Below are 113949 nucleotides of genomic sequence, written 5' to 3'. Positions count from 1 at the left end.
AGAGGATATCGATTTTTTGCGTGGAGAATGTTATTACGGCCTTGGTGATTACCCAAAAGCACTAAAACATTTTAAGCAAAGTATCACCAACCAAGGAGCAGAATGGGTAGATGTTCAGGCCTTTGTTTATGTTGGCCTTTGCCATTACAATATGCAAAATTATAATGAGGCCATTGGTGCTTTTAAAACAGGAATAGAGCAATATAGGAACACTTGCGAAGCCTATTATGGTCTGGCCAAGACTTACTTGACAATGGGGGACTCCATAAATGCCCAAATTAATTTACAGAAGGCACAGGATAATATTCAATATAAATATTCCGATGGCTATAAAGAATACCTCAATGAAATCTACCAAGAGGATTTGGATGAACTGAAAACCAAATTTTAACTCCAACACGGTTTTTATGTCCTAAAACCAACTTTTACAAAAGCTATGGTCAACTTCTTCGTTGAACCATTTTATACCCTGTATATTTGCAACGTTTTGATTTTTAAAACTGTAAAACAAAATTATGAGTAAAGTAAAAGAAAACGATACCGTAAAAGTACATTACACGGGCAAACTTGTTGATGGGCAGATATTTGACAGCTCATTGCAAAGAGAGCCCTTGGAAATAAAATTGGGTGAGGGCCAGCTGATACCCGGATTTGAAAAAGGACTTATTGATATGGCCGTTAACGAAAAGAAGACGATTACCATAGATAAGAAAGATGCCTACGGAGAGGTGAACGAAGCACTTTTTCAAAAGATTTCCAAGTCACAATTGCCAGAAGACCTTGAACCAGAAGTAGGTATGGGGCTAGTGGGGGCCAATGCCGCCGGACAGGAACAACAGTTCAGGGTCGCCAAAGTAGAGGAGGAGGACATTATTATCGATGCCAACCACCCGTTGGCAGGACAAGATTTGGTGTTCGATTTGGAATTGGTGGAGATACTATAGTTTACGTAGCCAACATTGTTGGGAACCAAATATTGAAAAGGAGAAAGCCCGGTTTGCGGTTTTCTCCTTTTTTGCTGGATACACCTTCTTTTTAAAAAGCCGAACACAACCTGTGCTTAGTTAATTGGGAGGCGATTTGGTGGGATTAAAAGTGTACAGAATTGGTTTGAGGCTCAGGTTCCACGAATTCTACCTGCAAAACAACTGCTTGCAAGTGTTTTTTATGTAATCTGTAATTTTTGCAACAATTCCTCCTTGTATTTACTGCCAATCGGCAATTGAATCTCTGTTCCAATTTGGATCGTGTTTCCATAAACTGCCGTAATAATTTCGTGCGGAACAATATAGGACCTATGGATTCTGGTAAATTGCTTTTCGGGTAAAAGGGTTTGTAATAATTTTAAGTGCATACTGACCAAAAGTGTTCCGTCTGTTTTAAAAACCGAACTGTATTCTTGCTCCGCTTTGATATATAGGATATCGGAAAAATTAAGCTTTAAGAGCTTTCCATCGTGTTTTACAAAAAGATAGGTTATTTCTTTTTTACTTGGTTTGGATGCATCATTTAACAATTCCAATGTTTTGTTCACTTTCTCCACAGTTTGATAAAAGCGAGCAAAAGAAATAGGCTTCAACAGGTAATCCACCGCATTTAATTCAAACCCCTTAAGGGCATACTCGGAATAGGCCGTGGTAAAAACTACCAAAGGCGGGTTTTGTAACGATTCTATAAATTCAATTCCGGTTATTACCGGCATTTGAATATCCAAGAACAACACATCTATTTTGTTCTTTACCAGTGTTTCAAAAGCTTCTTTGGCATCTATGCAGGTATCAACAACCGTCCAATTTGGGATTTTACTTATATGCGTTTGAATTATTTCTCGCGCCAGCGGTTCATCATCAACAATTAAAACATTAATATTCTTCATGCTAAGACTAATTTCAACGATACCTTGTACACGGAATTATCAATGTCCATATCGTACGTATAATTTTCTGAATAATGTAAATCCAAGCGTTTTTTTAAATTGGTCAATCCCAAACCTCCGTTATCATTTTTAGTTTTGGCCTCTGCAAAGCCATTTTCTACTTTCAATTGTAGCGTATTTGAATTTACCGATAAATTTATACGGATGTCCGTATCTTTTTTATCCACATTATACTTAAAGGCATTCTCGACTATAGGTATAAACAGTAAAGGCGGAATGTTGGCATTGGTATTGTCAACCTGGGTTGTAAAAGAGACTTTTGTATGGTTTAACCGTAAACTCTCCAACTCGATATAATTACGAGTCAATTCAATTTCATCTGACAATGGGATACTTTTCTTATTCGCATTATCCAAGGAATATCGCAAATAATCCGACAAACGTGTCACGGTTTCCGCAGAAGCATCTCTGCGATCATGTAAAATTAATCCATATAGATTGTTCAATGTATTGAACAGGAAATGCGGATTTACCTGAGCCTTTAGAAAGTTCAATTCCAACTGTACTTTCTCTTTCTCCAATTCAAGGTTTCTAGTGTGGATTTGATAATACCCCAGACTGCTTTTTATGGCTATGGGTAGCAATAAACCGGAAAACAGGTTAAAATATATCCCAATATTTGATGATTTAAACAAAAAATTATCGAGAACCGGTTTTTGAAGAATACTTAAATAATCAGGATCTCTTTCCTGAGCCATCGCCGCACAGGTATCACAATAATGAAAGGTGATTTTTTCACCTACTGCTTCAATAAAAATAATAAAAAATAGGAGTAAGAGGAGATATAAAATAAAAGGAACCCAGCGTTTTCTTTCGAAGAAATACGGAATCAATACGTACATCAACGGATAAAAAAACAGTATTAATTCCAGTGTCCGTCTTAGGGGGAACAAATAGCCCAAAGGAGTCGCAGAATAAGGGTCATAGGATGATTTTGACAAGAAATATGAACTGAAAAACAGAACTATCCAAAATAGGATATGAGAGCCAATTCTAATTGCTTTCGAAGAATTTCTTTGTTTTATGAATGTATCTAATATCATAAGTGGCAACAATATACTTTTTTATAAACAATAGATCTTGGCCATAGAATTATACCAACTTAGTTTTTCAGGAGGTTTTTAAAAACCTCTTTGGACAATACCAAAGTAACGCTGTCACTCAAAACCGGATGCATTTTTTTAAAGGCAACGTCGGTTAAATTTGCTACAGAAGTATTCGTCATCTTTAAAGCTATCGAATCTGCTAAATTGTGCTCTACAAATTGAAGATGACTCTTATTTTCCATAGCAATCGATAAGGTTTGTACGGTACAGTTCTGCAATTCTACATGCGAGTATCCCTTTAAATTTAATGTGAAATGTTCGGTCTCAAATCCAGAAACCCTTTGGTGCGTGTTCGTGGCAATTATTCCGGCGAGATTGTTTTTATAAATTATAATTCCAGATGGAGTAGTGCTCAAAAAGCTTTTTTGCATTGAAATATTAGCTCCCGTAAATTCAATAAAGAGTGTATCGTTCTTCACCACACTTTTAAAATGTTCCAATCTCGAACGCAGTACTTTTATGGCATTGGTATCCTTTTGTACAATTTCTATGGGATATCCATTACTTCCGGAAATCGATAGGACTGTATAGTCTTCCGAACTTACCGAAACATAGTTTTTGAAAACATCGTCCAGATCAATTTTATCATACTCTTTTTTTAGGCTTAGATTGGTTGCAAATAGCATTCCGGATATGGAAATACTTAAAATGATGATAAATACATTACTTGTCTTCATATCTTAAATTTCTTTTTCTTTCAATTTCAACCAAACCAAGATCCATAGTGCAATGGGGAAAATTATACGTACAAAAAGAGCACTGTATAAGTTGACGTTATCGGGTAAAAACACTTTTACATTTTCTCCGTGGTGCGAAAACAAAAAACTATCGAAGGCAATGGTGGAAACTATGGTGGCTTCGGGGATCAGAAAGCTCAATAACCATCCGTTTAGATAGTTTAAAAGAAAGAAAAGCACAGCAATGGTCAACAGCATTTTTATAAAACTGTTTTTTTTGAAGATGACACTTCCCAATAGCATTAATGCGTTAAATGTTAGGTAGATAAAAAAGAATTGATAAAAATCGTTCTTAAACGGATTCAGCATGGCCTTAAAAGTTAATGTGCCAGCAAAAAGCAAATAGAAAAAATCCGCGATGTAAAATATGATCACATAAGCAGTTAAAAAGAAAACAGTGGAAATCACTATGCTCGACACCACTTTTTCCGAAGCTTTTGCCGGAATGCCCAAAAGCCACATGCCACTCTGCGGAGTGGAAAACTCACTGAACATAGCATTGGAAAACACACTGCCGGCAATAAATAGACCGATTACAAATACCCCATTCTGTACAGCCCCCGAAAAGCTGTCTTTCCATTGATGTACGACCAGGAACATAAAAACCAGTAAAATGAGCAAGACCAAAAGACCAATTACATAGGTTTTATAATGCTCTTTATATTGTCTTTTGATCAATAAGCACAGCGTTGAATAATTCATGGTGTTTTATAATTTTAGTTTTTGGGCCAACACTGCATTAAAGAGCAGTTCAATGTCTACATATCCCAGTATGTCGGAGGTGTTCTTTTGAATGGAAGCGAATCCGTTGCTAACTTTTTCTTGGTACAGTACTGCGTCATCATCTTTTTTGTTGTCAGACAATTCAAACTGTAATTTTTTTGCGATATCATCCTTATCAAGGTTCAGTAAAATCTGTCCATCGTGCATAATGATCACGGTATCGATCAATTCGTCCAGATCCCTCACTTGGTGAGAGGTGATGATGACAATCCTATCCTCTTTAAACGCATCCTTGATCATATTTCTAAAGGTGATTTTGGAAGGAATGTCCAAGCCATTGGTGGGTTCGTCCATGATCAACACTTTGGTATTGGCGGACAGGGCAAAGCCAATTAAAATTTTCTTTTTCTGACCCAAGGAGAGCTCGGTTGTTCTTTTGTCTTTAGATATGTTGAATTCATTGATGTAGGCATCAAATTGATCGACATCAAATTTTGGATAAAAATCTTTATAAACGGAAATAAGCTCTTTAATGGTCAGGTTGGGTAAATGATATTCTTCTGGAACAAAAAACAAGTATTGTAGAAACTTGACCTCTCGTTTACCAGGTGTCAGACCAAAAACTTCACAACTGCCTTTGGTCGGAAAAAGCATGCCGGTAATATTTTTGATCAAGGTAGATTTCCCTACACCGTTTTTGCCCAATAAACCATAAATTTTCCCAGAAGAAAACTCAAGGTTCATGTCTTTAAATATGTTGATTTTCTTGGAATAGTTATATTCCATACTTTGAATTTTTATCATACCCTTTTTGTGCGCTATGTGTTGTTGTGCAACACTATAAAGGATTTTCCGATGCATAAAATAAAATCAACGAATGCAATCTATCGCTCAATAAAGGATATGTTTTAACTAATGGAGAAAATCAACAATTTTGCAAATAGATTGATCGTGGGTACAAAAACGTGGTAAAACAAAAGTTTGCAGCAAATTGCTTTGACCTAAAATCGTTGTCTTACTAAAGGTTTTTCATAGAGCCAGCCGCACAAGTCTCACCACCAATCTAAAAAGTCTACTAGACTTTCCAGATTGTCGCGTGTACTATAATGTTCTCGCGTTATGTAACTTGAGCTTTGGTACGGCATAAAAAGGGAAGGTCTTGAAGACCTTTTCTTTTTTGAGCGAGCTTTAGTGTTGGCAAAGTTTGTACTACACTTCCAGAAAAATTTCTTCTATAAATTTCCTTTTAAAAAATGTAATGGAATACTGTTTTGCCGAATCAGCGGAGTGGGGGAGGTAAAAGTGTATGGAATGGGTGAAAACCCCAGAATTTTTAAGGTTTTTCTGCAATGAGTTTTTGTTTTCATTTTATATCTTGTTGAAATCCAAGTTATTGACTTCCTACTGTTTACTTCCCCCGAGCATGAACCAGCATCATTGTATGTGTTCGTTTAAACCTGCTTTAATATTTGTCAGAAGTTCGAATTAAATAAGTATGAATCAATAATTGAAATTAAAACATGGAAGAAGAAGAAATTACGCAAAGTACAATCGTCCCTTGTGATGAGGCAAATACGAAGGATTGGTATGCTTGGATTAATAAAATGCCTCCACCACCCGATGATTTTCATGTTGTTGGTGAAATTTTGGTTTCGAATCCAGGAATCAATCCCATATTGATACCAAAAGAACCTCAGGGCATCAATCCGAATATTTTGTTGCTAGATATGTTTTTACATCAAAAACCGGGCATATGGCCGCGAGTTATGGTGTGGAAACCTGTTAAATATGACAAAGTTGCAAACATCAATTATTCTAATGTGAATGTGTTTTGCAACAATAATGTTATTGCCGATATAGAAGTAGTAGATGCTCAATGAATAAATGAGTTTTATTTGAATTTAATGGAAACAAGGAACATATGAAAAAGCTTTTCTGCCTGTTATTTATTGCCTACGGTTTAAACGTAATGGCTCAAAGCACTATTGATACGTTGGACCTGTATAGCGAATCTAAGAAGTTTGGTTTAGTCTCATATCTGACATTTATACAACATTACTCTCCGCAGGCGGTAATATATGCCAATAAAAATATTACAAATGAAGATGCGTTGAATAAGGTAAACCAAAGCTATATCTATTTAACCGTCGGATTCAATTCATTGATCAATCAGTTGTCTGCAGACATGAATCACAAAAACTCTCCATCGAGATATAAAAGACTGAACATCTATTTAAAGGACAAAAAGAAGAATAAGAGAATTGCTAACTATTATACTCTCTTGGAAATCATTGAATACTATTTCATGGCATTATATCAGATGAACGATGGAAGTTCAATGCAAAAGATTGTTGGACCGGATGAGGCACTAACATTTGTGGGTGGGATTCCGTATTCCATATATAAAGACTTTAAAGCCGTAAATACGGCCAAGGTTGCCGCCATAACCGGAATATTGAAAGAATTGCGGTTAAAATCTTTGAATGACATTCTGCCAAAAGATGATTAGTTGTGGAAAGAAATAATACCCAACATGGCATTCTGTCGCTGGATGAAATGGAAAGCTAACTATTTACCCTTGTCATTATTTATATAAATCTCCATAACCGCCTCTTTGAGTTCCATCAGAACATGACAGCAATTTTGACGCTCCAATTCTGAAAAGGTATCCCAAGGAAGAAAGTGGAACATAAAAATGGTTTTGTCCAAACTTTGGGTAAGGGAAAGAAGGTCTCCTTCATGGCATTTTTCTATATAGCTTAAGATAGGGGATAGGTCAATTTTTTTGGGATTCATAAAGTTGGCTATTTGATTGTTGAAAAATTTAAAAATGAACCATTAAATATCGTTTTACTACTAAATAGTTATTTAAAACGATATTAATATGATTTTAAACAGTTCAATTTGGTCGTTTAAAGTTATTAATAAAATGCAAATAAGAAAACTAAGTTTGTGTAAAATGATATGCATTTAACGTAAAACGATTCAAATGAGTACCAAAAAGCCAATTAATAGAATTCGAGTTGTTCTTGCTGAACAAGACAGAACAAACAAATGGCTTGCCGAAAGGGTAGGGAAGAGCAGAACTACAGTTTCCCGATGGTGCACCAACGATATGCAGCCCTCTCTTGAAACTCTTCGGGAAATTTCAGAAGCTCTTAATGTGGATATTCGTGAGCTTTTAGTGTCAACAAAAGATTAATAAATAAGGCAGTAAAAATTGAATTCATGAGCACAACGTTAATAATTTTTCTGATACTTTCAATATTTATTATTTTAAAGTTTTCTGCAATAAAACTTCCCACATTTCTACCAAAATTTATTGTCCGGATTTTCAAAAACCCAAAGCCTGATTCTAATTGGTTTGAAATTTTTAAAATTCTAGAAAAACTTAGTTTAGCCTTCGTTACTGCGCTCATAATATTTTACTTAATTGACTACATTCCTAAAAAAAGAACCGAAGAAAAAGCGGTTGTGATAAGTGAACAAGCTCTCACGAATATTTATATGAACATGAGTAGCATGATTGCTCCACTAAAAATGATTTTTGAAATTGACAAGGAAAATGCAAAAATTAGGCAAGAAGATTTAGAAAAAATCAAAATTTATTCTGACACCCTAGAGAGAAAGTATTACTATAACTCTGATATTTATCTTAGTGATAAAGGCTACAATAAATCCAACAAGGGTATATTCCTTTATAGGAATGATCTATATCAAGGAGCTAAAAAAATTAAGGATTTAATAGATGAATTATCAGCTTTACCATCAAGTTCTAATCTACCTAGAGAGTTAATTGAAACCCTTTCTGCAATTCGTTCAAGCGATTTTTTAAGAATCTGTACTGACTTTGGAAATCCTTTCACGTCAGCCAGTCATGAAATTTACTATTATGATTCAGCTTTTTATGAATTCATACAGCATTATCAAAAATTATCTGCTTATAAATTTCGCAAAATCTGGTATGAATATTCAAAGCTAGGTGAAGATGAAATTTTAAAACTAAAAACTAAAAAAAGAGAAGTTTACGAATCCGTTAAGAATCAAGTGCAAATGAACAGAAGCAGCTATGTTTTTTTTATGGATGGCATTCAATATAGAATACAAAACGGACAATTGATTGAGTAGTGTGTTGCGGAGAGGGTTATGAAGAAAATGCGGGCGAGTAGGGGGAGTGAATTTGTGGCTTGCACGGCAGCGCCATTGCCCTGGGCTTTGTGTGGGGACGTGAAACGCCCAAGGAGCGAAGCTACAAGGCATAAAGGGCGCGCGGAAGCATATTTTCTTCTTGATTTTTTGTTTCTTTTTTATCAAGAAAAAAGAAAGGGAAACTTCAATTAGACTTCAAGTAGCATGTGTATGGAAATTTGAGGAGCAAATTTTATACTTATGCGGGTTCTGGGCAGAATTTTCAACAACTTTTCTTCTCTAAACATCAAACTAAGATTATAGTTCAATTGAGCCTGAAAATCTTTGCTTTTGGCCGGGGCAAGCGTGGGCAAATTGTGTGGAAAAGAAAATGCGCGTAGCATTTTGCTTTTGTAAAACAATCGAGCGTTTGCGCGCGGCAATTAAATATAACGACAAATTATGGTACAAATGAAAAGATGCGGCGCAGCCGACCGCTAAAGAATATTTCATGACCCTGTTGTCAGTTTTATTTCCTGACGAACTGCCGAGGGATATTTGATATAATATAGAATTATAGCTTACGAATGCGGACAAGCAACAAACATTATCAGCAAATTGCTTTGACATAAAATCGGTATCGTTATAGCACTAAAGCGCTAGAACTAATTTTATATCAAATAGCACAGCTATACGCAATTTGCTACCCATAAGCATTTGTACTATAATTTATGTTATGTAAAATAGAAAATAAAAGAAGCCCTAACAGCTTCCCTTTCCAATCTACCCTCCCAAAATCATTAATGGAACGTTGGCCTTTCGGATAACGGACTTTATGGGACTCGATTTAAAAAAATCAGAATCGTTTCCTTTCTGGGAAATACACAATAGCTGCGTATTTGTCCTGGAAACATAACTCACCAAGCCATCAACGGCATTACTGCCTCGACTAAAATTATAGGAAACCGTTTTTTGCCATGGATATGCACGGGTTTCCGATTCCTGTTCATCGGAAATTCCAAAATGTCGTACCGGCCTTTCGTTATCCCGTTTTAGTTCCAAAATTAGGTCTAGGTCGTTTTCCGCCAATTCATCGCCGAAAATACCCAGATTAATATCGTCGAACGAACGCAAGGTGTTATCGTTGCCCAATATTAGAACGTGGGTATGGCTAACCTGATCTATTACAAAATCTGTGATACTTTCAAAGAAAACTCCAATTTTTGGTCGTTGTTTGCCCAAAACCAAAAAATCGGGTGTTGCCTTGGCCAAATAGTCACCGACCCTGTTCCTAACATTGCCATATTCCAGTTTGTAGCCGATGGTGAAATCTTCATTCAAGCTAACGCGCGAAATCAACTGCTCCAATGCCGACCTCGTGGCCCTATCATCTTGGTTCAGCGTTCGAATGGCCGATAATTGGCTATCACCTTTGATTAGATTTGTAGCTGGTTTTACATGGAAGACCTCTATGTCACCATCAACACGCTTGGCGAGCTCTACCGCACTGGACAGGACCGATTCAGAGTTGTCCGTCATATCCAACAATACGGAGATACGATACTTTTTGTGATGTTTTTTCATACCTGATTGTGATTATCGTTTTACTTAAAGATACTACCTAACTCGCTTTTATCCCGTTTTTTAACGCAGGATTAATAGATAAATGTGATTTTCGCAACCAATTTCACATCAAATCAAAGATTTATAACCACTTTTTAGAAGAAATGTTTGATTTTTTTCATCAAACCCAAAGAAATCGTGTACGGCGCGTACCTCAATGGAACATCTAACCAATTGGCACGTTTTACAATCGATTTATGGTGCGAAAACAAATCAAAGGAATGTTTGCCGTGGTAACCCCCTATTCCAGATTGGCCCACCCCACCAAAGGGCAAGGACTTATTGCTGATGTGTACCACGGTATCGTTTATGGTTCCCCCGCCAAAGGAGTATTGGCGCATCATCCGTTTTTGAAACTTTTTGTTGGTAGAGAACACATAAAAGGCCAAAGAGTTGGGGTAGCGAGAAATATAGTTGTCCAGTTCACTTTCGTCATCATACGAAATTATGGGCAAAATAGGACCAAAGACCTCCCCTCCCATTACAGTACTCTCCAAGGGCGGTTCGTCCACCAATGTAGGTTCCACAAAACGATCTTTATCGTTAAAATTACCTCCAAATAGTATTTTTTGACCTTGGAGCATGACTTTCAGTTCTTCGTAATGCTTACTCGTGGTAATCCGTGCAAAATCCTCTGAGTTTTCAATAGTATTTCCATAAAATTGTTCAATGTGGGATTTTAACCCGTCCACAAGGTCATTTTTTACGCTCTTGTGCACCAAAATATAATCGGGGGCAATACATGTTTGCCCTGCATTTATAAATTTTCCCCATGCAATTCTCTTAGACGCCAATTTTATGGATGCGGTTTCGTCCACAATACATGGATTTTTGCCACTAAGTTCCAAAGTAACAGGTGTTAAATGTTCCGCTGCTTTTTGGTACACAATTTTACCGACACGTGTACTGCCCGTAAAAAAGATGTATTCCCACTTTTCGGCCAATAGTTCGGTAGATGCCTCTACCCCACCCTCAACAACGGTAACATACTCTGGCGGGAATACCTTTTGTACTATCCGTGCGATGATCTTAGACGTGTTCGGGCTAAATTCCGATGGTTTAAGAATTGCCGTGTTTCCGGCGGACAAAGCTCCTATTAAGGGTGACATGGTGAGCAAAAAGGGATAGTTCCAGGGTGAAATGATGAGCACTTTGCCATAGGGTTCCGGTTGTATCCACTCTTTGGACGGAAAATTTAGCAAGGATGGTCCAACACTATTGGGTTCGCTCCACTCCTTTATATTTTTAATGGCATGCTTTAACTCGGCCAAGGTCAACTGGGTCTCGGTGGCCAGGCTTTCGAACTTTGGCTTTTTAAAATCGGCGTACAAGGCATCGCACACGGCATCTTCATGACCCTCAATCTCTTGTAGCAATTTTTTCAGATATTTTTTTCTAAAAGCAACATCTTTTGATTTGTGAGTGGCAAAAAAATCATTTTGGGCCGTTACCAATTGCTTAACCATATGAGAAACGTTTCTTTAAATATAACCAAACAAAGAACAGTAACCTATTAAAACAAAAAAGCACCGATAACAGTCGGTGCTTTCCATTAATATTGTTGGGGTGATTTATAATGTAATCTCCTCAGTAGCTCCGTTTGGATAAATTATGGTGGCTACGTCATCGCATTCTCCGTTTCCAAAATCCACCGTAACGGCCAATCCGTTTTTGGAGATCGTCATGCTGCCCGTTGTCAGGTATTCACAAGTGGCATTGCCTTGAAGATCTTCGAGGGTTTGCACGGAATAGGTGTTTCCTTCGGTTTCCACGGTCCAGTTGCCCGAAAGACTGAATACGGTACTTTCCAATTCATCACCAAAGGTGATTCCAAAAGTTTTGGTTCCATTTTCCGAAATTATCGATTCGTCTTCCATCTCAATGGTCATGTCGCTCTCCACGGTGAAAGAAACCGAATTTTCTTGGCTTCCGGCCGAAATTTCGTAAGTTCTTGTTCCATTGATCTTAATGTTGCCCACATAAAAATCTTGGTACGTGGCCGTAAAGGACGATTCTTCCTCCCCTACTTCATACGTTACGGTAACGGTACCGTTTGCATTATCCGTTCCGTTGAGCAAACAATTGTTAAAAGTGGCCACAAATCCCGTTTCGGTATACTCGGCAGAATAACACTCACCGTCTTTCGCGGTAGCTGTTTTTGCCGTATTTCCTGCAAAAAGATCGGCCAATGCGGTATCTGCGGCACCAGCGATCTCATCGGTATTTAAAATGGTCTGTAACTCCGCTTGTGTAAGCTTTTCGCCCTCACCTGGCATGGCATCCTCACTACAGGATTGAAAACCTGCCAACGCTATGGCAATTAAAGAAAAGGTTAAGATTTTAGAGCTAAGTTTCTTCATTATATATGGTTATGTATTTACTTAGCAAGAACGTGACGCGTATTTTTTTAGTGTATTTATCAGTTTTAGATCGATGAAATACCCATATAGGTTGGACTTTTTTATCTAAATTGTCTTATTTTCAGCCAAACAATACATAGGTCCCATGAAAAAATTCGGAAATGTTTTACTGCTTTTACTCCCTCTTATCTGTGTAATCTCTTGTAGTGATGATGATGGAAACGATGATGGATTTTCAAGTGCGGAACTTGTGGGTACATGGGAACTGGTGGAGGTTAACGTCAGTTCGCCGATAGATCTTGATGGAGATGGGTCATCATCCAATAATTTGTTGGATGAGGAAAATTGTATTGCGGGTACCATAACACTTAGGGACGATTCCACTTACCAGTTCGAGGAGTCCAATTTTATACTTACCCCTATCACCAATAATTTGTACGTGGCCAGCTGCAATGGCAGCAATTTGGCCACAGGCGTATGGGCCAGCAACGGATCCGAGGTGGCTTTTCAGGGCAGCACTGTACTTGGAACCTTGCAACTGAGCAATAATAGGATTATCAAAACCGTTGGCGAGGATTTGCCCGGTATTTCCTCGTTCATTTATGAACGGAGGTAGGCAATCCCTAAAATAGGAGCTGTCCATCCAATACAACATGGGTAAAACGCATGCATTACGGGACGAAGTAAAGGACCATTTACTGCTTCAAATCCAAACAGGGCAATTAATTGTAGGAAAAACAATTAATTTGGCCGCCCTTTCCAGGGACATGGGGATAAGCGTTACCCCTATCCGAGAGGCTTTGAGTCAATTAGAGCAGGCCCAGGCGCTACAGGCTGTTCCCAATCGGGGATTCATCGTGGCCCGACTGTCCCAACATGAAGTTAAAAACCTTATCGAGATCGTTGCCCAATTGGAGGTAATGGCTCTGGAAAATTCCGTTTTCCACCCTGATCAAATAGAATCATTGGCGATCCTACAGAAAAAAATGGAGGAGGCCAAGACTTTGGAAAAGGGCTTGGTACATCGGTTCAATTTTCACAATACATTGGTGCAGCACTGTACCAATAAAATCTTGCTTCAAATTTTAAAAGACCTTAAGCTCAGGCTTCATTTTTATGAGCATGATTTTATCCAAGACCATGATTTTTTCGAAAACATAAAAGTACAGGCCCGATCCGTTTTGGAAACCATACAAGAAAACAATCTTCCCACAGCCGCATTAATTTTACGTATGCACTGGATGTCTGTTTTAGATCATATTGAAACGCAAATCTCAAAAAATGGATAACCTGTTGGTTTTCAAAATAAAAAGAAGCCCTGTCCGTTCTATAAAAAATGCTTCATTATGCAATATTTAAATAAGGAAATAGAATTGCTTGCCAAACGGAAAAAATCTAGATCATTGATCAAAAAGCAAATTTCTTGTGGCATTTTCCAAGATTTGGATACGCTGGAACAGAATCAGGTCAAAAGAAAAACATTCCAGAAATAAGGGCACTACCCTCTCAACATATCTTTAGCATACGTATAATCTAAATCCGTATTTGCATTGAACAACGCCTGTTCGTTTTTTGGTGTTACTAATGTAATTTCGGAATCCATTAAAAACTTTCTGGGGCCATATTGCTCAGCCTTTTTTAAAAAGTGTACCGCTTTTTCCAATCCCCCAGGCTCCCAAATACAGGCCAATGGTTCGGGCTTTTCTGTTTTTGGACCAAGGAATGCGGTTGCCGATTTTTTTGGGTCTCTTGCGTTTATTAATTGTTTCAGTGTTGCCAAGTCCATAAAAGGCAGATCACAGGCCAAGACCAACCAAGCTGCGTTTTTATGGGTGTTGTGTGCACTCATAATCCCATTGAATGGTCCGTTGTACCGATTTTGATCCACTATGGCCCTTGCTCCTTTTGGAATATTTGAATATTGGGATGGGCGTACGCTCAAAAAAGTCATCTCACATAATTGGTCCAATAAACGGTACAAATGTTCGCGCTGTGGAACCTTATGGTATTTTATTAAACCTTTGTCCTTGCCCATGCGCTCGCTCTTGCCGCCAGAAAGTACAAGGCCGTAAAGATGGGCAGGTTTTTGGACCACATTGTTCAAACTGTTCTTTTTAATATGAAAGCTTCCACTACTCCTCTGGTGATGGAATAAGTGCAATTTCGTCATAAGAATTGATTCTCTCATGATCTTTGGCAAAATTCTGGTTGACGGCCACGGTTACCCTAGCAATTTTTTTGAGTTCAGGATAACGACTTTCCAAAAACTTCTTGAGCTCGCCTACCGTATTTGGGATTTTTTTTCCGGAGAGGCTTGCTGTTGGTACAGATAAAGATGGGGTTCCTACAATATCTTTGGTAGCCCCGAATAATAATATGGTCATACAGTTCAACCTAATAGTGTTAGTGTTCTTTTGATTTTGGTCAGGTAGGTTGGTAGGTTTGTGTTGCTTTGCAACGGACGTGAAAATATTAAAAATTAACTGGATCTGAATCATTTTAACAGCCCCGGTATTCTTTTAACTTTTCTTTAATTCAATTCCACGAAATCCAGATACTTTTCAATCGATTTCAACGTTGTGCAGAAAGGACCTTAACTAATTTGAAAATGAAAAATACACTTCAGCTCAGCTTTATTTTGGCGTTTAGCCTAATCCTTTTTTCTTGTGGCAATGCGGACGACGATGTTAGTTTCAACATCAACGACAGGGAATTGGGCCTTGGCGAAGAACCGGACGACTGCCTTGGTTTTGAAGAGAACGATCTTCTATTGTCCATTCAGGATGAGTTTACTACCCTACCCGGAAAAGTTTCCATACTATTTAAAGTATCCGATCTTTTGGGCAATCCCATTTCTGGACTGACCGCCGAACAGTTTGCCATTTATGAGCAAGGCAGGAACGATGATTGTTTCAATTCCATTTCGTCATCGGAATCTTTTGCACGTATATCCCCCAACTCCCAAGTATTCAACAACAACACTGTTCTGGTCTTGGACCTGAGCAATAGTGTTCTACAAAGTAGTTTGGATGAATTAAAGACAGCATCGACAAGCTTTATCAATAATGTAATGCCGAGTCCTGCTACCGATTCGTTTAAAATGGCCATATATTGGTTTGATGGTGAGGACGAACTTCATTTATTGAACCCATTATCATCTTCTGCGACCGAATTGACCGCTTCTGTAGAGGGTATTACCACCGATATCAGTAACGACCCGTCCACTGATCTTTATGGAGCAGTGATAAAATCCACCGAAATAGCAGAAGATCTGCTCACCGAAAATTCCGATGTGATCGGCGCAGCTTCCGTGGTATTGTTTACCGATGGAACCGATCAAGCATCCCGTTATAGCGAATCGGATGCCTTGCGAGCTGTAAACGATGCCGATAGGAATATTTCATTTTTTACAATAGGACTCGGTGCGGAAATCGATACCGAAGTCCTTACGGAAATTGGAAAAACGGCCAGTGTTTTTGCGAGCAATTCCCAAGAGCTGGAAAATACCTTTAACGATATTTCCCAAAGAGTTGCCGAACAGGCGAATAGTTTTTATTTGTTCGAATATTGCACACCAAAGAGAGATGGAAGCGGCGAAAGCAACTTGGTGATCCAGCTTACCCACAATAGTCTTCAAGGGGCAGTGCAGACCAAATTTAGCGCCAACGGATTTACCGGTGGCTGCGAGTAGACCGAACATAAAAGCAGAAACATTTTTTGGATTATACGTATCTTGGGTCAGCAATAAAACTCAACAAACATATGATGACCCAAAAGAGAACTATTTACACCTTTATTTGTAGCTTTCTGCTCGCCTGTACAACAAGTATGTATTCCCAAAATATAAGCCCGTTGGAAGGCCGATGGGACTTGGAAATGGATTTTATGGACAAGACCTCGCCTTCCTGGTTGGAGATCAGGCATTCGGGCCATGCTACGTTGATCGGCCGTTTTGTATTTGCCTTTGGTAGCGCCAGGCCCATTTCCGAAGTAGAAACATATGGTGACAACAAGTTTACCTTTAGTATTCCCAACCAATGGGAGCCTAAAGGCAGCGACATGATTTTTCATGGAGTGCTGGAAAACGATAAACTAAAAGGCACCCTGATCTATACCGATGGATCTATTATTGATTGGACCGGGGTAAAAGCCCCAAAATTGACATATACCGAAAACCCTAAATGGGGTAAAACCATAAGTGTTTTTAACGGCAAGGACCTATCGGGCTGGCATATTGATGGAGAAAAGAACCAATGGCAGGTCAAGGATGGTATTTTGACCAGCCCAGAGTCTGGATCAAATCTGATCACGGATGAAAAATTTCAAGATTTTAAACTACATGTAGAGTTTAGGTATCCCGAAGGAAGCAATAGTGGAATCTACTTGCGTGGTCGGTATGAGGTACAGATAGTGGACAGCCAAGGCCTGGAGCCTTCCGACATCTATTTAGGTGGTGTATATGGATTTTTGGAGCCCAATGAGAATGCTTCCAAACCTGCAGGAGAATGGCAAACTTATGACATTACCTTGATCGGAAGACGTGTTACTGTGGTATTGAATGGGAAAACGGTAATTTCCGATGCCACCATTCCCGGTATAACGGGAGGTGCTTTGGACAGTAAAGAAGGAGAACCGGGCCCTTTTATGATCCAAGGTGATCATGGACCTATTGAGTACCGAAGTTTTGAAGTGACCCCATTGAAAAAATAAAAAAATAACCCCTGTCAACACGCAGGGGTTATTTTTTATGATTCTTATTTAGCGAAAAATCAATCCGTTTCCTGTATTTTGGCCATCCAACGGTTGAGATAGGTCAATTAAGAATCCGTTGATTACTGCATGTGTCAATATTCCGTCTTTCTTTAAAAAGAAAGTTGGATTAATGCCAGGTCTAATACTAAAATCCTTCATTTCAAACTCCTCATGGACCAGCATTAAAGGTAAATGAACAAATCTGCTTTTTTCCGGCATTTCGGTTTTTACATAAGCCACTCCATTTTTTAACAGATCCATGGCGTTGGTAATACGATCTACCTTAGCCACTTTAGGCGGCACAATTTTGTACCCTTTGGCATCAAAGGTCTTGTACCCATAAAAGGTGGAAAGGTCGCCTTGATCACCGACAGAACCTCGATAATAAAATTGCTCATGGTCTTCCAAATCGATTTCGTGGTTAAAAATTCCTAAATCGAGGGTGTAATCATTTCCCAATAGTTCGTAGGTCACGTTTTCAATCTTTAAATCGAAAAGCTTTCGGTCGTTACGTGGTATTTTTTCGTAATCTTCAATAGGGATGTCCTTATATGTCCCTTTGGCAATAGTGTACAAAGCAGAAAGAATTGATACATAATTTAGTTTTCTAATTTCTTGCTTTTCGGGATCGTTGGTATAGCCTCCGGATTCGATTAAAATTAAGCTTGTGCCCCATTTTGCAATATTGTCGCCAAATGCACGGGGTTCAAAATCGTCGCTATAGCGCCCAACCTGCCCCGGCGCATAGTTTTGGATGATCTTGTCCATGTATACGATTACCTTCATCGCATTGGCGCGTAGTTCGTTGATATCCTTTTCGTAGTTATAAGCAGTTGCCAAGTACGAAATAGTGGCTGGTTTTTCTGTACGTTCGGCATTGTAGTACGTACTTTGATCGTGCAGATTAAATCCAAAATCGGCGTCCAAACTGTCACGGATTCTTTTTAAGGTTCGACCCTCGGGAGACTGTAATCGCAAAGCATCCCGGTTGATGTCGATTCCCAATGCATTCCTTCTGGTATATACCTCCGCCCCATCGGGATTAAGCATCGGTAAAAAATGCAATTTTAACTTGGAGAGTATTTCTTCTTTCTCGGTCTTGAATTCAGGCGCATCCAAAAAATTGATGATATCAAAAATTGCCTGCGTTGCCGTGGGCTCGTCTCCGTGCATTTGCGACCACAAAAAAATATTGATGTCTCCAGAACCAATACTGATCAAGTTTAAGTCTCTTCCTTGTATGGATTCTCCAACTTTTTGGACCTTGAACTTGGGATTGGCCGCCGTTTTCTGAATTAATGGCTGTATATCGGCATATTTAATTCTTCTTTTGCCAATACTGGTTTCCTTGTATGTGTCGTATGTTTTGTACAATTGGGAAGTCAGTTCGTCTTGTGCGTGTACACAAACGGCCAACAAGATGGTTAGTAACGACAATAACTGTTTCATATGGATTATTTTTTTGTTGGAACAGGTTTAAAATTAAATTTTTTGGTGGCGTTTCTTACCTTTTCTACGAAATCCATTCCAGGGTCGTTTTTTACGGTCCTATACCCATCATCTACTTCCAACCAGAGTGGGTGGTCTTCGAAATTGGTGTACTCTTGATGCCCTATTACATAGTCAATGTCATATTTGGAAGCTAAATATTCAACTAAAAATATATTGGCCTTTAGTTGTTGTTTGGTCATGGGCATATCTGTGGTACCACCAACATTCTCTATACCAATGGCACAATGGTTTAACCCGATTACGTGACGTGCCATGGTTGTTTCTGGCATTAAGCGATAAATAGTGCCATCTTGATCTACCAAAAAATGGGCAGAAACGTTAAGCCCGCTCACATTTTCCAGATCTGGACGCCAATTGGGCAGTGTGGGACGGTTAAAAGCGGTAAACGATTTTGCCAACGATGGTATGGCTGTCCAATGTAACACTACCATTTTTGGTGTAATTTCTGGTGTTTTTTGATCCAACTCATACCGGGTCAGCAGATATTCTTTTGTCAGTTCGATCCGTTGATCATCAAAAATAATAGGGATATCCACGATTTCCTTTTTTACGGAGCATCCTCCTAAGGCTATTGCCATTAGGGCAATCAGACTTGTTTTTCTCATTCAATTGTATTTATAATTGTATCCAAGGGAACTGCGTAGCAGATCATCAATTTCTTTTTGCCCCATTCCCTTGCTTTTTTTATGTTTTTGCCCATATATATGTCTATACGGTTTTTCCATCTCCAGTGCATTTTATCTTTTACCAGAAATGTATCCGGAAAGGTATCTATTTTCACCATGGTGTTGTGCCTTAGTCCCATTTTTATGAGGTCCCTGGATACTGCAATGGATTTCATTCCCGGTTTTAGGGTGTCTCCCCAGGCGGCAACGGACGGACTAATGCTGTCTGTTTGCCAGAACACCGAATTGTATGCCGAAGCTATGACCTCGTGACCGTACCATTCGTATTTTGGCGCAGGTTTACTCTGCGGGCCCACTTTTTTCTGTGTACAACCCAACAGGATCAAAACTACTATGATCATCGGGATTTTCAATGCAACAAATTTTCCAAAACGGTTATGTCGACGTTACTATTGGTCCAGCGATCGGATAGAACTTTAGGTACCGGTGTAAAGCCCAAGGTCAACGAACTCAGTACAATATCCTCATCCCCATCGTTATCGATATCCGCAGCATCCATTAAAAACCAGCGTGCCATAACGGGATCTTCCAAAATATTGGTATTAAAGGTATAGCTTTCGGGGTTTATGTTTTCCAAATATACAAAGGTACGTTCGGGAAATTCCTGGTAGTTGGGAAAGGTGCTCACCAATCCAAAATCCAAATCACCATCTTGATCAAAGTCCCGAGCAACTACCCTAGTTGCCCCGTACATGGGATAAAAGTAAGATTCCTTAAAATGGTCGTTTCCCTGATTTAAATGGATTCGCATGCCATGGTAGGGCTTGTTGATATAGGATACATCGGCATTGTCCCCTTGTACCGTAACAATATCGTCCAACCCATCATCATTATAATCGACCAGTTCAAACCAGCTTGTTCCAAAAACAGGACTGAATTCGATTACTTTCATGGGTTCAAATTCCAAATCTTCTTTTTGATAAAAGATGGTTATACTCTCGTTGCTCTGTGTTATTAAGGCAACAATGTCCTTTTTACCATCATTGTCCATGTCCCGCGCCACCGTTCTTATGGCTCCAGGGAGATTGAGCAAGACTTTTTTAGTGAAAGTACCTTGATCATTCTCTGTCAATAATGATAATCTGCCGGATTGGTTACCAAATTCGCTCACCACTATTTCATTTTTACCATCTCCGTCAAAATCTTCCAGCAGTGTATGTACCGGCCTATGAAAAGGGTTTTCCAGTACAAGGGTATCATCTCCTATCTTACGGGTGAGTTTCCCTTTTTCCAGTTCTGATGGACCTAGAATGCCCACTTCGCTAATCCATTCTATTGAATCTTTTTTGCTGTACCACGTAATTGGGGTATTACCTTGAAAAATTTGAAGACTCTTTTCCTGTGAATAGTCGAATGAGCTTAACTTTCCTGTAAGATCTCCATAAAATAGTGTGCTCCCTTGGTTCGCAAACTCCAAGTAGGTGATCATGGCACCATTTTTATCATCCAAAGCAAAAGGCTTATAGGCAAATTGTGTTAGGGTGTCCGCTTGCGGAACATTTATTGGTTTAAAAAGTTTGGGCGCGTTGGAAATTATATAATTTTCCAGTTTGGCCCAATCCTTTAGTGTAATTTTTGGCCTATAGCCTTTAATTACCTCGTTCGGATCCTGGTACATACCTTCTACATCCATACGATTTACCATAGCCGGCAAAACTGAGGTTTCCCAGATTTCTTTGGTAAGTTCATTAATTTTAGGGGCAACATGGCAACTAGCGCAATACTTGTTGTACAGTTGTACTTCTTCAGTTTGTTGTGGTTTTTTGTTACTGCACGAAACTAACGTCAAAACAATAGCAAGTAAAACGCATGTGGGGGTACTTTTCGGTTGATATGGCATTGGTTGGTTTATGTTTTCTTACCCTGGTAAGGGTACGTAAGAACTATCATTTTTCATCATCGGAAAATTTTTATCGCTCCATGCTTTTTTGGCCTGATCCAGCTTTTCTTGACTGGATGCAACAAAATTCCAATAAATATAGCGTTCCTCTGGAAAAGGTTCGCCACCAAATAACAATAAATGTGTATTGGGCTGTAGTTTTATGTTACAGGTGTCCTCTACTTTGGACACTAAAATATTGCCCTCCCCTACGGTTTCACCACAGGCTTCAATACTTCCCTTTACGATACAGACACCTATTTCGCCGCTCAAATTCCTGTTTACATTTAGAGCATAGGCTTCTGTGTTCTTGACCTCTACCATAAACAGGTTGGAATGCACGGGAACAGGGGATTCTTTTCCATATCCTTGTCCCGCCACCAATTTAAATTCGGCACTTTCGTCTCTCCATCTGGGAATATCTTTTTCTTCTATATGATGAAACTCTGGCGCCATATCTTCCAGATCTTTGGGCAAAGCTACCCATATTTGATAGCCATGTGCCACAAATGTATTACCATTCCTTAGATCTTCCGGGGTTCTTTCTGTATGGGTTACCCCCTTCCCTGCCGTCATCCAATTTACTGAGCCCGGTTTTATTCTTTGTTTGGTCCCAAGGCTGTCCTCGTGCATTATTTCGCCTTCCAGCATAAAAGTCAAAGTAGAAAGTCCCGTATGGGGATGCTGGTCCACATCCATATATTTATTTGGCCCCAATTTGGTAGGTCCCATGTGATCTATAAATATAAAAGGGCCGATCATGCGTTTTTTGCGAAAGGGTATCAACCTGCCCACTAAAAAATCACCAATATCACGGCTCCTTTCTTCTATGATCATCCCAATGTTCGACATGTTTAATTGTTTATATTTGGTTGCAGAAAGTTACAAATACATCCTTTTATAATGAAACTACTTAAGCGCGTTCTGTTACTCCTCCTTATCGTAATTGGAGTGGTCATATATCTTAATTATCCCAAATTGAACATTATTTCCGGTTATGCAGCCAAAAATATGGCCTCTGGTGTTTATGTGGCGCATCGTTCTGCCGCCAGTATAAACCAATACGATAACAGTGCTCCGTTAATAGAATTGGCATCCACCAAGGTCAATAAGACAGAATCTTCCGCTGCGTCCACTGTTTACGGCCTAATGGAGCGTAAAGCGGTGTACCGAGATGGATTGGGTGCTGTTTTAATAAACGATGATTACAACCCAGAAGCATTGAAGATCAGGCCGCGTAGGAACCAACCCATGGATACTTTACCTTATCCTTTTGGCCAGGCCGAACCTGTGGACACCATTTTTTCCGAGGTGGACATGGATTTGATCAATAAAGCTGTTGCGATGGCATTTGCCGAACCGGAAACTCAAAAAACCAGGACCCTGCTCATACTGTACAAAGGGCATTTGTTGGCAGAAAAATATATTGATGGATTTGATAAGGACACCCCAATTTTAGGTTGGTCCATGACCAAAAGCGTGCTTGCTACGTATTATGGAATATTGGAACATCAAGGAAAATTTGAAATGGATTGGCCTGCTCCCATAGTGGAATGGAAAGATGATGAGCGAAAGAACATTACCCTGGATCATTTGCTCCGTATGCAAAGCGGATTGGCTTGGGAAGAAGATTATACAGGTATTTCGGATGTGACCCGTATGCTTTTTTTGGATAGTGATATGACGGTGGCACAAAAAAATAAGGAAGCAATCGCCGAACCTACGGAAATTTGGAACTACTCTTCGGGAACTACCAACCTTTTGTCCGGAATATTAAGGCAACAGTTTAGAAGCCACCAAGAATATTTGGATTTTCCTTATGCATCCTTAATAGATAAGATCGGTATGTACTCCATGGTCATGGAGGCCGATATCGCTGGAAATTATGTGGGGTCTTCCTATGCATGGGCCAACACACGTGATTGGGCCCGATTTGGCCAATTGTATTTAAACAAAGGAAATTGGAACGGTGAACAATTGTTCGATTCAACATGGGTAGATTATATAACCACACCAACTGCCCATTCCAATGGAACCTATGGCGCTCATTTTTGGTTGAATGCCGATGGTAAATATCCCGATGTTCCAAAAGACCTTTTTTCGTGCAATGGTTTCGAAGGCCAATATGTATTTATGATTCCTTCCAAGGATCTGGTCGTTGTAAGGACCGGTTTGGCCGAAGAGCCCCATTTTGATGTAAACGGGGTGCTGTCGAACATCGTAAAAGCGTTACCGTAAATCGATGAGATATATTGATCTTAAGCTATGACCACAATATTTTGATACTTCACAACAATAATTTCGCTTACGAGAACTCTAGTGGTACATTTACCATGTAATAAAAAACGAAAGTAATTTTTTCATTTTCATATAGTGTTCTCGTAAAAGAGTCCTGACCTAGCGGCAGGGCTCTTTTCAATTTATACCCTAACCAAAATATTGTTTGGTCAGGAATACATTTTGAAGCTTACCTCCATTGAGTAAACTTCTGCAGTGATTTAAAAAAGAGATTTACAATATACTTTTTGGAACATCTGCCCCATCTTCCCCTTTTTCCAGCGTATGAAAGTATAGGTTTCATCGACCTATAATTACAAAATCCATAGAATGACAACAGCCAGACCTGGCTTCACAACAATAATTTCGCCCACAAAAACTTTGGCGGTACTTTTACTATGTAATAAAAAACGAAAGTAATTTTTTCATTTTCATATAGTGTTCTCGTAAAAGAGTCCTGACCTAGCGGCAGGGCTCTTTTCAATTTATGGAAATCCTTAAATTATGTTTCTGTCTGAACAACAGAATGGTTTACGGAATCCACTTGTCCTTGCCAAAATCTGGCTTACGTTTTTCCAAAAACGCATTTCTTCCCTCTATAGCTTCATCGGTCATATAGGCCAATCGAGTAGCTTCACCGGCAAAAACTTGTTGCCCTACCATACCGTCGTCGGTAAGGTTCATGGCAAATTTTAGCATTTTTATGGATGTTGGTGATTTTGCCAGGATTTCCTGAGCCCATTGGTAGGCTGTATCTTCGAGTTCCTCGTGGGGAACCACAGCATTCACCATGCCCATTTCATAGGCTTCTTGTGCTGAATAATTTCTACCTAAAAAGAAAATTTCGCGAGCCTTTTTTTGTCCGACCATTTTTGCCAGATAAGCAGAACCATAGCCGCCATCAAAACTGGTCACATCGGCATCCGTTTGCTTAAAAATGGCATGCTCCTTACTGGCCAAGGTCATATCACATACTACATGCAGGCTATGTCCACCACCAACGGCCCAACCGGGCACAACGGCAATTACCACTTTGGGCATAAACCGAATTAGGCGCTGTACTTCCAAAATATTTAAACGATGATAACCATCTTCGCCCACATAACCTTTGTGTCCCCTGGCCTTTTGGTCCCCACCGCTGCAAAAGGCCCATTTACCATCTTTGGATGAGGGTCCTTCGCCAGAAAGCAATACCACCCCGATTGAGGTATCTTCCTGTGCATCGTAAAAAGCCCTGTAGAGCTCGCTCGTGGTTTTAGGGCGGAAAGCGTTCCGAACATCAGGACGGTTGAAAGCGATACGTGCAACCCCGTTACTTTTTTTATAGGTAATATCTTCAAATTCCATGGCGGTCTGCCAGTTGGGTGATTCCATAGTGGTATTTTTTATGTATCACAAAATAACGGAAAATATAGCTTATGGCCATTGATGTTGCCGTGGTAAGATTACTTTGAATAGGTTTCCAATTTATTCTTCAGATTATATGCTAAATATCTTCTGTATTGCTATTCAGATACTTGCGATAAAATAACCTGTCTTTAAATACGACTCAATTTTAATTATGAAATCTTTTGACACCCTCTATGAAAATTAGGTGAAACGGAATCGAAGCAATCCACCAACTGATGTACTTGGATTGGTTTTCTCGTAGTGAGCGTATCGTGTTTGAAAAAGCATCTTAATAATCAAATACACTATTCGTAAGATTAAACCTGGCATTCGTTAATTTGTATCTTCACAACAAGAAACTTCCATCTATCTTGATTCCATGAAACCGGTTTAGGAGAATGTTTGTTTATTTAGGTTTACTTTTATTGGGGTAGCAACCCACGAGCAGGCTCGCGGTATATTTCCATACTATGTCCCCGTTCAATTTACCATGATGACCAGCGGTGGCATGAAATATAGCTCGGAAACCATAACAAAATTTATCCCCTTTAGGGGATAGCCAAATCTTATACACAAGTTTGGCCACATAACGTCGAGAGAGAAAAAGGGATTAAAAATAGCAACTAGCCGTACTTCCAAAGATTGTTCAATTGGTGTAATTTTATCATGGATTGATAAAATTACTTATGGAAAACCAATGGCTTAATAAATGGAATTCACGCTACAGCAAAAAAAGCTATGCCTATGGAACAGAACCAAACCTATATCTTAAAAATAAACTTGGGACACTAGGTACAGGAACCATACTTTTCCCTGCCGAGGGAGAAGGCCGCAATGCGGTGTATGCCGCACAATTGGGCTGGGATGTTTCCGCTTTTGATATAAGTGAGGCAGGAAAGCAAAAAGCAATCAAGCTAGCTGAACAAAAGCAAGTTTCCATTGACTATAAAATTGGAGAATTGGAAGTGTTGGACTATAAACCGGAACAATTTGATGCCATAGCGTTGATATATGCACACTTCCCGCCCAATATCCGTTCCAATTACCACAGATTATTGCACACATATCTAAAAAAAGGAGGAACAATCATTTTTGAAGCCTTTAGCAAGGACCATCTAAAATTCAGAAATAAAAACCCTCACGTAGGCGGACCAATGGACTTGGATTCCTTATTTTCACTGGAAGAGTTAACATCCGATTTTCAGGATTATGAAATTTTGGAACTTAAAAAAACAACCATCGAACTTAACGAGGGTGACAGCCATGTCGGCACAGGTTCCGTGATACGTTTTTTGGGAAGAAAGCGATAATCTCCGAAACGCATGTCTCTTTTACTATATCTTGCAACAAACCAGCTGTTTTGGTTTGCGGTATAAAATAGCATAACTTGGTTAGTTTATTAATCGACCAAACCATGAAAAGCCTCAAGTATTTTACATTTTTATCGCTTATTTTTCTCTTAACCCAATGTTCGCAGCCTCAAAACTTTGATGTTTTAATTAAGAACGGTCAAATAGTCGACGGTTCAGGTAAACCATCTTATGTTGGTGACCTTGGCATTAATGCAGACACCATTGCCGCAATAGGTAATTTAAGCTCTGCCAAAGGAACTCAGGAAATCGATGCAACAGGACTGGCCGTTGCCCCAGGGTTTATAAATATGCTGAGCTGGGCAGGCGAAACATTGATTGAGGATGGACGGTCCATGGGAGGAATTAAGCAAGGCGTGACCTTGGAAATATTTGGAGAAGGTTGGTCTATGGGACCACTTTCCGAATCCATGAAGAAACAGGAAGAGGAAAAACAAGGCGACATTAAATATGACATTGAATGGAACACCTTGGGCGAGTATTTGGAATTTTTGACAAACAAAGGGGTATCACCTAACGTGGCCTCCTTTGTCGGGGCAACTACTTTGCGAATTCATACCGTGGGATATGAGGACCGTGCTCCTACCCCGCAAGAACTTGATAATATGAAACTTATGGTCGGGCAAGCCATGGAAGAAGGTGCTTTGGGTGTTGGCACTTCATTGATCTATGCCCCAGCCTTTTATTCCAGTACCGAAGAATTGATAGAACTCTCCAAAGTAGCTGCAGATTACGATGGGATGTACATAAGCCATATGCGAAGCGAAGGACCACGTTTGTTGGAAAGTTTGGATGAATTGATTCGAATAGCGGATGAAGCAGGTATCAGGGCCGAAATTTATCATCTTAAACAAAGTGGCAAGGATAACTGGCATAAATTTGATGAGGTAGTGGCCAAAGTGGATTCCGCCAATGCAGCGGGATTGCATATTACCGCCAATATGTACAATTATATAGCCGGATCTACAGGACTGGATGCCTCCATGCCACCATGGGTGCAAGAAGGAGGTTATGATAAATGGGCCGAAAGGTTACAGGACCCCGAGATAAGAAAAAGGGTAAAACAAGAAATGATCGAACCTACGGACAAATGGGAGAGTCTAATGCAGGCAGCGGGAGATCCCTCTAAAATTCTCTTGGTCGGGTTCAATGCGGATTCCCTAAAATACTTAACTGGAAAATCACTTAAAGAAGTTGCAGAAATAAGAGGTACATCGCCCGAGGAGACCGCAATGGATTTAGTGGTGGAAGATGGCAGTAGCGTTAGCACCATTTATTTTCTAATGTCGGAAGAAAATGTAAAAAAACAAATAGCCCTACCTTGGATGAGCTTTGGTTCCGATGCGAGGTCAATGGCCACAGAAGGAGTGTTCTTAAGATCGAGTACGCATCCTAGGGCCTATGGGAATGTAGCCCGATTGTTGGGTAAATATGTACGTGATGAAAAAGTGATTCCCTTGGAAGAAGCAGTGCATAAATTATCCAAATACCCCGCGAGCAACTTAAAAATAGAGAAAAGGGGAAGTCTTGAACGTGGCAATTATGCCGATGTGGTTTTGTTCGACCCGGAGGCCATAAACGATAAAGCCACATTCGAAGATCCCCATCAATATGCTGAAGGTGTAAAACATGTGTTTGTAAATGGCACCCAAGTGCTGAAAGATGGTGAACATACCGGTGAATTGCCAGGAATAGTAGTTCGTGGCCCGGGATATACCGGAAACTAACATTTACAAACCTATAAGTAAATGAATTATGCCATTTCGAGCTGTTCAACGGCTTCCTCAATACGGGTTTCACCGGTTAAAATCTCAAAGGCTTGATTTTTGGCAATTTTGTCATCCAGACTTTGTACCAAGGTCCTGGCGACATCCCATCGTGGAATAGTGCCATGTTCCTGTAGTTTGTTTGCAAGTTTTATTTTTCCGATACCCTCATTATTGGTTAGCGAACCAGGTCTAACAATGGTAAAGGTCAGACCGCTTATATCCAGATACTGGTCAGCATTCTGTTTGGCCTGCAAATATTCTTTAAGGTCTCCACGAGGATTGTCCACGCCCATGGAACTCAGCATTACAAATTTGTTCACTCGCTCCTTTTTTGCGGCATCGATCAGTCTCTTTGCTCCCTCTTGATCTACATTTACCACATCCTTTCCTTTGGAGCCTGCAGCAAAAATAACTTTATCGATTTCCTTGGTCGTTTTGGAGACATCCTTGGCCAAATCACCCATTACGGTCTCAATGCCCTGGGATTCAAATCGCGTTCTTTGATCCTCATTACGAACCATGGCGATAGGTTGATATTTTTCGTTCGATTTCAATAATTTTATGATTTTTTCTCCAGTGGTGCCGGTCGCACCTGCTACTAATATTTTTTCCATACCCATAAAATAAAAATACTGGGCAACCGACCATGGGGATTAACGTACTTTAACGGCCGTAAACAATACTTTAACAATATGATTTTCGGTTTGATGGCGTTTACAGAAATGTACTTTTTTATCTAATCAGGTTGTGGATGTAAAGAATAAAGGTCAAACTTTTTTATTCTTCTCCTCTATCCATTTGGCCATGTATTTGGAGCTCGTTAAAGTTTGATGCTGAAGTAACCTCCCTACAAAATTTTCGGTTCGATGATTTTCCAAGTCATAAATCAAATTATCCAATAGGGCTTTAAACTGTTTGGTTGATTTAGTTTTATTATAGTTGGATTCCAGTAAGGCAAATCCATTTTTTTGGGCCCTTTCCCACTCTAATTTGTTTTGGTATAATTTCACGGCAGCATTTGCAAAATCGTTCCAGTTGTCGGAAATAACCCCGTTCCAGTGCTGGTCGCCATACATGCCTTCGGCACCTATAGTTGTGGTAACCGTAGGGGTTCCCGTTTTCATGCCATCCAAAAGTTTTCCTTTAATACCTGCGCCAAAGCGGAGCGGTGCCAATAATATCCTAGAATTTTCTAGAACCAAGTCGGCATTCTCTATCCATCCATCAATAAAAAAACCAGATTTGGGATGGTGCATCTCCTTAATTTGCTGTGGCAAATAAGCACCATAAACCCGTAATTGAGCTTCTGGTAAATTTTTGCGGATGTGTGGCCATATTTCCTGTTTCAACAGTTTTATGGCATCAACATTAGGGGCATGTTTTCCGTTCCCGATACTAACAAAGCCATTTCTCTCGGCAAATGTGGGCAATGTGTCTTTATGGTTTTTGGAAACTTCGACCATAAACGGTAAATGGAACAGCAGCTCTGCTGGAAACTTAATATGCTCCCGTAAAATTCGCATTTCGAAGGTGGAGATAATCAAACTAAGGTCGCACCGGTACATACTGGCCAATTCTCGTAAAGTGACCGGGTGGTTTTTCCAGTCGAGTAGTTTAAACCGTACATCCTTTTTATGGGCCTCTTCCCTGGCCTTTCGAAGTCCATGTAAGTCTTCGGTGTTCAAAATTCGGACGGCATTCGGGGCAAATTCCGCTACGCGCCAACCAAATTGCTCTTCCACCATAAAACGATCGAACATTACCAGATCGGGCGCTAGCTGTTTTACAAAATCATCGAAACTGGAATGGTTCAGGGCAATAGTTGTTTCTTTAATGCCCCATGGCTTCAGGTCCAAGCTATACTCGGTTTTTACTGCAGTGCTCGCAAAGGTAATCCGGTATCCAAGCTCCAAAAAGGCATCCAGCAATTGCTGCATACGGCATCCGGCCGCCGTGGTATTCGGTTCGGGCCATACATAACCAATAACTAGGAGCTTTTTTGGCATATAATAAATGTATTACGTTAGGATCACAAGGACCCAGATATTGCAAACAGGGCCAAACAATCCGGCCAATACCCTGCCCTTACATTTTTGCGGCGAACATTTTAGAAATGCTGGAACGCAGTTTACGCTCATAATCTTCCTCCAACCACTCTTTGTAGTTTTTGGTATTGTTCATAATGCAATACGAATATTGCTTTACGCGATACTGGATCTCGTCTTTCAACTCTTTGGCCAAAATCCGTGCATCGAAAACATCTTCGCTGTTCTCTACACAGATCTGGGCATGTTGTTCGATACTTTTTTCCAGTACAAGTTTGGATTTTTTGCCTTGCGCAAATATTTTTTTATACTCTTCTTTTACATTGAAGGTAATATTATCGGATTTGCTGAATTTGGCCCGAAGATCATCTGGCATTTCATAAACAAAATCCCGTTCTATTTCTTCATCATTTTTTATGTTCTCCAAATAGAAATCTGGGAAGTGGAAGATTTCTTGCCAATCCACAGGGGCATCCCAAGGTCCAAAACGGGCAATATTGTTACCCATGTCGATTACGTTGAACTCGCTCTTGTTGGGGAGTACCCTGGAACCTCTTCCGATCATTTGAAAATAAAGAGTAAGTGAACGTGTGGCCCTGTTCAGAATAATGCTCTCTACCGTAGGCTCATCAAAACCTGTGGTTAAAATACTCACCGAGGTCAATATGGCATCTGGGGTCTCAGCGAACCATTCCAGAATTTCTTTTCGTTCGGCAGCCGTATTTTTATTGTCCAAATGCCTTACATTATATCCTGCCTTTTTAAAAGTTTCGTACACATAAAGCGATGTATTGATACCATTGTTGAAAATCAGGGTCTTGGTGCCCTTGGCAATTTCTTCGTATGCCGTAAGCAATTTGCCCAGCATGCTGTGAGCACTATAGAACTCGTCCGAAGATTTTACGGTATAGTCCCCGTTGATACCCAGTTTCAATGTTTTTAGGCTAACATCGTAATTGTAGAGATTGGCCTTGGCCAAGAAATTCTTACTGATCAGCGATTGTATGGATTCCCCAATGATCAAATGTTTGTAATTGTCCTTCATGGGGAGTTTTATGTTGGAACTGAGCGGTGTTGCGGTAACTCCCAAAATGGTGGACTTTTCAAAATATTTGAAGAGTTTTCTAAACGAATTGTAATGGGCCTCGTCTATAATTACCAGGCCGATATTGTTGATCTTTACCTTTTCCTCTTGCAAACGATTGTTCAAAGTCTCCACCATGGCCACAAAGCACATGTAGTCGTCTTGGTCGTAGAGCTCTTTTACCTCACTGTTGATGACTTTATTGGCCACCCCAAAGCCTTTTAGCATTTTGGAAGTTTGCTTGCTCAGTTCTATTCGATGGGTAAGAACCATTACTTTTTTACCGGTCTGTTGGATAAATCGGCGAGTAATTTCGGAAAACACAACGGTCTTACCACCTCCGGTGGGCAACTGATAGAGGATATTGGTGCCTTCCGGAAGCTTGTCCAATTGGGTGAATATTTTGTTCAGGTCTTCTTCCTGGTATCCGTATAAAGTTTTCTTCTTGATGGTTTTGTTTACTTCCAAAGGGAAAAGGGCATTAGGGATTCTTAATTAAAAAACCCTACAAAATTAGGGGTTTTTTGTGCTTGAGACCAACACTTGGGTGCTTTTCTATCAAAATAGTATCAACAATCAAGTTTTAGGGAACTTTCTACATTGTTACTCCTGTTGACTGATAACATTTTGATAACAATAACATTTTGTACTTGGAAAATCGGACATAAAAACGTATAATGAAAGCTTATAACACTTACAAAACCATAAATACGAATGAGGCAGCTAAAAATCATTAAGCAGGTCACGAACCGGGAATCCAAATCACTTGACAAATACTTGCAGGACATTAGTAAGATTGATCTTATAACTGCACAGGAAGAAGTTGAGTTGGCACAAAAGATACGGGCCGGAGACCAAGCTGCTTTAGAAAAACTGACCAACGCCAACCTTAGGTTTGTTGTTTCTGTGGCCAAGCAATACCAAAACCAAGGTCTTAAGCTTCCCGACCTGATCAACGAAGGTAATGTTGGGCTAGTTAAAGCAGCCAAGCGTTTTGATGAGACCCGCGGCTTTAAATTTATTTCCTACGCGGTATGGTGGATCAGGCAGTCCATTTTACAAGCTTTGGCCGAACAATCTCGAGTGGTTCGTTTGCCATTGAACAAAATTGGGTCGATCAACAAGATAAAAAAAACGTTTTCCTATCTGGAGCAGGCACATGAGCGGCCACCATCTCCAGAAGAAATTGCCAAGGAGCTGGACATGACGGTATCCGAGGTAAAACAGTCGTTAAAAAATACTGGACGCCATGTTTCCATGGATGCTCCCCTTAAGGAAGGTGAAACCTCAAATTTATATGATGTGCTCAATGCCGGTGATTCTCCTAAACCGGACAGGAGCCTAATGCACCAAAGTTTAAATACAGAGATCAACAGGGCATTGGATACACTCTCGCCAAGAGAGGCGGATGTGGTGAGGTTGTACTACGGTATTGGAGACCAACCTTCCATGACCTTGGAGGAAATAGGCAGCACGTTTGACCTTACCCGAGAACGTGTGCGGCAAATCCGGGAAAAGGCCATTAGAAAATTAAGACATACATCCAAAAGCAAAATTTTAAAATCTTATTTGGGATAGGTAGGTATATGTTATAAATAAAAAAGGGGATGTTTTTGTACATCCCCTTTTTTATGATATTTACTTAAACTTTTAGGATTTGCTCAATAGACTAATATCAAAATCAGTGAGCATGTCTTTCAAATCTTGAATAAAATTCAAGTAAGCGGTGTTTTCTTTGTTGTGGTTCTTCATTTTGAACAGTTTTGGGGTATTGGTTTATAGGTAATCCAGTTCGGCAAGTTGGTTTACACTCAAAATTTCGTTGAGTTCTTGTAAAAATGCCAAGTATTCTTCTCCGTAGGTATCGTATAACATGGTAATCTTTGGTTAATTTGTCGGGGTTTTAAGTATAACGTTAAATCATTTTAAAGATTATTTATAAAAGATAGAATGTGGTGAAAATTCCACATTGGGTGGTGAAACCCTATTCTTTCTTCATATTCAATAAGTCGAGTTCAATTTCAAAGTCCAGTTCGTTGTCCACTTTACTGGGTCTTATGTTGAATTCATCATAAATAAAACAAAGGTTCATGGGCAATCTCCTGCGTTCAGTATCTGTCATTAGGCCCAACTTGGATTGGAGGGCGACCTTTATTTCAAATGCTTTATTGCTTATCTGGTGGTTTTTGTGGGATTCCAGCTCTGTGAGCAATGGAATTTCCTTTTTGTCCCCTACTTCCAACATTTCGTCCAAAAGCATAAGCTTACATTCCAAATCCTTTGCGTGTTTGAACAAAGGATAAAAAATACTTTGTAAATATTTTGGAAGATCGTTGCTTTCCATTTTTGTCCATATTACATTGTACGGAACAGTTCCATTTCAAAATCTATTTGTTCCTGTACATTGGGGTATTCTTTCAAAAATTGATCATATAGAAACGAAAGGTGTTTTATGTCTTGGTCTGTTTTGCAAAGCCTGGAAATTTGTTGTGTGACCTCCAAAAGTCCGGTTGTCTGCATCATACGCAACGAAGGCATAATTTTTTGGCAGGTCAGTTCCAGTGCATTAAAGTTTTCGCACATTAAATTGGTTTTGGCGCTGCCGATAAACTCCAAAATATTGAGCTTGAACATACGGACCAGTTCTTCCAATAGTTCCATTTGGCCCATACAATCCTCCAAAACGGGTTTTAAGTCTATATTTTGGGAGGCAAATCCTGCTTTCAGGCTTTTCTCTATGAATTCAAAGTCGCAGGATACTTGGTTTGGAGCTTCCCCTGTATTTCGAGGGGGTCCATCCTGCTCAATTTTCATCATAACTTTAAGGTCATTTATAATTTGAAGTTGTTCCTCGGTCAAACTTGTACCTTCCAAGGCCGCCATTAGCTTTAAAAATTTACTTTTATCATAGCTTTCGGCTTCTCTGGTATCAACACTTTGGATTCCAACCTTTTTGTAGATGTTCTCGAGCTGTCTCATTTCGGAAATACCAAAAACTTTGCTTTCCAGTCCAAATTTGAACATCTCAAAAGATTTTTTGAGTTCGCCCGCTTCAACAACGCCTAGCTCTTCGTAAGAAAAAGAGCTTAATCCTATTTCAAGTTTTTCCAAATACGTTAACAATTCCCGTGTTCCCAAAGTACTGATGTAAAAGTGGTTATTAATCCTTCTAAAAATCTTGATAAAACCAAGTGAATACAATTAATTGTTCCGTAGTATTCGGATTTTGTTGTCAAATTGCGTTATTTGTATGTATAAATTAACCGACCATGAAATATTTTTATCTATTCCTTAGTATTACCTTATTGATCTCTTGCGGAGAGAAAAAAAATCAGAAAACCGAAAAAACTGAAACCTTGGAAGAAAGAGCACAGAGAATCCACGATTCAGTGATTACAATCGACACCCACGACGACATTAACGTCCAGAACTTTACCGACAGTATTAATTACACACAACGACTGGAGACCCAGATAAACCTTCCAAAAATGGAAGAAGGTGGATTGGATGCCGTTTTCTTGATTGTGTATACCGGGCAGGACGAACTGACATCTGATGGCTATGCGAAAGCGGCGGACAATGCCATGGCCAAATTTGATGCCATACATAGGCTTTGTGAAGATATTGCCCCGGACCAAATAGAATTGGCCTTAAACTCCGACGATGTAAGGAGAATTGTAGCGTCTGGTAAAAAAGTGGCCATGATCGGCGTAGAGAATGCCTACCCGATCGGTGAGGACCTTGCCTTGATCGAAGAATATCAAAAGCGTGGAGCACGTTATATTTCCCTTTCGCACAATGGGCACAGCCAGTTCAGCGATTCCAATACAGGAGAAAAAGATAGTGTATGGCTCCACAATGGATTAAGTGAACTCGGAAAACAAGCCGTTGCCGAAATGAACCGCGTGGGCATTATGATCGATGTGTCCCACCCTTCCAAAGAGGCCATGAAGCAAATGATCGAGTTGACCAAAGCTCCCATCATAGCTTCGCATTCGTCTGCAAGAGCGTTGTGCGATCATAGCCGTAACTTGGACGACGAGCAGCTAATGCTGATGAAGGAAAACGGGGGTGTGGTGCAGACCGTTGCATTTAGCTCTTACTTAAATACAGAAAAACACGAAGCTCGTGCCACATATATGAAGGACGTGTACAAAAAAGTAGCGGATTCCTTGGAAATTGCCTGGTACGAACGTTCCCAATTTTCTACATTGACTCCCGATCAACGTAAAGAATTCTTTGCCAACTACAGGAAAGTGATGAATATTGGGGAAGAATTGGCAAAAGACGACTCCAACGCCCCACCGGCCGTTAACGTTTCAGATTTTGTGGACCACATAGATTATATGGTCGATCTTATCGGAATAGACCATGTGGGCATTAGTTCCGATTTTGATGGTGGTGGTGGTATCGAAGGCTGGTCAGATGCTTCTGAAACCTTTAATGTAACCCTTGAATTGGTCAAAAGAGGTTATACCGAAGCAGAGATAGCCCAATTGTGGGGTGGAAATCTGCTAAGGGTACTGGACGAGGTGCAAGCAGTAGCCGAATCAATGAACTAAGAAGCGGCATTTTGTTCTTCCTTTTCCTTTTTGGCCAAACGATCTTTTACATATTCAATCTTTGTTTTGCCATGGGGTTTGGGATTGCCGTTTTCATCCAGGTTAACCATAATTATATTGTCGACCGTAACAATACTTTCGTGGGTCATCTTGTTTCTAACTTCGCAGTTTAAAGAAATCGAGGTGACCCCGAATTTTATTACTTCTATCCCTATTTCTACAATGTCACCTTCCCGTGCCGTGCTCATAAAGTTAATTTCGGACATGTACTTGGTGACTACTTTTTTGTTTTCGAGCTGAATTATACTGTAAAGGGCAGCTTCTTCATCTACCCAGGCTAGCACCTTTCCTCCGAAAAGTGTTCCGTTGGCATTTAAATCCTCTGGCTTGACCCATTTTCTAGTGTGAAATCGCATAGCAATGAATTTAATGTTTTAGACCACAAAGTTAGGGCAATAGCCCTAAGAAAGGTACTCTTAACTTCTTTAATTGATGCGAATTACGAATTTGAAATAATTTGGTTGACCCTGATAATGAGTAACTAAATATTGTACCCAAAGATTTTAAACTTGATCAATTTACGCCACTTAATCGAACAAACCTTTTTCAGAGGATAGAGTTGTTCTTGGTACACGTAGATCAAAACCCATTTTAGTGTTAAGTTGTTCAATAAAATAGGCTGACAATAAAGGGGATTCCAACTCAAGGTTTTGATGTACAAAAAAATGAATGTTTTCCAAGCCCATGGATTTCCATGAAGATAAACGCTCGATCCAATCATCCAAGCGGGGGTAATCCGATTTATGATTTGCACCAACATATCTAATAAAGGCTTCATTCTTGGTGAATCTCATATGCATAAGGTCTCTTCTGCCTGCTGTATCCACTAGGGTGTTGGCAATATTGTTTTCTTCCAATAAGTGGTAAAGCTCATTGGCCACATTTTTGTCGTTGAACCAATCCGTGTGTCTAAACTCCATGGCCAATGGGAACTCTTTTGGCCAATATTCTACAAAGCGCACTACCCTATCCCAGTTTTTTGGACCAAAATTATTGTGCATTTGTAAAAAAATGGTTCCGAGCTTTTCTCCAAGTAAAGACGTTACCTCTAAATAACGGTCAGTTGCTTCAAGAGCCTTATCGTTCATTCGGCGTAAATGACTTACTTCGTTGGTCATTTTCGGGAAAAACTTAAAACCTTCAGGAGTTTTGTCCCGCCATTTCTCATACTGTTCCGCCGGAAATATCCGATAAAATGTGGCGTTGAGCTCAATACTGTTGAATTGCGATGAGTAATATTCCAGCTCATCCTTTGTGCCCCTTGGGTAAAAATTCTTTAAATCTTGTCTATTCCATTTGGCGCAACCGACATAAATCTTTGCCTCAGCCCCCGTTTTGGTTTTGGATAACACCACGGGCGTATCTGGGTGGTCAGGTGGTATGGTAAAATCTATGTTTTCCGGATTATCTACTTTTCCGAATTTCATGAACGAATATATTTGGAATCGATTTATAAAAATAGGCTTTTCCTTGGTTTAGAGATCAATCATCCTTTAGTATATTTAAGGATGCTGAACTTTAATCCATCTTCTAAATTCCCTAAACTATTCCGGTACTCGGTCCTGCGCGAATTTTCAATCTGCCTGTTTTGTCTTATAGTTTATCGGGTCTCTAAATTGTTCTAAGATTTCCATATTCATTCTGACCATGCTGTTCATAACATCGTTGACAACTATTGCGATTATTAAATGTGCAGGGCGATTCATTCTGTAATTTTATTAAAAATCACAGCCATGGATTTAGAATCCGACCGCCGATTGGACATTCGTCCGAGTATTCCCGAGTCACATTTTAACAATCAAATGGGTTTTGATGAGCATTTCCAGAACAAGACCCTCCGCCCTGTTTTAAAACTCCAGAACTATTTATTGGTAGAAGCGTTCAAGAATTATGCGAACAAGCACAAAGGTGTTTTTTACGATCTTTCCTTAGAGAAAAAACTTCAATACATTGAGCGGGCCATTCAAAAGGACATCAAGTTCAGGAATTCCCTAAAAGGTATGATAATAGGTCAGTTCACGGTAGAAGAATACAGGGACTATATTACCAATTCCTCTGCCTTGAACAAGCGAATGATGCATATGGTGGTGGAACGTCTTAAGGATCAAATCCAACTTTTAGAGGTGGAGACGCTGTTACAAGATTGATTCTCCGTTCAAGTTGGTGGTGAGGATATCGCTCATTAAATCAAAATAGGGTCTAATGGCCCTAAAGGAATTGTCCACTTCTTCCAAAAATGACGCGGATAAAACTTCACTGTCCGATAGATTTCGCACAAAAACAAATTGCTTTTTTCTAATTAGGTCTATGTCGGGGTGTTCCTTTTCGAAACCTTTTGGGGCAGTTTTTAACTCGTCCCCGCTTAGATCTCCCCAAACGGTTTTCAATTGTTTTTGGTTTATGGTGTCCCTAAATTCCGAGGCATCCAATTCCAGTTCTTTCCGTATGCGAAATAGATCTTCTTTGTTGGGGGCCCAAAAACCTGCGGCCAAGAGTGATTCCCCTGGTTTTATATGTAGGTAATAACCGCCCCTTAAATGAGCGCCCAAACGGGAAAAAGAACCTGCAAAATGATTCTTATATGGAGTTTTATCCTTAGAAAAGCGAACATCCCTATAAATTCGGAACATCTTCATTTTCTCGATTTCGTCGTGCTGGTTCAGATTGTCTTTAACGGCTTCAAAAAATGCCTTTACCTGAGCTTCATGCTTTTTAAAAGTAGTCTTGTTGGCCTCGAACCATTCGCGGTTGTTGTTTTTTTTCAATTCATTTAAAAAGTCAAGGGAATCCTTGGAAATCGTTATGTTCGAGCTCATAAAATTATAATATGTTATTTTTAATCTAAAGTTACCCTTTTGTGCCCACTTGCGGTAAGGTTTTGACTAATTTTAGAGCGACAAATTGCACTATGGATAAGGAAAAAATAATCGAAGAGCTTATTAGGCATAAAAAAATGCCCTGCTTGGATTTTAAATTAAAGCAACTTACCGAGGATTTTACGAACACGCTCTTTTATACCTTATTTGACACCAATACCCCTGTGGCCGTAAACCTTGAGCTATTGGAAAAACAGTTCAACAAGCTTATGGATATGGCGTGTTGTGAATTGAAAAAGCCACATGATGAGCTATGGGGAGAATATGTTTCCCATCTTCCCGAAATACTGGAATTTTTAAACCTGGATGCCGAAGCTATCCTAGAATGTGACCCCGCATCTTCTTCGTTGCAAGAAATATACCTGGCTTACCCGGGATTTTATGCGATTGCCATTTATAGATTGGCACATGAGCTATATGTGGAAGGCATTCCTTTGATTCCCCGTTTGATGACGGAGTATGCCCATAGACAAACGGGAGTGGACATTAACCCTGGGGCCAAAATCGGAAAATCTTTTTTTATCGATCATGCTACCGGTGTAGTTATAGGTGAGACGGCAGTTATAGAAGACAACGTTAAGGTATACCAGGGAGTTACGCTGGGTGCATTGTATGTATCCAAGAGCTTGGAAAAAACAAAGCGACACCCAACTATTAAAAACAATGTGACGATTTACGCCAACGCTACCATTTTAGGTGGCGACACCGTTATTGGTAAAAATTCCATTATAGGCGGAAATGCCTGGATAACCGAATCGGTGCCGCCAAACTCTAAAGTGTACCATACCCCAGAAATTAAAATTAAGACGAGCCCTAATGTCTAACAGTATACTCGATTTAATCGGAAACACCCCATTGGTGGAATCCAAAGTATTGAACACCAATAAAAAAGTAAAAGTCCTTTTTAAACTAGAAGGAAATAATCCTGGCGGAAGTGTTAAGGACAGACCTGCGTACAATATGATCAAAAGTGGTCTGGAACGAGGCGACTTTACGAAAGACACCAAACTTATAGAAGCTACAAGCGGTAACACTGGGATAGGATTGGCCATGATCGCCGGTCTTTTTGGATTGAATATTGAATTGGTGATGCCGGAAAACTCTACCAAGGAACGAGTGCAGACCATGCGGGCCTACGGTGCAAAAGTTACCTTGACCCCTGCCGATGTTGGGATAGAGGGCGCACGAGATTATGCTGAAGCAAAAGTTGCCCAAGAAGGTTTTAGAATGCTGAACCAATTTGCCAATAATGATAATTGGTTGGCACATTACAAAACTACCGGACCGGAAATTTGGCGAGATACACAAGAGGAAATCACACATTTCGTTTCCAGTATGGGTACCACAGGGACAATTATGGGCACATCAACTTTTTTAAAGGAACAAAACCCCAATATTCAGATTGTAGGTGTACAGCCTACGGATAATTCCAAAATACCGGGAATTCGAAAATGGCCGCAAGAGTATCTGCCAAAAATTTTTGACCCTGCAAAAGTGGACACCGTAATGGAGGTGAGCGAGGAAGATGCCAGAACTATGGCAAAACAGTTGGCCAAAGAGGAAGGTATCTTCGCAGGAATGAGCAGTGGTGGTGCCGCAACAGTGGCCTTGCGCTTGGCAGAAACCTTGGAGAGCGGCACTATTGTTTCGATTGTGTGCGACCGTGGGGACCGTTATCTCTCTTCAGATCTATTTGACTAGTTGTTTTTACCATCTAAAATTTGGGTTTCATGTCGGTTTTTTCCCATTATCCAACATTGTTTGCCACTCAACGATTTTGTTAAAATAGTGGTGACAAAACCCCGTTCTTTACAGCAAGTATTATCCCAAATCTGAAATCAACATGAATACCTTGTCAAAAATCATTACCTGGAAAAGGAATATCCTAGCAAGTATAGTAGTTCTATTAACCTTGTCGGTATTGAGTTTTTATGGTATTTACACCAATCAGTTTTACTTTTTAAAACCGGACAATTATATATTCCCGATTCTATCCGTTGTACATTTGCTTTATTTGTACGTGGTTTGGTTCAAGATCACTGAAGATGAATTGCCAGACCCCAAAATGAGAAATATAGAGTATGTTCTGTACGTTGTGATGATCATATACTTGTTTAAAATCTATGACAGCGCTATGGTATTATACTCCATTGGTGGGTTTAATGAACATGTAATCCCTGCAACATTTAAGCCCATGGCCACACTTACCTTGGTTTTGTATAGTATACTACCTATTTTAACGCTTTACACCTTTTGGTTAAGAAAGCGTTACATAGGAATCTATAATTTCGAAAACTACAACGATAATCTAAATATTTGGCAGTAGGCCCATCAATGGGCTATAACCCACTAATGTAGCTCCCGTATAGATCTTTAAATTGATAACCCTGCTGAAACCGGTGTTTGCTCAATTTCTTGTGGGCCACCAGCCCCCAAAGCAGAAGTTCTTTAAGAAAATAGGAATCCTCCATAGAAATTTCTGGCTGATATTCTCTGATTAAATGGTTCAAGGGACCAATGGCATCCAGTTTGGATTTATAATTTTCATCTTTTTCGTCGTCCAATAAATCAAATCCTTCACCATCAAAGAACCAACTCACGAGTTCATCATATTCGTTTTCCTCTTCTCGGCGCTGCAGCTTTTCTATCTTGGGAAAATAATTAGGGAACAAACTTTTTACAGCCTCTTCTATCAATGTTTCGGCCACATAACCAGCTCCCTCCTGCTCTCCTTCATACACCAACTCAATTTTTCCGGTAATGGAGGGCACCACTCCTATAAAATCACTCAATCGAACGGTAGTTTTAGTATCACCTGCAATAATGGCCCTACGTTCTGCGGTGCTCAATAAGTTTTCAAAAGCGGTGATGCTCATACGTGCACTTACGCCACTTTTGGCATCTACAAACTCACTGTTTCTGGCTTCAAAACTGATTTGCTCCAACAAATCCATGGCGATTTCAGGAACATATACAAAATCAGATTGGCGTTTGTCCAATTTGGCTTCTTGCTTGGTGATTTTTTTTGCGATTTCGATGTTATCCGGATAATGCGTCAAAATTTGCGAACCTATCCTATCTTTTAAAGGTGTAACGATACTTCCCCTATTGGTGTAATCTTCTGGGTTGGCGGTAAAAACAAATTGCATATCCAAATTGAGTCTAAGTTTAAACCCTCTAATTTGTATGTCTCCCTCTTGCAGAATATTAAACAACGCTACTTGAATTCTTGCTTGAAGATCGGGTAGTTCGTTGATCACAAAAATACAGCGGTTTGCTCTGGGTATCATCCCGAAATGAATTACTCGATCATCGGCATAGGATAATTTAAGATTTGCTGCTTTTATGGGATCTACATCTCCTATAAGGTCGGCTACGGTAACATCTGGGGTGGCCAGTTTTTCGTAAAATCGCTCATCCCTGTGCACCCAACCGATAGGTGTATTATCACCTTTTTCCTTGACCAGCTCTATGGCATATCGGGAGATGGGATGCATTGGATCGTCATGAATTTCGGAACCCTCTACGATTGGGATATATTCATCCAGCAATTGCACCATCAAACGGGCCAAGCGTGTTTTTGCCTGACCTCTCAACCCTAATAAATTTATATTGTGGCGTGATAAAATAGCTCTTTCCAATTCAGGAATCACCGAATTTTCGTAGCCCCAAACTCCTTCGAAGACCTGTTCTCCCTTCGATATTTTTTCCAAAAGATTGTCACGTAGTTCGTCCTTGATACTTTTACCTGTATACCCTGCCGATTTGAGTTGACCCAGGGTTGCAATGTTGTTGTGATCTAATTTCATTTGTGATATTAACCTTTAATTCTTTTTTTTCTGTTTTGTTCGTAGTCCTCAAAAATCATTTCACCCAATCCTTTAAGTCCTGTGTAGAAGGCCTTCCCCTTGTTGGCCTTTGTGAATTCACGAACGAATTGCATCAAATAAGGGTCTTCTGCAATCATAAATGTGGTAATTGGTATATGAAGTTTTCTGGCTTGTTGCGCCATGGCGTAGCATTTTTCAACAATGTATTCGTCCAAGCCTACACTGTTTTTATAATAATCTCCGTTTGGTAATCGCAAACAGGATGGCTTTCCATCGGTAATCATGAAAATCTGTTTGTTGGTATTACGTTTTCGGCGGAGCATGTCCATGGCCAATTGCAAACCAGCTACGGTATTGGTATGGTATGGCCCTACTTTTAAATAGGGCAGGTCTTTAATGGGAATGGGCCATGCATCGTTACCAAAAACCAAGATATCCAAGGTATCTTTTGGATAACGGGTGGTGATCAATTCTGCCAGAGCCATGGCCACTTTTTTGGCGGGTGTGATTCGGTCCTCGCCATATAAAATCATGCTATGGCTAATGTCTATCATGAGCACCGTACTCATCTGAGCTTTGTGCATTGTATCCTCAACGACTAAATCTTCTTCATTTAGGGAAAAGTTATCCAACCCATGGTTTACTTGGGCATTTTTGAGGCTTTCCGTCATATTGATGTGCTCCAACGAATCTCCAAAACGATATTCACGGAACTCCCCGGTATGCTCGTCTCCTTTTCCTGATTTTCCGGTCTTATGGTTACCCGAACCACTACGCTTTATTTTACCGAAGATTTGGTCTAAAGCCCGTTGACGCAGCATGCGCTCTAGTTTAGCGGTCAAAGAGAGTATACCACCACCGTTTTCATTACCCTCCTCACCTTCTCCACCTTGGGGATTATCAATATCAAACTCTTCGCGGATATAACCTTTTGCCTTTAGGTCCTCGATAAAGTCATCAATAGTGTAATCGTCGTCGGTAAGGTTGTATTCTTTATCCAATTCACGTAACCAGTCCAACGCTTCCTCCACATCGCCCGAGGTATGAGTGACGAGTTCTTGAAAAATTTCGAAGAGTTTTTCGAACGGAGTTTGGTCGGGTGCTTCGTAATTGGTAAAACGAAACCCTTTTCTTGTGTTCATAGCCATTACATAAATTTACGGCAAATTGAGGTAATGACTAAAGCTTTAGAAAAAACTTAACGCATTCCGTAAGTTTGTTTAAGGATGAAAGCACTGTTAGAAGCATTTTACAATACTGCGCCACTTTGGACCCGAGAACAATTTGGATTACCGCAATTTGAATTTCCATCCATAGACATGGATTCTGTAAAAAATGTTGCCATTCCAGAAAAATTACGTTTAGGTCACCAAATGGAATACGTGTTTAGGCACCTGATAACAACTTCTGAAGCGTATGAGGTTGTATTAGCAAATGTTTTGATAGATGAAGGAAAAGTACGTTTGGGCGAATTGGATTTTATCTTAAAAAACAACCTTACCAATAACTATCTACACGTAGAACTAGCCTACAAATTCTATATCATAAATCCTAACATATCGGAACCTATACACCGACTGATGGGGCCTAATAAGCGGGATATGTTTTATACCAAATTGGATAAGCTCAAAGAAAAACAATTTCCTCTTCTACATCATGCCAGTCTTAAACAAAAATGGGATGCCTTAGGGATTGACCCATTAGAAATGGAACAGCAATGCTGTTTTAAGGCACAACTTTTCACACCTTTTAAGGAGGAAAAACTAGCTATACGACCACTAAATACATCTTGCCATGGGGGCTATTGGGTGCGTTTTGAGCAATTCAATACTAATCTATTTAAACATTATCAGTTCTACATTCCGGCTAAAAAAGAATGGCCGTTGCCACCCGATAATCAAGTTTTGTGGAACAATCATTACAACACGCTGCTAGACATCAATCTAAAACACCTTAATCAGTACGCACCAATGCTATGGGTACGTACTACAGAAGGAGAATTATTTAAGCTGTTTGTGGTATGGTGGTAAAACAGAAAAATAGCGCCAGGACCTAGGAACCCAGCGCTACCACATCAATCACCTTTTATTCTGCTGTAAATGTATAGGTAACCTTGTTTACCTCTGTAAGTCTAAAATATCCTAATGGTTGATTTTCTGGTTTGGTTTGGTTCACACAGTTTCCTTTTAAAGCAACAGGAGTTGAAGAGAACAAGCCAGCACCGCCCATTTGTTCAATTAAGATCTTTATGTATTCATAATAGCTTTTAGAAATACCGTGCATGCTAATGTAAACCGTATCACCTGGCTCAAAAGGCGTTAAGCCATCCATCTCATCTTCTTCAATTTCGTACCACCAATCGATCTCATTTCCGTTTATAAATTCGTCCTTTGCATCTTCAAATGCTGGAAACAATTCGCCCTCTTTTAAAAATTTGAACAGGTAATAATTTTCTTCCGCTTCGGGGTCCGTAAAAACCAAATGAACTTCTAGATCTTCATCATTAAAACCATCATCCCTAGACTGAAAAACTTCCTTGATTTCTGGCACGGGAGTCATTTTCTCTGTAGCCGTAAATACTTCGTTTTTATAGTTTACGGTCAATGCATAGGTGTCGCCAATTACCGGCTCAAAATCAGTTGTAGTATAGTTTCCATCATTTTGGTCTACAAATAAAACTTCTGTTCCGCTATTTACATTTAGAACGCTAACTGTAGCTCCTATTGCAGGCTGAAAACTTGTATCAAAATAAGGTGTAGAGGTGGATAGTTTTATAGTTTGATAATTACCTTCTGTTCCTTTTTCCCAATCTAAAGAAGCTTCTATTACAAGTCTTGTTGGTCCTTCTTGCACATCTATATCTACTACGTCTTCACAGGCGGTTAGAACCAAAAAAATTACTAACGATATATATTTTATAATGGTTTTCATGATCAGAATTTAAAATTATAAGTGATGGATGGTAATATGCCAAATATGGCGGTTCTTGTAGCCTCGTTGGCTCCTGTTTCAAAGTTTTGTCCAAAAGAAATACTGGCCGCATTTTTACGGTGATAGAGGTTGTAAATGCTTAAAACCCATTCTCCCTTAAATCGCTTATTTAAAGATTTTTTGGGCGTGTAAGTTATAGATGCATCCAAACGGTGATACGCTGGTAAACGGTCTGAATTTCGACTTGCATAACTTGCAATGGACACCCCCTCGTAACTATACTGCCCATTGGGGTAAGTCACTGGTCTCCCTGTTTGATATACTAGGTTTGTTCCAAAGCTCCAATGATCGTTTAACCGGTATGCGCCAGAAATGGATATATCATGGGTTCTATCAAAAAAAGTAGGATACCAATTACCGTTGGCAATTCCAGGTCCGCCAGCTGTATCACCAAGAGTACGTTGTTCAGATTTTGACAACGTATAAGCTAACCAACCCGTAAAATTCCCTGTGTTTTTGCGTAGCAAGAGCTCTAAACCGTAGGCACGCATTTCTCCATTCAATATTTCGGTTTCTATGGTATTTTGGCCTATAAGGTCAGAACCATCTATATAATCTATCCGATTTGCCACGGTTTTAAAGTAACCTTCTACCTCCAAGGAATATTTCTTATCCATAAAGTCATGAAAGTAACCAAGCGCATATTGATTGGACAATTGCGGCTTTATAAAGGGCCCGCTTGGAGTCCAAACGTCTAAAGGTGTTACAGAAGAGGTGTTTGATAAAAGATGAATATACTGGGCTGTTCTTGAAAACCCTGCCTTTAAAGAACTGTTATCATTAATTAAGTAGGCCAAAGATGCTCTAGGTTCTAGATTGCGAAAAGAAGTAATAACGTCACTCTTTTTATACGTAGTTTCATCAATTACCTCCCCTCTCTCATAGATTTCTAAATCCGAATTATATACAACCGGCTGGTTGTTTTGATATATCGAAATAGGTTGCCCGCCCAATCTGGAAAATCCACTTAAACGTAATCCGTATTGTGCCGTTAGTCTATTGCTTAATTTATGCTCAGCATTTACATAAACCGCACTTTCTAAAGCTCTCTTTTTATCTAATGCCAAGGGATTTATGGCAGATGTTTCTGATGTTGGTTTTATCTGGCCAGGGTCAAACTCATAGAGCAGACTGCTGGCCCCAAAACCCAAAGTAAAACCATCATTTAAGTAATATTTAAAATCATACTTAAGATTGTAGTTGTTTATGGAGGACATCCACTCAAACTCTTCAAAATCCAAGTCTAAATCATAATCATACCTACTGACAATTGCGGAAAGATTAGAGAATAATTTATCGTTGAAAATATGGTTCCATCGTAAATTGCCAGAGGCATTGCCATAACTACTGGCAAAGCTTTGACCGATTTCAAATGCATCTCTTCCAAAATAACCACTCAGGTATATTCTATTATTTGGATTAATGCTGTAATTGGTTTTAAGGTTTAAATCATAGAACATTACGGAATTCTCTTCACCCGCAGCTTTAAGAAAAAGATCTAGATAGGAACGTCTACCAGCAACCAAAAAAGAGCCCTTGTTTTTGAACATTGGCCCTTCTGCTGTTAACCTGCTAGAAATTGCACCGATACCACCAGTAAGTGCAAAATTTTTATTGTTCCCGTCTTTTTGTCTGATATCCAAAACAGAAGAAACCCTACCTCCAAACCGAGCCGGAATACCACCTTTATACAATTTTAAGTCTTTAATGGCATCTGCATTAAAAACAGAAAAGAAGCCAAACATATGAGAGGTGTTGTAAATGATAGCCTCATCTAACAAAACTAAATTTTGGTCCTGGGCTCCACCCCGTACATGAAAACCTCCAGTGCCTTCTCCATTGTTAGTGACCCCGGGAAGCAATTGTAACGATTTTAAAATATCTACCTCGCCTAATACAACAGGCATCTTTTTAACAGTTCCAATATTCATTTTTAGTACACTCATTTCTGGTTTCCGAAGCAAGGCTTTTTCTGGTTCTTCGGCAGTTACGATAACCTCGTTCAGCTCAGTAGATAATTGTTCAATCTCGATATCCTTTTTTACATCTGCGTGTAAATTCACTTTTATTTTAACATCGGTAAAACCCATGTAAGAGACATTTAGTTCATAGATGCCTTCTGGTGCGGTAATAGAATAAAAACCGTATTCATTTGTGGTAGTTCCTATAGTTGTACCGGCAAGGAAAATAGAAGCACCATAAAGTGTTTCTCCATTATTATTATCTCTGATAGTGCCACTTAGTGTGTAATTGGTTTGGCTAAAACTCCAAAAAGAGTTTAATACTAAAACTACCATTACCCATGGTATTTTTTTTGAATTCATTTTCTGATTTGTTTTTTGATGTTTGAATTAAAATGTATACCACCAATAGACAAGTCAAAAAAGACAAGGTTGCATTGCTTCTAAAAAAAAACGCAGTTTCTTCACCTAATTGAAAAAACTTCACACTTTTTTTACTCTAGGTGCAACCCTTTAGTATTTCCTTTGTCTTTAGAGCAATAAGCATCAAACCGAACCATTGAAAACGGACATTCGTTTTACACATCAATCATTAGTAGAACAGTGCAAAGCAGGCCATAGTAGTTCTCAATACGAGCTCTATAGTTACTATGTGGATGCCATGTATAATGTTGGTTTTAGGTTTTTAGGAAATAAAGAAGATGCTGAAGATATTGTACAAGACAGCTTTATAGATGCTTTTAAACAATTACACTCTTTTAAATACCAAAGCAGTTTTGGAGCTTGGTTAAAGCGGATTGTGATTAATAAAAGTATTAACCATCTTAAAGCTAAAAAGGTAGATTTAGTACCTATGGAGGAAAGCGAATATCAGATGACCCAAACCACGGAGACTGTGATACCGGATGTAAAAGATATTAGTAAAATTAAACGTGGCATTGCGTTATTACCAGATGGCTACAAGCAAATTATAAATCTATATTTAGTAGAAGGATATGATCATGTAGAAATTGCAACAATCTTAGAAATAACAGTAAGTACCTCGAAATCCCAATACCACAGAGCCAAAAAGAAGTTAATGCAAATTGTAAGTGAATTATGATGGATGATTTTGAAAAATACATAAGCGACAATGCAGAAGCTTTTAACACAGAAAGAGCGGATCGAGATAACATGTGGCTGCAGATCAATACCGTTTTAGAAGCAGGTAAAACTAAAGTTGTGCCACTTTATAAAAGGAAACTGTTCTTAAAAATTGCTGCTAGTTTGATGGCTCTGATGGTAATTACATTTTTCTACACACATTTTAAACCTAGCATAGTTACAGAGAACCAGCTGGCATCAAAAGAGTTGCTGGAAATAGACATGCATTACAAAAGTTTGGTTAATTACCAAGTAGCGTTGGTACAGAAAAATCCAAAACTTAGTACAGCCGATAAAAATGAATTTTTGTCTTTTATGGACGAATTAGATGCGGAATACCTGGCACTAAAAAAAGAAATGGAGACCAATTTAGACAATGAGCAGGTCCTGGAAGCTATTGTTGCCAACTACAAAAAACGCATTGAGCTTATAGAGAAGCTTTTAGAACGACTTAATGAAACCAAAAAATTTGAGCAGAATTATGAGTACACTTTATAAAACTTACCTAGGATTGCTCTTATTACTAACTTCAGCTACTGTGTCAGCACAAGAGCACGTTGAAAAAACAATAGAAAAGCAATTTGAATTAGAGGCTAACGGAGAGCTACACATCGACAACAAATATGGAAATATAACCTTCACCGGTTGGGAACAGCCAAAAGTAAAAGTGGTTATTACTGTAAAAGTAAATCATAAAAAAGAAGAAAATGCCAAGGATTTACTTCAAAGAGTGCAACCAGAAATACGTGCCAATCAAAGCTATGTTTCCATAACATCTGTTATAGCCAATAGAAATACCGGATGGTTTGCAGATTTTTTTAATAAGACAAACCCAATAGATTCAGACCGTAGTAGAGTACAAATAGACTATGAAGTGTTTTTACCTAGGGATGCCAAATTGAATGTTACCAACAAATTTGGGGATATTCTTATAGAAGAATGGCAAGGGCAATTAGAGGCCAACTTAGAACATGGTGACTTATGGTTAGGAGAAATGATCAGCAAAGCTACTATTCAATTAAAATTTGGAAAAATACGTGCTAAAAACATCAATTATGCCAGAATAGTCCTAAAAAATGGCGAGTTAAGCATGGATGACGCCAAAAACTTGCAATTAACAACGGAAGGGAGCGAAATACAATTGAATGCTATAGCCACACTTGAGTTGTATTCAAACAAGGATGAAATACATGTAGAAGAAGTTAAACACCTTTTTGGAAGTCTTAAATTCTCTTCCATTAGAATAGAGCAATTGCAAAAGGATATAGATAGCGAATTAAAGATTGTAGATTTTGTAGTTGCTAAAATAGGTAATCCCGATGCTGCTATAACGCTCACCCAAGAATCCTCTGATATTACCATCAAAACCACAAATTTCCCCCATCGCTTTATAGCTACACTGGAACAAGGAGTTGTAAGACTACCTAAAACCTTTGATAATGTTGCTTCCAAAATGTTGGATAAGGGTAAAAAACTTAGAAAAATAGAAGCTACCTACGGTAATAATGCCCTGGGAAAAATTACTATTTCTGGAGTTAAAGGAATTGTAACCATAAATGATTAAAATAGTCTTACACATGCAACCTTTTTAAAATTGGGTTGTCTTTAAATTATATCAATCAAAATTTGAATAATGTTCAATCAAAAAACGACAGTATTATTTATAGCATTAGTTAGTATAATCACCACGCATGCGCAACAAAAAAGTAATGACGAATACATCACCTTTAACGACCGTAACAATGTAGTCCATGGTATATATCTCGGTATTCCATTGGCTATTGGTGAAATTGATGGAAAGGACACTTTTTTTGCCGGTCTAAAACTCGCTTACGTTGCTAACCGTAAATTAGAAATAGGCTTAGCAACCTATGGGTTTTATTCGCAACAAAACTTATCTGGCGAATTATCTATAGATAATGAAGATTTAATAGGTGGTTATGTAGGCTTACACTTGGAACCAATTCTTTTTGGTAAAAGAACAATTAGCCTGTCCTTTCCTCAATTTATAGGTGGCGGAGCTATTGGTTATGTAGATGGCGACACCTTTGAGAACGATGACAACGATTTTGATAATGAGGATTTTGACACTTCGGACTACATATTTGTTTACGAACCAGGAGTAAGTTTATTATTTAATATCAATAGGTACGTACAGTTAGAAGCTACTGGTAAATACCGGTTTTCTAGTAAAATTGAATTGGAGCAACAAGCACTGGATCGCATTAACGGCTTCTCTGCTGGTTTGGGTATTAAAGTAGGTATATTTAACATGGGTAAAAACCGTTATAAGAAACAAATAGATTAGGATGAAGGGAGAAAAAGCACCTAGTAAAATAACTATTCCTGTGACTAGAGTATTTGTTAAAAACAATACCGTTTATATTTGTAATCAGGACAAGATTATAAAACCAATCCAATTAACTTGGTCTCCCGTTACCTTATAAAAAAGTCTTTTTTAATGCCTTTCTATCAATACTTTTTCAATATCTTTTAAAGTGTATCCTTTGGCTTGGAGTAAAATCAAGTAATGGAATAAAAGATCTGCACTTTCGTTTAAGAACAATTCTTCGTTATCGTCTTTGGCTTCAATTACCGTTTCAACAGCTTCTTCCCCTACTTTTTGGGCAATTTTATTGATTCCTTTTCTAAAAAGTGAAGCTACATAGCTTTTTTCATCCTCTTTGTTTTCTTTTCGGGAAGCGATTACATTCTCTAATTCTGATAAAAAGCTAAAGTTGGGTGTGTTTTCTTCATCCCAACAGGTATCTGTACCCGTATGACAGGTGGGCCCAGCTGGCTTCACTTGGACCAATAAGGTATCCTTATCGCAATCTACCTTCATAGAAACCAATTCCAAAAAGTTGCCACTTTCCTCACCTTTTGTCCACAACCTATTTTTAGAACGACTAAAAAAAGTGACTTTACCCGTTTCTTGGGTTTTTTTGAATGCTTCCTGATCCATGTACCCTAGCATCAACACATTTTTGGTTGTTGCATCTTGAATTATTGCAGGAACTAGTCCGTCTGAATTTTTATTGAAGTCTATTTGCATTATTATAATCTTACAGGAATTCCTTTTTCCTTTAATTCTTTTTTGAGTGAATTGATTTCGATTTCCTTAAAATGAAAAACGCTTGCCGCTAAAGCTGCATCTGCCTTACCATATTTAAAAGTATCTGTGAAATGAGACACCGCTCCCGCCCCACCAGAGGCAATTATGGGAATGTTTACCAAACTCGATAGTTTAGCCAATTCCTCGTCAGCAAAGCCATTTTTAGTACCATCATGGTCCATGGAGGTAAATAAAATTTCACCAGCACCACGCTGCTCTACCTCTTTTGCCCAATCAAATAAATCCAATTCCGTAGGCACTTTGCCTCCCACCAAATGCACTTTCCAGCCATCGGTAGTTTTACGAGCATCTATGGCAACAACTATACATTGCGAACCAAATTTGGCCACCAATTCGTTGATTAATTCTGGATTTTTAACCGCTGATGAATTGATAGAAACTTTATCTGCTCCGTTTTTAAGTAAGATATCTACATCTTCCACGGAAGAGATTCCACCACCTACTGTAAATGGTATATTTAATTTTTCTGCTACGTGATACACCAACTCCGCCAGCGTTTTACGCTTTTGCTCGGTGGCAGAAATATCTAAGAAAACAAGTTCATCTGCACCTTCATCAGCATACCGTTGTGCCAATTCTACTGGGTCACCAGCATCACGTAAATCCACAAAATTGACACCTTTAACGGTTCTACCATCTTTTATGTCGAGGCAGGGAATTATTCTTTTTGTTAACATAATTATTCGTTCTTCACATTCAAGTTTACCCCAGAATAAAATCCAAGATCCTGATCGTTCAACATTTTAGTGTACAGTGCAATCTGACCCGTGTGGTAAGATAAATGCTCTGTTACATGGATAATGTTGCCGACCCCAGAAAAATTAAACCCTTGAACATAACGTTTGCGCAAAAGCTCATGTAAGGGAGCATCATAAAATGCTCTTTTAGCTTCATCGACCGTATCTTCTAGTTTTTTGATTAACTCAGCTTTGGTGTAGCCAGATTCGGTGGCAAATTCTTCATCCCTTTTACGTTCATCCTCCAAGTTTTGAATGGAAGCAATCCCATATTGGGTGATGTTTCCGCATAAATGAAGAATAAGATTTGCAATGCTGTTGCACGAGCTGTTCGGCTTCTGCCAAACTTGTTCTTCAGAAAGTTGATCTAAACAAATTTTGATCATACGGAGGTTTTCGTTCATACGATACCCTGCATTCCAAACCAATTCTTCTTGGAGTTCTTTTTCTTTATCCATTCTCAAGAATATAATGTTCCAATTGTTTTAAACTGATCTTACCTTCATAAATGGCTTTGCCTATGATTGTGCCCTCACAACCAATTTCGGCAAGTTTGGGAAGTTCGTCAAAAGTGGAGATTCCACCACTGGCTATTAAATGTAATCCTTTTTTGGTTTGGGACAGCATTTTTTTGTATAACTGGAATGATGGTCCTTGTAACATACCATCCTTACTTATATCTGTACAAATCACATAGGTTATGCCTTCCGATTGGTATTGTTGAACAAAAGGAATAAGTTGTAAATCTGATTCTTCTTGCCAGCCAGAAACGGCCACCTTTTCATTATTGGCATCTGCACCCAGAATAATTTTTTCCGGCCCATATTTTTCCAACCAACCCAAAAACGTGTCTCGGTCTTTTACAGCGATGCTCCCACCTGTGATTTGTTTTGCACCACTTTCAAAAGCAATGTGCAGATCTTCATTGGATTTTAACCCCCCACCAAAATCAATTTGAAGATTGGTTTTTGATGCAATGGACTCCAAAACTTTATGGTTGACAATATGTTTGGATTTTGCGCCATCCAAATCCACCAAATGAAGATGTTGAATACCATGTTCCTCAAACTCCTTGGCTACTTCCAAAGGGTTTTCGTTATAGACTTTTTTGGTATTGTAATCGCCTTTGGAAAGACGCACGCATTTACCGTCAATGATATCTATGGCTGGTATTATCCTCATACTTATAGATTTAAGAAATTTTGCAAAATTCCACTTCCTACTTCACTACTTTTTTCTGGATGAAACTGTACCCCATAAAAATTATCTTTCTGCAAAGCAGCGCTATATTCGACCTCATATTCAGATAAAGCAATGGATTCTTTACCGATAGGTGCATAAAAACTGTGCACTAAATAGATGTATGATTTATCAGGAACATTGGCAAAAAGCTCACTTTTTAAATCTGAAATCTGGTTCCATCCTATTTGAGGAACTTTTACTTTGTTTGAAAATTTTACCACATCCAAATCAAAAATTCCTAATCCTTCGGTGTTGCCCTCTTCAGAAGCATTACACATGAGCTGCATGCCCAAACAGATGCCCAAAACTGGTTGTTTTAGCTTTGGAATAAGCGTATCCAATCCCGTGGCTCTTAATTTTTCCATAGCGGAACTTGCCTCGCCAACTCCAGGAAAAATAACTTTATCGGCATTTCGGATTTCTTCGGTATCATGACTCAAAACGGCTTCATATCCTAACCGTTTTATGGCAAATATGATGCTTTGAATGTTTCCTGCTCCGTAATCGATAATTACAATTTTCATAGAAAAGTACAAGGTTTGAAGTTAGAAGTACGAAGTTCTATTTTATTTCCCATTTTCTCGTGCGGTTTTAATAGATGAAACAACAATGGCTAAAATTTCAGTTGCTTCGGTGTGCAATGATTTCATTTCTGAGAGGTTATTTTCGCTTATTTCCATTAGAAGTTCTAAAAAGTACATGCTTTCATCTATTTCTTCCTCAACTATTTTGAGTTTGTTGATGAAATCGGCACGAGATTTTGCTCGTTGTGAGGCTCTGTAATTTGCTCCAACAGAACTCGAACATCTGATTAATTGATTGACATAGGCATTAAACTCTCTAGATTTTGGAATATTTGAACATAAGTTCCAAGTACTAATAGCAAATGCTTTTGTTCTATCCTTCAAATCCTTTCTCATTGGACTGTTCCTAACTTTTTATTTTGTACTTCTGACTTTGTACTTCTGACTTTTACAGCATTCCTTTAGTAGACGGCAACACCATTTTTTCAGCATCTCGTTTTACCGCCATTTTAATGGATTTGGCAAAGGCCTTGAATATAGCTTCAATTTTATGGTGTTCGTTGGTACCTTCGGCTTTAATGTTCAAGTTCGCCTTGGCTCCATCAGTGAACGATTTAAAAAAGTGCATGAACATTTCGGTTGGCATATCTCCTACTTTCTCTCGCTTGAACTCAGTATCCCAAACCAACCAATTTCGACCACCAAAATCGATGGCCACTTGTGCCAAGCAATCATCCATGGGCAATGCAAAACCATAGCGTTCAATACCCAATTTATTGCCCAAAGCTTTGGAAAACAGCTCTCCCAATGCAATTGCTGTGTCTTCAATGGTGTGGTGTTCATCTACCTCTAAATCACCATCTACTTTAATATTTAAATCCATTTGTCCATGTCTGGCCAATTGGTCCAACATATGGTCAAAAAATGCCAATCCCGTGTTGATATTGCTTTTTCCAGTTCCGTCGAGGTTTATTTTGATTTGAATATCAGTCTCATTGGTTTTACGTGAGATTTCAGCAATACGATTTTCCAATTTCAAGAACTCGTAGATTTTCTCCCAATCATTACTTTCCAGAGCGATGAAGTCATCCAATTCTTCACGTTTTACTGTGATTTCTCCTGTTCCTAAATGGGTATTGTCATTGATGAAGATGCCTTTCGCTCCAAGATTCTTGGCCAACTCCACATCTGTCAAACGGTCACCGATCACAAATGAATTTTCCAAATCATATTCCTCGGAAAAATAGGAAGTCAACATGCCGGTGCCGGGTTTACGAGTGTCGGCATTGTCCTTTGGAAAGGTTTTATCGATGTAAACCGCATCGAAAACCACACCTTCATTTTCAAAAGATTTCATGATAAAATTATGAACGGGCCAAAAGGTATCCTCGGGAAAAATATCGGTTCCCAAACCATCTTGGTTGGTGATCATCACCAATTCATAGTCCAATTCCTTTGCAATTTTTCCTAAATACGTAAATGCCTTGGGATAGAAAATCATTTTTTCAAAGGCATCTATCTGCTCATCGACAGTTTCTTTGATGATCGTTCCATCACGATCAATAAATAGTACTTTTTTGGCCATTAGTTCAATTCTTTTAAAGTGGCTATCAATTTTTTGTTTTCTTCTGGTGTACCAACGGTAAAGCGCAAAGTGTTTTCACAAAGCGGCTGCGTACTGCGGTTTCGCACCACTACTTGCTTTTCCAAAAGTTGTTGGTAACGTTTGTTGGCATTATCCACCTTGGCCAACACAAAATTGGCGTCGGTGGGGTATATTTTTTTTACAAATCCCAAGTTATTTAAAGCAGTGATCAGTTGATCTCGTTCCTGTAGTATTTGTAGTATTTCTTTATTGACCAAATCTTGGTTTAAAACACGCTCGAGTGCTCTTTGCTGAGTTAATTGATTAACATTGTACGGTGGTTTGATTTTGTTCAAAACCTTTATTATTTCTTCGGATGCATAGCATATGCCTAACCGAATACCTGCCAAACCATAGGCTTTTGACAAGGTTTGCGTCACGATTAAGTTGGGATAGTTATTCAGTTGCGATAACCAACTTTCATCTTTTGAAAAGTCGATGTAGGCTTCATCGATAACAACCAATCCACTGAAAGATGCCAATAATTGTTCGATTCTTTCTTTTTTAAAGGAATTTCCTGTGGGATTGTTCGGGGAACAAATAAAAAGTAGCTTGGATTTGGCATCCACTACGCCTAAAATTTCTTTCACATTCGGTTCAAAATCGTCAGTCAGTAACACTTCCCTGTTTTCCACCGCATTAATGCCTGACAGTACCTTGTACATACCATAAGTTGGTGGCAACGTAATGATATTATCTTGATTTGGTTCGCAAAACGCCCGATAAATTAAATCCAATACTTCGTCGCTTCCATTACCTAACAAAATTTGACTTTCTGATACTCCTTTTTGTTCGGCCAATAATAATTTTAAGCTGCGTTGATATGGGTCGGGGTACCGATTTACCCCATTATCGAACGGGTTCTCGTTTGCGTCCAAGAATAGCATTTCGGAACCATCGGAGACATATTCGTCTCGTGCCGAAGAGTATGGCTGTAGTTTTTGTACGGACTCCCTAACCAATGTATTTAAATCAAACCCTTTCATTGTTTCAAACTATTTAATCTAAGGGTTACTGCGTTTTTGTGTGCTTGTAATCCTTCTGCTTCGGCCATTAATTCTATGGCAGTCCCGATTCCTTGAATTCCCTTTTCTGAAATCTTCTGAAAGGTCATGCTCTTCATAAAACTATCCAGGTTTACACCGCTGTATTGTTTGGCATAACCATTGGTCGGCAAGGTGTGGTTGGTGCCGGAAGCATAATCACCCGCACTTTCTGGGGTGTAATTTCCTATGAAAACCGAACCAGCATTCTGGATATTATCCAAATAAAATTCCTCGTTTTCCACACAAACAATAAAGTGCTCCGGACCATATTCGTTGATGAGCTCTATGGCTTCTTTATGGTCTTTGACCAAAATCAATCTACTGTTGCCGATAGATTTTCGAGCAATATCGACCCTTGGTAGTTGTTCAAGCTGAATTTCAACTTCCTTTTCAACAGCTTCAATCATTTTCTCAGAAGTAGAAACCAAAATTACCTGACTGTCTACTCCGTGTTCAGCCTGACTCAATAAATCCGAAGCAACAAATGCAGCATTGGCAGAATCATCAGCAACCACCAACAACTCACTTGGACCCGCAGGCATGTCGATTGCCACACCATACTTGGTGGCCAATTGCTTTGCAACGGTTACATATTGGTTACCTGGACCAAATATTTTGTACACTTTCGGAACACTCTCCGTGCCAAAGGTCATCCCTGCAATGGCCTGAATACCTCCAACCATAAAAATTTGTGTTACGCCACAAAGTTGGGCGGCATATAAAATGGCAGGATTGATTTTACCATTTTTATCTGGCGGGCTACATAGTACTATTTCTTTGCAGCCAGCAAGCTTCGCTGGAATGGCCAGCATCAAAATGGTTGAAAATAGAGGTGCTGTTCCCCCTGGAATGTACAACCCCACTTTTTGAATAGGACGTTTTTCCTGCCAACATTCCACACCAGGCATGGTCTCGACTTCAACTTTATCAGTTTTTTGGGCTGCGTGGAACTTTTCAATATTGGATTTGGCCAAATTGATAGCTTGCTTTAAAGCATCTGAAACGTTGTTGTTGGCAGTTTCAATTTCTGAAGCAGTCACTAAAACAGAGTCCAATTCTACCTTATCGAATTGCGCAGTGTACTTTTTGATGACCCCATCACCACCGGTCTGTACAGCCTTAAAAATATCGTTCACCGTTTCCTCTATGTCGGAAACAGTCTGTGTTGGCCTTTGAAGTAGTTTTGGCCAAGTGTCTTTATCTGGATTTATATACTTTTTCATGGTTTTAGTCTTTTGATCATGTGAAAGCCCAAGGCTTCGTAACCTTGGTTTTCCCAGAATTGTTTACCTCTGTTATTATTGGCATAACAGTTAAGTTCCATGGTTTCGCAACCTATGGATTTTGCATAATCCGTTAAAAAGGACATCATTAAGTCGCCGATTTTCTTTCCTTGATATTCGGGATCAATAATCACATTATCCGGTTCCAAATGCTTTCCTGCATAGAGTTTGTTCAGTTCCCATACCCCACATATTCCCACTAATCTTTCTTGATCATAAACCCCGATACATTTATATCCCATGGGAATCATAGCGGCCAATCGTTGCTGTAAGATATCCATGCAAACCTTTTTATTGTTCAGCACAAATGCCAAAGGTAAAATTGAGGACAGATTCTCTTCGGGAATCCATTTTATGTTGAACTCACCTATCATTCTACCTAATTTTAAAGGACCATTTTTTCGATTGGACAAACCAAGATACCTTCTGCTCCCGCTTGTTTCAGTTCATCGATTACTTCCCAAAAAGTCTCTCGATTTATTACCGTGTGCACAGAGCTCCATCCTTCTTCAGCCAAGGGCAATACCGTGGGGCTCCGCATTCCGGGGAGAATGGAAATAATCTCGTCCAGTTTCTCGTTTGGTGCATTCATGAGCACATATTTGTTCTGGCGTGCCTGCAAAACCGATTTGATCCTGAACTGTATTTTTTTTAAGAGTTCTTTGCGCTCTTCGGAAATGGTAGGCGAAACAGCGAGCACTGCTTCACTTTTTAGCATTACCTCGACTTCCTTTAAGTTGTTTTTGAACAACGTACTACCGCTCGAAACAATATCACAGATTCCATAAGCCAAACCGATATTGGGAGCAATTTCCACGGAACCATTTATAATATGAAGTTCTGCGTTTACCCCTCTGGCGGCCAGATACTCCTTGACCGTGTTTGGGTAGGAAGTTGCGATTTTCTTCCCTTCGAAATCCTTAATGGAATTGTAACTCTCGCTTTTTGGAACTGCCAGGGAAACCCGACATTTGGAAAAACCCAAACGTTCGGCTATGGAAATGTCCTTCCCTTTTTCTATAAGGACGTTCTCTCCGATAATGGCTATGTCCACTACCCCATCTCGCAGGTACTGTGGAATATCCCCATTTCTTAGATAAAATACTTCCAAGGGAAAATTGCGGGAAGTAGCTTTTAATTGATCTTTCCCGTTGTCTATGGAAATACCGCAATCTTTTAAAATTTTGAGCGAATCTTCGTTTAAACGCCCACTCTTTTGAACAGCAATTCTAATTTTTGTCATTTTTCAAGTTTTTGTCCGAAAAACCAAAGGGGTACAAAAAACAAACCCGTTTGATTTCTCAAACGGGTTAGAATATATTTTAAATACAGCAATACATTCCTATCTCGCTTGAGAGCAAGTATAAAAATGATGATGATGTACGTTATTCGTTTTCATTATACGTCAAAAGTAGGATATATTTTTATATCAAAAAAGAGTTATTTAGTTATTTCCCAAAATTAATGGTAGGCCGTCGTCTCCCGATCCTACCACGATTACTTTGGTATTTGGTGATTCGGATAGTTTTATTGTAGCGTCTATACCTTTGTCCTGCAATATTTTATCGGTAAGTGAAGCACTTAAAATACGGTTGGCATCTGCCTTACCTTGTGCTTCTATCCTAACTTTTTCAGCTTCTTTTTCGGCTGTGACCAATCTAAATTCGTACTCCAAAGATTCCTGTTCTTGTTTTAATTTGCGTTCAATGGCATCTTTAATAGTGGGAGGCAATGTTACATCCCTTACCAAAACTTCGTTCAATTGGATGTATTGATCCTCAACTATTTTTTGGGTTTCTTCAAATATCTCTTGTTGTATGGCATCCCTTTTGCTCGAATAAAGTTGTTCGGGCGTATATCTTCCAACAACACTTCTTGCCGCAGAGCGTATAGCGGGAAGAAGTACTCGGTCGATGTACTGTTCGCTCTTTTCTTGGTGTAGTTTTCCCAATTCATCGTATTTAGGCTGGAACCATACGGAAGCTTCCAATTTAATATCCAGTCCGTTCGACGATAGCACATTCATTTTTTCGGTTTTTTCCTGCTGTCTTACTTCATAAATATATACCCTGTTCCAAGGCGCTACTAAATGAAAGCCTTCTCCCAAGGGTGGGGCATCCGTAACAACACCGCCACCAAAGGTTTTATACAATACACCTGCTTCACCGGAACCTATGGTCACTGCAGATTTTGAAATGATGATAATTAAGAAAATAACCGTTGCCAGTGCAGGCAACGCAATCTTGGGCAATTTGTCCATTTTTACTTCTATTTATATTAATCCATTATATTTTCTGATGAACCACTCCGACGTTAGGGATAGAGCAATTAATCCCAATAAAATACGGAAATCTATTAAAGATACGACATTCTCCTTGGTCTTTTGTACGGGCAAGAATTTTCCGGAAGTGGTCAATTCCGATTGTAAATCGTCCAGATTGTTCAAAAAGTAAAGGTATCCGTTACTTTTGGATGCCAAACGACCCATTTTTTTATAGTTGGCGGAGATTAGTTGCTTCTCGGGATTAAAGTCCAAGATTCTAAATGTCCCGGACCTATTCAAGTTTTCATCTTCCACCTTGACGGTAAATTTATAGGTGCCGGCCTCTAAGTTGCTTAGATCGATTTCGTAAAAGCCCCCTTTAAGAAGTAATGGAGATACTCTGGTAAAATCATTGTCTTCTCCTTCTATTTTGATAGAAATACTTGCGTTGGCATTAAACTGGTAGCTTTCATCAAAATAGGAAGCTCTGATCTTGGCCAAATTGGCATTGTCAAATACCAGTTCGTAGTCCAGTTCCAGTCGATTCCGTTGTTTATTGGAAACTAGATAAATCATTAAATTACCTATAAAGTCATCAAACTTTTTAAAATTTTGCTCGTTTCTGTACGTTTGGGCCCTCCATCTCCAAATATCTTCCCCAAACAATATCGCTTCCTTTTTATTGCGCTCCGTAAGAATGGTGAATAGGGGTTTATCCAAATTTACACCTTGTAACTGTTGGTACATTAAGGTTTCGCTCTCCTTGTTAAGTTCTATTTCACCCAGGGTTCCTTGCAGGGGCGGAAAGTCGTCAACCGAAAATTCGCCCAATCCAAACATCCCAAATGCATTGTTTAAAACGGGTAAAACATCCTCTTGCTGCCTACTACCGGATATCGTGAAGCTATTTTGCGAGGCATTCACAAAATTCCAATCTGTTTTTGTCCCTACAATAGTGAGATAGTTTCCCCCATATTTTTCCAAATAATCGTATATAGTTTTAAAATTCCTGTTAGGCTGATATAGGATGAACAAACCTATTTCTTCCAACTCGGATGGGGTGGCATCTGGCTTTAGAAGGATTACGGAGCGTTGTTCGTTGGATTCTATGGATTTTTTGAGCGCACCGATATCCGGATGAAGTATATCCGAAACAATCGCAATATTGGTTTTTTCATCGATGACCTCTATGGCCGTTTCTTTGGAGTTATTGGTAACATTTCGTTCACTGTCCAAAGGTCTGATTTCTATTTTTATGGTTTTAACCCCTACACTTTTTGCCTCGACCAAAGTTTTAATCGTCCGGCTGTTATTTTCCGCGCTCAGTTCAATACGTTCCTGGTGAACCCTACTGCCATCTAGATAAATAGAAATGGTACTGGATGCTGAACTGTTTCCTTGATAACGGACAGAGGTCTCAATCGGAAAGGTATTACGTAAAAATGCGTATTTATTAACGTTGATAAAGCCTACGGCGATATCCTCGTATTGAGTGGTGTCACCTACAACTACGGGATTTACAGCTAAATTTTCCTTTAAGTTGATGTATTCGAAATCCTTGCCCAAGGTCTGGTTCCCATCAGAAAATAATGCAATAACATTGTTTCCGTTTACAAAAACATCATTTACGGTAGTCAGCGCTTTGGAAAGATCGGTATTTCCTTGATCAAAACGAATGGAATCGGTTACTGAAACAATATCGCCAAAACCATATTGATGCACAGCAAACCTTTCATTTATGGCTTCACCCTGCTTTATTTGTTGTATGGCTTGGTAAATTTCGCCCTCTGATGAGGCTTCCTGCATGGATTCGGAATGGTCCACCAATAGAATCAAATTGGCTTTTTCGATAAAATAATCCCTATTGACAAACTTTGGATTTACCAAAAGTAAAAGGCCGCAAAACAAGGTGACAAACCTCAGTGCGGCCAATATAAATTTAAGTGAACCCTTTCTCGGGTCTTTATGGTAATATTGAAAATAGACAAGGGCAAGCGCGGCAGCAACTGCTAAAACAATAAGAAGTACCGTGCTCAGTTCCATTCACTTATGTTAACATTCCACCATCAACGTTCAATACCTGTCCGGTGACATAATCAGATAAGTCCGATGCCAAGAAAACACAGGCGTTGGCAACATCCTCGGGGCTACCACCTCGTTTTAAAGGAATACCTTCCCTCCAACCTTGAACTGTTTTTTCGTCCAACTTTTCGGTCATTTCAGTTTCGATAAAACCTGGCGCAATGGCATTGCAACGTATATTCCTAGACCCTAGTTCCAAGGCAACGGATTTTGTAAACCCGATCATTCCTGCTTTGGAAGCTGCGTAATTGGTCTGACCCGCATTGCCTTTTACACCAACCACACTGCTCATATTGATTATAGAGCCTTTACGTTGCTTCAACATAGTACGTTGCACTGCTTTGGTCATATTGAAAACTGATTTTAGGTTGATTTCGATTACTTTATCAAAATCGTCCTCTCCCATTCGCATCAATAAATTGTCCTTGGTAATGCCTGCATTGTTGATGAGTACATCAATCCTGCCATCAAAATCCTCCAAGACCTTGGCAATAAGTGCTTCGGACTCTTCAAAACTTGCGGCGTTACTTTTATAGGCTTTGGCTTTGACGCCAAGTTTGGTCAATTCTTGTTCCAGTTCCAATGCTGGAGCTTCACTAGAGCTGTAAGTAAACGCCACATTTGCTCCATGTTTGGCAAATACTTCTGCGATTCCTTTTCCAATGCCCCTACTTGCTCCTGTTATAATTACGTTTTTCCCTTCCAAAAGTTTCATAAATCGATGGTGTTTGAATGGTTATTAACCAAATATAGTCGTTGTTTTATGTTTAGACGAAAAAAAATCCCGCATAAAACGGGATTTAGTATGGATTTAACGGTTGATTATCCAACCACTTCTTTAACTTTTACGCCAATTTCTGCGGGAGAATCCACAACATGGATACCACAGTCGCGCATGATTTTTTTCTTGGCCTGTGCGGTATCATCACTACCGCCTACAATAGCTCCGGCGTGTCCCATGGTGCGTCCGGCAGGAGCAGTTTCACCAGCAATAAAACCTACAACAGGCTTTTTGCTTCCGCTTTCTTTGTACCATCTTGCCGCTTCGGCCTCCAATTGGCCACCAATTTCACCGATCATTACCACACATTCGGTTTCCGGATCGTTGATCAACAATTCAACAGCTTGTTTTGTCGTGGTCCCAATAATAGGGTCACCACCAATTCCAATGGCTGTTGTGATTCCCAATCCCTGGCGAACAACTTGATCAGCAGCTTCATAAGTCAATGTTCCGGATTTGGACACAATGCCTACTTTTCCTTTTTTGAAGACAAATCCTGGCATAATACCAACTTTTGCCTCACCCGGAGTAATTACTCCTGGGCAGTTTGGACCGATCAACGTACAGTCCATATCCTTGATGTAATCGTTGGCTTTTACCATATCCGCTACGGGAATACCTTCGGTAATGGTAATGATCACCTTGATTCCTGCATCGGCAGCTTCCATAATGGCATCCGCAGCAAATGCGGGTGGAACAAAAATAATCGTGGTATCGGCACCAACTTCTTTTACAGCTTCGGCAACGGTGTTGAAAACTGGTTTTCCCAAATGTTCCTGACCACCTTTTCCTGGGGTCACACCACCGACTACGTTGGTTCCGTATTCAATCATTTGTTCGGCATGGAAAGTTCCTTCACTACCGGTAAATCCTTGTATAATTATGTTTGAATCCTTGTTTACTAAGACGCTCATATATTTAACTTAATGTAGATACAAAAATATGGTTTACTAAAGTTTTTTTCTATTGATTTCTTAAATCTTTTTTAGTTTTTTCAAGATTTCTGGAATCTTTTTGATGTATGCAATTTGTTTGAGTTTTTCCCGAGCTTCCTCTGCCGGGTAACCAAAATAGGTTTTACCGCCTTCCAGGGATTTGGAAATACCGGATTGAGCCAATATTACCGCCTTTTTCCCAATGGTAGCACCACTGGTGATACCCACCTGGCCCCAAAGTGTCACTTCGTCCTCAATAATGCAACAACCAGCGATACCTACGTGGGATGCGATCAAACATTTTTTTCCGATAACGGTATCGTGCCCCACTTGGATTTGGTTATCCAATTTAGCCCCTTCTTTTATGGTAGTTGAGCCTGTTACTCCACGGTCAATGGTGCATCCGGCTCCAATATCCACATTGTTCTCTATCACGACATTCCCACCAGAAAGCAATTTGTCAAAACCTTCGGGCCTGTTTTTATAGTAGAACGCATCGGCCCCCAACACGGTTCCTGCATGTATGGTTACGTTATCGCCCAATTTGCATCCATCGTAAATGGTTACGTTGGGATGAATTACGCAATTTTTACCAATTTCTACATGGTTGCCGATAAATACGTTGGGCTGGATAATGGTTCCCTCCCCTATTTTTGCAGATTCCGCTATGGATATTACTGCACTTTCAAAAGGTTTGAAATGACGCGTTAACTTATTGAAATCCCTAAAGGGATCATCCGAGACAAGCAAAGCTTTACCCTCTGGACATTCCACCTCTTTATTGATGAGAACTACGGTAGCCTTTGACTGCAGTGCCTTGTCATAATACTTGGGATGGTCCACAAATACAATGTCACCTTCTTCCACCACATGGATCTCGTTCATGCCCAAAACAGGAAAATCCTTATTCCCTACAAAATCGGCATCAATAAGTTCCGAAATTTCTTTTAAGGTATAGGTTTTTGGGAATTTCATTCAGCCTTATTCTTTGGAGCGCTCCAAATAGGAAGCTTTCTCCGTATCGATTTTTATCTTATCACCTTCGTTGATAAAAAGAGGAACATTGATCGTGGCCCCAGTTTCTACCGTAGCAGGTTTTGTTGCGTTTGTAGCGGTGTTTCCCTTCACACCTGGCTCAGTGTGGGTAACTTCCAAAACTACGCTTGCGGGCATTTCAACGGAAAGCGGCATGTTGTCCTCAGCATTGAAAATAATGGTTACCACTTCACTTTCTTTCAAAAGATCGTAAGCATCCAATGCGTCTCTTTGCAATGCGATCTGAGTGTAATCGTCGGTGTTCATAAAATGATATGTTTCACCTTCGTTGTACAAAAATTGATAGCTGCGTGTTTCTACACGGACGTCCTCAATTTTATGACCGGCGGAAAAAGTGTTGTCGATTACTTTTCCGGTGGTTACGCTCTTTAATTTGGTACGGACAAATGCAGGCCCTTTACCTGGTTTAACATGAAGAAACTCCACAATTTTGTAGATGTCGTTGTTGTACTTGATGCACAATCCTTTTCTTATATCTGAAGTACTTGCCATAAATTTTAGTTTGAACTGAAATATCCTTTCATAATTCCTCTCTGCGAATCTCTGATGAATTGAAGAATCTCATCCCTTTCCGGGGTTGCCTCCATTTCTGCTTCTATAATGGACGCAGCTTGGGAATTGTTATAGTTTTGTTGATAAAGTAGTCTGTAAATATTTTGAATCTCACGAATCTTATCGGATTCGAAACCTCTTCTTCGCAATCCAATGGAATTGATGCCAACATAGGAAAGTGGTTCTCTTGCGGCCTTTACATAAGGAGGTACATCTTTACGAACCAAGGAACCACCTGTTACAAATGCGTGGTTTCCAATGGATACAAATTGGTGAACTGCCACCATACCTGCCAGAACTACATTTTGACCTATGGTGACGTGTCCTGCCAAAGTGGAATTATTGCTAAATATACAACCGTCGCCCACCAAACAATCGTGTGCAATATGGCAATAGGCCATAATTAGACAATTGTTGCCGATTACGGTCTTCATCCGGTCGGATGTTCCCTTGTTGATAGTGGCGCATTCACGAATGGTGGTATTGTCGCCAATCTGGACCGTGGTATCTTCTCCTTGATATTTTAAGTCCTGGGGCATGGCCGAAATTACGGCACCGGGGAATATATTACAGTTTTTCCCGATACGGGCGCCCTCCATAATGGTCACATTGGAGCCTATCCATGTGCCTTCACCTATGGTAACATTGTTGTGTATGGTGGTAAAGGGTTCAATTACCACGTTTTTGGCAATTTTGGCCCCGGGGTGAACATATGCTAAAGGTTGGTTCATCTACGAATCTGTGTTTTTTGTTTTTACGATCTGCGCCATTAGTTCTGCTTCCGAAACCAACTTCCCGTTGGCATAGGCATAGGCCTGCATATGGCAAATTCCTCTTCGAATGGGAGAAATTAGATCACATTTAAAAATTAAGGTATCTCCCGGAACTACTTGTTGCTTAAATTTTACCTTATCGATCTTCATAAAGAATGTTAGGTAATTCTCAGGGTCGGGAACAGTGCTCAATACAAGAATTCCTCCTGTTTGAGCCATTGCTTCCACTTGCAATACCCCTGGCATTACCGGTGCACCAGGAAAATGGCCCACAAAGAACGGCTCGTTCATGGTCACGTTTTTTACGCCCACCACATGTGTGTCGGATAGTTCCAAAATCTTATCGACCAATAAAAATGGAGGTCTGTGCGGCAGTCTTGCCATAATTTCGTTCACATCCATCAATGGTTCTTGGTTCAGGTCGTATGTGGGAACTTTGTTCCTTTTCTCGATCTTTATGATTTTGGATAGTTTTTTTGCAAATTGGGTGTTCACAAAATGCCCGGGTTTGTTGGCGATTACTTTTCCTCTGATCCGGGTTCCGGCAAGTGCCAAATCGCCGATCACATCCAATAACTTATGACGTGCAGCTTCATTTGGGTGGTGCAAAGTCAGGTTATCCAAAATACCGTTGGGCTTAACGGAGAGTTTTTCTTTATTGAAGGCTTTCTCCAACTTTTTCATGGTGGATTCGGAGATTTCCTTGTCCACATACACAATGGCATTGTTTAGGTCCCCACCTTTTATTAGTCCATGCTCCAACAACATTTCGAGTTCATGTAGAAAGCTAAATGTGCGGGCATCGGCAATTTCTTCTTTAAAATCCGACATTTTTTCCAATGTGGCATTCTGTGTTCCCAAAACTTTGGTGCCAAAGTCTACCATGGTGGTTACTTGGTATTCTTCTGCGGGAATAATGGTGATTTCGCTTCCCGTGGTCTCATCTTTATAAGAAATCACATCTTTTACCACATACTCTTCACGTTCCTGCTCTTGTTCCACTATCCCGGCCTCTTCCAAAGCTTCGACAAAAAATTTGGAAGAACCGTCCATGATCGGAGGTTCCGGTGCATCCAACTCTATGAGAACATTGTCTATATCCAAACCTACCAAAGCTGCTAAAACATGCTCCGATGTGTGGATCTTGACTCCGTTCTTTTCCAGATTGGTCCCACGTTGGGTGTTTACCACATAATTGGCATCGGCCTCTATTATGGGTTCACCTTCGAGATCTATTCTTTTAAACGCAAAACCATGGTTTTCGTCAGCAGGAAGAAAACTCATTGTTACATTTTCCCCAGTGTGCAATCCTACACCTTGTAGGCTTACTTTTTTGGCTATTGTGCGTTGTTTGTTACTTGTTTTGCTCACCTTCAACTTTTTTTTCTATGTTGGAGATTTGATTTGCCAATTTTGGCAAATTCTTAAAGTGTACGTACGATTTGTTGAAATCACCATAATTTAAGGCAGGAGATCCCTGGAGTACTTCATCGTCCTTTACATTTCTGCCTATTCCGGATTGTGCCTGTATACGAACTCTATCGCCAATGGTAATATGACCTACGATACCTACCTGGCCGCCGATTAAACAGTTTTTGCCAATTTTGGTGGAACCAGCCACACCTGTTTGGGCCGCAATGGCTGTATGTTCACCAATTTCTACGTTGTGGGCAATCTGGATTTGATTGTCCAGTTTTACTCCCTTCCTTAATATAGTGGACCCTAGGGTTGCTCGGTCTATTGTAGTTCCTGCACCAATATCAACGTTGTCCTCTATAATAACGTTGCCTGTTTGGGGCACTTTACTATATTCTCCGTTGGCATTGGGCGTAAATCCAAATCCGTCCGCACCGATAATGGCACCACCATGGATTACACAGTTGTTGCCGATTATGGTTTCGGAATAGACTTTGGCTCCTGCAAAAACGATTACATTGTTTCCAATGGTCACGTTATCGCCAATGTAGGCATTGGGATAGACTTTTACATTATTGCCTATGTTCACATTGTTTCCGAGGTAAGCAAACGCTCCCAGGTAAAATTCTTCGCCATACTTTGCGGTTTCCGAAATATAACAGGGGTTTTCTATACCCACTTTGTTATTTTTAACCTGATTATAGTATTCCAATAATTTGGAAAAGGATTTGTACGCATCATCAACTTTGATCAATGTTGTTGTAATGGACTGCTCTGGAACAAAATCCTTGTTTACTATAGTAATGGATGCCTTAGTGGAATAAATATAAGAGGTGTATTTAGGATTGGCCAAAAAGGTCAACGACCCTTTTTCACCCTCTTCGATCTTAGATAATTTATGGACAGCGATTTGAGGATTTCCCTCAACTTCCCCCTCTAGGATTCCGGCAATTTGGGTAGCTGTAAATTTCATTGGTGCAAAAGTAACAAAATTTGTTAAACGGCTTTCTTAGGATAACAGCTATAATATTTGGTCACGGTTTTTGCCAGTGCTTTTAAGCTGAGTTGGTCCGATTCCTTCAGAACATCCGATATTTTGCCGTTACTCTTTAAAATTTTGATGGCCTCATCTTTGCTATAGGCCTTGTTGGATATCTCCCCTTGAAACACAAAATTGGAAGCTTCTTCTATGGAAAGATCGTGTTTTTCCATGATCCAATTCAATTTCTCTTCCATTTTTTCTGTGGAAAGGGCCCTTTTCTTTACCTTAACATGGAGCAGTCTTCTTTCCAATAGCATTTTGCAAAGTTTGGATAGGACAAAATCTTCATGGAATTGCCAAGTTTTCAGAGCTCCCAGGATATCCATATCATCAAGATTGGCAAAGGTCCTTAAAATTTCGGCATTAAATTTCAACGTGCCATTGTTCTTTAAAAAAAACAATAAGGGCTTGCTGCAGGTAAGTTCGGTGTTTTTACTCAAGAGAAGGCGGGCGCGTTGCATGACCCGGACCAATAATTGTTCCGCTACCAATCCAGTTTTGTGCAAATACACTTGCCAGTACATAAATCTACGGGCCATCAAAAATTTTTCCACCGCATATATGGCTTTCTCTTCCAACACTAAGTTTCCTTCCACTACATTGAGCATGGAAATAAGCCTTTCAGAATTTATGTTGCCTTCCGTTACCCCAGAATAAAAACTGTCCCGCTTTAAATAATCCAATCGGTCCATATCCAGTTGACTGGATACTAATTGGTTTAGAAAGGTTTTTGGGTAATCCCCCTTAAAAATGGCAATGGCCGTATCCAATTGTCCATTGAACTCTTTGTTGAGCTCCTGCATAAATTTTAAGGAAATCTGCTCATGGCTAATTTCCTTGGCAACAAAACCCTCCAAGGCGTGGGAAAATGGTCCATGACCAATATCGTGAAGCAATATGGCGCACAGAAGGCCTTTTTCTTCCTCTTCGGTTATGGGAACGTTTTTTATTTTTAGTACCTGGATGGCCTTCGTCATTAAATGCATACTGCCCAAGGCATGTGAAAACCGAGTGTGGTGTGCTCCCGGGTAAACCAAATAAGAAAGTCCCATTTGGGATATTCGCCTCAGCCTTTGAAAGTAAGGGTGTGCGATCAGACTAAAAATTAGTTCGTTGGGAGTTCCAATAAAACCGTAAATTGGATCGTTGAAAACATTAAGCTTATTGGTTTTTACCAAAGTTTTTTGTTTTATTTCCCACAAAGATAACTACTATATGAACAAGATTACAATTCTATGGGTCGATGATGAAATAGACCTGTTAAAACCGCACATATTATTTTTACAAAGTAAAGGGTACAATGTAGTTACGAGCCAGAGTGGACAAGATGCCATCGAGGAGATCAAGGAGACCTTTTTTGATATTGTGTTTTTGGATGAAAATATGCCAGGTCTTTCTGGTTTGGAAACCTTGACCGAAATAAAAAAATACGATGGTTCCATTCCTGTGGTGATGATCACCAAAAGTGAGGAAGAATACATCATGGACGAGGCGATCGGATCCAAAATCGCCGACTATCTTATAAAACCCGTAAATCCCAACCAAATTTTATTGTCCCTAAAAAAGAGTTTGGACAACTCCCGATTGGTATCGGAAAAAACTACAGCCAATTATCAACAGGAATTTCGAAAGATTGCTATGGACCTTTCCATGATCAATACATATGAGGAGTGGATGGAGCTGTATAAAAAATTGATTTATTGGGAATTGGAACTGGAACAGATCGAGGATTCCGGAATGTTCGAAATACTGGAATCCCAAAAAGTGGAAGCCAACTCGCAATTCGGAAAATTTGTGGACAAGAACTATAAGGAATGGTTCAAGGGCGATAACGCTCCCATTATGTCGCATACCTTGTTCAAAAATAAAATACAACCGGAGCTGGAAGGCAGTAAAACCCTTTTGGTGGTCATAGATAACTTAAGATACGATCAATGGTTGGCATTTGAGAAATCTTTATCCGTGCATTACAAGAAAAAACAGGAATGCGCATATTTCAGCATTTTGCCAACGGCTACGCAGTATGCCCGTAACGCCCTTTTTTCTGGCCTAATGCCCTCGGAAATGGAAAGGCGTTATCCGGATTGGTGGAAAAATGATACGGACGAAGGAGGGAAAAATCTTTTTGAAGCAGAGTTTTTGGGCGAACAATTACAACGTTTGGGGCTGGATTTAAATTGGGAATACCATAAAATTATCAACCTAAAGCAAGGAAAACAATTGGCCCAAAATTTTAAATCCCAAAAGGACAACGATTTAACCGTTTTGGTCTACAATTTTGTGGATATGCTCTCCCATTCCAAAACCGAAATGGAAGTGGTAAAGGAACTTGCTTCGAATGACAAGGCTTATCGTTCCCTTACCCTAAGCTGGTTTAAAAATTCCCCTTTGCTGGAAATCATTCAACAAGCACAAGACTTGGGAATGAAACTCATTCTTACCACCGATCATGGTACCATTAATGTAAAGCAACCTTCCAAAGTTATCGGTGATAGAGAAACTAGCTTAAATCTGCGCTACAAAACCGGGCGAAGCCTAACTTATCAAGAAAAAGAAGTGCTGGCAACAAAGAACCCACAAGAAATACATTTGCCCAACATTAACCTGAGCAGCAGTTTTATTTTTGCCAAGAACGACCTCTTTTTTGCCTATCCCAATAATTATAATCATTACGTAAGTTACTACCGCAACACTTATCAACATGGTGGGGTTTCATTGGAAGAAATGATTGTTCCTTTTGTAGTTTTGGACCCAAAATAAAGTTATGTCGAAGAGAACGTTTCAATTGAAGGAGATCCATGAAATTGCCAAGACTGTTTTGCAAAAAGCCCCGAACAAAGTGCTGTGCCTCTATGGCGAAATGGGCGTGGGCAAAACCACTTTGGTGAAGGCCATGGTAAAGGAACTTGGCGCGGCCGATGTGGCCAACAGCCCTACATTCGGTTTGGTTAACGAATATTCGGATAAAAATAACACCCCCCTGGCCTATCATTTCGATTTTTATCGACTCAACGATGAAATGGAGGCGTTGGATATGGGGTTTGATGATTACTTGAACTCGGATGCTTGGCTATTTATAGAATGGCCCGATAAAATATCGTCCCTACTACCGGAAGATGCTGTGGGGGTATTCTTGCATTTTATCGATGAAAACACACGTTCAATCGAGTTAAATATTTCTTAAAAGTCAATAGGTCTATATTCAAACAAATTATTGTTCTGGACGGGTCATTTTCGACAAAGTGTTGTTTTTTCGCGTTTAAAAACCAATTTTATCGATAAATGGCATGGAAAGTTGAAATATTTTCCTACATTTGTTCAGAAGAATGAATTCATTTATTAACCAAAAACTCTTTTACGATGAACACTAAAAAAGTTTTTTTTGGATTGCTAGCTGTTGCATTTTTGGCAATGACAGCTGTTTCTACAGATGTTGTTAAAGTTGACAAAGATCAAACAACTAGCATTAAAAAAAGTCAGCTAAAAAAATTATAGTAGACTTTATCCTAATTGTTTTAATAATCCCTTTTTTCGAGAAGGGATTATTTTTTTACAATAATCTTTTGTTTTTGTAGTTATCTACAACAATGAAGGACAAGGCCAGAATACGAAAGAAGTTTATTATAGAAGGGGTAGTTGCATTGCTTATCGCTGTTTCCCCAATATTTTTTTATGGATATAAGTACTTGCCTGTCGGTGTTACAAGCTGGAGTTTTCTTGGCATTGAATTTGGTGACAACGGATTTGATGATGTAAGTCTGGCATTTTATTATTATTTGAATAAATTGGTTCCCTTGATTTTATTGGTTGTTTGGTTCGTTACATCCAAGAATTGGTGGTACCATGCTATACTGATTCCCATTGCTATGTATAGTTTTCAATTGTTTACAGTTTTGAACTATTCTAACAGTGAGCGGATCGATGAAAATGAAATCTTGTACATAATTGCCGTAACCATGGTAGTGATTCCCGTTGTTTATTTTATTAGGGTCAAGTTGGTGGATAAACACGTACATGGCATCGATCTTGAGGCTATGGATACCGAACTTCAAATTCTTAAGGAAAAAGAGGAATTGCGCAAGGAACGCGAGAAATTGGAGCAACGCCAAAAGACTACTTCAAAAAAAATGTAAATTTGCTCAAATGCCCTTGGGGCGTTTAGAATAGATTTACCCTATATGAGCCAAGCTTCCTCTCCATTTAGCAAACAACAGTTACTTCCACAAGAAGAAACTTTAGAGATCGATAAACAAAAAGGTGAGCTTTTTATAGGTATCCCAAAAGAAAATCAATATCAAGAAAAGCGGGTGTGCCTTACACCAGATGCCGTTAATGCCATCACGGCACATGGGCATAGGGTCTTAATTGAATCCGGGGCTGGTGAAGGGGCCAATTTTTTGGATATAGATTATACCAACGCAGGCGCAGAAATTACCCGCGACACCAAAAAAGTGTTTTCTTGCCCTATAATCTTAAAAGTTGAGCCACCTACCCTTACCGAAATTGATTACCTGAATCCGCAGACCATTATTATTTCTGCCTTGCAGATCAAGACGCAGAACAAGGAATATTTTGAGGTTATGGCCAAAAAGCGATTGACGGCCATCGCATTTGAATACATTCGGGACGACGATGGTAATTATCCTGCAGTTCGATCCCTAAGCGAGATAGCTGGGATTTCCTCTATTTTAATAGCTGCGGAGTTAATGGCCATGCCCAGCGAGGGGAACGGTTTAATGTTCGGTAACATAAGTGGTGTGCCGCCTGTAGAAGTTGTGATTATAGGCGCTGGAACCGTAGGTGAATTCGCAGCACGTTCGGCCTTGGGTTTGGGCGCCAATGTAAAAGTTTTTGATAATTCCATCAGTAAACTGCGAAAATTACAGACCAACCTGAACCAGACCCTGTACACCTCTACCGTGCAGCCCAAGAACCTGATAAAATCCTTAAAACGTTGCGATGTTGCCATTGGTGCGACCCGAGGCAAGGACCGTTCGCCCGTTGTTGTATCCAGTTCCATGGTGGAAAATATGAAAAAAGGCGCAGTAGTTATAGATGTCAGTATTGATATGGGCGGTTGTTTTGAAACTTCCGAAGTGACCACACACCGGAAACCGACCTTCGAAAAATATGGCGTGATTCATTACGGTGTTCCCAATATTCCATCTAGATATCCTCGTACCTCTTCGATTTCCATTAGCAATATATTTACGCCGTATTTGTTAAAAATTGGTGAAGAAGGGGGATTGGAACATTCCCTTAGGTTCGACAAAGGTTTGCGCAACGGACTTTATATGTACCACGGTATTTTAACCAATAAATCGGTCGGGGATTGGTTTGGGTTAAATTACAACGATATTAACTTTCTTATTTTTTAATTGTAAATGGGTTTTTTGAAACGATTGGGGTGGTACTTGGTTGGACTATCCATAGGATTGATATTTTTAGTATTCTTTTTGAAGAAAAAATCAGGTGAAGGGGGAATCGATTTCTGCTATTTGCCCAATTGCAGGGTGCTCAAGGACATGCGATCCAAACCCTTGACTTTCTCCGAATCCCTACGCGAGCAGTACAGAGACACTCTGCTTATCCAATCTTTCTTTAAGGATGGCGATGTGGATTTTAGTAAAAGCGACACTAAATCCAAGCCATGCAAAACCTATTTTATCTCACACGATTACAATGGGGAAGAGTTGGAACTGAAAGTAAAAAATTGTGATAAAGACATTGAAGTTCAGGCAGTAAAACCGACTATTGACTAAAAATTCTATTATTCTTCCAGTTCTTTAAGGTTTTTCAGTAGTGTATTAAAGCTTAGAATGAATCTTTCATAAAAAAACATGTAGGCCTTATAAACCAGTACGGTAAGGATAAGGGTCAATGCAGTACCAAAAACTATAAGCCCGGGAATCACCAGCCCATGCTTGTTTTGCAACAACACTACAAGCTGTTCATTGTTGAAAAGCTCCCAAACAAAACTTGTTAAAAACGTTATACCAAACACTATGATGTTATAGTTTACATAGTACGTGACAAGTTGTTTGCTTTGCAATATTCGGGATAGCATCTCTCTAACCCCGATATTTGTTTTAATTGTATTGTAAGACCATAAAAATGCAGCAATAAAAACAGCCAATACCAAGTAATTTATTTTTTCCAAAATAATCAATGGCTTAAACTGCAAGAAAGATTCAGGGATGTCTTTTTGAAAATAAACTTGAAGTACTATTCCTAGAACACCCCAAAGAGCGAACTCTAACATTGAAAAAACAAATAGCTTTCGGGCGGTATTTAAAGCTAAAACAGACTCTTTTTTTCTGATAATAGAAAAATCGGGCACTGCATCTTCACCTGTTTCAAAGTTTAATTTTTTCCAACTCTTTTTTAGTAGGTCCAGTTCCATAAAAATGGGATTTGACCTATAAGTGTCCAAAAGTAGAGAATTGTTACAGTTTGGTTACTGATCCCCCAACTTCCTCCGCTTCCGTTCTTTGGTGATCAGGGCAAGCTCCCGGGATGTTTGTCCGGCAACCGAAGTGTTTTCCTCTGCTCTTCTTATCAGATAGGGCATTACGTCGCGAACAGGACCGTAGGGCAAGTATTTTACAGAGTTATAACCTTCTGCGGCCAAATTATAGGTAATATGGTCGCTCATGCCAAACAACTGCCCAAACCAAATATGTTCATCGTTCGATGGAACTCCATTCTTTTCCATAAGATCTACCAGTTTAAGGCTACTCTGCTCGTTATGAGTACCTGCGAAGATGATAAAATGTTCTAAATGCTCCATCATAAATGCAATGGCAGCATCATAATTTTCGTCCGTGTCCTTTTTGGACTTGCAGATCGGGCTTTCATATCCGTTTTCATGGGCACGATCGTTTTCCTTTTCCATGTAGGCGCCCCGAACTACCTTGGCCCCAATTTTAAATCCTTCCGAGGTGGCCAGTCCATATATTTTTTTAATATACTCCATGCGGTCCCAACGGTACATTTGAAAGGTATTGAATACAACGGCCTTCTTTTTGTTGTATTTGCGCATTAGGTCCAAAATCAGGTCATCCGCGGCATCTTGCATCCAACTTTCTTCGGCGTCTATCAACAGCGCAACATCCAAATTGTATGCTTTTTGGCATACTTTCTCAAATCTCTGTACAATTCTCCCCCACTCTGCTTGCTCAGATTCCGTAAGTTCCTTCCGTGCAGATACTTTTTCAAAAAGCTTAAAACGACCAAAACCCGTGGGTTTGAACACGGCAAAGGGCATGGCGTCTTTTTCTTTTACAAAATCTAGGATCTCCAAGGTTTTTTCCATGGTAAAATCGAACTGATTGTCCACCTCCTTGCCCTCGGCGGAATAATCCAAAATGGAATATACCCCGTTACCGTACATATTATCTATGATCGGCAGACAGTCTTTTTCGCTTACCCCGCCACAAAAATGGTCGAATACCGTTGCCCGGATCAACCCTTCTACGGGAAGATGCGCCTTTATGGCAAAATTCGTGACCGCAGTACCGATTCGTACCAGGGGTTCTTTGGAAATCATTTTAAAAAGAAAATAAGCTCGCTCCAGCTGGGAGTCCGACTTTAGCTCGAATGCTATTGCAGTATTCTCAAAATTTGGTCGCATTATTTACAATACATTAAAGATTCAAAGATAAGTACGGAATCTATAACCATATAATTAAAATTAGTCTTTATTTAGCGGTGTAAATAAAATTATGGAGTCGGTTAAATCACAATCCTACGAGGTACACATCAACGAATTGGCAAAAGCTGCTCTCAATCAACATGTTGCCCAAAAAAAATATTCAAAAGTATTTCTTTTGGTAGATGAAAATACCAAGGAACATTGTTTGCCTGTCCTTAAAAATATTTTTGATGGACCGGTGGATGCCATCTTGGAAATAGCATCCGGTGAAGAAAATAAGCACATTAGGACTTGTTTACAACTTTGGGAGGAGCTTTCGCAGTTGGATGGAGACAGAAAAAGCCTTTTGATCAATTTGGGAGGTGGCGTTTTGACCGACATGGGTGGATTTGTTGCTTCTACCTTTAAAAGAGGGATAGATTTTATTAATATACCCACTACCCTGCTTTCTATGGTAGATGCCTCTATTGGAGGTAAAACGGGGGTAGACCTAGGTTCTTTGAAAAACCAGATCGGGGTGATCAACCAGCCACAAATGGTATTGATTTTTCCTGAATTTCTTAAAACATTAGATTCAAGGCAGACCAAAAGTGGCTATGCCGAGATGTTGAAGCACGGGCTTATTCAAAACAAGGAATATTGGAAAGAACTCACCTTAGAAGGTAATTTTGCCGAAGCTAGCTGTATTCAAAAATCCATAGCCATTAAAAATGAAGTGGTTATGCAGGACCCTACAGAACAGGGACTCCGTAAAATATTGAATTACGGTCACACCTTGGGGCATGCCATTGAGTCGTATTGTTTGGACAACCCAAATAGAACAACCTTGTTACATGGTGAGGCGATTGCCGTTGGTATGATCTTGGAAGGATACCTGTCTCACGAACTTCGAGGTCTCTCCAAGTTAGACCTGGACGAGATAAAAATGGGGTTTCTGCAGCATTTTGACCGTGTAGAGTTCACCGAAGATGATATTGATGCCATCCTAAAATTGCTAAAATATGACAAGAAAAACTCTCACGGAAATGTCAATTTTGTGCTGTTGCAGGCGATTGGCGAGGCAGTGACCGATATAAAAGTGCCCGAGGAATTGTTCCACAAAGCATTTGCATACTACAGCGAATAAGCCGTTCACCTACTTTTTTTTAATTTACGCAACTCTCTGTACCTATCAAGTTTAAAAATTTCTAGTTTAGGATTGGAATTTATAACTAACCATTATGAAACGAATTTTGATAGACTACAAAAAGTTGGACCACCACGTTGCGGGCACTTTGATCGATTCCTATCCCGACGGTTATGGTGACGACGACATAATTACCATAAAAAAACCGAATGGGGAAGTGATCGAGGCAGTGGAAGTTAAAACGGACGACACTATTTATATGGTAAAAATCAGCAAAAGCCTTTCCAATTTTATAGCCAATTTCGAGGAAGCCATTGAAAAGGAGTTGGACAACGACTTGGTTGCTTCTGAATTTGAGGAAGATGGTTTGGATGGTATGGAATCCGCTTCCGACGAATTGGATGGTGAAACCGACTATTGATCTACACCAAGTACCTTTCTTGGATAATTTTTAGGTGATGGGCCTGGTGGCCACTAATGATAAACCCTAATGCCCTTACACTCATTTTGGAATCGCTGGCAATACCTATTTGGTTCATCGCCACATCATCAAAAGAGGAAAACAGGGTGATGGTTGCAGCTCTTACAGCCTCATATTCTTCAATCAGACTTTGCTTCGTCCTCAGATGGGCATTGGAGTTTGGGACATAATCATCTTGATCGAACCCGGGCAACGGTGTTTTGTCTTTTCTGGCAAAACATAGTGCCCTATATTGAAAGATTCTTTCCGTATCGATCATATGGACAATCGACTCTGCCAACGTCCATTTGCCCTCGGCATAGGCAAAACTCATTTTTTTGTCTGTAATTTCATCAAAAAGAGACAAAAAAGCGGTTCTGCCCATTTTTAGCTCCTCCAAGAGATCCACGTTTCCCAAAGCCATAATATAGGTTCGGTAAAATGGATTGTATTCAGAAGAAGGCAGTTCCGAAAGCAACATATAAGAGGTATGGATTACAGCTCGTTGAAGATGGTGTGCATCAGACGTCTTTTATCGTTGATGCTTTCTTCAAGAGAAATCATAGTTTCCGTTCTACTAATACCATCAATATCATCTATTTTAAAAATGATGTTTTTTGCGTGCGTTGTATCCCTGGCCCTAATTTTACAGAAAATATTGAATTTCCCGGTGGTAATATGGGCCACGGTCACGTAAGGTATTTGACTTAGACGTTCGAGCACGAATTTGGTTTGATGGGTTTTTTCCAAAAATATACCCACATATGCGATAAAGGAATAGCCCAACTTCACATAATCCAAGGTTAAAGAAGATCCTTTGATGATTCCGGACTCTTCCATTTTTTTAACGCGTACATGTACCGTACCCGCAGAAATCAGCAATTTTTTGGCAATATCCGTGAACGGTGTACGGGTATTGTCGATTAACATGTCCAATATCTGGTGGTCTATTTCGTCTAATTTGACTTTATTCATTACATTGATTTTGCAGCAAAATTAGTTAAAAAAGGAAATTTACGTAATAAAAATGGTTTTTTTTTAAATAAAATGCAAGAACAGGTTCGTATTAACGGTTATTCCTTGGTGTTTTTAAGTAAATCCAGTAAGGGTGTATCGGCGTATGTAAATCCAAATCCCTTGGTATCAACACATTCAATGGTTTTATGTCCGTAAAATCCATTTAGCGTGCCTACTTCCGTTATTTGGGGCTCAAAAACTACAGTGCCGTCGACCAAAACTTCTTTGTATCGGACACCAACTTTGTGAGTGTTAGAAATTCTGGGATTGACTATTCCGGCATTTTCTATGATGATGTCAAAAAATAATTTACGGTTTCCGGGAATAGAAAAATAATCTCCAACAGAAAACTCATCTACCTGATACTCGGCAATAATTTTGAAAGCTTCCAGTAAGGAAAGAAATATGTATTTCCGGGTAATCTCACGATCATAATCCCCCGGATAGTGTCCAGACTCGAACAATACAGTTGGTACACCGAGCATTTGGAACGTATCCCCTACGCAGTTATCGTTAAAACCATCATCGTACCGCCCAACTTGACCGGGAATATGTTCTTGCAGCATAACATTCATCCCAGCTATTAATTTCATTGTCGTTTCTCGTGTTGGGGTGATCTCACGTTCTTTATTACTGGCAGGAGATAAAAACGACACTGTTGCAGGTTTGTTGGTGTTCCCGGCACTGAACAGTGTGCGTTGATCGTGTAAATTAAAACAGAAATCTGGTTGAAAAGAATTGAACAATCTACGAAGCGTAACGCTTTCAGGCTGCGATTGCATCTTGGCGTCCCTATTCAAATCCACACCATTACTATTTTCTCGAGTATAAACATTTGCCCCATCTGGATTTAACATGGGTACGACCATTAAACTGCATTCCTTTAATATAGTATAGGCCAAGGGGTCGTTAGACCGTAAAAAATTCACCAAATCCCATAACGCTTTAGTGGTCGTGGATTCGTTACCATGCATTTGAGACCACAAGAGTACCTTGATAGGTCCATTCCCCAATTGAAAAGCATGAATTTGAACTTGGTTGACCGATTTGCCGATTTCAATAAGAGGCTCCGAAAGTTTGGAAAAGCATTTTTGGATAGAGTCCATGTTTATGTACCTGCCTTGAATAGAGCTTTCTTTAAACTTTGAATAGTGAATCATGTATACCGTTAATTAAAGCGTACAAAAATACCATAGGATAAGTTTACAAATGTAACACATGCTTGTAAAATAATTACACATTTGTAAACTATAAAATTTACTAATAACATTGCTTTTTATACAAATGTAAACAGAATGTATTTTAATACAGTTATATCTCTTTATATCAGGTGAGTAATCTTATTTATTTAAATCTATAATGCAAGTATAAAGGTGATATTTAAGTGAATATCATTGTGGGGAATTTTATTTGTATTACTTTTATTGTATATAAATTTACAGATGTGAATTCCGATTTAATATTGCGCATACAACAGATCATAGATCATTTGGGGTTGTCCGTTTCCGCTTTTGCCGATGCTATTGGCGTGCAAAGATCCAGTATATCCCATTTGTTGAGCGGAAGAAACAAACCCAGCTTGGACTTTGTTATGAAGTTGGTCGATACCTACCCTGAGATTGACCTATATTGGTTGTTGAAAGGTAAGGGTTCCTTTCCAATAGAGAGCGATACGGAGGGTCCTGTCCAGATCAGAGAAAGACAATCTATTGTTGAAAGTACGGATGCAAAATACACGGAAGCTATGTCTTCAGCGCAAATTGAAAAATCCGGCTCAAGGAAAGAGAACCCTGCTCAAATTATATTGCTCTACAGGGATGGTAGCTTTAAGACTTTTGATCCAAAAAAGGATTGAACCTTTCGACTAGTTTCCGTTTCTTTGCACTTATGACAAGATTTCTACTTACAACTGCCATTATTCTATTGTGTTTCTCTTGTGGTCAACCACCGGAGCGAAATTGCGAAGATTTTAAAACGGGAACATTTTCTTTTAAAGCTACCATAAATGGGGAGGAAAAAGAGACGATTTTTCGAAGAACAATGGATTTGGAAGTTGATGAGTTCGAGGGTGAAACAGATTCTTCTTCGGTTCGCTGGATAAATGACTGCGAATACGTTTTAAAAAATCTGAATCCAAAAAGCAAGGCAGAAGAAAAACCTATTCACATTAAGATCCTGACGACCTCAGGGTCTTCCTACACTTTTGAATACAATATTGTCGGTGAAAGCAAAAAGTTCAAAGGTACTGCCCATAAAATAGATTGACGTATGACAATCAGGTTGTATTGTAATTGAAATACGACCTTTTTCAATTTGATTGATTGACCGTCTTTCGCTTATGTTGTTTTAAAAAAAACCTCCGACAGAAATGATTTCTTCGAAGGTTAAAATAAGGGTTAAATCCCTGCTTTTCTATTAATTGGGTCTTTGATATGCCAGTTCCGGACTGGACTCTTTGTGTTTTTTGAACAATCGTTGTTGCTGTTTTACGGTCAATGTGCTTCCGTCGTGGCTCCATCCCGGAGGTCCAAAAATATACATCAGCTTGTGCGATAGTTTGTCCACTTTTTTAACGTCGTTCCAAATATCTTTGAATTCATGGGTTAGGATAACCACTGGATTATAGGAATTAGGGGCATGGATTACACCGTACTTTACATCAATATTATCATCAAGTTCTTTCCAGGTCCCAAACATTTTATCGAAAATATTTAAGAAGCCCCCATGGTTCTTGTCCAAATACTCCACATTTTGAGCGTGGTGCACTTGGTGCATGGTATGGGTGTTGAATATTTTCTCCAAAAAACCGAGTTTAGGTACATAAACAGTGTGTAGCTGGAACTGCCACAATGCTTCAATACCCAAACAGACCACTACCATTTCCGGTGGAAAACCAATAGCTGGCATCCAAATGTAAAAGAAAGGTTTGTACAATATGGTGAACCATCCATTGCGAATTGCGGTACCTAAATTAAAATTGTCCGAAGAGTGGTGTACGATATGGGCTGCCCAAAGAATACGGACCTCGTGATTGGCCCTATGAAACCAATAATAGGTAAAATCGTCGGCCAATTGACATAAAATCCAAATATACCAAGCATACCCAAAGGATTGGTATCCCATAAGGTTGGTTCTGACCCCGTCTATCTCGGGATTAAAAAGCTCATAGGTCCCTTCAAAAAGGAGGATGGCGAAGGCAACTTTGAACAAAGGTCCCAAAATGGCGGAGCCAATGCCCATAAAACTACTGGCGGCGAGATCTTTCCAGTTGTAAAGATGGTCGTCGTCGTGAGTTTTGCTGTAAGTTAATTCGAGTAAAATAAAGGCAATAAAAACTGGTACTCCATATACCAAGGGGTTTGTAAAATCCATATAGCAATATTAAGCTTTAAGCTCTAGGTGTGCGTTGTTCGGAAAATTAGACATAAAAAGAATTAAAACAAAGAGGTTTGATCGGAACTATCATTCTTTGTGCCTATATCGTTATCATCGGTTTCTATCTGTTCTTCGTCCACTACTTCGATTTCTTCGGTTTTTTGCTCTTCGGGTTCCTCGAAGGGCAATGGTTCCATGGTGTTTATATTTTTCACTTTCTCTGGAGTAAGCTGATTTCCGAGGGCTTTAATTCCTTTTATCGCAATGAAATCCTCAACGTTTACCTCAAGATTTGGCTTCGGGTCTTTTCCGCGGGGCTTAACAAATTCAATTTCCAGTCTGGGCCTCCAATCGGTTGATACAAGCTCCAAATACGATTTGGGATCTTCATCGATCACCACTTCTTCCCTGTTTGGATTTTCTATCAGAAATCTTTTTAAGTAAAAACGTTCTTTGTCCCCTACATAGTGCACAACGGAAATGGGTTTTTCTGGATTCCATTTTTCCAGTACGATCATATCGTCGTTAAAACGAGTGAGCATATCCGGTGGGATGGTTTTTACAATACCTTTTTGGTCGATCACCAAAAGAAGATCATCTCCTTTAAATTCACCGAGTAGTTCTCCCCTACCGTCAACGTTCAATCTGTTCACAACATCATCGAACCAAATTTTCCTTGGTTTCAGGGTTGACACTCCTTTTTCTTTGAGTTCAATGCGTTTAATGGTATATTTTGTAACCAAATTTCCTTTGGAACTGCGCCCCTTGATCAGCACATCGGAAAAGTCAAGGTCCCATTTCAGCTTTTTAATACTGCCGGACTGCCGTAGCATTACGGTAACAACTTCGGCTTCACCGTTTGGATTGGCGGAAAAATAAAGTACTTCGGAAGAGGTTTTGTCACCGGCCAGGGGGTAAAGTTTATCCCGGGTAATGCTGGTTACGTTAAACCGCTTTACATAGCTCGGGCCACCTTTCATGCTTTTATAGATCATGTTGTAGGTGGTTCGCTTGTCCTTCTTTTTAAAAACGGCAACATGTATAATATTCTTCCCGATAAATACTTTGGAATCCACCTTGGTGACCATCATGTCCCCTTTTTGGGTAAAAACGATAATGTCATCAATATCGCTGCAGTCCGTAACGTATTCGTCGCGTTTAAGGGAGGTGCCAATAAAGCCTTCTTCGCGGTTTACGTAGAGCTTAGTGTTGCGGATAACCACTTTGGTGGCTTCGATATCGTCAAAAATCTTGACCTCTGATTTCCGTTCCCGGCCTGCTCCATATTTCTTTTTGAGCTCTTTAAAATACGCAATGGCATAGTCCACCAAATGCTCTAGATGGTGTTTGGTTTCTTTTATCCTATCTTCAAGACTTTCAATGAGTTGTTGCGCCTTATCTAAATCAAACTTTGAAATACGCTTAATTCGGATTTCCGTCAATCTCACAATATCATCTTTGGTCACAGCTCTTTTCAAATGGGCAATATGCGGCTTTAGACCTTTGTCTATGGCATCGATAACACCTTCCCATGTCTCCTCTTCTTCAATTTCCCGATAGATCCTATTCTCAATAAAAATGCGTTCCAATGAAGAAAAGTGCCACTGTTCTTCCAGTTCATCCAATTGAATTTGGAGCTCGGCTTTGAGCAACTCTACCGTGTTGTCCGTGGATCTTTGAAGCATTTCTTTTACTCCAATAAACAAGGGCTTGTTGTCCTCGATAACACAACCTAAGGGTGAGATGGAGGATTCGCAAGCGGTAAAGGCGTAAAGTGCGTCGATGGTTTTATCCGGCGAGATACCGTTTGGTAAATGTACCAAGATTTCTACCTCTGCTGCGGTATTGTCCTCAATCTTTTTTATTTTGATTTTCCCCTTATCGTTAGCCTTTAAGATGGAGTCAATTAAAGAGGACGTGTTGGTGCCGTAAGGTATTTCGTTGATGACCAAGGTATTCTTGTCCAAAGTCGAAATTTTGGCCCTTACCCTGATCTTACCGCCTCGCATACCATCGTTATAATTCGTCACATCAATAATCCCTGCTGTAGGGAAATCTGGAACAATGGTGAACCGCTTGCCCTGCAAGTGTTTTATCGAGGCATCGATAAGCTCGTTAAAGTTGTGTGGCAGTATCTTGGTGGAAAGGCCCACTGCAATTCCTTCCGCCCCTTGCGCGAGCAAAAGCGGAAATTTTACCGGTAAATTAACGGGTTCTTTTTTTCTACCGTCATAACTTAGCTGCCATTCGGTAATTTTTGGACTATAAATTACTTCAAGGGCGAACTTGGAAAGTCTTGCTTCGATATAACGTGGTGCGGCTGCTCCATCACCGGTTAGGATGTTCCCCCAGTTACCTTGAGTGTCTATCAGTAGATCTTTTTGTCCGATCTGTACCATGGCATCTGCAATACTGGCATCGCCATGAGGATGGTATTGCATGGTGTGCCCCACTACATTCGCGACCTTGTTGTACCGACCGTCGTCCAGTTCTTTTAGCGAATGCATAATTCTTCTTTGAACTGGCTTAAATCCATCTTCGATGGCGGGTACTGCTCGCTCCAATATTACATACGAAGCGTAATCCAAAAACCAATCCTTGTACATTCCGGTCACCTTTACCAGGCTATCTTGGGACTCTTCTTGGTTTTCTAAACTTTCATCGTTCAGTTCTTCGTTCTCTTCCATTTAGAAAGGTGGCATTTATTTGGGTTGTAGTTGGTTTTCTTCAACAAGGTCAAGCTCTACTTTAAGGTTGTTGATGATGAATTCCTGACGGTCCGGTGTGTTTTTGCCCATATAAAATTTTAATAGGGCGTCTATGCTCATGGCTTTGTCCAGCATCACAGGTTCCAAACGGATATCATCGCCGATAAAGTTTTTGAACTCGTCCGGTGAAATTTCGCCCAATCCCTTAAATCGGGTAATTTCCGGTTTACCGGACAATTTTTCAATGGCTTGTCTTCTTTCCTCTTCACTGTAGCAATAAATGGTTTCTTTTTTATTGCGTACCCGAAATAACGGGGTTTGTAAAATGTATAAGTGATTCTCTTTGATCAATTCGGGGAAAAATTGTAAAAAGAACGTAATCAGTAATAAACGAATGTGCATCCCATCCACATCGGCATCGGTAGCTATGACGATATTGTTGTAGCGCAAGTCCTCCATAGAGTCCTCAATGTTGAGCGCGGCTTGCAGGAGATTGAACTCTTCGTTCTCGTAAACGATTTTTTTGGACATGCCGTAGGAGTTCAACGGTTTTCCCCGTAAGCTGAATACAGCCTGTGTGTTCACGTCCCTGGATTTTGTTATGGAACCAGATGCGGAATCTCCCTCGGTAATAAAAAGGGTGGTTTCCAAGCGTCGGTCCTTTTTCATATCCTGCAAATGAATTCGGCAATCCCGTAGTTTTTTATTGTGAAGGCTCGCTTTTTTGGCGCGATCTCTGGCTAATTTCCGTATGCCGGAAAGTTCCTTGCGTTCTTTCTCAGCCTGTACAATTTTCTTTTGGAGCGCATCTGCCGTTGCCTGATTCTTATGGAGGTAGTTGTCCAGATGGGTGCCAATAAAATCATTGACATAGGTGCGCACTGTTGGTAGATCGCCCCCCATATCGGTGGAACCCAATTTGGTCTTGGTCTGACTCTCGAAAACGGGCTCCATCACTTTAATGGAAATTGCCGAGATAATGGACTTTCGAATATCCGAAGCATCGTAGTTTTTTCCGTAAAAATCACGTATGGTCTTAACAATGGCTTCCCTAAAAGCAGCTTGGTGAGTTCCGCCCTGTGTGGTGTGTTGTCCATTGACAAAAGAGTGGTACTCTTCGCTATATTGGGTTTTGCTATGGGTCATGGCCACCTCGATATCATCCCCTTTTAAGTGGATCACCGGGTACAGAAAATCCTCTTGGTTATTGTTGTCCTCGAGCAAATCCTTTAATCCGTTATCAGAATAGAATTTTTCCCCGTTAAAAACAATGGTCAATCCAGGATTTAGATATACATAATTTTTGAGCATGCGTTCCACATACTCGTTACGGTATTTGTATTTTTTGAAAATAGTTTCATCTGGAGTGAAACTTACTTTGGTTCCCTTTCTCCTGGATGATTCTTCCAAAAGTTCCTCGTTCACCAAGTTACCGGTCTCAAATTCTGCAGACTTGGATTGGCCGTCCCTGTTGGATTCCACTCTAAAATAGGTGGATAACGCATTGACCGCTTTGGTCCCTACCCCGTTAAGGCCTACGGATTTTTTAAAGGCCCGGGTATCGTATTTTCCCCCGGTATTCATTTTGGAAACTACATCTACCACTTTACCAAGTGGAATGCCACGACCATAATCTCGAACGTGAACGGTGTTTTCCTTAATATTGATTTCAATGGTTTTTCCTGCCCCCATCACAAATTCGTCAATGGAGTTGTCGAGGACTTCTTTTAGAAGAATATAAATTCCGTCGTCCGCGGAGGAACCATCTCCCAATTTTCCAATGTACATTCCCGGACGCATTCGAATATGCTCCTTCCAGTCCAGCGAACGGATGTTATCCTCAGTATATTGGGTATCTGCCATTAGTTAAGGGTTAATCATTGCAATATAAAATTTCGGGGCAAAAATAAAAGGGTGAACGCTAGAAAGTAATCAACAATGAAAAATAATAATTGTTAATATATATTAGTCCTTAGCCCTCTTTTTGCTTTGGATGGAGAGGTATGTTACCCCGAATATTACCACAAGCATTCCGATCAGTTGTCCGAGAGTGAGTTTTTCGTCCAAAAACAGAAAAGCGAGCAAAATTGTGGAAATGGGGCCCAAGCTTCCCAAAATTGAAAAGTTGGAGGCGCCCAATCGCTTTATTGCCGCGGAAACCAAAAAAGAAGGAATCAATGTGGCGAAAATGGCCATGGCCACACCATATGCATACACGGGCCATGGGTAATCCATAAATGTCCAATTACCAGCTATTGAATAGTGGACCATAATACAAAGGGTGGATACGATCATGGCATTGCATGTAAACCGTAAGACCCCAAATTTTGGAATCAACCATCCACTTCCCACCAAATACGAAGCATAGGTAATTGCACTCAATAAAACCAAAAAACCACCCATGAGGACTTTGTTACCGGACATATCCAATTCTTCCCAGAACGTGATCAGCACACCTAAATATGTGATAAGTATTGCAGTGAGCTGTACGCGTGTAATTTTCTGTCTAAAAATCAGCCAACTAAGAAACACCACTATGGTCGGGTACACAAAAAGAATAATACGTTCCAGGCCGGCTTTGATGTAATTGAGGCCCAAGAAATCGAAATAACTGGCCAAATAGTAACCAACAAACCCAAAAAGAAACAGCCAAACATAATCTTTGGGCAAAACTATTGTTTCTGTTGATTTTTTGCGAATCAAAAATAAAATAAGGATATAAAAGGGCAATGAGAACAACATCCGAAACAATAAAAGGTCGAGTGTGTCGACATGGTACCGATAGGCCAACTTTACCAATACAGCTTTGGAGGAAAACAGTACAACTCCCAAGACCCCGTATAAAACACCTAAACTTTTACTGGACATACAGCAAAGTTATTTTGCGTCCGGAAACTACTGTGTCGGAAATTTTATGGATTACAACAGCCAGTGCTTACACATTGAACCTAAAATGCATAACATCACCATCTTTTACGATATATTCTTTGCCTTCTACGCGCATACGACCAGCTTCTTTAACTTTGGCTTCGCTTCCAAATTGCACATAATCATCGTAGGCAATTACTTCTGCTCGGATAAATCCTTTTTCAAAATCCGTATGGATTACTCCTGCGGCTTGTGGTGCGGTGGCGCCAACAGGTATGGTCCAGGCCCTCACTTCTTTTACACCTGCGGTGAAATATGTTTCCAGGTCCAGAAGTTTATATGCCCCACGAATCAATTTGGCGGAACCTGGTTCGGATAGTCCAAGATCTTCCAAAAACATTTGACGTTCTTCGTAGGTTTCCAATTCGGTAATATCTGCTTCTGTACCGACGGCCAAAAAAATGACTTCGGCATTTTCGTGGGCTACTGCTTCTTTTACTTTCTCCACGTAGGCATTGCCCTCTACGGCGGCAGCTTCGTCTACATTGCAAACGTACATTACGGGTTTGTCCGTAATCAGTTGCAAGGGTTTCACGAACTCAAGGCGTTCATCGTCTGAAAATTCAATGGCACGTACGGAAGTTCCAGCTTCCAAACCATCTTTCAATTTAATCAGAACCGCTTCTTCTTTTTGGGCTTCTTTGTTTCCAGTTTTAGCGGCACGTTTTACTTTGTCAAGCTTTTTTTCTACACTTTCCAAATCCTTCAACTGCAATTCCATATCAATGGTTTCCTTGTCCCTTATCGGATCTACGGAGCCGTCAACGTGAACTACATTGTCATTGTCAAAACAGCGTAGCACGTGCAGAATAGCATCGGTTTCTCGGATGTTTCCCAAGAACTGGTTTCCCAACCCTTCTCCTTTACTGGCGCCTTTTACCAGACCGGCAATGTCCACAATTTCCACGGTGGCCGGAATTACGCGTTCAGGATTCACCAACTCTTCCAACTTCTCCAATCGTTGGTCGGGCACATTTACAACTCCAATATTGGGCTCTATGGTACAAAAAGGAAAGTTGGCACTTTGTGCCTTTGCATTGGACAAACAATTGAACAGCGTTGATTTTCCTACATTCGGCAATCCTACGATACCTGCTTTCATTCGCTAGAAATTAGATTTAAGAGTTCAGATTACAAAACAGTATTTTAGGTATGGTGCTATCAATATAAAACACCGATAACCTACCAAATACCGATTTGAGGGTGCAAATATAAGTTGAAGTTTTGGTACTCCGACCTAATAATTGCCAATCAGTAGATAGAAGCCAATAATTAGCAATGCTATAATTCCAAAAATGGCTACAAGAGACAATGTACAGCCGAGCTGTTTCCAAAAACCGTTATATTCCTTTTCTTTTTCCTGCATAAAAAACCCCGAACCTTGGTCCGGGGCAAAATTATAAGTTTTTTACATCTTAACCTTCTGGGTGCATAAACTTTTGCTTGCCTAAAAGCTCCTCCTCTGTTTCTACATGATCGTCATCGGGCACACAACAGTCTACCGGACATACGGCCGCGCACTGTGGCTCTTCGTGGAAGCCTTTGCATTCCGTACATTTATCGGGTACAATATAATAGAGTTCATCGCTGACCGGTTCTTGAACTTCATCGGCATTGACTTCTTTACCATCTGGCAAAACCACATCACCGCTAAGAGAAGTTCCATCGCTATATCTCCATTCGTCCGCTCCCTCGTAAATTGCTGTATTTGGGCATTCTGGCTCGCAAGCACCACAATTTATGCATTCATCCGTAATTATTATTGCCATAATTTTCTTTTCCTTTTGGGTTGATTCTGATCAGCATGCTTACTTTTGACAAAAATAAACCCTAGTTAATTAGTGTACAAATTTAATGGCACCAGATACAAATACCATAGATGCTTTTGTTAAACTTGGAAAATACCTAACGGAATTTTGTCAAGATTGTTCTCAAAAAAGCCCAAAAACCGACCCGGGACTAAAAGAGGTCGTTGCAAGAGCAGGTCATCATAACGGATGGTTTACGGAGGAAAACATTTTATTTTCCCTGGAACAATGGGGAAATATCCTGTCCAGGCCGCATATAAACGATTGGTTGTCCCAATACTCCTTTAAAAGTGGAGAAAACACTAAAAAAGTGGGGGTAGTAATGGCGGGCAATATACCATTGGTAGGTTTTCACGATTTTTTATGTGTATTGCTTTCCGGTAATTCTGTATTGATTAAGCAGTCCTCCAATGACAAAGTGCTTCTCCCATTTCTCTCCGATTACTTAATGGAACAAGAGCCCTCGCTCGCAGATAAAATCGAATTTGTAGACGAAAAACTAGAAAATTTCGATGCAGTGATCGCCACTGGGAGCAATAATACAAGTCGTTATTTTGAATATTATTTTGGAAAGAAGCCGAATATCATCAGAAAAAATAGAAATTCGGTGGCAGTGCTCGCCGGAGATGAAACCGAAGAAGAACTAGGGGCACTTGGCGAGGATATTTTTAGATATTATGGGCTGGGTTGCCGCAACGTATCCAAAATATTTGTACCCAAGGGATACAATTTTGACAGGCTGTTCCAAGCACTCTACACTTATAAAGATATTATCCACCAACATAAATATGCCAATAACTACGATTACAACAAAGCTGTTTATTTGATGAGTGAGTTCAAGATTTTGGATAACGGTTTTTTGATCTTAAAAGAGGATCAAAGTCTTTCCTCTCCCATTTCCGCATTGTTCTATTCATTTTATGATGATGAAGCCAGCTTGGAATTGGATTTACGGAGGATGGAAAAGCAAATTCAATGTGTGGTCTCCAAAAAGGAAGGAGACATAAATTTTGGACAAACCCAAAAACCAAGCTTGAGCGACTACGCCGACGGAATTGATACCATGAAATTTTTATTGGGACTTTAAGAAAGTCCCCAACCGTTGGAGCCATTTTTAGATACAACAATTTTTAAGACCTTTACCCCTTAAACCTAGGAAATGAAAAAGCATAATTTTAGCGCCGGTCCCTGCATTCTGCCCGCAGAGGTAATGCAGAAGGCTTCCGAAGCTGTTCTGGAATTGGATGGCATTGGACTTTCACTGATTGAAATATCCCATCGCAGCAAAGAATTTGTTGAAATAATGGAAAAAGCCCGTTCCCTGGCCCTAGAGCTTTTGGGACTCCAGGGCAAAGGATACCATGCCTTGTTCTTACAAGGTGGGGCCAGTATGCAATTTTTAATGACCGCCTTTAACCTTTTGGATGCAAAAGCCGGGTATGTGAACACGGGAACATGGAGTCAGAAGGCGATCAAGGAAGCCCGAATGTTCGGAGATATTGTAGAAGTGGCTTCGTCTCAAAAAGATAATTTTAGGTACATACCAAAGGGATTCGAGATCCCAACTGATCTGGATTTCCTTCATTTAACCTCCAACAATACCATCTATGGAACGCAGTTTAAGGAGTTTCCAAAAACAGCTGTTCCATTAGTCTGCGATATGAGTTCAGATATATTTTCCAGACAAATGGACTTTTTCCAGTTCGATTTGATCTATGCCGGAGCGCAAAAGAATATGGGACCTGCCGGAACAACCCTGGTGGTGGTAAAAGAAGATATCTTGGGCAAAGTATCGCGCAAAATTCCCTCTATGATGGATTACTCGGTACATATTGCCAAGGACAGCATGTTCAACACGCCCCCTGTTTTTGCGGTGTATGTATCCATGCTTACCATGCAGTGGTTAAAAGATTTGGGAGGTATAGCCGCCATAGAAGAAATTAACGAGCGTAAAGCCAACCTTATTTATTCAGAAATAGAACTGAACCCAGTTTTTTCTGGCATTGCCGCCAAAGAGGATCGCTCTAGTATGAACGCTACTTTTAATATTACAGATGATGAGTTAAAGGATGTGTTCGACGAAATGTGCAAAGAAGCTGGAATAAGCGGTATCAATGGACATAGATCGGTTGGCGGTTACAGAGCCTCCATGTACAACGCACTGCCAATGGAAAGTGTCGGCGTATTGGTCGATATAATGAGCGAACTCGAAAAGAAAGGATAACTGTACTTAATTTTGGAAGTTGTTCGAGTTCGGACGTCTTCACTTACCATTACTTGCCATATTGATGGTGATGGGCCCCAGAGGACAATACCCAAAAAGAAATGCAGTACTCAAATTTTTAAATAAAAACATTTATGAAGGTCATATTGGCGAATGACGGAATTGCCCAGGAAGGAATTGTTCTACTGGAAAAGGAAGGATTCCAAGTCAAAAATACCAGGGTTGCCGAAGAACAGTTGGCAAACTATATCAACACAAATAAAGTCGATGCCCTTTTGGTACGCAGTGCTACCAGAGTGGATAAAAAACTTATCGATGCGTGCCCCGATCTAAAGTTGATCGGTCGTGGAGGCGTAGGCATGGACAATATTGATGTAAAATATGCCGAATCAAAAGGAATTAAGGTATTCAATACACCAGAAGCGTCCTCCGAATCCGTTGCAGAGTTGGTTTTTGCCCACTTGTTGAACGGTGTCCGGTTTTTGCACGATTCCAATCGTAACATGCCATTGGATGGCGATAGCCAGTTCAAACAACTTAAAAAAAGTTATTCTGTGGGTGTCGAGCTCAAAGGCAAAACCTTGGGTATCGTTGGTTTTGGAAGAATTGGACAAGCTACTGCAAAAATGGCACTTGCTTTGGGCATGGAGGTCTTGTACACCGACCATCATGCAGACGAAACAACCTTGACCCTTTCTTTTTACAACGGACAGACTATAGACTTTTCCCTTCAAAAAAGTGAATTGAAAGATGTTCTGGCCAATTCAGACTTTGTGAGTCTACACGTACCTTCACAGGACACCTACCTGATTGGGAAAAAAGAATTGGGCCTAATGAAACCCGGAGCGGGAATAATCAATACCTCACGAGGTGGTGTACTGGACGAAGTAGCATTGGTCGAGGCCTTGGAAAACAATCACCTGGCATTCGCTGGATTGGATGTTTTTGAATCCGAGCCCACTCCAGAAATCAAGATACTTATGAATCCGAAGATATCCCTTAGTCCCCATATTGGCGGTTCTACATTGGAGGCGCAACAGCGAATAGGCAAAGAACTGGCACAAAACGTAATTGACCTGCTTAAATAACAACTTTTATAGGCTTGTGAAAGAAGACAAAACCTGCTTTTTTGTACATTGCCACCTTTAACCTTAACACTAACATAATGACAGGATTACTAGACATGATCAATAGCCCAATGGGAAAACAGTTGGTCAGCGGTGTTGCCGGACAAACAGGGCAATCGGAAAATAAGACGGCAGAAGTATTGAGCATGGCCATGCCATTGCTTATGGGAGCCATGAAAAAGAATGCATCCACACCAGGTGGAGCCCAAGGATTGATGAATGCCCTATCCTCCAAGCACGATGGTGGTATTTTGGATGATTTAGGAGGTCTTTTCGGTGGAGGTGTAGATCAGAATGTAATGGATGATGGTGCCGGGATATTGGGCCATATCCTTGGGGCCAAACAACCACAGGTAGAGAATGCGCTAAGTTCTAAATCAGGGATCGATGCGGGGTCGATTGCCCAAATATTGAAAATAGCAGCACCAATCCTTTTGGGATATTTGGGAAAACAGACCAGACAACAAAACGTAAGCAGTCCTGAAGGACTCAACGGTCTATTGGGCGGCTTAATGGGCGGAGGTGCCGCGGCATCCAAGCAACAATCCTTAGTGGAAAGCTTTTTGGACAGCGATGGTGACGGAAGTGTTATCGATGATCTAGCAGGTATGGTGCTTAACAGTGGAAGCAGCAAAAAAAGTGGACTCGGCGGTATGCTGGGAGGACTTTTTGGAAAATAAAGGTCAAATCGATCAATATTTAACAAAGCCATTTGAACATTCAAGTGGCTTTTTTTGTAAATTAATATCATGAAAAAGAGAATATTACTTTTTGGTTTGACGTTTTGTATCGCGTTTGTTTCGTGTATTTCTCAAAAAGCTACATTGGATGTGTCCAACGAGGAACAAACCCTTTTTGATTCTGATGATGAGGAACCGGTAGAAATCAAGGATGCAGAATCCGAATACGAGATCATTATTATTGAGCCAGGGTTTTATACATGGCTAAACTCCATTGCCAGGCCGGAAGGCTACTATTCCAAATCCTTTTTGGAAAATAGAAATGCCATTATGGTAATTACCTGGAACCAGAGAGTATTGCAACCCAACAGGTTCAACCCAAATTTGTACGAATTGCAGATCAACTACGACCCAAGTATTGATTATGGATACGAGGTGAACTATAAATTGTACAATTACTTCATTTATTTTCAAAGAAAGTACAATCAAAGGCTAGGCCCTTTTCTACCACGGATTTAAAGTGCTATTTTTGCATCAATTACGAGATTAAAAATGCAAAAAATAAAACAGCGTTGGGAAATCCAAAAGAATTGGCAGTTCTTGTTTCCGATCTTGGGCACATTCCTAAATTTACTTACAGCTTATCTTATTTCTCGAAGTCTACTTCATATTTTTAATTTGAACAATACTATTTACGAATGGTTTTTTACCCTAGGGGTTATGCTTGCCATTCATCTGGTACTGATCAAGTTTTTTCTATGGTGTTTCAAAAAACTGGAGAATAAATGGAGAGTGGACTACAAATGGGAAATGATCGCCATATTTATTGTTTTTGCCATAACAGGTAGTTTATCCGGTAAATTGGCCGGCCCTTTGGTTCACTGGCTTGGCTTGGATGCGGAGAATATACCTGGTGCCTTATATTGGACCCTTCGGATCCTATTGATATTTCCTATCTATCAAATTTTACTTGTTTTGATCGGTTGGCTGTTTGGACAATATCAATTCTTCTGGAATTTTGAAAAAAAAATGCTGAAACGCATGGGCTTGGGCTCATTTTTGCGATAACCGGGGAAAATTAAATTTTTAAGAGCTAGATAAGTTTTTGGTTCGTTCACGACAAATGTTGAAATGTACGGAACCATATGTTCAACCTTTATTAGTTTAAAATGAAACAACTATACATCACCCTATTAATGATATTTACGGTAGTTTATAGCTATTCACAACATACACTCTCCGGAAATATATCAGATATGGAAACGGGAGCGCCCTTGGAACAAGTATCCGTATATGTTCCACAACTTGAAAACGGTACTGTAACCGATAAAAATGGGAACTTTTCTTTGAAAAACTTGCCAGAAGGTATCTATAAGTTGGTTGTTTCCTATATAGGTTTTGAAACCTATTCCACATCCATTGAGATCAGTGAAGGAAATAACCGGTTCGATTATAAAATGGAACCATCGGCCATAGAAATGGACGAAGTGGTGCTCTCCACGCCTTTTCACAAATTACAGCGCGAAAATGTAATGAAAGTGGAGCAAAAGTCCATGGAGGAGCTCAAACAACAAGGAGGAATTACCCTTTCAGAAGGAATAACGAACATTCCAGGAGTTTCCTCGGTATCGACCGGTGTCGGTATTGGAAAACCTGTAATACGTGGCTTAAGTTTTAACCGAGTTTTGGTGTATACCCAAGGGGTTAGATTGGAAAACCAGCAGTTTGGCGGTGAGCACGGGCTGGGACTCAACGACGCCGGAATTTCAAGTGTAGAAGTTATAAAAGGACCTGCCTCATTACTATATGGTTCGGATGCCCTAGGAGGTGTTTTGTACTTAAATCCCGAGAAATTTGAAATAGCAGGTGAAAGCTCTGGAGATATAAACATGAGGTATTTTACCAATACTTTGGGTTATAATGCAAACGCAGGTTTTAAAACGTCAGGGGAAAAATTAAAATTCTTGGTAAGGGGTGCATACGCATCCAATGCCGATTATGAAACGGGCGATGGCACAAGCGTTACCAATTCGAGGTTTAATGAAGCCGATTTAAAAACGGGACTTGCCTACCAAGCGTCCAAATTTAAAACAGAATTAAGGTATAACTACAATACTACGGAATTGGGCATTCCCGAAGAAATCGGGGTTCAAAACAACGATCGCGACCCTTTGTTGCCCTACCAAGAGCTCTCCACACATATATTAAGCTCCAAAAACAATTTGTTTTTTAAAAAATCGAGTTTGGAGGCTACGTTCGGGTATACTATAAACAACAGAAAGGAGTTTGAAGAGCATCACCACGAGGAAGATGGGCACGAACATGAGCACGAAGAAGGCGAGGAACATGAAGAAGAACACGAAGAAGAACATGAAGAAGAGGAAGAAGGCGCTGCCCTGGACATGAAGCTGAAAACCTTTAACTACAACATACAGTTTAACCCGCAGTGGGGAAATATAACAACTATTTTTGGGGTGCAGGGCATGCATCAAACCAACGAAAACTTTGGGGAGGAAATCTTGGTTCCCGATGCCGTGACCAACGATTTTGGGGTTTTGGCCACTTCTCACATTCATTTTGATAAAAGTGATCTGCAAATTGGATTGCGTTATGATCTAAGGTCTATAAACGGTGAAGCCAGTGGCATTGAGGGCGATGAGGAATATATTCCGGCACTGGACAGAAATTTTAATAATTTTAATGCGGCCTTGGGCTACCGAACGGACCTTGCCAAAACTATTATAGGACGTTTAAACTTGGCGACCGGTTTTAGGGCCCCCAACCTATCCGAACTGTCTTCCAATGGCCTGCACAGTGGCGCCAATCGAGTAGAAATAGGAAATCCGGACCTAGATAGCGAACAAAACTTTCAGATAGATCTTGCCCTAGAGTACGGGAACAAACATGTGGAAGCCTATATTAATTCGTTTTATAATATTGTAAACGACTATATTTATTTGGAGCCTACCGGTGAATTTAGGGAACTGGATCCCATTTATAATTTCCAACAACAAGATGCCATTTTGTACGGAGGCGAGTTTGGGTTCCACCTACACCCCCACCCTATTGATTGGCTGCACCTGGAAAGCAGTTACGATATTGTATATGGGCAATTGGATGATAAATCCAATTTGCCGCTAATATCTGCCAATCGCTGGACCAATACCTTTAGAGTGGAATGGAACAAAAGAAATCAGAACTACAAATGCTATGCTTTTGTAACGCTTCAAACATTTTTTGATCAGAACAAGGTTGCTGATTTTGAAACAAGAACGCCCCGATATAATTTGTTCAATGCGGGCATCGGAGGAGACTTGAATATTTTCAATCAAAAAGTTGGGTATTCGATTACAGCAAACAACCTGTTCAACAAGGATTATATTTCTCACCTATCCAGATTAAAAGCTGACGGCATAGCCAATATGGGAAGAAATATCTCTTTCAGTTTACATTTGCCCTTGTAGTGTGCAGGACATAAGTTTTCAAGAATTAAGGGTCAATCTTTTTAGGGTCGACCCTTTTTTTGCCCAACAAATAGGTATATATCCATGTTAAGGTAAAGGTCGGAATAACATCCAACCCTGGGATCAACTCTTCCGCAAAGGTAATCAGACCGGCAGCTTGACCGACCCTGCCTTTATACAAACGCGTCATGAGCCAACCAGCAATGGGCGCCCAAATTACATCGGAAAACTCTCCTATTCCCGGAATTGCAAAAGATAGCATACCAATGCCATCAAAAAGTAAACCTAAAAGTAGATTACGGTATTTTTTGTCCTTTTCTTCTGCCATATGGGAAAAATAGCAATTCCCGATTAATTTGAAAAAGGATTAGGACAAATCGGCACTAATAAGTTTCAAAAACTCGTTACGGGTCTCAATTTTCTCGAACTGTCCTCTAAAACCCGAAGTTGTGGTAACAGAGTTTTGCTTTTGCACCCCTCGCATCATCATACACATATGGGAAGCCTCAATTACCACAGCGACACCCTTAGGTTTTAGAGTAGAATTGATACACTCCAGGATATCGTGGGTCAACCGTTCTTGAACCTGTAACCTGCGCGCAAAAACATCCACAACGCGGGGAATTTTGCTCAATCCTACAATGTGGCCGTTGGGAATATAAGCAACATGGGCCTTCCCGAAAAAGGGCAACATATGGTGTTCGCACAAGGAATACAATTCGATATCCTTTATTATTACCATGTCGTCATATTCTTCCGCGAACATGGCCCCTTTTAATATTTCTTCTGCATTCTGCTTGTACCCCTGTGTTAAGAAAAGCATGGCCTTCGCCGCACGTTCTGGTGTTTTGATCAAACCTTCCCTGGTTACATCTTCCCCGATATCGTCCACAATTTTGGAAAAATGGTCTTTTACCTCATTGGTGATCTCTATGTTATATTCTTCGAGGTTTCTATATGGTGCCATGTTTTAGCTTTTTTGAAAAATAATTGTTCAATTTTTTGATCTTGGGATCTATTATAATTTGACAATACGGTTGCTCTCTATGTCCGTTGTAATAATCGTGATGCTCTTTTTCTGCCAAATAAAAAGGTTTTTCCTCGGATATCTGGGTAACAATAGGAGAATCAAAGATACTTTCGTTGTCCAACAAGTTGATAAAATCCTCGGCAATTTGTTTTTGCTCGGGCGAAGTATAAAAAATATCACTTCGGTATTGCGTGCCAACATCGTTTCCCTGTCGGTTGAGCGTGGTGGGGTCATGTGTAGCAAAAAACACCTCCAAAAGTTCGGCATAGGATATTATCGATGGATCAAATGTTATTTTTACACCTTCGGCATGGCCCGTACGACCGGTACAAATTTCGCGGTATGCTGGGTTTTTTATAGTCCCGCCTGTATATCCGGAAACTACTTCCACTACTCCGTTTAGCCTTTGGAATACGGCTTCGGTACACCAAAAACAACCTCCTGCTAAAATTGCAGTTTCCAATATTGAATCATTTTGTTTATTCATTTCTTTTCAAAGTTAAACAATATTTATATTGTATTACGATTTATAACAAATATTTATATGCATCTTAGTCGAACTTGGTTGTCCGGCCATTACTTTTAAATGGTATTTGCAAAAAAATCCCACTTCGAACAAACTTTACAATACAACAGTAATCATTATCTTCGAACACCGAACAATTAGTTATGATCAAGGCTACAAATATTCAAAAAAGTTACGGAGACCTCAAGGTATTGCAGGGAGTTGACCTCGATATTAAAAAAGGTGAAGTTGTTTCCATTGTTGGCGCTTCTGGAGCAGGAAAAACGACCTTGCTACAAATTCTGGGAACCTTGGACACCCCTACCAACAAGGAAGAAAGTGCTCTTTTGATCAATAACACGGACGTAAACCAATTGAATGACAAAAACTTGGCTCAATTTCGCAACGAGCATATCGGGTTTATTTTTCAGTTTCATCAATTATTGCCCGAGTTTACCGCATTGGAAAATGTATGCATACCTGCCTTTATTAAAAAAACATCCCGTACCGAAGCTGAACAACGTGCCAAAGAGCTTTTGGATTTTCTGGGATTAAAGGACCGTTACGACCATAAACCCAACGCACTGTCCGGTGGGGAACAGCAGCGAGTGGCAGTTGCCCGTTCTTTAATGAACAAACCATCGGTGGTTTTGGCCGATGAACCCAGTGGTAATTTGGATTCTGAAAGTGCCGATAATCTACACAAACTGTTTTTTCAGTTGCGGGAAGAGTTTGGACAAACCTTTGTTCTAGTAACGCATAATCTGGACCTTGCCGATATGGCGGACCGAAAACTAACCATGGTAGATGGTCGGATTGTCTCCAAGAATTAGTATGACCAAAGCAGAACTCAAGGAATTTCTCGATGCCAAGGTAGAGGAATACGATCATCCCAAGTTTTTAGAGGACGACCCTTTACAGATTCCGCACAAGTTTGCATTAAAAGAGGATATTGAGATCAGCGCTTTTTTAACGGCTACCATAGCCTGGGGCAACCGTAAGAGCATTATTAACAATGCAAACAAACTTATGGATTTAATGGGCAACTCGCCCTACGATTTTGTGATGACCCATACCGAGGAGAACCTTAGTGAACTCTCGACATTTGTACACCGCACTTTTAATGGTATTGATCTTGGTTACTTTGTAACCAGTCTCCAAAACATCTACCAAGAACATGGAGGATTGGAGACGATTTTTACCCAATACCAGACCAAGGATTCCATGCAGCCCGCAATTTCGGAGTTCAAACAACTATTTTTTGAACTCCCTCATCAAAATCGCACCCAAAAACATGTGTCCGACCCCAAAAAGGGATCCGCGGCAAAACGCATCAATATGTTTTTACGATGGATGGTCCGTGATAGCAGTACGGGAGTTGATTTTGGCTTATGGAAAGGCATTGCCCCTTCCAAACTCTCCTGCCCGTTGGATGTGCATTCTGGCAATGTGGCCCGCAAACTCAAATTACTAAAGCGTAAACAGAACGATGCCAAGGCATTACAGGAACTGGACAAAAACCTGAGAAAACTGGATGCCGTCGACCCTGTAAAATATGATTTTGCCCTATTTGGGTTGGGAGTTTTTGAGAGATTCTAAACCCTTAACAAACTATCATCAGTTAATTCTGATTATACCTATCAAAAAGCCAATTGTACATTTTTATATCTTGTATTTATTAAATCCAAAGAGAGATATAAATACGATAGGTGATTTTTTTCAAACCTAGATTTAAGGAAACCAATATCAAATTCCTTATTTTTATGAACTAGACTAATTCAACCATATAAAATGAAAAAACTTTTATTATTGGGTATGGCGTTCTGTGCGACCATTACATTTGCCCAAGAAAGAAAACTTCCTGTAGACACTACCATTACTACCCAGCACTCCGTTACCATAAATGGTGCACGAATCGATTATTCAGCTACCACGGGCACACAACCTGTTTGGGACGAAATGGGAGAGCCCGTTGCATCCTTACATTATACCTATTATACCAAAAATGGGGTAAAAGACAGATCTTCCCGTCCATTGTTGATTTCGTTCAATGGAGGTCCGGGCTCTGGTTCCGTTTGGATGCATTTGGCCTACACCGGTCCAAGAATCCTAAAAATTGATGACGAAGGTTACCCTGTTCAGCCCTATGGCGTAAAGGAAAATCCATATTCTGTTTTGGATGTTACCGATATTGTTTACGTAAACCCGGTAAACACAGGTTATTCCAGAACCATACCGGAAACCGGAAAGGAAGTAGACCGAAAAAAATTCTTTGGGATCAATGCCGATACCAAATATTTGGCAGAATGGCTGAATACATTTGTAACACGGAACAATAGATGGAACTCCCCAAAATATATTGTGGGTGAAAGCTATGGTGGAACACGTGTTATGGGATTGTCCTTGGCATTGCAAAACCAACAGTGGATGTACTTGAACGGTGTAATCATGGTTTCACCTGCGGATTACAAGGTGTTCCGCGACAATGATCCCGTTTCCAGTGCTTTGAACTTACCATACTTTGCAGCTGCGGCATGGCACCACAAAGCTTTGCCATCCGATTTGCAAAGCAAGGATTTGTTGGAAGTTTTGCCAGAAGTTGAAGAGTTCACCATAAACGAATTATTACCGGCCATTGCCAAGGGTGGGTTTATTGCAGATGCGGAACGGAAGTCCATCGCCGATAAAATGGCCCGCTACTCAGGTTTAAAAGCAAAAGATATCCTAGACCATAATTTGGATGTTCCCACACAGTTTTTTTGGAAGGCCCTTTTAAGGGAAAAAGGAGGATATACCGTTGGCCGATTGGATAGCCGCTATTTGGGAATAGATAAAACATTGGCAGGTACGCGCCCGGATTACTCTCCAGAACTGACTTCTTGGTTGCATAGCTTCACCCCAGCAATTAACTATTATTTGCAGGAAGAGCTAAACTTCAAGACCGATATAAAATACAATATGTTCGGTCCTGTACACCCATGGGACAATGAAAACGACAATGTGCGTGACAATCTAAGACAGGCCATGGCACAAAACCCGTACTTGAATGTTTTGGTGCAATCGGGATATTACGATGGTGCTTGCACCTATTTTGCAGCTAAATACACCATGTCCCAAGTTGATCCAAGTGGTAGAATGAAAGATCGTTTTGAATTTAAAGGGTACCGTTCCGGCCACATGATGTATTTGAGGAGAGAAGACCTAAAGGCCGCAAATGAAGACATACGGGCTTTTATTTTAAGAACACAAGCAAAAGGCAAGAGCGCAAAATATTAATCCCAATACTATTAAACCAAAATTAGGCGGTATAACTTTTTTAGTTATATCGCTTTTTTATTGAGTAATTCCCTGTGGATTAAATTATGATGTAACAAAACCACAATAAAAGACACTGATATACTAAAATATATCAACTATGGGAGGAGAAGGTAGCATGATGCATGCCATAAAGAGTATGAAGCTCAATAGAAGCATGCTCAAAAAAAGAAAATTAAAATCTAAAGACGATGTTTACGGCACTAAAAATGTTACTGAATTATATTTTAAAAAATCCACCCAAAGGGATATAGCTCGTATTCGTAAAAAAATGTTTATTCAAAAAGAAAAAGAGAAAAGGCATATGATCTATGCTGTTATAGCCACTATTATCTTCTTTTTTATTCTGTATTTACTTTTAATACCCTGATATTTTTCTATTTTTAACCAAAACCATCCCTTGTGAAGAATCTAACCATTTATTGGATCATGTTTTCATTTTTAGGATTATCCATTTCATCAAAAATAAATGCTCAGGATTGGCCCAATTTGGAAAAATATAAAAAGGAGAATACCCGTATTTCGACTTCCAACGGAACCGAAAACCGTGTAGTTTTTATGGGTAATTCCATTACCGAGATGTGGAAGGGCGCAAATCCTGATTTTTTTGATAAAAACCCGTACATAAACCGTGGTATCGGTGGACAAACAACTCCTCAAATGTTATTGCGCTTTAGGCAAGATGTAATTGACCTGAACCCAAAAGCGGTGGTAATTTTAGCCGGTACGAACGATATTGCCGGCAACACAGGTCCTATGACTTTGAAACAAATTCACGACAACATCCTATCCATGGTGGAACTGGCCCAAGCCAACCAGATCATACCCATTGTATGTTCAGTTCTTCCTGCTTTTGATTATCCGTGGAGCCCCGGTTTGCAGCCCAATATTAAAATCCCAAAACTTAACAGAATGCTCAAAAATATGGCTAGGGACAAGGGTGCCGTATATTTGGATTATTTTTCTAAAATGGCAGATGACAGAAATGGATTGCCACCCGAATTGACTACGGACGAGGTACATGTAACCAAGGCTGGCTACAAAATTATGGAGCAAATGGTCAAGGAAACCATAGATCAGGTCTTGCAACACCAATAAAAGAACAAGTCCTTTATTTTATGCAAAACGGCAAGATCAGTATCATAATACCCTTTAAAAACACTGCACACTATCTGCCCGAATGCCTAGATTCAATTTTAAACCAAACATATCCGGATTGGGAAATCTTAGCAGTAAACGATCATTCCACCGATACTGGTTTAGAGCTCTTAACCGCCTATTCCACTAAAGATTCACGCATCAAGGTTTTTGAAAATAAGGGGCAGGGAATAATACCAGCGTTACGTACGGGATATGCCCAAAGTACTGGCGCATATGTAACCCGTATGGATTCCGACGACATAATGAAGCCAGAACGATTGGAGGTAATGGTTTCATCATTGAAAAAACAAGGAATGGGGTACGTGGCCGTAGGGCAGGTAAAATATTTTTCACATAGGGGAATTAGTAATGGCTACGCTAGATACGAACAATGGCTTAATCACCTTACGGAAAATGGGGCCAATTTTGAAGAGATTTACAAAGAATGCTCAATTCCCTCCCCATGCTGGATGGTCCATCGCCAAGATTTTGAAATATGCCAAGGATTTATACCGGACAGATATCCGGAAGACTACGACCTTACGTTCCGATTTTACGAAAATGGTTTGCAAATAATCCCATGTAACCAAATACTCCATTTATGGAGAGACTATGATACACGAACTTCTCGAACGCATGAGCACTACGCACAAAATTATTTTTTGGAGATCAAGCTCCATTATTTTTTAAAGTTGAATCGTACACCCAATAGACCCCTAGTGATCTGGGGTGCGGGATTTAAGGGAAAAAAGATTGCGAAGGGTCTTAAAAAACAAAACTTGGATTTTGTTTGGCTATGCGATAATCCCAAAAAAATCGGAAAAAACATTTATGGTAAAGAATTGGTACATTTTAATGCATTGAAGAAATTAAAAAATCCACAAAGCATCATAACCGTTGCCAACGAGGAAGCACAAGAGGAAATTCGAAGTTATTTTACTGAATTGGGCCAATCCCCGATGCAGGATTATTTCTTTTTCTGTTGATTTAAAATTGAAACGGTAAAAGGTATAGTTTACATACCAAATACAAAAATAGAGTATAAAAACGGTGCGATCAGTGTTGAAAAGATGGTTCCCCATGGCCAAAAATGATTACACTTTTACTGTTTTGCCCAAGGATTACGGACAATTGGCAAATCAATACTAAAATCCAAATATTTTAATCCCTATCTTTGATCAAGCAAAATTGGGAATGCAGTTTAAACATCCAGAAATTTTTTGGGCACTTTTTCTTCTCGTAATACCCATATTGATTCATTTATTTCAATTACGTCGATTTACCAAAACACCTTTTACCAATGTGGCAATGCTACAAAAGGTAGTTTCCGAATCCAGAAAAAGCAACAGCCTTAAAAAATGGTTGTTATTGTTTACACGGTTGTTGCTACTGGCAGCTATAATAATTGCCTTTGCACAACCTTTCAGTTCCTCGAGCACCGCTCTTCAAGAAAAAGAGATCGTGGTTTATTTGGATGATTCCTTTAGTATGCAAGGCAAGCAAAATGGGATTCCAGTTTTGGAAAAGGCTGTTCAGGATTTTATCAAAAATGTGGGGAGTGACACGGAATTCAGCTTGTTCACCAACGATAAAACCTATACCAACATCCGAATAGGAGATATTCAGAATACGCTGCTGGCACTACCCTACTCTTATAAACAGCTCAACCTGAATGAGATTGGTTTAAAGGCCAATAGTTTGTTTTCTACAAGCAAAACATCGATTAAAGATCTGATCGTAATTTCTGATTTTCAAGAAAGATTAGCTTCGCAAAACAACGTTTTGGATTCTACCATGAACGCCCATTTTGTTCCCGTACGACCACGGCAAGTCCCAAACGTGTCCATAGATTCGGTTTTTATGGATGATAGTGTAAACGATCAGGGGCGTCTTAAAGTACTGCTTTCAGGAGGTACCGAGGATGATCCCGTGCCGATTTCGTTGTATGACAATGGGGAACTAATCGCCAAAACGGCAGCAAAATTTACATCGAACGGAAATGCCGAAGTTGAATTCTCCATCCCTGTCCATCAAAAATTAGATGGCCACTTGAGTATTATGGACAATGCTTTGGCCTACGATAACCGATTTTATTTCAATATCAATGCCAGGGAAAAAATAAAAGTGTTGGCCATAAGCGAATCGGAAAGTGATTATTTGAACCGTCTGTTCCGAGGCGATGAGTTCGATTTTAACAAGTTCTCACCAGATCGACTCGATTATAGTGTTTTGGATGATAAAAACGTTATAGTATTGGATAATTTGAACGCTATTCCGAGTAGTTTGCAGACTGTTCTGCGGTCGTTTTTCAATACTGGAGGCACCGTGATCATTGTTCCCTCCAGTAACACCGATCTATCTTCATACAATTCCTTACTATCCAGTTTATCCTCTACGCGTTTTATCGAAAAAGTCTCATCGGAAGCTCAGTTGACCACGATTTCGTTCGATCATCCTTTGTACCAAAATGTCTTTGAACAACAAGTGACCAATTTTCAATACCCCACCACAAATGGATATTTTAATGTACGGACCAACCTTGCTACGGCATTGGCCATGGACGGAGGAAACCCTTTTTTAATTGGTGACAATAGATTATATGTATTTACGGCGCCTTTGGAGCTGGCAAATTCCAATTTTGTTAATTCACCTTTGATCGTGCCCACTTTTTATAATATGGCACAATCGAGCTTACGATTGCCAAAGTTGTTTAACACATTGGGCAGTGCATCTACCGTGGATGTTGTTGTAGAATTGGACAATGATGATATTTTAAAAGTGACCAAGGAAGGGTACGAATTTATACCGCTGCAACAGAGTTTTCCCGCGAGGGTTCAGCTCACCTTCGATCAGAATCCAACAGAAGATGGGGTTTATTCCATAGTACGGGACAATGAGATTTTACAAAATATCAGCTTTAATTACCCAAGAACGGAAAGTCAGCTCAAATACCTGGATTTGGGGACATTGCAAAACATAAACACCCTGGATTCAATTCCAGAACTTTTTGAACAGCTAAAAGCGGAGAATAACATTTACGCTTATTGGAAATGGTTTGTTATTTTAGCGTTGCTTCTGGCACTTATAGAGGTACTCATTCAAAAATTTGTTACATGAACATTCTGCTGAAGTCTGCAAAAATTGTGTGCCCGGATAACAAGGGTCTGCATTTAAAAAAGCGTGATATTCTCATTAAAAAAGGTATAATTGATAAGATCGGTGTGTCCTTGGAAGCCCCTTCGAATGTAAAAGTTGTAGAAAAAGATAATCTACACGTGTCCTTAGGTTGGTTCGATAGCAGCGTAAGTTTTGGTGAGCCTGGCTTTGAAGAACGTGAAACCATTGCCAATGGACTTTTTACTGCGGGGAAGAGCGGATTTACGGATATTGTGTTAAATCCAAATACGAACCCTGTTCCCGATACCAGTTCCGATATAGTTTTTTTAAAAGAAAGAGGACAGGGAAAAGCTACACAAGTTCACCCCATTGGCTCCCTGACCAAAAATTCCGACGGTGTAGACCTTGCAGAGCTATATGATATGAAAAATGCAGGTGCAGTGGCCTTTTATGATTTTAAAAAGCAGATAGCCAATCCCAATCTACTGAAAATTGCCCTGCTGTATGCGCAAAATTTTAATGGTTTGGTTCATTCCTTTCCTCAGGATAACAACATTAAGGGCAAAGGAGTGGTAAACGAAGGAGAAATATCCACCATGTTGGGCCTAAAAGGAATTCCCGCATTGGCGGAGGAGCTTCAGGTGGCCAGGGACTTGTTTATTCTGGAATACGCCGGTGGAAAATTGCATATTCCGACCATTTCCTCGGCCGGGTCGGTAAAACTAATAGCAGAAGCCAAGAAAAAAGGCTTGGACGTCACCTGCAGTACTGCCGTACATAATCTATTTTTTTCGGATGAGACCCTAAAGGGCTTTGATTCCAATTTTAAAGTGTCCCCTCCCCTTCGTGCAAAATCCGATTGTAAGGCATTGATCAAGGGGGTTAAAAATGGAACCATAGATTTTGTGACCTCAGATCATATACCGTTGGATGTAGAACACAAACGAGTTGAATTTGATAATGCGAAAAGCGGCAGTATTGGTCTGGAATCTGCTTTTGGCGCTTTGAACACCCTGTTCGAAATCGAGGAAACCATTAGGTTATTGACCAAAGGACGGGACAGATATCATATCGAGGAACCACAATTTACAGAAGGGAGCAAAGCCTGTTTTACCTTGTTCGACCCAGAACAGACCTACACTTTTGAAGTAAAGGATATTTTATCCACTTCTAAGAACAGTATGTTTATAGGTACTTCTTTAAAAGGAAAAGTTTACGGAATCATTAACAACGGCCAAAGCAATTTCTAATGAGTAAGCCCCAATCTGGAAAAACCGCCGCAATAGTATCTTACCTTACCATTGTGGGTTGTTTGATCGCAATAACAATGAACATGGAACCAAAAAATACATTTGCCCGTTTCCACATTAGGCAAGCCTTTGGAATTCACATACTTTTCCATGCCCTCGCCATATTATTGACCTATACCGGATTAGCTTATTTGTCCATACCCATCTATCTTTTTTATTTGGTTATTTGGGTTTTTGGTTTTTTACAGGTTTTAAACGAGAACACAAAGCCTTTGCCGGTTTTGGGCAAGTATTTTCAACAATGGTTTACTTTCATATCATAAAATAGAAAAATGTCTCCTAAACCCCTATCCTTAACATATTTATTACGCCCTTCCTCTATACAATCCGGCAAAATACCGGCGCTGTTTATGTTCCACGGCTATGGGAGCAACGAGGAGGATTTATTTTCTTTTGCTTCGGAATTACCAGAAGAATTGATGGTTTTTTCCGTAAAGGCCCCGTATGATCTAGAACCTTTTGGGCATGCTTGGTATGCCATCAATTTTGATGCAGAACAAGGCAAATGGAGCGATGATGAGCAAGCGAAGGAATCTAGGGAAAAGATAGTAGCCTTTATTGATGAAGCCATCGAAGCTTATGATCTGGATAAGGATAATATTTCTCTTCTGGGCTTTAGCCAAGGCACAATTTTGAGTTATTCGGTGGCATTGTCGTATCCCGAAAAAATAAAGAATGTGGTTGCGCTCAGTGGTTACATCAATGAAAATATATTGGTGGAAGATTATGGACAAAAAGACCACAGTAAGTTGAGTTTTTATGCTTCACATGGTCAAGTGGACCAAGTTATCCCTTTGGAATGGGCCCAAAAATCCCCTGAATTCCTCAAAAGCTTAAATATCCCAACTACTTACGAAGAGTTTCCGGTGGGACACGGGGTTTCCCAGCAAAACTTTTTTTCCTTTAAAAAGTGGTTGCAACAACGGATTTAAGCTATTTTGAGAAGGAATCTTAAGAATTCAGAAATGCGTTACAGATGACATATTTTTTGCATGTGTCGAGCTAAGTACTGACTTGAGGCAAATTAATAGTCCTGTGGTGCGTAAAGTAAATGTTCGGCCAAAGTAAAATCTACGCTTAGATCATCTTTTAGCTCATATTTGATAATCATATCCCCCCAATATTTTCCATCTGAGAAATCGGCCAAAATCCATTTATGGTTCAGCACTTTGATTTTGTTTATCTTAAAATCACTTTCCATCCCTTCGTAGGGAATTAAAGGATTGTCTCCTTTTTGTTCGTTGGTTTCCAGTAATTTATCCTGGATGTAGAGCGATGGGTTCTCCAGTTTTAAGTGGTCGTAATAGGCCAGGGCATCGTCGTTGTTCTCCAAGGTAAAGTATTGCATATCCAGTACCTTTAGATGCATGGTTTGTAGGGAATCTTCGAGTTTTACTACCTGGTTTTCCAATTTTTCCACATCAGAGCTCAATGCTTTTTGCATGTTACTACCAGTAACGTATTGAAAAAGTGCCAACAGAGCGGCAAAAACAAATAGGTATAGAAATATGTTTTTCTTCATGTATTTGAAAATTATATGAATCCTTAATTCCAATTAATGTCACATGGAACACAGTCGAGATGTTCCGTCCCGTGTTGGGTCGGACTCAAAATGACAATCTGTTATTTTATAACCTGCCATGATAACGAATTAAGAACTTCTATATTTTTATCTTTAGGTTATCGTAGGCCAAATGTACATTTTCTGGCAGTTTTTTTTCAACTTCTTCATGAAAACCCAAAAAAGCGCTGATATGGGTAAAATAGGTTTGTTCCGCGCCTACTTTTTCTGCAAATTCCAATGCTTCCTCCAAATTAAAATGGGAATGGTGGGGCTCAATACGCAGTGCATTGACCACTAAAATTTTTGCGCCTTTTATTTTTTTGATTTCCTCCTCCTCCACTCTTTTAACATCGGTCATGTAAACAAACTCTCCAAAGCGATAGCCAAAAACCTGTAAACGGTTATGGTAGGCTTCAATAGGTACCACGTCTAAATCGCCCAATGGGATATTCTTATTTTTAAAGACTTCGTGCACTTCTACCGCCGGGGCTCCGGGGTATCGATCCTCATCGGCAAAAATATAATCAAACCGCCTACGGAGCGAATCCAAAACCCGTGGATGGGCATAAACGGGAATATCTCCCTGCCTAAAGAAAAATGGGCGAATATCATCGATGCCCGCAGTATGATCGGCATGCTCGTGGGTAAACAGAATGCCATCCAGTCTTTCAATGGGATTTGTCAACATTTGCTGTCGAAAATCAGGGCCACAATCAATAACATAATTATATTCTTCCCAAGAAATCAGTACCGATACACGCAGTCTTTTATCCTTAGGGTCTGTACTTAGACAAACGGGATGGTTGCTTCCTATCACGGGTATGCCCTGCGAAGTGCCCGTACCTAAAAAAGTAATGGTCATCTTATCATCCATTAAAACCAAAATTATAACTTATTTATTTAATAGATTGCCCGAAGAGTGTAACTTTGCCGTAGTTTAAAAATTTGGAAATGCCCAGCGTACCAAGCAAAGAAAATTCTTTTGAAAATATTCCTTCCATAAAGGCGAAAACCTTAAGGATAAATTTGAATCGAGATATTTACGGAACTTTTGCCGAGATCGGAGCGGGACAAGAAACCGCCAGACATTTTTTTAGAGCTGGTGGCGCGTCCGGAACTATTGCAAAGGCAATGAGCGCCTACGACAAATCTTTTAGCGATGCCATTTATGGAATCGAAGAGGATGGCCGTTACGTTACACAATCTCGATTAAAAAAGATGTTGGACCACGAAATGCGTTTGGTGGAAGAACGGATCAGTAGGGACAACAACCCCGATTACCTGTTCTTTAGTTATGCCAATACTGTGGCCACCATCGATTTTTCAAAAAGATACAAAGGGCATGGTTGGGTCGGTCTTCGTTTTCAATTAGACCCGGACCAAAAGGAGTACGACGAAATTATTCTCCATATTCGATTTAAACAAAACGAGGCCAGATTACAACAGGAAACCCTCGGTATTTTAGGTGTTAATTTAATTTACGGCGCCTTTTTTAAGTTCCATAAGCCCAAAAAGCTCTTAAAATATCTATACGACCATATCGACCACGATACTTTGGAGATTGATATGATCAACTTTACCGGGCCTAATTTTTCCGAGGTCGACAACCGTTTAATGAGTCTTCAACTTATTAAAAACGATATGACGGATGCGGTAATGTTCGGCCCCGATGGGCACAACCTTTTGCCTGCGGCCGTGCTTTACAAGAAAAACATTTTGGCTCTTCGCGGTAGTTTTAGACCGGTGACCAAGGTGAATATGGACATGTTCCAGAAATCGTACGATATTTTTATTCGGGAGCAAACAGTAGATATGGACAATGCCATTGTAGTTTTCGAAATTACCTTGTCCAACCTAAAAGCTTCGGGTGAAATAGATGAGCAAGACTTTATGGATCGTGCGGAGCTTCTTTGTTCCCTGGGGCATACGGTGCTTATTTCCAAATTTCAGGAATATTATAAGTTGGTGGAATACTTTAACAGCTACACCAAGGCCAAAATTGGATTGACCATGGGCGTGAACAACTTGGTAGATGTTTTTGATGAAAAATACTATCGTCACTTGAGCGGTGGTATTCTTGAAGCGTTCGGCAAACTGTTCTTTAAGGATTTAAAAGTGTACCTCTACCCTATGAAAGATCCAGAAACGGGACAGGTGCTTACCAGCAACAATGTAAAGGTTCATCCAAGAATGAAAGAATTGTACAAATTCTTTAAATATAACGGAAAGGTGATGGACATTATTGATTATGACCCGGATGTGCTCCATATTTTCTCCAGGGATGTTCTTAAAAGAATCATTAACAAGGATGATGGATGGGAAGAAGAATTACCGGAGGGTATTGCCGAAATAATCAAAGAAAAAAACTTATTTACCAGAAAGGTTCTTGAGAAAAAAGAATAAACAAAAAGGCACTGAAATCAGTGCCTTTTTTACTTTATTACGTTTTATTGTCCGTTCGAGCGCAATCGAGAACTTTAAAATGCCTCATGTTTATTGACATCTAGACTACGCTCGATGAGAAAAAAAGCATTTTAAGACAATATCTGCGCAGCGTGGTCTTTGGTTTTTACTTTACTGATAACGTTTTCTACCACTCCATCACCATCAATAATAAAAGTGGTACGATGAATACCGTCGTATTCTTTTCCCATAAATTTTTTTGGCCCCCAAACACCAAAGGTGTTGATTACGGTATGGTCTTCGTCTGCCAATAAGGGAAAAGGAAACTCGTATTTGTTCCTAAAATTGGATTGTCTTTTTTCTGAATCGGCACTAACGCCCAAAAGCTCAAAACCTTGATCTTGCAATTCCTTATAATTGTCCCGTAAATTACAGGCTTCGGCCGTACATCCAGGAGTACTTGCTTTAGGGTAGAAAAATACCACTAACTTCTTGCCTTTGTAATCACTAAGATTAATTGTATTGCCGTCTTGGTCTTTTGCTGAAAAATCAGGTACTTTATCTCCTATTTTTAACATATTCATGATCTTTGTGATTGAATTTATTGTTTAATATTTACACAAGCAAAGTTAAACAAATATGACCAAACAAGAAAAGGTTGATTTCGCCGTAAAAACCTTGGATGAACTTTATCCTACCATTCCCATACCTTTAGATCATAAGGATCCCTATACCTTGTTGATTGCAGTTTTGCTATCCGCACAAAGTACCGATGTTCGTGTCAATCAAATTACCCCTCTTTTATTTGAAAAGGCCGATAATCCATACGATATGGTAAAGTTATCTGAGGAAGAGATTCGGGAGATCATTAAGCCAGTGGGTCTATCCCCTATGAAAGCAAAAGGCATTTATGGACTTTCCAAAATATTGATAGAAAAGTACAATGGCAAGGTACCCAGGGATATTGCTTTGTTGGAAGAATTGCCTGCAGTGGGACATAAAACCGCAAGTGTAGTGGTTTCACAAGCCTTTGGGATTCCAGCCTTTCCGGTGGACACCCATATTCATAGGTTGATGTACCGTTGGGGTTTTAGCAATGGCAAAAATGTGGTACAGACCGAACGTGATGCCAAACGTTTATTTCCAAAAGAAATCTGGAACAGGTTGCACCTTCAAATAATTTGGTATGGCCGGGAATATTCGCCTGCCAGGGGCTGGGACTTGGAAAAGGATATTATCACAAAGACTATTGGGCGCAAATCGGTGATCAACGAATACTATAAAAACAAAAAGAGCCGCTAATTGCGGCTCTTTTCGTCAGTTTGATCCTTAAATTAATTCAATGTTACTTCAAACTGGTGTTTTTTGTAGTCAACTACATGAATCGATTTTGAAAAGCTAAGTAAGAAATCAACAGTTTTCTGGCTCGCTTTTACCGTTTTTACGGATTTTTGTTCTTCAGAGTAAATGTTTTCCATATTCTAGCGTAAGTAATTGTTTCCATTATATAACGGCGCTAGATTGGAAATATTGCAGCGTTCGACGTAATGCCGATTAATTCGTTAAAACGATGTTCTTACGCTCAACTATTTTTCTAAGATTAATAAGAGCGTATCGCATTCTGCCCAAAGCTGTGTTAATACTAACGTTGGTGTTTTCGGATATCTCTTTGAAACTCATGT

At 39.8% G+C, this 113949-nt stretch carries 122 protein-coding genes (2 of these 122 running past the window's edge); 54 read left to right on the top strand and 68 right to left on the bottom strand.

The features are described from left to right. Both MJO53_RS15550 and MJO53_RS15545 read left to right on the top strand, forming a co-directional pair. Positions 1-391 carry the final stretch of a tetratricopeptide repeat protein gene (locus tag MJO53_RS15550; protein ID WP_252079782.1) on the top strand. Its footprint begins 404 nt before the window's first position, so only the last 391 of its 795 coding nucleotides appear in the window; the start codon falls outside the window, past its left edge; its stop codon occupies positions 389-391. Between the two features lie 124 nt (positions 392-515). Further along, entirely contained in the window at positions 516-944 is a 429-nt protein-coding gene (locus tag MJO53_RS15545) for an FKBP-type peptidyl-prolyl cis-trans isomerase (protein WP_224836886.1), read from the top strand. Between the two features lie 221 nt (positions 945-1165). Here the strand turns inward: MJO53_RS15545 and MJO53_RS15540 are convergent, their stop codons facing one another. The 5 genes from MJO53_RS15540 to MJO53_RS15520 form a co-directional block, all read right to left on the bottom strand. Beyond that, entirely contained in the window at positions 1166-1876 is a 711-nt protein-coding gene (locus MJO53_RS15540; protein ID WP_252079781.1) for a LytR/AlgR family response regulator transcription factor, read from the bottom strand. Continuing rightward, entirely contained in the window at positions 1873-2634 is a 762-nt protein-coding gene (locus MJO53_RS15535) for a sensor histidine kinase (protein ID WP_252079780.1), read from the bottom strand. Before MJO53_RS15535 ends, MJO53_RS15540 begins: the two co-directional genes overlap by 4 nt. Before the next feature lie 404 nt (positions 2635-3038). Continuing rightward, positions 3039-3719 (bottom strand): DUF2807 domain-containing protein, encoded by a 681-nt coding sequence (locus MJO53_RS15530; RefSeq protein WP_252079779.1) that lies wholly within the window; start codon positions 3717-3719, stop codon positions 3039-3041. A gap of 3 nt (positions 3720-3722) precedes the next feature. Further along, complete coding sequence (locus MJO53_RS15525) at positions 3723-4481, bottom strand: hypothetical protein (RefSeq protein ID WP_252079778.1); 759 nt, start codon at positions 4479-4481, stop codon at positions 3723-3725. A 6-nt stretch (positions 4482-4487) separates the two neighbouring features. Beyond that, the gene (locus tag MJO53_RS15520; protein WP_252079777.1) at positions 4488-5288 is read right to left on the bottom strand and encodes an ATP-binding cassette domain-containing protein; all 801 of its coding nucleotides are present in this window, start codon (positions 5286-5288) and stop codon (positions 4488-4490) included. Positions 5289-6022: 734 nt separating this feature from the next. Here MJO53_RS15520 and MJO53_RS15515 point away from each other — a divergent pair. After that, entirely contained in the window at positions 6023-6382 is a 360-nt protein-coding gene (locus MJO53_RS15515; RefSeq protein WP_252079776.1) for a hypothetical protein, read from the top strand. 41 nt (positions 6383-6423) lie between these two features. Beyond that, the gene (locus MJO53_RS15510; RefSeq protein WP_252079775.1) at positions 6424-7011 is read left to right on the top strand and encodes a hypothetical protein; all 588 of its coding nucleotides are present in this window, start codon (positions 6424-6426) and stop codon (positions 7009-7011) included. Positions 7012-7070: 59 nt separating this feature from the next. Here the strand turns inward: MJO53_RS15510 and MJO53_RS15505 are convergent, their stop codons facing one another. Continuing rightward, entirely contained in the window at positions 7071-7298 is a 228-nt protein-coding gene (locus MJO53_RS15505) for a hypothetical protein (RefSeq protein WP_252079774.1), read from the bottom strand. Positions 7299-7491: 193 nt separating this feature from the next. Here MJO53_RS15505 and MJO53_RS15500 point away from each other — a divergent pair, with 193 nt between their 5' ends. After that, entirely contained in the window at positions 7492-7704 is a 213-nt protein-coding gene (locus MJO53_RS15500) for a helix-turn-helix transcriptional regulator (RefSeq protein WP_252079773.1), read from the top strand. 26 nt (positions 7705-7730) lie between these two features. Continuing rightward, complete coding sequence (locus tag MJO53_RS15495; protein WP_252079772.1) at positions 7731-8630, top strand: hypothetical protein; 900 nt, start codon at positions 7731-7733, stop codon at positions 8628-8630. Positions 8631-9413: 783 nt separating this feature from the next. On the opposite strand, the gene MJO53_RS15490 is transcribed toward MJO53_RS15495, so the two are convergent. The 3 genes from MJO53_RS15490 to MJO53_RS15480 form a co-directional block, all read right to left on the bottom strand. Then, complete coding sequence (locus MJO53_RS15490; protein ID WP_252079771.1) at positions 9414-10214, bottom strand: universal stress protein; 801 nt, start codon at positions 10212-10214, stop codon at positions 9414-9416. 134 nt (positions 10215-10348) lie between these two features. Beyond that, positions 10349-11719 (bottom strand): aldehyde dehydrogenase, encoded by a 1371-nt coding sequence (locus MJO53_RS15485; protein ID WP_252079770.1) that lies wholly within the window; start codon positions 11717-11719, stop codon positions 10349-10351. A 105-nt stretch (positions 11720-11824) separates the two neighbouring features. Continuing rightward, positions 11825-12613, bottom strand: a complete 789-nt coding sequence (locus MJO53_RS15480) for a hypothetical protein (protein ID WP_252079769.1) — start codon at positions 12611-12613, stop codon at positions 11825-11827. Between the two features lie 145 nt (positions 12614-12758). On the opposite strand from MJO53_RS15480, the gene MJO53_RS15475 reads away from it, so the two are divergent. The 3 genes from MJO53_RS15475 to MJO53_RS15465 are packed head-to-tail and all read left to right on the top strand — an operon-like array spanning position 12759 to position 14106. Further along, positions 12759-13229, top strand: a complete 471-nt coding sequence (locus MJO53_RS15475) for a hypothetical protein (RefSeq protein WP_252079768.1) — start codon at positions 12759-12761, stop codon at positions 13227-13229. Positions 13230-13266: 37 nt separating this feature from the next. Further along, positions 13267-13902, top strand: a complete 636-nt coding sequence (locus tag MJO53_RS15470) for a GntR family transcriptional regulator (protein WP_252079767.1) — start codon at positions 13267-13269, stop codon at positions 13900-13902. Between the two features lie 57 nt (positions 13903-13959). Then, a complete protein-coding gene (locus MJO53_RS15465; protein ID WP_252079766.1) occupies positions 13960-14106 on the top strand; it encodes a hypothetical protein in 147 nt (48 codons plus the stop codon). A gap of 5 nt (positions 14107-14111) precedes the next feature. Here the strand turns inward: MJO53_RS15465 and MJO53_RS15460 are convergent, their stop codons facing one another. Both MJO53_RS15460 and MJO53_RS15455 read right to left on the bottom strand, forming a co-directional pair. Next, on the bottom strand, positions 14112-14783 hold the full coding sequence (locus MJO53_RS15460) for an NTP transferase domain-containing protein (protein WP_252079765.1): 672 nt from the start codon (positions 14781-14783) through the stop codon (positions 14112-14114). After that, positions 14746-14997 carry a MoaD/ThiS family protein gene (locus tag MJO53_RS15455; RefSeq protein ID WP_224836903.1) on the bottom strand — a complete coding sequence of 84 codons (252 nt, stop codon included), beginning with the start codon at positions 14995-14997 and terminating at the stop codon, positions 14746-14748. The genes MJO53_RS15460 and MJO53_RS15455 overlap by 38 nt, the downstream gene beginning before the upstream one ends. 224 nt (positions 14998-15221) lie before the next feature. On the opposite strand from MJO53_RS15455, the gene MJO53_RS15450 reads away from it, so the two are divergent. After that, the gene (locus MJO53_RS15450; protein ID WP_252079764.1) at positions 15222-16304 is read left to right on the top strand and encodes a vWA domain-containing protein; all 1083 of its coding nucleotides are present in this window, start codon (positions 15222-15224) and stop codon (positions 16302-16304) included. Between the two features lie 71 nt (positions 16305-16375). Then, positions 16376-17323: a 3-keto-disaccharide hydrolase gene (locus MJO53_RS15445; RefSeq protein WP_252079763.1), complete on the top strand. Its 948-nt coding sequence runs from the start codon at positions 16376-16378 to the stop codon at positions 17321-17323. Between the two features lie 48 nt (positions 17324-17371). On the opposite strand, the gene MJO53_RS15440 is transcribed toward MJO53_RS15445, so the two are convergent. From MJO53_RS15440 to MJO53_RS15420, 5 genes are all read right to left on the bottom strand, one after another. Next, entirely contained in the window at positions 17372-18814 is a 1443-nt protein-coding gene (locus tag MJO53_RS15440) for a M14 family zinc carboxypeptidase (RefSeq protein WP_252079762.1), read from the bottom strand. 5 nt (positions 18815-18819) lie between these two features. Then, positions 18820-19482, bottom strand: a complete 663-nt coding sequence (locus MJO53_RS15435; protein ID WP_252079761.1) for an N-acetylmuramoyl-L-alanine amidase — start codon at positions 19480-19482, stop codon at positions 18820-18822. Continuing rightward, complete coding sequence (locus MJO53_RS15430; protein WP_224836908.1) at positions 19479-19904, bottom strand: 3D domain-containing protein; 426 nt, start codon at positions 19902-19904, stop codon at positions 19479-19481. The genes MJO53_RS15435 and MJO53_RS15430 overlap by 4 nt, the downstream gene beginning before the upstream one ends. 8 nt (positions 19905-19912) lie before the next feature. Continuing rightward, on the bottom strand, positions 19913-21352 hold the full coding sequence (locus MJO53_RS15425) for an FG-GAP repeat domain-containing protein (RefSeq protein WP_252079760.1): 1440 nt from the start codon (positions 21350-21352) through the stop codon (positions 19913-19915). Positions 21353-21421: 69 nt separating this feature from the next. Beyond that, positions 21422-22294: a pirin family protein gene (locus tag MJO53_RS15420; RefSeq protein WP_252079759.1), complete on the bottom strand. Its 873-nt coding sequence runs from the start codon at positions 22292-22294 to the stop codon at positions 21422-21424. Between the two features lie 51 nt (positions 22295-22345). On the opposite strand from MJO53_RS15420, the gene MJO53_RS15415 reads away from it, so the two are divergent. Continuing rightward, a complete protein-coding gene (locus MJO53_RS15415) occupies positions 22346-23680 on the top strand; it encodes a serine hydrolase domain-containing protein (protein WP_252079758.1) in 1335 nt (444 codons plus the stop codon). A 570-nt stretch (positions 23681-24250) separates the two neighbouring features. Here MJO53_RS15415 and MJO53_RS15410 read toward each other — a convergent pair. After that, positions 24251-25093: a 1,4-dihydroxy-2-naphthoyl-CoA synthase gene (locus tag MJO53_RS15410; protein WP_224836912.1), complete on the bottom strand. Its 843-nt coding sequence runs from the start codon at positions 25091-25093 to the stop codon at positions 24251-24253. A 701-nt stretch (positions 25094-25794) separates the two neighbouring features. Here MJO53_RS15410 and MJO53_RS15405 point away from each other — a divergent pair. Continuing rightward, on the top strand, positions 25795-26418 hold the full coding sequence (locus tag MJO53_RS15405; protein ID WP_252079757.1) for a class I SAM-dependent methyltransferase: 624 nt from the start codon (positions 25795-25797) through the stop codon (positions 26416-26418). A gap of 104 nt (positions 26419-26522) precedes the next feature. Continuing rightward, a complete protein-coding gene (locus tag MJO53_RS15400) occupies positions 26523-28205 on the top strand; it encodes an N-acyl-D-amino-acid deacylase family protein (protein ID WP_252079756.1) in 1683 nt (560 codons plus the stop codon). A 26-nt stretch (positions 28206-28231) separates the two neighbouring features. Here MJO53_RS15400 and MJO53_RS15395 read toward each other — a convergent pair whose 3' ends face one another. The 3 genes from MJO53_RS15395 to MJO53_RS15385 all read right to left on the bottom strand — a co-directional run bounded on the left by MJO53_RS15395 (position 28232) and on the right by MJO53_RS15385 (position 31844). Then, the gene (locus MJO53_RS15395; protein WP_252079755.1) at positions 28232-28861 is read right to left on the bottom strand and encodes an SDR family oxidoreductase; all 630 of its coding nucleotides are present in this window, start codon (positions 28859-28861) and stop codon (positions 28232-28234) included. 153 nt (positions 28862-29014) lie between these two features. Then, complete coding sequence (locus MJO53_RS15390; RefSeq protein ID WP_252079754.1) at positions 29015-30253, bottom strand: glycosyltransferase; 1239 nt, start codon at positions 30251-30253, stop codon at positions 29015-29017. Positions 30254-30332: 79 nt separating this feature from the next. Further along, a complete protein-coding gene (locus tag MJO53_RS15385) occupies positions 30333-31844 on the bottom strand; it encodes a DEAD/DEAH box helicase (RefSeq protein ID WP_252079753.1) in 1512 nt (503 codons plus the stop codon). Between the two features lie 246 nt (positions 31845-32090). Here MJO53_RS15385 and MJO53_RS15380 point away from each other — a divergent pair, with 246 nt between their 5' ends. Beyond that, complete coding sequence (locus MJO53_RS15380) at positions 32091-32954, top strand: sigma-70 family RNA polymerase sigma factor (RefSeq protein ID WP_224836918.1); 864 nt, start codon at positions 32091-32093, stop codon at positions 32952-32954. Positions 32955-33360: 406 nt separating this feature from the next. Here the strand turns inward: MJO53_RS15380 and MJO53_RS15375 are convergent, their stop codons facing one another. Continuing rightward, positions 33361-33720: a hypothetical protein gene (locus MJO53_RS15375; protein ID WP_252079752.1), complete on the bottom strand. Its 360-nt coding sequence runs from the start codon at positions 33718-33720 to the stop codon at positions 33361-33363. Positions 33721-33731: 11 nt separating this feature from the next. After that, positions 33732-34514 carry a hypothetical protein gene (locus MJO53_RS15370; protein ID WP_252079751.1) on the bottom strand — a complete coding sequence of 261 codons (783 nt, stop codon included), beginning with the start codon at positions 34512-34514 and terminating at the stop codon, positions 33732-33734. A 131-nt stretch (positions 34515-34645) separates the two neighbouring features. On the opposite strand from MJO53_RS15370, the gene MJO53_RS15365 reads away from it, so the two are divergent. Continuing rightward, positions 34646-35938 carry a dipeptidase gene (locus MJO53_RS15365; RefSeq protein WP_252079750.1) on the top strand — a complete coding sequence of 431 codons (1293 nt, stop codon included), beginning with the start codon at positions 34646-34648 and terminating at the stop codon, positions 35936-35938. Here the strand turns inward: MJO53_RS15365 and MJO53_RS15360 are convergent. Together MJO53_RS15360 and MJO53_RS15355 are read right to left on the bottom strand one after the other, a co-directional pair. After that, complete coding sequence (locus MJO53_RS15360; RefSeq protein WP_224836922.1) at positions 35935-36354, bottom strand: acyl-CoA thioesterase; 420 nt, start codon at positions 36352-36354, stop codon at positions 35935-35937. The genes MJO53_RS15365 and MJO53_RS15360 overlap by 4 nt on opposite strands. Before the next feature lie 171 nt (positions 36355-36525). Then, on the bottom strand, positions 36526-37425 hold the full coding sequence (locus MJO53_RS15355) for a DUF72 domain-containing protein (protein WP_252079749.1): 900 nt from the start codon (positions 37423-37425) through the stop codon (positions 36526-36528). Between the two features lie 306 nt (positions 37426-37731). Between MJO53_RS15355 and MJO53_RS15350 the strand changes: the two genes are divergently transcribed. After that, positions 37732-38145 (top strand): glyoxalase, encoded by a 414-nt coding sequence (locus MJO53_RS15350; protein WP_252079748.1) that lies wholly within the window; start codon positions 37732-37734, stop codon positions 38143-38145. Here MJO53_RS15350 and MJO53_RS15345 read toward each other — a convergent pair. Then, the gene (locus tag MJO53_RS15345; protein WP_252079747.1) at positions 38134-38814 is read right to left on the bottom strand and encodes a DUF2461 domain-containing protein; all 681 of its coding nucleotides are present in this window, start codon (positions 38812-38814) and stop codon (positions 38134-38136) included. The genes MJO53_RS15350 and MJO53_RS15345 overlap by 12 nt on opposite strands. Before the next feature lie 92 nt (positions 38815-38906). Between MJO53_RS15345 and epsC the strand changes: the two genes are divergently transcribed. From epsC to MJO53_RS15330, 3 genes are all read left to right on the top strand, one after another. Continuing rightward, positions 38907-39698, top strand: coding sequence for a serine O-acetyltransferase EpsC (epsC, locus tag MJO53_RS15340; RefSeq protein ID WP_252079746.1), 792 nt, complete (start codon positions 38907-38909; stop codon positions 39696-39698). Further along, positions 39691-40575: a cysteine synthase CysM gene (cysM, locus tag MJO53_RS15335; protein WP_252079745.1), complete on the top strand. Its 885-nt coding sequence runs from the start codon at positions 39691-39693 to the stop codon at positions 40573-40575. The genes epsC and cysM overlap by 8 nt, the downstream gene beginning before the upstream one ends. Before the next feature lie 142 nt (positions 40576-40717). Beyond that, positions 40718-41200, top strand: coding sequence for a hypothetical protein (locus tag MJO53_RS15330; protein WP_224836929.1), 483 nt, complete (start codon positions 40718-40720; stop codon positions 41198-41200). Between the two features lie 13 nt (positions 41201-41213). Here the strand turns inward: MJO53_RS15330 and MJO53_RS15325 are convergent, their stop codons facing one another. Next, complete coding sequence (locus MJO53_RS15325; protein WP_252079744.1) at positions 41214-42683, bottom strand: magnesium chelatase; 1470 nt, start codon at positions 42681-42683, stop codon at positions 41214-41216. 8 nt (positions 42684-42691) lie between these two features. Beyond that, complete coding sequence (locus tag MJO53_RS15320) at positions 42692-43852, bottom strand: vWA domain-containing protein (RefSeq protein ID WP_224836931.1); 1161 nt, start codon at positions 43850-43852, stop codon at positions 42692-42694. Between the two features lie 78 nt (positions 43853-43930). Between MJO53_RS15320 and MJO53_RS15315 the strand changes: the two genes are divergently transcribed. Further along, entirely contained in the window at positions 43931-44734 is an 804-nt protein-coding gene (locus MJO53_RS15315) for a DUF1853 family protein (protein WP_252079743.1), read from the top strand. A gap of 55 nt (positions 44735-44789) precedes the next feature. Here MJO53_RS15315 and MJO53_RS15310 read toward each other — a convergent pair whose 3' ends face one another. Continuing rightward, positions 44790-45635, bottom strand: a complete 846-nt coding sequence (locus MJO53_RS15310; RefSeq protein ID WP_224836933.1) for a DUF4249 domain-containing protein — start codon at positions 45633-45635, stop codon at positions 44790-44792. A 2-nt stretch (positions 45636-45637) separates the two neighbouring features. Further along, complete coding sequence (locus tag MJO53_RS15305) at positions 45638-48019, bottom strand: TonB-dependent receptor (RefSeq protein WP_252079742.1); 2382 nt, start codon at positions 48017-48019, stop codon at positions 45638-45640. A gap of 196 nt (positions 48020-48215) precedes the next feature. Between MJO53_RS15305 and MJO53_RS15300 the strand changes: the two genes are divergently transcribed. The 4 genes from MJO53_RS15300 (at position 48216) to MJO53_RS15285 (ending at position 51107) form a co-directional block, all read left to right on the top strand. Further along, positions 48216-48758, top strand: a complete 543-nt coding sequence (locus tag MJO53_RS15300; protein WP_252079741.1) for an RNA polymerase sigma factor — start codon at positions 48216-48218, stop codon at positions 48756-48758. Further along, a complete protein-coding gene (locus tag MJO53_RS15295) occupies positions 48755-49297 on the top strand; it encodes a hypothetical protein (RefSeq protein ID WP_252079740.1) in 543 nt (180 codons plus the stop codon). The genes MJO53_RS15300 and MJO53_RS15295 overlap by 4 nt, the downstream gene beginning before the upstream one ends. Continuing rightward, positions 49281-50363: a hypothetical protein gene (locus MJO53_RS15290; RefSeq protein ID WP_252079739.1), complete on the top strand. Its 1083-nt coding sequence runs from the start codon at positions 49281-49283 to the stop codon at positions 50361-50363. Before MJO53_RS15295 ends, MJO53_RS15290 begins: the two co-directional genes overlap by 17 nt. 69 nt (positions 50364-50432) lie before the next feature. Continuing rightward, positions 50433-51107, top strand: coding sequence for a hypothetical protein (locus MJO53_RS15285; RefSeq protein ID WP_252079738.1), 675 nt, complete (start codon positions 50433-50435; stop codon positions 51105-51107). 150 nt (positions 51108-51257) lie between these two features. Here MJO53_RS15285 and hisIE read toward each other — a convergent pair whose 3' ends face one another. From hisIE to MJO53_RS15180, 21 genes are all read right to left on the bottom strand, one after another. Then, positions 51258-51854 (bottom strand): bifunctional phosphoribosyl-AMP cyclohydrolase/phosphoribosyl-ATP diphosphatase HisIE, encoded by a 597-nt coding sequence (gene hisIE / locus MJO53_RS15280; protein ID WP_224836939.1) that lies wholly within the window; start codon positions 51852-51854, stop codon positions 51258-51260. 2 nt (positions 51855-51856) lie between these two features. Further along, a complete protein-coding gene (gene hisF, locus MJO53_RS15275; protein WP_224836940.1) occupies positions 51857-52612 on the bottom strand; it encodes an imidazole glycerol phosphate synthase subunit HisF in 756 nt (251 codons plus the stop codon). A 2-nt stretch (positions 52613-52614) separates the two neighbouring features. Beyond that, positions 52615-53130: a DinB family protein gene (locus MJO53_RS15270; RefSeq protein ID WP_224836941.1), complete on the bottom strand. Its 516-nt coding sequence runs from the start codon at positions 53128-53130 to the stop codon at positions 52615-52617. Then, entirely contained in the window at positions 53123-53854 is a 732-nt protein-coding gene (gene hisA, locus MJO53_RS15265; protein WP_252079737.1) for a 1-(5-phosphoribosyl)-5-[(5-phosphoribosylamino)methylideneamino]imidazole-4-carboxamide isomerase, read from the bottom strand. The genes MJO53_RS15270 and hisA overlap by 8 nt, the downstream gene beginning before the upstream one ends. 2 nt (positions 53855-53856) lie before the next feature. Continuing rightward, the gene (gene hisH, locus MJO53_RS15260) at positions 53857-54438 is read right to left on the bottom strand and encodes an imidazole glycerol phosphate synthase subunit HisH (RefSeq protein ID WP_252079736.1); all 582 of its coding nucleotides are present in this window, start codon (positions 54436-54438) and stop codon (positions 53857-53859) included. Between the two features lie 42 nt (positions 54439-54480). Continuing rightward, the gene (locus MJO53_RS15255; protein ID WP_252079735.1) at positions 54481-54834 is read right to left on the bottom strand and encodes a four helix bundle protein; all 354 of its coding nucleotides are present in this window, start codon (positions 54832-54834) and stop codon (positions 54481-54483) included. Positions 54835-54886: 52 nt separating this feature from the next. Beyond that, the gene (gene hisB / locus MJO53_RS15250; protein ID WP_252079734.1) at positions 54887-56023 is read right to left on the bottom strand and encodes a bifunctional histidinol-phosphatase/imidazoleglycerol-phosphate dehydratase HisB; all 1137 of its coding nucleotides are present in this window, start codon (positions 56021-56023) and stop codon (positions 54887-54889) included. Further along, on the bottom strand, positions 56023-57069 hold the full coding sequence (gene hisC / locus MJO53_RS15245; protein ID WP_252079733.1) for a histidinol-phosphate transaminase: 1047 nt from the start codon (positions 57067-57069) through the stop codon (positions 56023-56025). Before hisC ends, hisB begins: the two co-directional genes overlap by 1 nt. Beyond that, a complete protein-coding gene (gene hisD, locus MJO53_RS15240) occupies positions 57066-58352 on the bottom strand; it encodes a histidinol dehydrogenase (protein ID WP_252079732.1) in 1287 nt (428 codons plus the stop codon). The genes hisC and hisD overlap by 4 nt, the downstream gene beginning before the upstream one ends. Further along, on the bottom strand, positions 58349-58786 hold the full coding sequence (locus MJO53_RS15235) for a GNAT family N-acetyltransferase (protein WP_252079731.1): 438 nt from the start codon (positions 58784-58786) through the stop codon (positions 58349-58351). The genes hisD and MJO53_RS15235 overlap by 4 nt, the downstream gene beginning before the upstream one ends. Before the next feature lie 11 nt (positions 58787-58797). Beyond that, positions 58798-59655 (bottom strand): ATP phosphoribosyltransferase, encoded by an 858-nt coding sequence (gene hisG / locus MJO53_RS15230; protein WP_224836948.1) that lies wholly within the window; start codon positions 59653-59655, stop codon positions 58798-58800. A 201-nt stretch (positions 59656-59856) separates the two neighbouring features. Beyond that, the gene (locus MJO53_RS15225; protein WP_224836949.1) at positions 59857-60672 is read right to left on the bottom strand and encodes a prohibitin family protein; all 816 of its coding nucleotides are present in this window, start codon (positions 60670-60672) and stop codon (positions 59857-59859) included. A 12-nt stretch (positions 60673-60684) separates the two neighbouring features. Next, the gene (locus MJO53_RS15220; protein ID WP_252079730.1) at positions 60685-62718 is read right to left on the bottom strand and encodes a VWA domain-containing protein; all 2034 of its coding nucleotides are present in this window, start codon (positions 62716-62718) and stop codon (positions 60685-60687) included. A gap of 4 nt (positions 62719-62722) precedes the next feature. Then, a complete protein-coding gene (gene fabG, locus MJO53_RS15215; RefSeq protein ID WP_224836951.1) occupies positions 62723-63472 on the bottom strand; it encodes a 3-oxoacyl-[acyl-carrier-protein] reductase in 750 nt (249 codons plus the stop codon). A 107-nt stretch (positions 63473-63579) separates the two neighbouring features. After that, positions 63580-64452 carry a succinate--CoA ligase subunit alpha gene (gene sucD / locus MJO53_RS15210; protein ID WP_252079729.1) on the bottom strand — a complete coding sequence of 291 codons (873 nt, stop codon included), beginning with the start codon at positions 64450-64452 and terminating at the stop codon, positions 63580-63582. Between the two features lie 60 nt (positions 64453-64512). Continuing rightward, the gene (locus tag MJO53_RS15205; RefSeq protein ID WP_252079728.1) at positions 64513-65448 is read right to left on the bottom strand and encodes a UDP-3-O-(3-hydroxymyristoyl)glucosamine N-acyltransferase; all 936 of its coding nucleotides are present in this window, start codon (positions 65446-65448) and stop codon (positions 64513-64515) included. A gap of 6 nt (positions 65449-65454) precedes the next feature. Further along, on the bottom strand, positions 65455-66021 hold the full coding sequence (gene efp / locus MJO53_RS15200) for an elongation factor P (RefSeq protein ID WP_224836954.1): 567 nt from the start codon (positions 66019-66021) through the stop codon (positions 65455-65457). 5 nt (positions 66022-66026) lie between these two features. After that, complete coding sequence (gene lpxA / locus MJO53_RS15195; RefSeq protein ID WP_224836955.1) at positions 66027-66812, bottom strand: acyl-ACP--UDP-N-acetylglucosamine O-acyltransferase; 786 nt, start codon at positions 66810-66812, stop codon at positions 66027-66029. Then, a complete protein-coding gene (locus MJO53_RS15190; RefSeq protein WP_224836956.1) occupies positions 66813-68225 on the bottom strand; it encodes a bifunctional UDP-3-O-[3-hydroxymyristoyl] N-acetylglucosamine deacetylase/3-hydroxyacyl-ACP dehydratase in 1413 nt (470 codons plus the stop codon). After that, complete coding sequence (gene lpxD / locus MJO53_RS15185; protein ID WP_224836957.1) at positions 68209-69243, bottom strand: UDP-3-O-(3-hydroxymyristoyl)glucosamine N-acyltransferase; 1035 nt, start codon at positions 69241-69243, stop codon at positions 68209-68211. The genes MJO53_RS15190 and lpxD overlap by 17 nt, the downstream gene beginning before the upstream one ends. Before the next feature lie 23 nt (positions 69244-69266). Beyond that, positions 69267-70490, bottom strand: a complete 1224-nt coding sequence (locus MJO53_RS15180) for an HD domain-containing protein (RefSeq protein ID WP_252079727.1) — start codon at positions 70488-70490, stop codon at positions 69267-69269. A gap of 37 nt (positions 70491-70527) precedes the next feature. On the opposite strand from MJO53_RS15180, the gene MJO53_RS15175 reads away from it, so the two are divergent. From MJO53_RS15175 to MJO53_RS15155, 6 genes are all read left to right on the top strand, one after another. Then, on the top strand, positions 70528-72072 hold the full coding sequence (locus tag MJO53_RS15175; RefSeq protein ID WP_252079726.1) for a PglZ domain-containing protein: 1545 nt from the start codon (positions 70528-70530) through the stop codon (positions 72070-72072). Positions 72073-72076: 4 nt separating this feature from the next. Then, the gene (gene tsaE / locus MJO53_RS15170) at positions 72077-72496 is read left to right on the top strand and encodes a tRNA (adenosine(37)-N6)-threonylcarbamoyltransferase complex ATPase subunit type 1 TsaE (protein WP_252079725.1); all 420 of its coding nucleotides are present in this window, start codon (positions 72077-72079) and stop codon (positions 72494-72496) included. Positions 72497-72672: 176 nt separating this feature from the next. Beyond that, on the top strand, positions 72673-72807 hold the full coding sequence (locus MJO53_RS16965; protein ID WP_286037769.1) for a hypothetical protein: 135 nt from the start codon (positions 72673-72675) through the stop codon (positions 72805-72807). Positions 72808-72899: 92 nt separating this feature from the next. After that, complete coding sequence (locus tag MJO53_RS15165) at positions 72900-73445, top strand: hypothetical protein (RefSeq protein WP_252079724.1); 546 nt, start codon at positions 72900-72902, stop codon at positions 73443-73445. A gap of 45 nt (positions 73446-73490) precedes the next feature. Further along, a complete protein-coding gene (locus MJO53_RS15160) occupies positions 73491-74690 on the top strand; it encodes an alanine dehydrogenase (RefSeq protein ID WP_252079723.1) in 1200 nt (399 codons plus the stop codon). 6 nt (positions 74691-74696) lie between these two features. Further along, positions 74697-75074 carry a DUF4258 domain-containing protein gene (locus tag MJO53_RS15155; protein WP_252079722.1) on the top strand — a complete coding sequence of 126 codons (378 nt, stop codon included), beginning with the start codon at positions 74697-74699 and terminating at the stop codon, positions 75072-75074. Positions 75075-75082: 8 nt separating this feature from the next. On the opposite strand, the gene MJO53_RS15150 is transcribed toward MJO53_RS15155, so the two are convergent. Then, positions 75083-75715, bottom strand: a complete 633-nt coding sequence (locus tag MJO53_RS15150; RefSeq protein WP_252079721.1) for a hypothetical protein — start codon at positions 75713-75715, stop codon at positions 75083-75085. 54 nt (positions 75716-75769) lie between these two features. Further along, positions 75770-76945, bottom strand: a complete 1176-nt coding sequence (locus tag MJO53_RS15145) for a proline dehydrogenase family protein (RefSeq protein WP_252079720.1) — start codon at positions 76943-76945, stop codon at positions 75770-75772. 91 nt (positions 76946-77036) lie between these two features. On the opposite strand from MJO53_RS15145, the gene aroB reads away from it, so the two are divergent. Together aroB and MJO53_RS15135 are read left to right on the top strand one after the other, a co-directional pair. Beyond that, positions 77037-78092 carry a 3-dehydroquinate synthase gene (gene aroB, locus MJO53_RS15140; RefSeq protein ID WP_252079719.1) on the top strand — a complete coding sequence of 352 codons (1056 nt, stop codon included), beginning with the start codon at positions 77037-77039 and terminating at the stop codon, positions 78090-78092. Positions 78093-78186: 94 nt separating this feature from the next. Continuing rightward, complete coding sequence (locus MJO53_RS15135; protein WP_252079718.1) at positions 78187-78513, top strand: hypothetical protein; 327 nt, start codon at positions 78187-78189, stop codon at positions 78511-78513. 1 nt (position 78514) lies between these two features. Here MJO53_RS15135 and MJO53_RS15130 read toward each other — a convergent pair whose 3' ends face one another. From MJO53_RS15130 to MJO53_RS15120, 3 genes are all read right to left on the bottom strand, one after another. Continuing rightward, positions 78515-79033 (bottom strand): DinB family protein, encoded by a 519-nt coding sequence (locus MJO53_RS15130; RefSeq protein ID WP_252079717.1) that lies wholly within the window; start codon positions 79031-79033, stop codon positions 78515-78517. Positions 79034-79047: 14 nt separating this feature from the next. Further along, complete coding sequence (locus tag MJO53_RS15125; RefSeq protein ID WP_127141951.1) at positions 79048-79527, bottom strand: Lrp/AsnC family transcriptional regulator; 480 nt, start codon at positions 79525-79527, stop codon at positions 79048-79050. Positions 79528-79625: 98 nt separating this feature from the next. After that, positions 79626-80729 carry a M14 family metallopeptidase gene (locus MJO53_RS15120; RefSeq protein WP_252079716.1) on the bottom strand — a complete coding sequence of 368 codons (1104 nt, stop codon included), beginning with the start codon at positions 80727-80729 and terminating at the stop codon, positions 79626-79628. A gap of 284 nt (positions 80730-81013) precedes the next feature. On the opposite strand from MJO53_RS15120, the gene MJO53_RS15115 reads away from it, so the two are divergent. After that, positions 81014-81424: a helix-turn-helix transcriptional regulator gene (locus MJO53_RS15115; protein WP_252079715.1), complete on the top strand. Its 411-nt coding sequence runs from the start codon at positions 81014-81016 to the stop codon at positions 81422-81424. 32 nt (positions 81425-81456) lie between these two features. After that, a complete protein-coding gene (locus MJO53_RS15110; RefSeq protein WP_252079714.1) occupies positions 81457-81834 on the top strand; it encodes a DNA topoisomerase IV in 378 nt (125 codons plus the stop codon). 150 nt (positions 81835-81984) lie between these two features. Here MJO53_RS15110 and MJO53_RS15105 read toward each other — a convergent pair whose 3' ends face one another. The 6 genes from MJO53_RS15105 to MJO53_RS15080 all read right to left on the bottom strand — a co-directional run bounded on the left by MJO53_RS15105 (position 81985) and on the right by MJO53_RS15080 (position 90349). Further along, positions 81985-82941 carry a sterol desaturase family protein gene (locus MJO53_RS15105; RefSeq protein WP_252079713.1) on the bottom strand — a complete coding sequence of 319 codons (957 nt, stop codon included), beginning with the start codon at positions 82939-82941 and terminating at the stop codon, positions 81985-81987. Positions 82942-83003: 62 nt separating this feature from the next. Beyond that, positions 83004-85631: a DNA gyrase/topoisomerase IV subunit A gene (locus tag MJO53_RS15100; protein WP_252079712.1), complete on the bottom strand. Its 2628-nt coding sequence runs from the start codon at positions 85629-85631 to the stop codon at positions 83004-83006. Between the two features lie 15 nt (positions 85632-85646). Then, a complete protein-coding gene (locus MJO53_RS15095; RefSeq protein ID WP_224836980.1) occupies positions 85647-87515 on the bottom strand; it encodes a DNA topoisomerase IV subunit B in 1869 nt (622 codons plus the stop codon). A 102-nt stretch (positions 87516-87617) separates the two neighbouring features. Then, positions 87618-88520, bottom strand: coding sequence for a DMT family transporter (locus MJO53_RS15090; RefSeq protein WP_224836981.1), 903 nt, complete (start codon positions 88518-88520; stop codon positions 87618-87620). Positions 88521-88587: 67 nt separating this feature from the next. Continuing rightward, on the bottom strand, positions 88588-89682 hold the full coding sequence (ychF, locus tag MJO53_RS15085) for a redox-regulated ATPase YchF (protein WP_224836982.1): 1095 nt from the start codon (positions 89680-89682) through the stop codon (positions 88588-88590). A gap of 313 nt (positions 89683-89995) precedes the next feature. Continuing rightward, a complete protein-coding gene (locus MJO53_RS15080; protein WP_224836983.1) occupies positions 89996-90349 on the bottom strand; it encodes a 4Fe-4S dicluster domain-containing protein in 354 nt (117 codons plus the stop codon). An 85-nt stretch (positions 90350-90434) separates the two neighbouring features. Here MJO53_RS15080 and MJO53_RS15075 point away from each other — a divergent pair, with 85 nt between their 5' ends. The 7 genes from MJO53_RS15075 (at position 90435) to MJO53_RS15045 (ending at position 97883) form a co-directional block, all read left to right on the top strand. Further along, entirely contained in the window at positions 90435-91475 is a 1041-nt protein-coding gene (locus tag MJO53_RS15075) for an acyl-CoA reductase (RefSeq protein WP_252079711.1), read from the top strand. Between the two features lie 72 nt (positions 91476-91547). Further along, positions 91548-92612 (top strand): 3-phosphoserine/phosphohydroxythreonine transaminase, encoded by a 1065-nt coding sequence (serC, locus tag MJO53_RS15070; RefSeq protein ID WP_252079710.1) that lies wholly within the window; start codon positions 91548-91550, stop codon positions 92610-92612. Positions 92613-92746: 134 nt separating this feature from the next. Then, positions 92747-93700, top strand: a complete 954-nt coding sequence (locus tag MJO53_RS15065; RefSeq protein WP_252079709.1) for a D-2-hydroxyacid dehydrogenase — start codon at positions 92747-92749, stop codon at positions 93698-93700. A gap of 77 nt (positions 93701-93777) precedes the next feature. Then, positions 93778-94419 carry a DUF937 domain-containing protein gene (locus tag MJO53_RS15060; RefSeq protein WP_252079708.1) on the top strand — a complete coding sequence of 214 codons (642 nt, stop codon included), beginning with the start codon at positions 93778-93780 and terminating at the stop codon, positions 94417-94419. A gap of 69 nt (positions 94420-94488) precedes the next feature. Continuing rightward, entirely contained in the window at positions 94489-94938 is a 450-nt protein-coding gene (locus MJO53_RS15055; RefSeq protein WP_252079707.1) for a DUF6146 family protein, read from the top strand. 33 nt (positions 94939-94971) lie between these two features. Beyond that, positions 94972-95487: a DUF6787 family protein gene (locus MJO53_RS15050; RefSeq protein WP_224836989.1), complete on the top strand. Its 516-nt coding sequence runs from the start codon at positions 94972-94974 to the stop codon at positions 95485-95487. A 101-nt stretch (positions 95488-95588) separates the two neighbouring features. After that, entirely contained in the window at positions 95589-97883 is a 2295-nt protein-coding gene (locus MJO53_RS15045; RefSeq protein WP_252079706.1) for a TonB-dependent receptor, read from the top strand. Positions 97884-97908: 25 nt separating this feature from the next. On the opposite strand, the gene MJO53_RS15040 is transcribed toward MJO53_RS15045, so the two are convergent. Genes MJO53_RS15040 through msrA form a run of 3 tightly spaced genes read right to left on the bottom strand, consistent with a single transcriptional unit; the run spans position 97909 to position 99400 of the window. Then, positions 97909-98211 (bottom strand): hypothetical protein, encoded by a 303-nt coding sequence (locus tag MJO53_RS15040; RefSeq protein ID WP_252079705.1) that lies wholly within the window; start codon positions 98209-98211, stop codon positions 97909-97911. A gap of 39 nt (positions 98212-98250) precedes the next feature. Next, positions 98251-98850: a GTP cyclohydrolase I FolE gene (folE, locus tag MJO53_RS15035; RefSeq protein WP_224836992.1), complete on the bottom strand. Its 600-nt coding sequence runs from the start codon at positions 98848-98850 to the stop codon at positions 98251-98253. Further along, positions 98837-99400, bottom strand: a complete 564-nt coding sequence (gene msrA / locus MJO53_RS15030) for a peptide-methionine (S)-S-oxide reductase MsrA (protein ID WP_252079704.1) — start codon at positions 99398-99400, stop codon at positions 98837-98839. Before msrA ends, folE begins: the two co-directional genes overlap by 14 nt. Before the next feature lie 182 nt (positions 99401-99582). Here msrA and MJO53_RS15025 point away from each other — a divergent pair, with 182 nt between their 5' ends. The 10 genes from MJO53_RS15025 (at position 99583) to MJO53_RS14980 (ending at position 109232) form a co-directional block, all read left to right on the top strand. Further along, a complete protein-coding gene (locus MJO53_RS15025) occupies positions 99583-100251 on the top strand; it encodes an ABC transporter ATP-binding protein (RefSeq protein WP_252079703.1) in 669 nt (222 codons plus the stop codon). Between the two features lies 1 nt (position 100252). After that, the gene (locus MJO53_RS15020; RefSeq protein ID WP_252079702.1) at positions 100253-101017 is read left to right on the top strand and encodes a TIGR02757 family protein; all 765 of its coding nucleotides are present in this window, start codon (positions 100253-100255) and stop codon (positions 101015-101017) included. Between the two features lie 192 nt (positions 101018-101209). Beyond that, complete coding sequence (locus tag MJO53_RS15015) at positions 101210-102694, top strand: S10 family peptidase (RefSeq protein ID WP_224836995.1); 1485 nt, start codon at positions 101210-101212, stop codon at positions 102692-102694. Between the two features lie 139 nt (positions 102695-102833). Further along, positions 102834-103103 carry a hypothetical protein gene (locus tag MJO53_RS15010; RefSeq protein WP_252079701.1) on the top strand — a complete coding sequence of 90 codons (270 nt, stop codon included), beginning with the start codon at positions 102834-102836 and terminating at the stop codon, positions 103101-103103. Between the two features lie 32 nt (positions 103104-103135). After that, positions 103136-103831, top strand: coding sequence for an SGNH/GDSL hydrolase family protein (locus tag MJO53_RS15005; protein WP_252079700.1), 696 nt, complete (start codon positions 103136-103138; stop codon positions 103829-103831). Between the two features lie 20 nt (positions 103832-103851). Further along, positions 103852-104859: a glycosyltransferase gene (locus MJO53_RS15000; protein WP_252079699.1), complete on the top strand. Its 1008-nt coding sequence runs from the start codon at positions 103852-103854 to the stop codon at positions 104857-104859. A gap of 208 nt (positions 104860-105067) precedes the next feature. Next, on the top strand, positions 105068-106990 hold the full coding sequence (locus MJO53_RS14995; protein ID WP_252079698.1) for a BatA domain-containing protein: 1923 nt from the start codon (positions 105068-105070) through the stop codon (positions 106988-106990). Continuing rightward, a complete protein-coding gene (locus MJO53_RS14990; RefSeq protein WP_252079697.1) occupies positions 106987-108240 on the top strand; it encodes a dihydroorotase in 1254 nt (417 codons plus the stop codon). The genes MJO53_RS14995 and MJO53_RS14990 overlap by 4 nt, the downstream gene beginning before the upstream one ends. Then, the gene (locus tag MJO53_RS14985) at positions 108240-108563 is read left to right on the top strand and encodes a hypothetical protein (protein WP_252079696.1); all 324 of its coding nucleotides are present in this window, start codon (positions 108240-108242) and stop codon (positions 108561-108563) included. Before MJO53_RS14990 ends, MJO53_RS14985 begins: the two co-directional genes overlap by 1 nt. A gap of 9 nt (positions 108564-108572) precedes the next feature. Then, the gene (locus tag MJO53_RS14980; protein WP_252079695.1) at positions 108573-109232 is read left to right on the top strand and encodes an alpha/beta hydrolase; all 660 of its coding nucleotides are present in this window, start codon (positions 108573-108575) and stop codon (positions 109230-109232) included. A 92-nt stretch (positions 109233-109324) separates the two neighbouring features. Here MJO53_RS14980 and MJO53_RS14975 read toward each other — a convergent pair whose 3' ends face one another. Beyond that, complete coding sequence (locus tag MJO53_RS14975) at positions 109325-109822, bottom strand: hydrolase (RefSeq protein WP_224837003.1); 498 nt, start codon at positions 109820-109822, stop codon at positions 109325-109327. Positions 109823-109961: 139 nt separating this feature from the next. Then, positions 109962-110726: an MBL fold metallo-hydrolase gene (locus MJO53_RS14970; protein WP_252081251.1), complete on the bottom strand. Its 765-nt coding sequence runs from the start codon at positions 110724-110726 to the stop codon at positions 109962-109964. 89 nt (positions 110727-110815) lie between these two features. Here MJO53_RS14970 and MJO53_RS14965 point away from each other — a divergent pair, with 89 nt between their 5' ends. Then, the gene (locus tag MJO53_RS14965) at positions 110816-112267 is read left to right on the top strand and encodes a TonB-dependent receptor (RefSeq protein WP_224837004.1); all 1452 of its coding nucleotides are present in this window, start codon (positions 110816-110818) and stop codon (positions 112265-112267) included. Positions 112268-112398: 131 nt separating this feature from the next. On the opposite strand, the gene bcp is transcribed toward MJO53_RS14965, so the two are convergent. Beyond that, entirely contained in the window at positions 112399-112851 is a 453-nt protein-coding gene (bcp, locus tag MJO53_RS14960) for a thioredoxin-dependent thiol peroxidase (protein ID WP_224837005.1), read from the bottom strand. Between the two features lie 55 nt (positions 112852-112906). Here bcp and MJO53_RS14955 point away from each other — a divergent pair, with 55 nt between their 5' ends. Then, a complete protein-coding gene (locus MJO53_RS14955) occupies positions 112907-113569 on the top strand; it encodes an endonuclease III domain-containing protein (RefSeq protein WP_252079694.1) in 663 nt (220 codons plus the stop codon). A gap of 252 nt (positions 113570-113821) precedes the next feature. Here the strand turns inward: MJO53_RS14955 and MJO53_RS14950 are convergent, their stop codons facing one another. Then, positions 113822-113949, bottom strand: partial view of an RNA polymerase sigma factor gene (locus MJO53_RS14950; RefSeq protein ID WP_224837007.1) — the 3' end only. It continues 457 nt past the right edge of the window; 128 of the gene's 585 nt are visible here — the last part of the coding sequence; its start codon lies off the right edge, out of view; its stop codon occupies positions 113822-113824.

This window comes from Flagellimonas marinaquae (assembly GCF_023716465.1).
In the GTDB taxonomy this organism is placed as follows: domain Bacteria; phylum Bacteroidota; class Bacteroidia; order Flavobacteriales; family Flavobacteriaceae; genus Flagellimonas; species Flagellimonas alginolytica.
Note: the sequence above shows the minus strand (reverse complement) of the source record. Positions and strands in the feature narration are given on the sequence as shown.

Excerpts from the sequence above, each read along its gene's own strand:
- MJO53_RS15545 (WP_224836886.1), top strand. The coding sequence starts at position 516 with ATGAGTAAAGTAAAAGAAAACGATACCGTAAAAGTACATTACACGGGC.
- MJO53_RS15540 (WP_252079781.1), bottom strand. The coding sequence starts at position 1,876 with ATGAAGAATATTAATGTTTTAATTGTTGATGATGAACCGCTGGCGCGA.
- MJO53_RS15535 (WP_252079780.1), bottom strand. The coding sequence starts at position 2,634 with ATGGCTCAGGAAAGAGATCCTGATTATTTAAGTATTCTTCAAAAACCG.
- MJO53_RS15530 (WP_252079779.1), bottom strand. The coding sequence starts at position 3,719 with ATGAAGACAAGTAATGTATTTATCATCATTTTAAGTATTTCCATATCC.
- MJO53_RS15525 (WP_252079778.1), bottom strand. The coding sequence starts at position 4,481 with ATGAATTATTCAACGCTGTGCTTATTGATCAAAAGACAATATAAAGAG.
- MJO53_RS15520 (WP_252079777.1), bottom strand. The coding sequence starts at position 5,288 with ATGGAATATAACTATTCCAAGAAAATCAACATATTTAAAGACATGAAC.
- MJO53_RS15515 (WP_252079776.1), top strand. The coding sequence starts at position 6,023 with ATGGAAGAAGAAGAAATTACGCAAAGTACAATCGTCCCTTGTGATGAG.
- MJO53_RS15510 (WP_252079775.1), top strand. The coding sequence starts at position 6,424 with ATGAAAAAGCTTTTCTGCCTGTTATTTATTGCCTACGGTTTAAACGTA.
- MJO53_RS15505 (WP_252079774.1), bottom strand. The coding sequence starts at position 7,298 with ATGAATCCCAAAAAAATTGACCTATCCCCTATCTTAAGCTATATAGAA.
- MJO53_RS15500 (WP_252079773.1), top strand. The coding sequence starts at position 7,492 with ATGAGTACCAAAAAGCCAATTAATAGAATTCGAGTTGTTCTTGCTGAA.
- MJO53_RS15495 (WP_252079772.1), top strand. The coding sequence starts at position 7,731 with ATGAGCACAACGTTAATAATTTTTCTGATACTTTCAATATTTATTATT.
- MJO53_RS15490 (WP_252079771.1), bottom strand. The coding sequence starts at position 10,214 with ATGAAAAAACATCACAAAAAGTATCGTATCTCCGTATTGTTGGATATG.
- MJO53_RS15485 (WP_252079770.1), bottom strand. The coding sequence starts at position 11,719 with ATGGTTAAGCAATTGGTAACGGCCCAAAATGATTTTTTTGCCACTCAC.
- MJO53_RS15480 (WP_252079769.1), bottom strand. The coding sequence starts at position 12,613 with ATGAAGAAACTTAGCTCTAAAATCTTAACCTTTTCTTTAATTGCCATA.
- MJO53_RS15475 (WP_252079768.1), top strand. The coding sequence starts at position 12,759 with ATGAAAAAATTCGGAAATGTTTTACTGCTTTTACTCCCTCTTATCTGT.
- MJO53_RS15470 (WP_252079767.1), top strand. The coding sequence starts at position 13,267 with ATGGGTAAAACGCATGCATTACGGGACGAAGTAAAGGACCATTTACTG.
- MJO53_RS15465 (WP_252079766.1), top strand. The coding sequence starts at position 13,960 with ATGCAATATTTAAATAAGGAAATAGAATTGCTTGCCAAACGGAAAAAA.
- MJO53_RS15460 (WP_252079765.1), bottom strand. The coding sequence starts at position 14,783 with ATGACGAAATTGCACTTATTCCATCACCAGAGGAGTAGTGGAAGCTTT.
- MJO53_RS15455 (WP_224836903.1), bottom strand. The coding sequence starts at position 14,997 with ATGACCATATTATTATTCGGGGCTACCAAAGATATTGTAGGAACCCCA.
- MJO53_RS15450 (WP_252079764.1), top strand. The coding sequence starts at position 15,222 with ATGAAAAATACACTTCAGCTCAGCTTTATTTTGGCGTTTAGCCTAATC.
- MJO53_RS15445 (WP_252079763.1), top strand. The coding sequence starts at position 16,376 with ATGATGACCCAAAAGAGAACTATTTACACCTTTATTTGTAGCTTTCTG.
- MJO53_RS15440 (WP_252079762.1), bottom strand. The coding sequence starts at position 18,814 with ATGAAACAGTTATTGTCGTTACTAACCATCTTGTTGGCCGTTTGTGTA.
- MJO53_RS15435 (WP_252079761.1), bottom strand. The coding sequence starts at position 19,482 with ATGAGAAAAACAAGTCTGATTGCCCTAATGGCAATAGCCTTAGGAGGA.
- MJO53_RS15430 (WP_224836908.1), bottom strand. The coding sequence starts at position 19,904 with ATGATCATAGTAGTTTTGATCCTGTTGGGTTGTACACAGAAAAAAGTG.
- MJO53_RS15420 (WP_252079759.1), bottom strand. The coding sequence starts at position 22,294 with ATGTCGAACATTGGGATGATCATAGAAGAAAGGAGCCGTGATATTGGT.
- MJO53_RS15415 (WP_252079758.1), top strand. The coding sequence starts at position 22,346 with ATGAAACTACTTAAGCGCGTTCTGTTACTCCTCCTTATCGTAATTGGA.
- MJO53_RS15410 (WP_224836912.1), bottom strand. The coding sequence starts at position 25,093 with ATGGAATCACCCAACTGGCAGACCGCCATGGAATTTGAAGATATTACC.
- MJO53_RS15405 (WP_252079757.1), top strand. The coding sequence starts at position 25,795 with ATGGAAAACCAATGGCTTAATAAATGGAATTCACGCTACAGCAAAAAA.
- MJO53_RS15400 (WP_252079756.1), top strand. The coding sequence starts at position 26,523 with ATGAAAAGCCTCAAGTATTTTACATTTTTATCGCTTATTTTTCTCTTA.
- MJO53_RS15395 (WP_252079755.1), bottom strand. The coding sequence starts at position 28,861 with ATGGAAAAAATATTAGTAGCAGGTGCGACCGGCACCACTGGAGAAAAA.
- MJO53_RS15390 (WP_252079754.1), bottom strand. The coding sequence starts at position 30,253 with ATGCCAAAAAAGCTCCTAGTTATTGGTTATGTATGGCCCGAACCGAAT.
- MJO53_RS15380 (WP_224836918.1), top strand. The coding sequence starts at position 32,091 with ATGAGGCAGCTAAAAATCATTAAGCAGGTCACGAACCGGGAATCCAAA.
- MJO53_RS15375 (WP_252079752.1), bottom strand. The coding sequence starts at position 33,720 with ATGGAAAGCAACGATCTTCCAAAATATTTACAAAGTATTTTTTATCCT.
- MJO53_RS15365 (WP_252079750.1), top strand. The coding sequence starts at position 34,646 with ATGAAATATTTTTATCTATTCCTTAGTATTACCTTATTGATCTCTTGC.
- MJO53_RS15360 (WP_224836922.1), bottom strand. The coding sequence starts at position 36,354 with ATGCGATTTCACACTAGAAAATGGGTCAAGCCAGAGGATTTAAATGCC.
- MJO53_RS15355 (WP_252079749.1), bottom strand. The coding sequence starts at position 37,425 with ATGAAATTCGGAAAAGTAGATAATCCGGAAAACATAGATTTTACCATA.
- MJO53_RS15350 (WP_252079748.1), top strand. The coding sequence starts at position 37,732 with ATGGATTTAGAATCCGACCGCCGATTGGACATTCGTCCGAGTATTCCC.
- MJO53_RS15345 (WP_252079747.1), bottom strand. The coding sequence starts at position 38,814 with ATGAGCTCGAACATAACGATTTCCAAGGATTCCCTTGACTTTTTAAAT.
- epsC (WP_252079746.1), top strand. The coding sequence starts at position 38,907 with ATGGATAAGGAAAAAATAATCGAAGAGCTTATTAGGCATAAAAAAATG.
- cysM (WP_252079745.1), top strand. The coding sequence starts at position 39,691 with ATGTCTAACAGTATACTCGATTTAATCGGAAACACCCCATTGGTGGAA.
- MJO53_RS15330 (WP_224836929.1), top strand. The coding sequence starts at position 40,718 with ATGAATACCTTGTCAAAAATCATTACCTGGAAAAGGAATATCCTAGCA.
- MJO53_RS15325 (WP_252079744.1), bottom strand. The coding sequence starts at position 42,683 with ATGAAATTAGATCACAACAACATTGCAACCCTGGGTCAACTCAAATCG.
- MJO53_RS15320 (WP_224836931.1), bottom strand. The coding sequence starts at position 43,852 with ATGGCTATGAACACAAGAAAAGGGTTTCGTTTTACCAATTACGAAGCA.
- MJO53_RS15315 (WP_252079743.1), top strand. The coding sequence starts at position 43,931 with ATGAAAGCACTGTTAGAAGCATTTTACAATACTGCGCCACTTTGGACC.
- MJO53_RS15310 (WP_224836933.1), bottom strand. The coding sequence starts at position 45,635 with ATGAAAACCATTATAAAATATATATCGTTAGTAATTTTTTTGGTTCTA.
- MJO53_RS15305 (WP_252079742.1), bottom strand. The coding sequence starts at position 48,019 with ATGAATTCAAAAAAAATACCATGGGTAATGGTAGTTTTAGTATTAAAC.
- MJO53_RS15295 (WP_252079740.1), top strand. The coding sequence starts at position 48,755 with ATGATGGATGATTTTGAAAAATACATAAGCGACAATGCAGAAGCTTTT.
- MJO53_RS15290 (WP_252079739.1), top strand. The coding sequence starts at position 49,281 with ATGAGTACACTTTATAAAACTTACCTAGGATTGCTCTTATTACTAACT.
- MJO53_RS15285 (WP_252079738.1), top strand. The coding sequence starts at position 50,433 with ATGTTCAATCAAAAAACGACAGTATTATTTATAGCATTAGTTAGTATA.
- hisIE (WP_224836939.1), bottom strand. The coding sequence starts at position 51,854 with ATGCAAATAGACTTCAATAAAAATTCAGACGGACTAGTTCCTGCAATA.
- hisF (WP_224836940.1), bottom strand. The coding sequence starts at position 52,612 with ATGTTAACAAAAAGAATAATTCCCTGCCTCGACATAAAAGATGGTAGA.
- MJO53_RS15270 (WP_224836941.1), bottom strand. The coding sequence starts at position 53,130 with ATGGATAAAGAAAAAGAACTCCAAGAAGAATTGGTTTGGAATGCAGGG.
- hisA (WP_252079737.1), bottom strand. The coding sequence starts at position 53,854 with ATGAGGATAATACCAGCCATAGATATCATTGACGGTAAATGCGTGCGT.
- hisH (WP_252079736.1), bottom strand. The coding sequence starts at position 54,438 with ATGAAAATTGTAATTATCGATTACGGAGCAGGAAACATTCAAAGCATC.
- MJO53_RS15255 (WP_252079735.1), bottom strand. The coding sequence starts at position 54,834 with ATGAGAAAGGATTTGAAGGATAGAACAAAAGCATTTGCTATTAGTACT.
- hisB (WP_252079734.1), bottom strand. The coding sequence starts at position 56,023 with ATGGCCAAAAAAGTACTATTTATTGATCGTGATGGAACGATCATCAAA.
- hisC (WP_252079733.1), bottom strand. The coding sequence starts at position 57,069 with ATGAAAGGGTTTGATTTAAATACATTGGTTAGGGAGTCCGTACAAAAA.
- hisD (WP_252079732.1), bottom strand. The coding sequence starts at position 58,352 with ATGAAAAAGTATATAAATCCAGATAAAGACACTTGGCCAAAACTACTT.
- MJO53_RS15235 (WP_252079731.1), bottom strand. The coding sequence starts at position 58,786 with ATGATAGGTGAGTTCAACATAAAATGGATTCCCGAAGAGAATCTGTCC.
- hisG (WP_224836948.1), bottom strand. The coding sequence starts at position 59,655 with ATGACAAAAATTAGAATTGCTGTTCAAAAGAGTGGGCGTTTAAACGAA.
- MJO53_RS15225 (WP_224836949.1), bottom strand. The coding sequence starts at position 60,672 with ATGGACAAATTGCCCAAGATTGCGTTGCCTGCACTGGCAACGGTTATT.
- MJO53_RS15220 (WP_252079730.1), bottom strand. The coding sequence starts at position 62,718 with ATGGAACTGAGCACGGTACTTCTTATTGTTTTAGCAGTTGCTGCCGCG.
- fabG (WP_224836951.1), bottom strand. The coding sequence starts at position 63,472 with ATGAAACTTTTGGAAGGGAAAAACGTAATTATAACAGGAGCAAGTAGG.
- sucD (WP_252079729.1), bottom strand. The coding sequence starts at position 64,452 with ATGAGCGTCTTAGTAAACAAGGATTCAAACATAATTATACAAGGATTT.
- MJO53_RS15205 (WP_252079728.1), bottom strand. The coding sequence starts at position 65,448 with ATGAAATTCCCAAAAACCTATACCTTAAAAGAAATTTCGGAACTTATT.
- efp (WP_224836954.1), bottom strand. The coding sequence starts at position 66,021 with ATGGCAAGTACTTCAGATATAAGAAAAGGATTGTGCATCAAGTACAAC.
- lpxA (WP_224836955.1), bottom strand. The coding sequence starts at position 66,812 with ATGAACCAACCTTTAGCATATGTTCACCCCGGGGCCAAAATTGCCAAA.
- lpxD (WP_224836957.1), bottom strand. The coding sequence starts at position 69,243 with ATGAAATTTACAGCTACCCAAATTGCCGGAATCCTAGAGGGGGAAGTT.
- MJO53_RS15175 (WP_252079726.1), top strand. The coding sequence starts at position 70,528 with ATGAACAAGATTACAATTCTATGGGTCGATGATGAAATAGACCTGTTA.
- tsaE (WP_252079725.1), top strand. The coding sequence starts at position 72,077 with ATGTCGAAGAGAACGTTTCAATTGAAGGAGATCCATGAAATTGCCAAG.
- MJO53_RS16965 (WP_286037769.1), top strand. The coding sequence starts at position 72,673 with ATGAACACTAAAAAAGTTTTTTTTGGATTGCTAGCTGTTGCATTTTTG.
- MJO53_RS15165 (WP_252079724.1), top strand. The coding sequence starts at position 72,900 with ATGAAGGACAAGGCCAGAATACGAAAGAAGTTTATTATAGAAGGGGTA.
- MJO53_RS15160 (WP_252079723.1), top strand. The coding sequence starts at position 73,491 with ATGAGCCAAGCTTCCTCTCCATTTAGCAAACAACAGTTACTTCCACAA.
- MJO53_RS15155 (WP_252079722.1), top strand. The coding sequence starts at position 74,697 with ATGGGTTTTTTGAAACGATTGGGGTGGTACTTGGTTGGACTATCCATA.
- MJO53_RS15150 (WP_252079721.1), bottom strand. The coding sequence starts at position 75,715 with ATGGAACTGGACCTACTAAAAAAGAGTTGGAAAAAATTAAACTTTGAA.
- MJO53_RS15145 (WP_252079720.1), bottom strand. The coding sequence starts at position 76,945 with ATGCGACCAAATTTTGAGAATACTGCAATAGCATTCGAGCTAAAGTCG.
- aroB (WP_252079719.1), top strand. The coding sequence starts at position 77,037 with ATGGAGTCGGTTAAATCACAATCCTACGAGGTACACATCAACGAATTG.
- MJO53_RS15135 (WP_252079718.1), top strand. The coding sequence starts at position 78,187 with ATGAAACGAATTTTGATAGACTACAAAAAGTTGGACCACCACGTTGCG.
- MJO53_RS15130 (WP_252079717.1), bottom strand. The coding sequence starts at position 79,033 with ATGTTGCTTTCGGAACTGCCTTCTTCTGAATACAATCCATTTTACCGA.
- MJO53_RS15125 (WP_127141951.1), bottom strand. The coding sequence starts at position 79,527 with ATGAATAAAGTCAAATTAGACGAAATAGACCACCAGATATTGGACATG.
- MJO53_RS15120 (WP_252079716.1), bottom strand. The coding sequence starts at position 80,729 with ATGATTCACTATTCAAAGTTTAAAGAAAGCTCTATTCAAGGCAGGTAC.
- MJO53_RS15110 (WP_252079714.1), top strand. The coding sequence starts at position 81,457 with ATGACAAGATTTCTACTTACAACTGCCATTATTCTATTGTGTTTCTCT.
- MJO53_RS15105 (WP_252079713.1), bottom strand. The coding sequence starts at position 82,941 with ATGGATTTTACAAACCCCTTGGTATATGGAGTACCAGTTTTTATTGCC.
- MJO53_RS15100 (WP_252079712.1), bottom strand. The coding sequence starts at position 85,631 with ATGGAAGAGAACGAAGAACTGAACGATGAAAGTTTAGAAAACCAAGAA.
- MJO53_RS15095 (WP_224836980.1), bottom strand. The coding sequence starts at position 87,515 with ATGGCAGATACCCAATATACTGAGGATAACATCCGTTCGCTGGACTGG.
- MJO53_RS15090 (WP_224836981.1), bottom strand. The coding sequence starts at position 88,520 with ATGTCCAGTAAAAGTTTAGGTGTTTTATACGGGGTCTTGGGAGTTGTA.
- ychF (WP_224836982.1), bottom strand. The coding sequence starts at position 89,682 with ATGAAAGCAGGTATCGTAGGATTGCCGAATGTAGGAAAATCAACGCTG.
- MJO53_RS15080 (WP_224836983.1), bottom strand. The coding sequence starts at position 90,349 with ATGGCAATAATAATTACGGATGAATGCATAAATTGTGGTGCTTGCGAG.
- MJO53_RS15075 (WP_252079711.1), top strand. The coding sequence starts at position 90,435 with ATGGCACCAGATACAAATACCATAGATGCTTTTGTTAAACTTGGAAAA.
- serC (WP_252079710.1), top strand. The coding sequence starts at position 91,548 with ATGAAAAAGCATAATTTTAGCGCCGGTCCCTGCATTCTGCCCGCAGAG.
- MJO53_RS15065 (WP_252079709.1), top strand. The coding sequence starts at position 92,747 with ATGAAGGTCATATTGGCGAATGACGGAATTGCCCAGGAAGGAATTGTT.
- MJO53_RS15060 (WP_252079708.1), top strand. The coding sequence starts at position 93,778 with ATGACAGGATTACTAGACATGATCAATAGCCCAATGGGAAAACAGTTG.
- MJO53_RS15055 (WP_252079707.1), top strand. The coding sequence starts at position 94,489 with ATGAAAAAGAGAATATTACTTTTTGGTTTGACGTTTTGTATCGCGTTT.
- MJO53_RS15050 (WP_224836989.1), top strand. The coding sequence starts at position 94,972 with ATGCAAAAAATAAAACAGCGTTGGGAAATCCAAAAGAATTGGCAGTTC.
- MJO53_RS15045 (WP_252079706.1), top strand. The coding sequence starts at position 95,589 with ATGAAACAACTATACATCACCCTATTAATGATATTTACGGTAGTTTAT.
- MJO53_RS15040 (WP_252079705.1), bottom strand. The coding sequence starts at position 98,211 with ATGGCAGAAGAAAAGGACAAAAAATACCGTAATCTACTTTTAGGTTTA.
- folE (WP_224836992.1), bottom strand. The coding sequence starts at position 98,850 with ATGGCACCATATAGAAACCTCGAAGAATATAACATAGAGATCACCAAT.
- msrA (WP_252079704.1), bottom strand. The coding sequence starts at position 99,400 with ATGAATAAACAAAATGATTCAATATTGGAAACTGCAATTTTAGCAGGA.
- MJO53_RS15025 (WP_252079703.1), top strand. The coding sequence starts at position 99,583 with ATGATCAAGGCTACAAATATTCAAAAAAGTTACGGAGACCTCAAGGTA.
- MJO53_RS15020 (WP_252079702.1), top strand. The coding sequence starts at position 100,253 with ATGACCAAAGCAGAACTCAAGGAATTTCTCGATGCCAAGGTAGAGGAA.
- MJO53_RS15015 (WP_224836995.1), top strand. The coding sequence starts at position 101,210 with ATGAAAAAACTTTTATTATTGGGTATGGCGTTCTGTGCGACCATTACA.
- MJO53_RS15010 (WP_252079701.1), top strand. The coding sequence starts at position 102,834 with ATGGGAGGAGAAGGTAGCATGATGCATGCCATAAAGAGTATGAAGCTC.
- MJO53_RS15000 (WP_252079699.1), top strand. The coding sequence starts at position 103,852 with ATGCAAAACGGCAAGATCAGTATCATAATACCCTTTAAAAACACTGCA.
- MJO53_RS14995 (WP_252079698.1), top strand. The coding sequence starts at position 105,068 with ATGCAGTTTAAACATCCAGAAATTTTTTGGGCACTTTTTCTTCTCGTA.
- MJO53_RS14990 (WP_252079697.1), top strand. The coding sequence starts at position 106,987 with ATGAACATTCTGCTGAAGTCTGCAAAAATTGTGTGCCCGGATAACAAG.
- MJO53_RS14985 (WP_252079696.1), top strand. The coding sequence starts at position 108,240 with ATGAGTAAGCCCCAATCTGGAAAAACCGCCGCAATAGTATCTTACCTT.
- MJO53_RS14980 (WP_252079695.1), top strand. The coding sequence starts at position 108,573 with ATGTCTCCTAAACCCCTATCCTTAACATATTTATTACGCCCTTCCTCT.
- MJO53_RS14975 (WP_224837003.1), bottom strand. The coding sequence starts at position 109,822 with ATGAAGAAAAACATATTTCTATACCTATTTGTTTTTGCCGCTCTGTTG.
- MJO53_RS14970 (WP_252081251.1), bottom strand. The coding sequence starts at position 110,726 with ATGACCATTACTTTTTTAGGTACGGGCACTTCGCAGGGCATACCCGTG.
- MJO53_RS14965 (WP_224837004.1), top strand. The coding sequence starts at position 110,816 with ATGCCCAGCGTACCAAGCAAAGAAAATTCTTTTGAAAATATTCCTTCC.
- bcp (WP_224837005.1), bottom strand. The coding sequence starts at position 112,851 with ATGAATATGTTAAAAATAGGAGATAAAGTACCTGATTTTTCAGCAAAA.
- MJO53_RS14955 (WP_252079694.1), top strand. The coding sequence starts at position 112,907 with ATGACCAAACAAGAAAAGGTTGATTTCGCCGTAAAAACCTTGGATGAA.